The organism is Providencia rustigianii DSM 4541 (assembly GCF_000156395.1).
Lineage (GTDB): Bacteria > Pseudomonadota > Gammaproteobacteria > Enterobacterales > Enterobacteriaceae > Providencia > Providencia rustigianii.
This window is the reverse complement of the sequence record NZ_GG703818.1, coordinates 385667-501009: the sequence shown is the minus strand read 5'-3', so window position 1 is coordinate 501009 and position 115343 is coordinate 385667. Positions and strand designations below refer to the sequence as shown.

The following is a 115343-nucleotide window of genomic DNA, read 5'->3' as shown; positions in this document are numbered from 1 at the left end:
CAAAAATTAGTGCTCGATATCGAAATGGGATGGAACAATAAACCCGCGGCAATGAGCGATAATGTTGATGATTGCTTAAATTATGCCCTTGTAAGTCAGCGGATTATTGATCATCTGGAAAATAATAAATTTGCCTTGGTTGAGCGCGTTGCCGAAGAAGTTGCTCAATTATTGCTTAATGAATTCAAATCGCCTTGGGTCAGAGTGAAAGTGTCTAAACCTGGAGCCGTTGTGCGTGCCAAAAATATTGGTGTGCTTATTGAGCGTGGGACTAAAAGCGCTTAATCAATCGCTGGCGGTTATTATCGCCAGTGTATTCTTAATCCATTATTTTCTGCGTTTTTTGCCAACTCTCTACAGCTTGAATACGTTGATGAGTTAACTCTTCACGAATTTGAGGGCCTTGAAATCCTTGTTCAATAATCGGTTTTACGCTGACTTGCTGAGCAATGGCATAAGCTTGGCGTAAGTATTCCCCTTGACGATAATTCTGGCACTCTAATCCCCCTCGTCCACGGGCATCTGCTTCACTGACTAAGCTCAGTTGAGCAATCCGCTCTGGTTTACGCCAACTGTCTAATCCATCAAATATCTGCACGATCTCTTGGGCATTAAGCTTTCCAATGACATGGATCTTATCGTGATATCTGGCAGCAAGTCTGGCTAGATCTCGTGCACTTGTTGGGATTTTCAATCGCTCACACAGCGCTTCAATTAATGGAATACCCGCTTCACCATGATTTGGGTGACTGGGCCAAAGTTCTTTTGGTGTGAGTGCTTTGCCAAGGTCATGGCATAAAGCCGCAAAACGGACATCGATATCATTCGACAGTGTCGCTATCACACCCATGACCATGAGAATATGAATACCAGTATCAATCTCTGGATGCCATTTTTCTGGTGCGGGAACCCCGAATAAATGGTCGATTTCAGGGAATAGCACGGCGAGGGCACCGCAATCACGTAATACCTCAAAATAGACTTGAGGAGAGTGAGACATTATTGCTTTATGGGTCTCCACCCAAACTCGTTCGGGGGTGAGATGAGAAAGTTCGCCTGTCTCTACCATGGATTGCATTAGAGTCATCGTTTCTGGCGCAACTCGGAACCCCTGTTGGTAATAGCGTGCTGCAAAACGAGCAACACGCAAAACACGCAAAGGGTCTTCCAAAAAGGCATCAGAGACGTGGCGCAGAACACGATTTTTAAGATCTTTTACACCGTGATAGGGATCGATTAATTCACCGGTATCACTTTGTGCAATTGCGTTGATTGTCAAATCTCGGCGTAACAAGTCATCTTCAATCGTAACATCAGGCGCACTGTAGCAGCTAAAGCCGGTATAGCCTGCACCAATCTTACGTTCTGTTCTGGCTAAGGCATATTCTTCGTGGGTCTTCGGGTGCAAAAAAACGGGAAAATCCTTACCTACTTGTTGGAAGCCTTTAGCGAGCATGGCTTCTGGCGTCGTACCGACAACCACATAATCCCTATCAGAAATAGGTAATCCCAGTAATTTATCGCGTACAGCGCCGCCAACAAGATAGATTTTCATGTATGTTTTACATCCAACCATCATTACGTTTTTTACGACGTGGAATAATGTGAGGTAACAGAAGCCCTAAAATTAGCCCTACACCGGCAACACCACCGCCATACATAAACCACTGTAGAATCAGTTCACGGCGACGATCATCTAAATTCACCTCAGCAATATCTAATTTTTTGCCTGCTTTGATTAATTCATTATTCAGTTTTTCATTTTCCGCTTTTAACTGGCGCACAATATTGTCGTTATCTGCAACTTTTTGCTGCATTTCCGCGGTGCGAGCATTCCACGTATTATCAATATTATCTAATTGCTGGCGTAGTTTTTGGTTTTCCGCTTCGAGTTGCGGAATACGGCTTTTCATGCTTGGAATGTCACTGAGTTGATCCGTTGGGATCCAAACGGTGCGACCTTTGCCATCTTTAATTTGAGCAAACTTGTTATCAATAGAGATGAGTTCAACGGATTCGCCAGCATTTAAGGAGCCAACAATCCGATAATTTGTTCCAGGACCACTACGCACATAGGTCGATAAATCTTCGGAAACATAACGTGTTTCTGCATTTGCTGTGAAGGACAGGCCTAACCCCATAGCGGAAATCAATAAGAGTGGAATTTTTCGCATAGTGTTTTTATCTTTTTACTGTGAATGAATGTCGTATTAATTAAATACTAATAAGTAAAGTCTACGGGTGCAAACGTTTAAACTTAGAGTTATGTAAATGTTGAACGATAATGAGAACTATCCTAACTCACTAAATAATACAATTATTATGGGGTTCATTGAAATAACTCTCTATAAGAGAATCAATATCTGGAATTTTTGGTTTCTGTGCGGTTTCTTTTCTCTGCGTTGATTGATTGGGGTAATATGGGCACAGTGAAATTATTAAATAAGGAAGTCTATGAACCATATAGAAGTTGAACTCAAATTATCGGCTCAGAGTTCTGCTATAGACGCTGTTCGCCAGAGTATTTCAACCCTCTCACCACAACATTCCGAGCCTTGCAAGCTGACAAATATCTATTTTGATACGGCAGAAAGACAGTTACGTCAATGGGATATGGGGTTACGTATTCGTGGTTGTGACGGGCGTTATGAAATGACCATCAAAACGGCGGGACAAGTCATCGGTGGGTTACATCAACGCCCTGAGTACAATGTAGATATCGAATCCCCTGAAATTAATCTTGCAGCATTTCCAGAAGAAATTTGGCCTGAAGGGATAGATCTTCAAGAATTACAATCCGAATTACAGGTGTTATTTAGCACCAATTTCACTCGTGAAAAATGGTTAGTAAAATTTGAAGACAGCGAAATTGAGATTGTATTCGACCAAGGCATTATTTCTGCTGGGGCAAAAGATTTACCCATTCAAGAATTTGAGTTGGAATTAAAAAAAGGGTTTGTGGCGGATGTCCTGAATCTGGCGAAAAAATTTGCGGATATTGATGGGCTGCATCTCTCTTCCTTGAGTAAAGCCGCTCGCGGTTATTCATTATTATCTTCAATACCCGCTCCGTTACAACGTCCTGCTTCTCTGTTTGATTATGAAGAGCAACCGATTGAAGCGTCTTTGTTGCACATGCAGCAACTTTGCCAGCAGCACGAATTATATTGGTTGGCAGATGGTGAACATGCGAAACAGGGATTTGGTGAGTTTTTACGTTTTGTTCAGGCATTTTTAATACATTATCAAAATTCAGCGCCTCAGTTTGTGCATGATCTCCCTCTTGAACAATTACGTTTGAATGCTGCGGATGAAAATATCAGTGCGGAAGATTTTTGCTACAGCAGCCCATGGTTAAAATGTAAATTGGCCTTTATTCAATGGTTGACCGCGTTAACGTACCCTAATGTCGAATAGGTATTGATGATATGCATCTTTCTCCTGAACTTCTACAACGCCAACATCTAAAAATTATCAATCAGTTAACAGAGCACGCTAGTGAATTGCTGCCCCTGAGTGATACTGAATTAAATTTTTTGGCATTCAGTGATTTTGCGCTGAAACATATTTTGGCTCATTCCCGTTTTTTGCAGCATCTACGCACTCAATTTCCGCAGGGAGATGAATGGCAGCAATACGGAAAATGGTTGGAGGAGGAGCTTGCATTAGTTACCCATGAAGATCATTTAATGCAGGTATTACGCACCTTCAGAAACCACATGATGGTGCGGATTGCTTGGATGCAAACCACTGAGTTATGTTCTCAACGAGAAACCATTTTACAACTGAGTGAATTAGCAGAATGCTTAATCGTTGCAGCTCGAGATTGGCTTTATAAAGAATATTGCCAATCTTGGGGAACACCTTGTGATAGAGATGGAAATCCTCAGCCGTTACTCGTTTTAGGGATGGGAAAATTAGGGGGGAGAGAGCTTAATTTTTCATCCGATATCGATTTGATTTTTGCTTATCCAGAAAATGGGGTGACCCGTGGCGGTCGCAAAGAGCTGGATAACGCGCAATTTTTTACCCGTTTGGGGCAGAAGTTAATCCGAGTACTTGACCAAGTCACTGTGCATGGGTTTGTTTATCGGGTTGATATGCGGTTACGTCCATTTGGCGATAGCGGCCCGTTAGTGTTTAGTTTTTCAGCATTAGAAGATTATTACCAAGAGCAAGGCCGTGATTGGGAACGCTACGCCATGGTCAAAGCCCGTATCATGGGGCCTGACAGCGTTCATTATGCCGACACGCTACGTAAGCTTTTACGTCCATTTGTTTATCGCCGTTACATTGATTTCAGTGTGATCCAATCGCTGAGAAACATGAAAAATATGATTGAACGGGAAGTTCGTCGCCGAGGTTTAGTGAATAACATTAAATTGGGTGCTGGAGGAATTCGTGAAATTGAGTTTATTTCCCAAGTTTTTCAGCTTATTCGTGGTGGACGCGAGCCTGTTTTACAATCCCAATCATTATTTACGGCCTTACAAGGTATTCAAGAATTAGCGTTATTACCGAGTGAGCAAGTTGAACAATTGCTGGAGTGCTACATTTTTCTGCGCCGTGTCGAAAACTTGCTGCAAAGTATTGATGACCAACAAACCCAAACGCTACCGGATGATGCGTTAAATCAGACTCGATTAATGTGGGGTATGGGCTGCTCAAGTTGGAATGATTTTTATCGTCAACTTAGCGATAAAATGGCCACGGTTCACCACATTTTTGCCGAGCAAATTGGCAGTGATGATGAAGAAGAAACTGCTGAAGAGTGTGATGAAATTTATATTACACTGTGGCAAAGCGAATTATCGAAAGAGGAACTTGCGAGCTATTTACCTTCAAAAGATGAGCAGGTAGCGGAAAAAGTGATCCATGGCATTAATATGTTCCGCCATGATCTTAATAAGCGCACAATTGGTCCTCGTGGGCGTGATGTTCTTGACGAGCTGATGCCAAAATTGCTAGCCAAAGTGGGGGAGTGCGAAGATGCAGGTCGCGTTATCGAACGCATTACGCCGTTGTTGCTCAGTATTGTTAGCCGAACCACCTATTTAGAATTAATGCTCGAATTCGATGAAGTTCTCACGCACGTTATTCGCTTGTGTGCGGCTTCTCCAATGATTGCAGAGCAATTAGCGCGTCATCCTCTACTACTTGATGAATTACTCGACCCGCAATCTCTATATCAACCGCTACCTCTTACGGCTTATCGAGACGAATTACGCCAATATTTAATGCGGGTGCCTGAGGACGATGAAGAGCAGCAACTCGAAGCCTTACGCCAATTTAAGCAGGCTCAGTTATTACGTATTGCCGCAGAGGATATTTCTGGGGTTCTCCCTGTTATGAAGGTCAGTGACCATTTGACGTATCTCGCAGAAGCGATTATTGATGCTGTCGTACATCAAGCATGGCAAATGATGGTCAAACGCTACGGTGAACCCGCTCATCTCGCTCAACAGGATGAAAAAAAGTATGGTTTCGCTGTATTAGGCTATGGCAAGCTGGGCGGCTGGGAGTTGGGGTATAGCTCTGATTTAGATTTAGTTTTCCTGTTTGATTGCCCGATAAATGTGGTGACAAATGGAGAGCGATCCATTGATGCGAGACAATTTTATCTGCGCGTCGCCCAGCGGATCATTCACCTATTTAGTACCCGAACGACGTCGGGAGTTTTGTATGAAGTAGATGCTAGACTTAGGCCTTCAGGGGAGTCAGGCATGCTAGTTAGTACAATCCAGTCGTTTGATGATTACCAAAAAAATGATGCATGGACATGGGAACACCAAGCCTTGATCCGCGCAAGAATGGTATTCGGTGATAGCCAGTTACAACAGAAATTCACTCAAATTCGTCATGAAACATTATGCTTACCGCGTGAACCTGACGTATTGCGCCAGCAGGTCCGAGATATGCGGGTGAAAATGCACCAGCATTTAGGTAGCCACCAAACCAACGAATTTGATTTGAAGGCCGATCCCGGTGGGATTACTGATATTGAATTTATTGCGCAATATTTAGTGTTGCGCTTTGCTGCCGAAAATCCAGCGTTGACACGGTGGTCTGATAATGTGCGAATTTTTGAGCTGATGGCTCAGTATGATTTTATGTCGGAAGACGAAGCGCACGGATTAACACTGGCTTATGTCACTATGCGAAATGAGCTGCACCATCTTGCACTGCAATCGTTGCCCAGTCGCGTCAGTAGCGAACAATTTTCAGCACAGCGTGAGTTAGTATTAGCAAGTTGGAAAAAATGGCTTGAGTAATTGATAGAGCTGCAAATTATTTTTGTCTATAGCGCAATATGGTAGTATTGGCGCCAATAATTATCGGATTTCCCATTTAAAAGACTGGAGTACGGGATGAAAGTAACACTTCCTGATTATAAACAAGCAGGTGTACTCGTTGTTGGTGATGTCATGTTAGACCGTTATTGGCATGGTCCGACTAATCGGATTTCACCAGAAGCACCGGTTCCGGTTGTTAAAGTTACCATGGTGGAAGAGCGCCCTGGCGGGGCAGCGAACGTTGCTATGAATATTGCATCTTTAGGTGCTAATTCCCGTCTGGTTGGGTTAACGGGTATCGATGATGCCGCGAAAGCCTTAACTGAAAATCTAAATGGCGTTAATGTCCGTTGTGATTTCGTCGCTATTCCCACCCATCCAACTATCACGAAATTACGTGTTTTATCCCGTAACCAGCAATTAATTCGCCTTGATTTTGAAGAAGGTTTCGAAAATGTTGATGCACAGCCGATGTTGGAGCGTATCGAACAAGCATTACCTCATATTGGAGCGTTGGTACTTTCTGATTATGCCAAAGGCGCACTAAACGAAGTCGAGAAAATGATTGCGTTAGCCAATAAAGCGGGTGTTCCAGTACTGATTGACCCGAAAGGCAGCAATTTCGAACGTTACCGTGGTGCGACGTTGTTAACGCCAAATATGTCTGAATTTGAAGCCATTGTTGGGCGCTGCAAAGACAATCAAGATGTTGAAGAAAAAGGGATGAAACTCCTTGAGTCTTTAGAGTTATCTGCATTGTTGATTACCCGTTCTGAACAGGGAATGAGCTTGATTCGCCGTAATGAGCCACCGTTACATTTACCGACTGAAGCCCAAGAAGTATTTGATGTCACGGGGGCTGGCGATACGGTGATTGGTGTGTTGGCCGCTTCTATTGCTTCCGGTCGCCCATTACATGAAGCTTGCGCATTAGCGAATGCCGCGGCGGGGGTTGTCGTGGGTAAACTGGGAACGTCCACTGTTTCCCCTATCGAATTAGAAAATGCCATTCGTGGTCGTGCTGAAAATGGTTTTGGCGTGATGACGGAAAGTCAGCTCAAACAAGCGGTTGCTGATGCTAGGAAACGTGGTGAGCGCGTTGTGATGACCAACGGCTGTTTTGATATCCTGCATGCGGGGCATGTTTCTTATCTCGCAAACGCCCGTAAATTAGGTGACCGTCTAATTGTGGCGGTGAATAGCGATGCATCGACTCGTCGTTTGAAAGGTGAAACTCGCCCAGTAAACCCATTAGACCAGCGTATGATTGTCCTTGGTGCATTGGGAGCAGTGGATTGGGTCGTACCTTTTGAAGAAGATACACCACAGCGTTTAATTTCCGAAATTCTGCCTGATATTTTAGTAAAAGGCGGCGATTATCAGCCAGATGAAATCGCAGGCAGCAAAGAAGTTTGGGCTGCTGGTGGTGAAGTGATGGTGTTGAATTTTGAAGATGGTATTTCAACCACAAATATCATTAAAAATATTATGAAAACCAAATAATTAGAAAATAATTTGGTATTTTAAAAAAGCCTAATTCTGGTATGAGATAAGTACTGGGGTTGGGCTTTTTTATTTGTGATAGTTTGTCTTAAATGCTAATGTTTGTATGACGTCATGTATTGACGTCATTTTTTACATCGAATTAAACTGGCATCAAGACTTGATGTCATGAGATTAACGATGATAAAAATTATGGAATTAACGTCCAGACACCGTAAAACAATGATTGATGTGCTGACTATTCCACCTAAATCAAGTATTAAGTGGGATGATGTCATTAGCTTAATCCATAATCTAGGAGGAATCGTTAAAAGTGGTAATGGTTCGAGACGAAAATTTATTTTATTAGGTTCTTTGTTTCAAACTCACCAGCCACATCCTGGTAATGTTATGGATAAAGGCGCTGTCAGCGGTTTACGTGAATGGTTCGAAAATGTAATAGGGGTGAAATATGATTAAAGGCAGCAATGTCATGACAATCGATGGGCATCCTGCATCAGTAGCCTATGAAGCTGAAATCAAAGCATTTAGAGGTAAATTTTTGGATGTCAGTGGTTATTGCGATTTTGTATCGGATAGCATTGAAGGGCTGAAAAAAGAGGCGAAAATTTCACTGGCTGAGTATATTGAGAGTTGTAAAGAAGAGGGTATTAAACCGTTCAAAGATGATGAAGTCATAAAATCGTTTACGCTACGTTACCCTAGTCGCTTAGAATCTCGTTTAGATGCAGTGGCAACAGCTAATAATTTATCTAAAAATCAATATATAGTTCAATTGCTTGAGCGTGAGCTAATTCCACGGTAAGCATTAAAATAAACATCGATAAAAGTGCCCTTACGATTTTTACAGGGCACTTTAGTTTTTGAATGAGTGAGCTCGTTCACCTCAATCAGATTGTTTCTCTTCAATCACTTTTTCATCAGAAAAACGAGCTTCAAGGGCGCTAACACGCTGCTCCATTTTCATCAGTTTTTCACGAGTGCGTAATAAAACTTGGGTTTGAATATCAAACTCTTCACGGCTGACTAAATCTAACTTGCCAAGTTGCGACTGTAATAGTGAACGGATTTTTTTATCGACGTCTTCACCTAAGTCACGGACGCCTTTTGGTAATGCACCTTGGATTTGGCGTGCAACTTGTTCAATTTTTTTCGGATCGAGCATTCGCGGGTCCTTCAATTCAGAATAGATAATTGTTGATAGTGTAATACCTGCAGCGCTATGAATAAACCTCCTTATGACATTATTATGAAAAGTACACTTTTCGCTTTGTTTTTATTGATGAAAAGTGTGAGTAACCCACCAGTTTATCGTTTGTTCGTTGCACCATTGAATTATTGGAGTTATATTAATTACGTAATCTCAGGGCGGGGTGAAAGTCCCCACCGGCGGTAACATGCATCGCGCATGAAGCCCGCGAGCGCTTTATTATTTATTCGCGTAGATAATAAAGGTCAGCAGATCCAGTGTGAATCTGGAGCCGACGGTCATAGTCCGGATGGGAGAGAATCACTGTATCTGCATACTTGTACCTTTGGGTGCAACGTTGTTCTACATATTGAATGGCTAAACAGCTGTAAGTTGTTGTATCTATTCATTTCTCGTATTCCTAAGACTGCCCTGGTTCTGGTAACTTAAATATTGTAACTTTAGAAGGTTTTTACCATGAATCAGACGCTACTTTCCGAATTCGGTAATCCAACCGAACGTGTCGAAAATGCAATCGAAGCACTGCGCCAAGGCAAAGGTATCCTCGTTCTTGATGATGAAGATCGTGAGAATGAAGGGGATTTAGTCTTTGCAGCAGAAACTATGACAACCGAGCAAATGGCTTTTACTATCCGTTATAGCAGCGGCATCGTTTGCTTGTGTATCACGGAAGAACGCCGTAAACAGCTCGATATTCCTATGATGGTTGAGCGAAATACCAGCCAAAACCAAACCGGTTTTACCGTGACTATCGAAGCCGCTAAAGGGGTAACGACAGGGGTTTCTGCCGCTGACCGTATCACTACCATCAAAACAGCGATTGCAGATAATGCGGTTCCAGCAGACATTAACCGCCCTGGTCACGTATTCCCATTACGCGGTCGTGAAGGTGGTGTTTTAGCGCGTCGTGGTCACACTGAAGCTTCAATAGATTTAGCGGTGTTGGCGGGCTTTAAGCCAGCGGGTGTACTGTGTGAATTAACCAATGACGATGGTACGATGGCGCGCGCACCAGATGTGGTAGTCTTTGCCCGTGAGCACGGCTTAACGGTTGTTACCATTGATGATTTAGCCAACTACCGTCTTCAGATGGAAAAAAAAGCCAGCTAATTCGTTAATCAATTAGTTTGTTTGCATATTGAGTCGGCCACAAAGTTGCACACCTTTGTGGCCTTTATTTTATCACCCTCAAATTATCCCATAGTCAAATTTTTTGATGATCATTCTCATAATTCCCCCACTGTGTTTTATTTAAAAAAGGGTATGCTGGTGACAGTAACTTTTTAGTGGAGCTTAGATCATCATGTCGACAAATAGCCAAAATACAGCCAGCCGGATGCCTGCCATTTTTATTGGTCATGGTAGTCCGATGAATGCCATTAATGACAACCCATATACCCAAGCGTGGGAAATTTTAGGTCAGACATTGCCTCGTCCAAAAGCCATTTTGGTGATCTCTGCACACTGGTATACCCGTGGTACTGCGATTACAGCCATGCTTAAGCCGAAAACAATTCATGATTTTGGTGGCTTTCCTGATGAACTGTATCAAATCCAATATCCAGCGCCGGGGTCTCCTGAATTAGCTCATCGAGTTACCAAGCTGTTGGCTCCAGAGCCTATTTATCAGGATAAAGAGGAGTGGGGGCTTGATCACGGAACATGGGAAATTTTAGTTCGTATGTATCCACAAGCAGATATTCCAGTGATCCAACTTAGTATTGACGGCACAAAACCAGCATCTTGGCATCACGAGCTCGGTAAAAAGTTATCGTCACTGCGTGATGAGGGGGTTCTGATTATGGGTAGCGGTAATGTGGTGCATAATTTGCGGGCGATGAATTGGCAAAATGCACAAGCTGAGCCTTATCCTTGGGCAACTTCATTTGAACAGTTTGTATCTGATAATTTGCATAGCCACGAATCACCTCACCCGTTAACCAAGGCATTAGAGCGTGAAGATGGTAAACAATCGAATCCATCAGCGGAACATTTTTTACCCATTTTACCCATTCTTGGAACTTGGGATGGTGAAGAAGATATTTCGGTTCCAATTGAGGGAATTGTTTCTGCATCATTGAGTATGATGTCGGTGATAGTGGGTTAACTTTTTCTTTTTAATGAATAAAAAAGCCCAAAGCATAAAATGCTTTGGGCTGGATACGTTTGCTAATATTTTTTAGTCGATGATCGTATGCGGATAGAAACGTGATAAATCTTGAGTAATTAATTCTTTATCTTCACGAATACAGATCCCAGCAGGTTGATCATTCACTAACCAGCTACCCACTAAGGTATAGCTACCTTCAAATTGTGGAAGTGGATGGAATTGCTGGATGATCATACCTTCTTCACCATAAGGACCATCAGCAGAAGCAATCTCTTTGCCATTTTTAATCACGCGGATGTTTGCACCCTCACGAGAAAACAGTGGCTTGATCACGTAGCTATCAAGTTCTGGTTTATTACCATCAGCAAAATATGCTGGCAATAAGTTTGGATGGTCAGGGAACATTTCCCATAACATTGGTAGTAACGCTTTATTGGAAATAATACTCTTCCAAGCTGGCTCTAACCAACGTACACCGGCATCTTGCAGTTTAGTGGAGAAAATTTCTCTCAGCATAAACTCCCACGGATATAGCTTGAACAGATTACTAATCACCTGATCTTGCGTATCAGTAAATTCGCCTTTTTCACCGAGACCGATATCATCGATATACAGGAATTCAGTCGCAACTCCGGCTTCATTCGCACAATCTTGTAGATATTGGACTGTACCGCGATCTTCTTCAGTATCACGACAGCAAGTCATGTGCAGCAGACGGAAACCATATTGATCTTTTAATTGACCAAAACGTTCGATCAGTTGCTCTTGAATGCTATTAAATTGATCGGCATTTTCTGGCAAGTTACCCGCAGCAATTTGATCTTCCAACCAAATCCATTGGAAGAAGGCAGACTCATACAACGATGTAGGGGTATCTGCGTTATTTTCCAGTAACTTTGGTGGATTAACCCCATCGTATGCCAAATCAAGTCTGGAATATAATGACGGCTGTTCACTTTTCCATGAGCTACGAACAAATTCCCAACAATGTTTAGGAATTTGGAAACGAGCGAGAAGCTCATCACTTTGTACCACTTTGTCGACGACTTTCAGGCACATTTGATGAATTTCAGCCGTAGCTTCTTCGATTTCTTCAATTTGAGCCAGCGTAAATTGGTAGTAGGCATCTTCAGACCAGTATGGCTCGCCATACATGGTGTGAAATTCAAAACCAAATTCCGCCGCTTTTTCACGCCAGTTAGGGCGCTCTACAATAGGAACACGTTTCATTACTTATCAACCACCCATAGAGCGGGAAGATGAACTTGATTTAGCTGACGAAGAAGATTTTTGCGCCATAGCTTGTTTATTAACGGTATCACCGAACCCACCACGGGTGACGGTTGATGTTGTTGCTGGTTTAGGTGCCATGGCTGTTTTTGGTACGCTCATAGAACGACCGCCAGCTACTGCTGGGCCATAGTTTTTGCCCGTTGCATCGACAAATTTACCATTCGCTGGGCTAGCCGGATTTTTTGAGCTGAACAGCGGTTGAGAGGCTGCGCTACCGCCCATCATTCTCCCCATCATATAGCCCATCATTAATGGCATCCACATGCTGCCGCCGCCACTTTGTGCTTGTGCCGTTTGTTCACCTGCCGCTGGAGTGCTGCTGGTTCCTGCAATTCCTGCTTGAGCTGGAGCTTGAGTACACATTGACTCACCAAATTCAGCAATACAGTCTTCTTGGGTTGCATACTTTGGTGCTGTTTTAGCGGCTTCATTCAGTGCGTTATTATAGGCAATAGTACACTGCTCAGCTTGGGATGGATTAGCTTGGCTACAATCTTGCGCATTGGTGTACAGAGAAACGGTTTCATCGCTTTCTTCGCAAGCAGACAGCATAAATACTGCACTAACTGCCACTGCCACAGGTGCCAAACGGTATGAACGCCAAGATTTACGGAAGGCGCTTTGATTTATATCTTTGGTACGCTTCATGGTCATGGTAATTACCTTGAATTAATAATAAGTAAGATGTTTTTTTGTTGCCCTTAGAATAGGGGATATGCGCATAAAGTTAAAGTACAAATGCTGAACAAATTGAATGAAATTAGTAATTTTAGGATATTGATTAGATTTCTGAGACTTATTGCTCAAAAGCCACTAAATTCGGTATGAAGGAATAGCAGATAAAAAAATAGCTCGCGATATTTGCGAGCTATTTTTACCTAACAATCAAATGATTATTTAATTGTTGGTGCGGTAGAATTACGAATGATGCTATCAGGTGCAGTTGAGATTTCTTTGCCTAAGCTAGCATTTAAACGTGCAATATCGTCTTCGTTTAATGTGCCGCGAGCAAATTCGATGTTCAACTGGTTAATCATATAGTCATAACGTGCATTCGACAGGTTTTGTTTGGCTTGGTATAGCGCTGTCGTTGCCGTTAACACATCAACAATTGTACGTGTCCCAACTTGGTAACCGGCTTCCATCGCATCTAATGAGCTCTGTGCAGAAACAACCACTTGTTTGTAAGCGTTGATGCTGCTGATTGAAGACGTCACGTTGTTATAAGAAGAACGCACTAATTGAATCACATTACGGTAAACGCTTTCGAGTTGCTCACTGGCACTTTGGAAACCATATTGTGCTTGTTCAACTTGAGAGCTAGTTGCTCCGCCAGTATAAAGTGGCACACTTAGCGTTAAACCAATACTATTTTGACCATTGTAGCTGTTGGATGCGCCACCCGTCGTTCTGTCGTAGCCGCTACCATGATTATAGGTGTTTGCTACACTCGTGGAGGCATCTAAACCTACTGTTGGCATATGGCCAGTTTCTGCTAAACGAATGTTTTCACGAGAAACATCTTGGGCTAAACGCGCACTTAACAGGCTGAGGTTACGTTGTTCAGCTTCTTTCAGGATGGTATCAACATCATCTGGATTGGCTGTTTTGAAGCGGTCGATATTTAACGATGCTAATTGACCGTAATAGACGCCACTTACTTGACGCAGTTTTTCAACCGCATTTTCTAACGCATTTCGGCCTGCAACTTCTTGTGCAATAACGCTATCGTAGTTGGCACGGGCGTTTTGTACGTCAGTGATCGCTACTAAGCCAACATTAAAACGCTGAGTAGTTTGGTCTAATTGGCGATAAACCGCTTCTTTATTCGCTTGAATATAAGATAACGCATCAATAGCTTTTAATACGTTGAAGTAGGCGGTTGAGGTATCTAAAATCAGTTGTTGTTGGCTTGTTTGATAGGTAACGTCTGAAATTCCTGCTGTTTTTTCTTGCAGATCCAGTAGACGCCATTTGGACATATCAAACACAGTTTGGGTTAATTTCAGAGAAGCATTAAGACCTGTACTTTCTGTGTCCCTTGCATCACGGTAACCACTGCCATAAGTTGCACCAGCCCCTAAACCTAATTGAGGTAACAGTGGGCTACGCGCTTCATTGATTTTCTCAAAAGCTTGATTACGTTCTGCGAACGATTTTCTGAGTTCAGGGTTACTGTCTTTCGATTTTTGATAAACCTGAAGTAAATCTTCTGCGTAACTGTTAGCACTGAGACCCACAAAACTCATAGCAATAAAAAGGGGAAGCAGTTTCTTCATTTGGATTCCTTGATTAAACAGCAAATTATGTTGAGCCTGTTATCTACAATGTATCATGTGCCTGCACTATGAAGAGTCAATACCGCTCTCAAAACAGACCCTATTGTTGCTCATAAATTTGAATAATGGCGCATATTGTAGCAGAGGATAGCCACCGATAACGGTAGCCTTTTGTGCCATTTAGTCTCAATTAACCTAAACATTACCTCATCTAAGGCTAAAAAACCTTAAAAACAGTTTTAATTACCCGTTTTTTATTAGTATAAAAACCCATAGATTAGGAGATAGTCATGACCAACAACATCGAACCGCCAGTTAAATTCAGTAAAAATGATATTGAAATTATATCTAAGCGTAAATTATTTAACGGTTTTTTTCAAATTATTGAATATCGATTTAAGCACCGATTATTTGCGGGTGGCTGGAGTAAAGAAATTGTCCGAGAAGTCTTTGAAAGGGGACATGCAGGAGCAGTATTACCCTATGATCCTCAAGAGGATAAGGTGGTACTGATTGAGCAAATTCGCTTTCCTGCCATTGAGTCTAGCGAAACGCCGTGGTTGTTAGAAATTGTGGCTGGAATGATTGAACAAAATGAATCTCCTGAAGAAGTGGTCCGACGTGAATCCGTCGAAGAGGCTGGATTAACGCTTGGGCGAACTGAAAAAGTGATTAGCTATCTTTCTAGTCCAGGAGGGACCTCGGAACGCATTCATGTTTTTGTCGGTGAAGTCGATAGTGCTCAAGCGAAAGGTATCCATGGGTTAGCGACCGAAAATGAAGATATTCGGGTGCATGTGGTGAGCCGTGACCAAGCATATCAATGGGTTGAAAGTGGTAAAGTTGATAATGCGGCGACGGTAATCGCCATTCAATGGCTGCAACTAAATTATCAAAAATTGCATGAAAAATGGGTGAAACAGATTTAATTAACCATTAATCTAATGAAGTGTGTGCTAATTAGCAGATATTGAGTAAGTAGTCAGGTTAGAATCATACCGTTATTGACTCCACTACTTGGATAAATTGGTTTAAGTCTATTTTTGAGGAAAAGGAATACTTTTGGACAGCCAGCTTAAAGTGACTGCTAATAACCCTAATGTTGTTAGAATTTTACAAGTTACTGATACGCATCTTTTTGCTGATACGGAAAATACCCTTTTAGGGATCAATACTTACCGAAGCTATCATGCGGTACTTGATGCTATTGCAGAACAGAATTTACCTATCGACTTAATCGTGGCGACAGGGGATCTGGTTCAAGATCAATCACCAAAAGCTTACCAGCATTTTGCTACAGGAATTGAACATATTCCTGCGCCTTGTGTTTGGCTACCGGGGAACCATGATTATCCACCGGCGATGGTCGGTACCTTAAAAATAGCCGGTATTTCCAGTGCAAAGCAGGTATTTATCGGTGATGAATGGCAAATTTTGATGCTTGATAGCCAACTGCAAGATGTGGCACATGGTGAATTATCTGAACAACAATTGGAATGGATGAAAGCGTGTTTGGATGCGGAGCCAACGCGAACAACGCTAATCATGTTGCATCATCATCCGTTGCCTTCAGGTTGTACTTGGCTGGATCAACATAGCCTGAGAAACTCACATATTTTAGCTGACTATCTCAAGAATTATCCCAATGTAAAAGCCATGCTATGTGGGCACATTCATCAAGAAATGGATGAGGATTGGCACGGTATTCGGTTACTGGCGACACCATCAACTTGTGTTCAGTTTAAACCTCACTGCACGAATTTTGCTTTGGATTGTATGGCTCCAGGTTGGCGTTATTTGGAGCTGTGTATCGATGAAAATGGTCATCGAGAAATCACGACCCATGTCCACCGTTTAAATACGCGGGAATTTAGCCCTGACCTTGAGTCTGATGGTTACTGATGGCGACCTTATTATATATCCACGGATTTAATAGCTCGCCATTATCCGAGAAGGCGAGCAGCCTGAAAACATGGCTGTCGATCAACTATCCACACATCAAAATGATCGTGCCTCAATTACCTAATTATCCCCAGCAAGCCGCAGAGATGCTCGACAAAATTATTGCTGACCATCAGCATCAAAATATCGGTTTGGTGGGTTCTTCATTAGGTGGTTACTTTTCAATTTACTTTTCTGAACGTTATCAAATTCCTGCGGTACTTGTGAATCCAGCGGTGCGCCCTTTTGATTTATTGAGCGATTATTTGGGTGAAAATACCAATCCCTATACCCATGAAACTTATGTATTAGAGCCTCAACATATACATGAGTTAAAGGCGCTTCATCTAGAAAAGATAACGTCACCCAATCTACTTTGGTTATTACAGCAAATGGGGGATGAGGTACTTGATTATCGCCAAGCCGTTGCCTATCTTTCAGAGTGTAAACAAACGGTGGAACCAAACGGAAATCATTCCTTTATTGGGTTTGACAGTTATTTCCCTCAAATAATTCGCTTTCTGGGGCTGATAGAAGACGCTCAGAAGTAGAGAATTTATAGAAATAGTGCGAAAACACGAAGACACTGTTATTATCAACAGTAACTCTCTGATTGAATATACCCGATATATTTGAATTATTTAGGATATAGTTCGATTAATCACCTATTACCGCAGAATGACAACATGACTCAATCTAGTTATAACGCAGAGGACATTGAAGTCCTCAGTGGTTTGGAGCCTGTTCGCCGTCGTCCTGGCATGTACACTGACACCAGTCGACCGAACCATCTGGCACAAGAAGTAATTGATAACAGTGTCGATGAAGCCTTAGCAGGTCACGCTGGGCACATTGAAGTGATTTTATATCCCGATCAATCCTTAGAAGTGATTGATAACGGGCGTGGTATGCCTGTTGATATCCACCCTGAAATGAAAGTGTCCGCGGTGGAATTGATCTTAGGGCAACTCCATGCGGGTGGAAAATTCTCCAACAAGAACTACCAATTCTCTGGTGGTCTACATGGTGTTGGGATTTCCGTAGTAAATGCGTTATCAAAACGTATTGAAGTCACAGTGCGCCGTGATGGTCAGGTCTACCAAATCGCGTTTGAAAATGGCGATAAAGTTGAAGACTTACATGTCATCGGCACTTGTGGCAAACGAAACACAGGAACCAGTGTCCATTTCTGGCCTGATGTTAGCTACTTTGATAGCCCAAGATTTTCAGTTTCTCGTTTAACGCATAACCTAAAAGCAAAAGCAGTTTTATGCCCTGGCGTACAAATTACGTTTAAGGATCTGCTCAATGAAACTGAGCAAAGCTGGTGCTATAGCGATGGTTTAACAGACTATTTAATGGAGTCGGTGGACGGGTATGAAACATTACCCGTCAAACCATTCACAGGCGAATTATCTGGTGAAGTAGAAGCGGCTCAATGGGCATTACTTTGGTTACCAGAAGGTGGTGAACTTCTCACTGAAAGCTACGTTAACCTGATCCCAACAGCACAGGGTGGAACCCACGTTAATGGTTTGCGCCAAGGTTTATTAGATGCCATGCGTGAATTCTGTGAATTCCGTAATATCTTGCCTCGTGGCGTGAAATTATCCGCGGAAGATATCTGGGATCGCTGTGCGTATGTCTTATCCGTTAAGATGCAAGATCCGCAATTTGCAGGGCAAACGAAAGAACGTCTATCCTCTCGTCAATGTGCAGCGTTTGTTTCTGGTGTTGTTAAAGATGCTTTCAGCTTGTGGCTAAACCAAAACGTTCAAGTTGCAGAGCAGCTGGCCGAAATGGCGATTTCTAGTGCTCAACGTCGCTTACGCGCTTCCAAAAAAGTGGTGCGTAAGAAACTCACTAGTGGCCCTGCTTTACCCGGAAAATTGGCGGATTGTAGCTCTCAAGATCTTTCAATGACCGAATTATTCTTGGTTGAAGGGGATTCCGCAGGGGGCTCGGCAAAACAAGCCCGTGACCGTGAATTCCAAGCGATTATGCCTTTGCGCGGTAAGATTTTGAATACATGGGAAGTTTCTTCTGATGAGGTTTTAGCCTCTCAAGAAGTCCATGATATTTCTGTCGCGATTGGTATGGACCCCGATAGTGAAGATATGTCCCAGCTCCGTTACGGTAAAGTGTGCATTCTCGCGGATGCGGACTCCGATGGATTGCATATCGCGACATTATTGTGCGCCCTGTTTGTTCGCCATTTCCCTAAACTAGTGAGAGAAGGGCATGTGTATATGGCGATGCCGCCTTTGTACCGTATCGACTTAGGGAAAGAGACACACTACGCCTTAGATGAAAGCGAAAAAAATGCGGTGCTAGACAGATTAAGCCGTAAGAAAGGTAAACCCAACGTTCAACGCTTTAAAGGTTTGGGTGAAATGAACCCACCACAACTGCGTGAAACAACGTTAGATCCGAATACTCGCCGCCTTGTTCAGTTAACTATCGATGATGATAATTACACTGAAACCATGTCGATGATGGATATGCTTCTTGCAAAAAAACGCTCTGAAGACCGCCGTAATTGGCTGCAAGAAAAGGGTGATACGGCAGAAATTGAAGTCTGATCTCAAGCAGATAAATTAGAGTAAGGAACGTATTGAATGAGTGAAATTACTCATGATGGTGTGGAGCGTATTCCGCTTCAAACCTTTACTGAAAACGCCTATCTGAACTACTCCATGTACGTCATCATGGATAGAGCGTTGCCGTTTATCGGTGATGGGCTCAAGCCAGTCCAGCGCCGCATTGTGTATGCCATGTCTGAATTGGGACTGAGCAACGCAGCGAAGTATAAAAAATCCGCTAGAACCGTCGGTGATGTATTAGGTAAATATCATCCTCATGGAGATAGTGCCTGTTATGAAGCCATGGTGTTAATGGCGCAGCCATTCTCATATCGCTATCCATTGGTGGATGGGCAGGGGAACTGGGGGGCACCGGATGATCCTAAATCATTCGCCGCGATGCGTTATACAGAATCTCGTTTATCTAAATATGCTGAAGTATTACTTAGCGAATTAGCCCATGGCACGGTTGATTGGGTTCCTAACTTTGACGGTACCTTAAACGAACCGAAAATGTTACCCGCTCGTCTACCCAATATTTTATTGAATGGGACGACGGGGATCGCAGTCGGGATGGCAACAGATATCCCGCCTCATAATGCCCGTGAAGTGGCAAGTGCATTAGTGGCATTACTTGAGAAACCAAAGCTAAATCTCGACGACATTATGCAATATATTCCGGGGCCTGATTACCCGACTGAGGCGGAAATTATTTCGTCGCCGGAAGATATTCGTAAGATTTATCAAAATGGTCGTGGTTCAGTTCGCATGCGTGCTGTATGGGAAAAAGAAGATGGCAATGCGGTGATCACTGCACTTCCTCACCAAGTTTCTGGTGCGAAAGTGCTTGAGCAAATTGCTAACCAAATGCGTGCGAAGAAGCTCCCAATGGTGGAAGATTTACGTGATGAATCTGACCATGAGAATCCAACGCGATTAGTGATTGTTCCTCGCAGTAACCGTGTAGATCTTGAACAAGTCATGACCCACTTGTTTGCAACCACAGACTTAGAGCGAAGCTATCGTGTTAACTTAAACATGATTGGATTAGACAACCGCCCATCAGTCAAAGGTCTGGTTGAAATTCTGAATGAGTGGATTACATACCGTCGTCAAACGGTGCGTAATCGCTTAAATCATCGTTTAGAAAAAGTATTAAGACGCCTGCATATTTTAGATGGTTTATTAATCGCATATTTAAATATTGATGAAGTGATTGAGATCATCCGCGCAGAAGAAGAACCTAAGCCTGTGTTAATGTCCCGTTTTAATATTAGCGAGACACAAGCTGAAGCTATTTTAGAGTTAAAATTACGTCACTTAGCGAAACTCGAAGAGATGAAAATTCGCGGTGAGCAAGATGAATTAGCCAAAGAGCGTGATGAATTACAGGCTATTTTAGGCTCTGAAGCTCGCTTGAATACCTTGATTAAAAAAGAAATTCAGGCTGATGCAAAAGCGTATGGGGATGATCGTCGTTCACCATTGCAAGAGCGTGAAGAAGCAAAAGCACTGAGTGAACACGAAATTTTACCGTCAGAGCCGATCACCGTTGTGTTATCTGATATGGGATGGGTGCGCAGTGCGAAAGGGCATGATATTGAGCCAAGTAACCTGAGCTATAAAGCGGGGGATAGCTTTAAAGAAGCCGCCAGAGGTAAATCTAATCAAGCTGCGGTCTTCCTTGATTCAACCGGACGCAGCTATTCCGTAGATCCTCTGGAATTGCCTTCTGCTCGTAGCCAAGGCGAGCCACTTACGGGTAAATTAACGTTACCGCCAGGTGCGACGATTGAGCATGTGTTAATGGCGCCAGAAGAGCAAAAATACTTGATGGCGTCTGATGCAGGTTACGGTTTCATTTGTACCTTTAATGATTTGGTTACCAAGAATAAAACCGGTAAGGCTCTAATTTCATTGCCTGAAAATGCCAAAGTTCTATCGCCAATTGAGCTGAATAACGAAAAAGAAGATTTGTTATTAGCAATTACTAAGGCGGGAAGAATGTTGTTATTCCCAGTATCAAATCTCCCTCAGTTATCGAAAGGGAAAGGGAATAAAATCATTAATATCACCGGTGCGCAAGCCGCCAGTGGTGAAGACCTGCTAGTTTGGCTGATGGTGGTACCACCTCAATCGGCGATTACCCTCTATTTTGGTAAGCGTAAACTGAAATTTAAATCTGAAGACTTGCAAAAATATCGTGCTGAGCGTGGTCGTAAGGGGACAACCCTACCTCGTGGTTTGCATAATATTGAACGTATCGATGTTGATACAGTGAATGCAGAGTAAAAATAACAAGAATGTATGGGCTTGTTTCAAGCCCTTTGAATAAGTTAAGGAATCTTATGCTAGCGCTAATTAGAGCTATCATTGTTATTATATTTACCATTTTGGTGTGTGTTGGCGGCAGTATTTATTGCTTATTTAGCCCGCGTAACCCAAAACACGTGATGACGTTCGGACATGCATTTGGTCGTTTATCATCGGTATTAGGTATCAAAATGATTGACCGTGTTCCAGCTAAAGCTAAGAACTATGGTCCAAGTATCTATATTGGAAATCACCAAAATAACTACGATATGGTGACGATGTCGAATGGTGTTCAACCAAGAACCGTGACAGTGGGTAAAAAAAGCCTCGTTCTGATCCCTTTCTTTGGGTTCTTATATTGGATTACGGGAAATATTTTAATTGACCGTGGTAACCGTTCAAAAGCCCATAACACAATTTCTCAAGTTGCAGACCAAATCAAATCTCGCAAAATTTCGGTATGGATGTTCCCTGAAGGTACTCGTAGCCGTGGGCGTGGGTTGCTGCCATTTAAGACGGGGGCATTTCATGCCGCGATTGCCGCTGGGGTTCCGATTGTTCCCGTGTGTGTTTCGACCACTCAAGGAAAAATAAAGCTCAATCGTTGGAATAATGGTCATGTGATTATCGAAATGTTGGAGCCTATCGATACATCCGGTTATACCAAAGAGCAGGTCAGAGAATTATCTGAATATTGCCATCACCTGATGGAAGCTAAAATCAAAGAGTTAGATAAAGAAGTTGAAGCGTTGAATAAGCGTTAATATCTAGGCTATATCAGGCGATAGAGCATTTATTTCTAGCACTCTGTCGCCTACTTTTCAGTTAAATTATTTCATTTCAAATTAGTTAAATTTTAATTATTAATAGATATATTTTTAGAATTTAATTCTCTTTCGCGATATCATGGCTCGCAAAATTATCTCAGGATAAAATTATTGTATCTAAGTAGTAGGATTACCAGCGCCAACCTAAAACTACTCATATAAATAACTCTATTTTTATGATTTATTAAAATAATTTGCTGGTATTTTATTTAGCGGAGAATTTATGTCATTCAGTCGTTGCCGATCCTTGCTGGTGAGTGGATTGGCTGTATGCCTATTCCATATTTCAGGTAATGTGAGCGCGGAGGGGACTACAGCACTCCCAGTTCCTCCATTATTAGAATCTCGTTCGGGGCAGCCACTTTTTCTCACATTACAAAAGATTCATTGGTCTTTTGATGGAAAATATTCCGCCGAGATCTTGGGGATTAATGGTTCATCACCCGGTCCGACGGTACGAGTAAAAAATGGCGATGATTTAAAACTGATTTATAGCAATAGGTTACCTGAAGCAGTTTCGATGACAATCAGTGGGTTGCAAATACCAGGCACTCAAATTGGTGGTGCGGCTAGGCTAATTTCGCCAAATGCGGATTGGTCACCGGTTATGCCTATTCGCCAAAATGCGGCGACACTTTGGTACCATGCCAACACCCAAGGAAAAATGGGGCAACAGATTCATGATGGTCTGTTTGGTATGTGGATCATTGATGATGAATTTACGAAAAACTTACGGCTTCCAAAGCACTATGGTGTTGATGATTTTCCTATTATTATCCAAGATAAGCGTTTAGATAATTTTGGTGCTCCAGATTATCACGCGAATGACGAGGGGTTCCTTGGGGATACTCTGCTCGTGAATGGTGTGCAAGACCCTTATATTGAAGTCTCTCGTGGTTGGGTACGCCTAAGATTATTGAATGCTTCAAATTCAAGACGTTATGTCATGAAAATCAGTGATGGTCGACCATTTGTGATGATTGCATCAGATCAGGGAATATTGACTGTACCTGTAAGTGCACAAGAGTTATCTATGGCTCCGGGGGAGCGCCGAGAAGTCTTAATTGATATGGCAAAAACCCAAGAGTTAACTATCACAGCAGGTGAGTCAGCATCCTTTATGGATCGTGTTAAAGGACTATTTGAGCCATCAAATAACCTGATTTCAACGAATGTGCTGACCATCAAAGCAACCGGATTAATGTCGTTAGTTACTGATGATGTCCCTGCTCAGTTAGTGGAAGATAAAACCCAGATTACCTCGACGATCACCAATCGCGATATACAGCTCAATGATCCGGTTGGTATTAATGGTGCGACACTTGATACTAACCGCGTGGATATTACGAGCCGCCAAGGTAATTGGGAACGCTGGAGCGTCACGAGCCAACAGCCTCAATCTTTCCATATCGAGGGGGTGCGCTTTAAACTGATTAGCTGTAATGGGCAACCTGCTCAACCAGAAAACTTTGGTTGGAAAGATACGGTATGGATTGATGGGCGCTGTGAGTTATTGGTACAAATGCTGCAACCTTCTTATAACCATTTTCCATTCTTATTTTATAGCCAAAATTTAGAAAAGGCTGATTTAGGCTCTGCTGGGCAGCTGGTTATCACGCCACAAGATGAAGTGAATTAACTGATATTTATAGCCCCAAATAATATTGGGGCTTTTATTTTTTAGTGTGATTGGACTAGCTAAGTGCCACACGGATACCAAATGCGACAAGCACCACACCAAGTACCTTATCGACATATTTCTGCACTTTTGATAGCCATTTCCTGACGGGTGCACTTTGAATCAGTAAGACTAAAATTGGCCAGTAAATTACGGCTAATCCCCAGATAATAAATGCAAACCACAGTTTTTCAGAAAATGTTGAGTCCACACTTAAAACTTGGGTAAAAATAGCCAAGAAGAATAGTGTCGCTTTAGGGTTCAATACATTACATAGAAAACCTTGCATAAAGGCTTTCTTGAATGAAACACGCTCATGTTGCGTTAAATTCAAGTCCACTTGTTGTGCCGACTGAGGCATCAAACTTTTAATACCTATCCAAATTAAATAAGCCGCTCCGGCATATTTTAATACATTAAATAGCCAAGGCGTGGTGGTAATTAACACCGCTAACCCAGCAACACAATAAGACATATGTAATGCTATCGCGACGATAATGCCTAATGCTGTCATCATGGCAGCGGATCGTTGGTAGCGTGCGGAATTTTTTATGATAAGGAAAAAATCAGGACCGGGAGATAGCATGCCTAGGGCTGCAATGGTCGCGACCATGATACTGGTCTGATACATAATATAATCTCTTTATTTTGCGTTGAACTAAACTGAGTAATAAGGGACTAAAAGCGGTATAAATGTTGTTTTATGTATTGAAGTTAGCTGTTTGAGTATAAGGGATTGCATCCTATTTAAGGAAGATTAAATTTAGTCGACGAAGTATGCCTCTTTCCGTATAGTGTGCTCAATTTTTTATATTTAGTTTCTAAGGTGGTTAGATGAATATTAGCTTAATCGCAGCAATGGCGTTCGATCAGGTTATCGGCATGGAAAATGCGATGCCTTGGAATTTACCGGGAGATTTGGCATGGTTTAAGCGCCAAACATTGAATAAACCCGTTATTATGGGGCGTGTAACCTATGAAGCGCTTGGTCGTCCATTGCCACAAAGAGTAAATATTGTTTTAAGTAGCCAAGCAGGCACCGATGCAGGTGTGATCTGGGTGAAATCCGTAGAAGAAGCATTAGAAGCAGCGAAAGCCGTTGAAGGATGTGATGAAATCATGGTGATCGGCGGTGGTAAAGTCTATCAACAATTTTTACCAATGGCGAACAAGCTGTATTTAACACATGTGGATGCAGAAGTGATCGGGGATACCCATTTCCCTGCGTATGAACCCGATGAGTGGGATTCTATTTTCACTGAATACCATGAAGCTGATGAAAATAACTCCCATGGTTTTTGTTTTGAAGTGTTGACGAGAAGAGCTTAAGCCTGACTTTAGTTTTTTATAAAGTTAAGAATGGCACCGCGTGGGTGCCATTTTGCTATTTAGCGGGTATGGAATTACTCTTTACGGCGCTTTTGGTGGGATTTTTGCCGATGAAACGTTTTTGTTTCCCAATGGAAAAGTGTTAAATCACCTCCCCAGCAGCAACCCGTATCTATTGCATAAACCCCTTCAGGCGTAAATTTACCTTCTAAAGAAGCCCAGTGACCGAAGAAAATGGCGTAATCTTTCGGGAATTTACTCGGCAACGCAAACCACGGTTTTAATGGTGGAGGTGCTTTAGCTGGACTTTCTTTGCAGATCATATCTAACTGCCCATTAGGGAAGCAATAACGTAGGCGAGTGAGTGCATTGGTACTAAAGCGTAATCGACCCAGTCCCATCAAGCTATCAGACCAATTGTTTGGCATATCACCATACATGGAATCGATGAAGAGTGGGTAGGCATCGCTAGAAAGAACGGCTTCAACTTCACGCGCGCACATTTTCGCGGTTTCAATATCCCACTGAGGTGTGATACCGGCATGGGTCATCACGATTTTTTTATCTTCATCAATTTGAAGTAATGGCTGGCGGCGTAACCAATTGATTAACTCATCAATATCCGGAGCGTTGAGTAATTCATCTAAATTATCTTTTGGCTTGTTACGACTGATTTTACAGTAGATGCCAATCAAGTGCAGATCATGGTTGCCAAGAACCAGACGAGCGGCAGAACCGAGGCTTTTTACGTAGCGTAAAACATGTAGAGAGTCAGGTCCCCGAGCGACCAAATCGCCAGTTAGCCATAAGGTATCCTGCTGAGGATCGAAATTAACGCTCTCTAGAAGTTCACGTAGCTCACGGTAACAACCGTGTATATCACCTACAATATATGTGGACATAATTAATTAATCAGCGTTGGTATAGCGAGTCGAAAAGCGGGGATATCAACATGAAAGTTGACCCCTTGATCGCTAAGCATAACGTAATAGCCTTCCATCGTACCCATTGGCGTTTCTAAAATTGCCCCACTGGTATATCGATATTCAGTTCCCGGTAAAATGACAGGTTTTTCACCTACAACACCTTCACCTTGAACTTCAGTTTTATGACCATCACTGTTGGTAATGAGCCAATAACGGCTCATTAATTGTATGGGAATTCGCCCTAAATTACGGATGCAAATGGTATAAGCAAATACATAGCGGGCGATTTCAGGTTGTGACTGGCTTTCTATGTAGACACTTTGAACTTGGATGCTCACATTGGGATCATTCAGCATTGTGCCTCCTCAGATTTTCTATTCCGACAAGTTAGACAGATAGTTTGCCATCTTACAATAGTGCGCTACAGAGATATTTTCAGCACGAGTACCGGGATCGATACCCAGCTCAATTAGCTGCTCAACACTCAGCAAATCCCCAAGACTATTGCGGATAGTTTTACGACGTTGGTTAAATGCTTGAGTCGTAATACGGCTCAACATTTTAATGTCCTTCACCGGATATGGATTTTCGCGATGAGGGATCAATCTTACCACCGCAGAATCCACTTTCGGTGCTGGCGTGAATGATGTCGGTGGAACTTCAAGTACAGGAACAACATTACAGTAATATTGAGCCATGACGCTTAAACGTCCAAACGCTTTACTACCAGGCCCAGCTACTAAACGGTTTACCACTTCTTTTTGTAGCATGAAATTCATGTCTGAAATTGAATTGGTAAATGTAAACAGATGGAACATTAATGGCGTTGAAATGTTATATGGCAAGTTACCAAATACGCGAATAGGTTGCCCAGCTTGTTTTGCGAGCTCGCCGAAATCAACGGTCATGGCATCTTGCTGGATAATCGTCAGTTTATCTTTGAGTTGTGGATGGACGTGCAGACGTGCCGCCAGATCGCGGTCCAATTCTACTACCGTCATTTTATCCATTCGGCTACCGACAGGTTCGGTTAATGCGCCGAGACCGGGGCCAATTTCAACAATGGCTTGCCCTGGTTGTGGATGCATGGCATCGACGATACTGTCGATAACAAATTGGTCAGTTAAAAAGTTCTGCCCGAAACGTTTGCGGGCGAAGTGCCCCTGATGGACTCTATTATTCATGAATTCTTTTGTGTCATTTGGATAGCTAACTTTAATGCGGTAATAAAGCTACCAGCATCGGCTTGACCCGTACCGGCTAATTCTAGCGCTGTGCCGTGATCGACAGAGGTACGGATGAATGGCAGACCGAGGGTAATATTTACCGCTCTGCCGAAACCTTGGTATTTTAGCACAGGAAGTCCCTGATCGTGATACATAGCAAGTACTGCATCTGCATCATTTAAATACTTAGGTTGAAAAAGAGTGTCTGCAGGTAATGGACCCACTAATGTGATCCCCTGCTGACGCAGTGTTTCAAGGGCTGGAATGATGGTATCGATCTCTTCCATTCCCATATGTCCGCTTTCACCGGCATGAGGATTTAGCCCACAAACATAAATGTGTGGATCTTCAATGCCAAACTTGGTTTGCAAATCGTGGTGCAAAATGGTGATGACTTCATGCAAACTTTGCTGGGTAATGGCGGCAGAAACATCTTTTAGCGGAAGATGTGTAGTGGCGAGTGCCACACGAAGCTCTTCAGTAGCCAGCATCATCACGACTCTTTCACAGTGGCTTCTGTCTGCAAAAAATTCGGTATGCCCACTAAACGGGATCCCTGCGTCGTTAATAATCCCTTTATGTACAGGACCTGTTACAAGTGCCGAAAACTCCCCGGATAAGCATCCATCGCAAGCTTTAGCTAATGTTTGGGTAACATATTCACCGTTTTTAACATTGAGAACTCCAGCTTTCACTGGCGCATCAAGGGTAACGGGAAGAATAGTGAGATGACCAGAAACAGAGGCTGATTGCGGTTGATTTGGTGAGTATTCTTGTAGCGTTAATGGCAGGTTCAGTATTTTTGCTCGTTGTACAAGCAACTCCGGATCTGCACAAGCAACCAGCTCAACAGGCCATGCTTGTTGAGCCAACTGAATGAGCAAATCCGGACCAACCCCGGCAGGCTCGCCGGGGGTTATTACAATAGGCTTATTTTGCGTTTTCATCATTTGATTGGTTTTGACGACCATCGACGATATTCACATAAGCTGCAGCTCGTTGTTCTTGCATCCAAGTTTGTGCTTCTTCATTAAACTTGCGGTTAAACAGCAAACGGTATGCTTGATCTTTCTTCGCTGCGTCGGTTTTATCAACATTGCGAGTGTCTTCTAACTGAATTAAATGCCAGCCAAAACTTGAAGGAACAGGTTGGCTAATTTCACCTTTTTTCAGTTTCATCAGTGCATCACGGAATGCAGGGTCGTAAACATCAGGCATATTCCAACCTAATTCACCGCCTTTTAATGCACTTCCTGGATCTTCTGAGTTTTCTTTAGCCGCTTCTTCGAAAGAAATTTTACCGTTACGGATTTCTTGAGAAAGCTGAGTCAATTTCTGTCTTGCCATTGTATCATCCATGATTGGGGATGATTTCAGCAAGATATGACGAGCTTTAACTTCGGTAACTGAGATTGGCTGTTGGCTACCACCACTGATTTCATTAACACGTAGAATGTGGAAACCGACACCTGAACGAATTGGACCAACGATATCGCCTTTCTTCGAGCTTTTTAGCTGATCAGAGAAAACAACCGGCAGTTCTTGCAGACGTGACCAACCCATATTCCCGCCTTTTAAGGCTTGAGGATCCGCAGAGTATGCAATTGCTAACTTACCAAAGTCAGAACCTTTTTTCAGTTCAGACAACACTTTGCTAACTAATGCTTCGGCTGTTGCAAGTTGCTCTGGCGTTGGGTTTTCTGGCAGAGGGATTAATATATGGCTTAAATTAACGCCCATTTCAGCATTTGCTTGAGAATCCATCTGATTAGATAACGCATCCACTTCTTGAGGAAGAATGGTAATACGACGGCGAACTTCGTTATTGCGAACCTCGGCCAATAACATTTCTTTGCGAATTTCGCTGCGATATTTAGCCATGTTGATACCGTCAGCAACTAGACGTTTTTCCATCTGTGCGAGGGTCAAGCCATTTTGACGGGCGATATCTTCAATCGTAGCATTAACTGCTTCTTCAGGAATATTCAGCTGCATTTGGTTAGCCATCTGTAGCATGATGTTATCCATCACCAAACGCTCGATGATCTGGCTACGCAGAGTTTGGTCGTCAGGAACTTGCTGACCTGAGTTACGCGCATTTAACTTAACGGTATTGATCATATTCTGGACGTCACTTTCCAGCACAACTCCGTTATTGACAACCGCAGCCACTTTATCCATTTGCTGTGGCGCAGCTAAGCTAGCAGAGCTTGCGAACACCAGTCCCAGAATAAGCGTTCTCCAATTCTTCATAATGGTCCTATAAAATTAACTTTGATTCCGCATGTTGCGGGCTAATCGTGATCTTTATGTTGCGGGTTATCAGAAAGCACGTTGATAAGGCATAATACCTTGTTTCAACATCTCCTGACTACCTAAACTATGATTGTTATTTAGGCCTCTAAGTTCCACATTAATTGACCATTTATTATCATATTCACTGCTGAATTTCTCTTTTTGCCAGCCAACAATCTTACGTTCGTAGCCTAAATTCACCGCCCAACAGCAAGTATTGTACTGTAATCCCACCAATTGGCTGGCTGGTTGTTGCTGCTTGGTATCATAGTAGTATGAGCCCACAAAGCCCCAACGCTCGCTTAATGGCCAACTTAAAACAGTACCGATTTGGGAAATACCTTGCTGGTATTCAGGTAAAGTATAGGTATAACCACCTTGAGTATCCTCACGACGGAAGGTCGCTTGAATGTAGTCGCGATCAACAAAACGGTAATTTAATTGAATTAATCTATCTGCATCGAAGCGGTATTCTGTGACTGCATTACCCATCGTGACACTGCCGAGGCGACGGTCATATTGTAATCCGCCACGAATCCCCCAGTTCTCATCAATGTGCCACATCGCATCGGTTGCCCACATTAATGAGCCGGTATCACTCTTATCATCGATTTTCAGCGTAGAATTACCTGCCCGAGGACGCTCTAAATAATAAATTTGACCCACGGAGAAGTTAAAACGTTCCGCAAGGGATTCATCATAAATTCGAGTGGTTACACCGGTGGTAAACTGGTTTGCTGAAGCTATACGGTCAAGCCCACTGTAGATGCGATCACGAAATAGCCCTGAATAATCCGATTGCAATAGGGAGGAATCGTAGTTATTGATATTGTCCTGATCTTTATAAGGAATATATAGATATTGAACTCGAGGCTCTAAAGTTTGAACAAAATCACTACCTTGGAATAGGTCACGCTCAAATACCACTTTTGCATCACTCTTAAACATTGGGAGTACACGAGTGACATTTTTTTCTAGATTGGAATCTTTGTTTGAGTTTGGAATATCCTGATCATAATGGGTCGCCATCAGTTTAAAACTGTTGTTCATCTGCGCCCAACCATTGGATAGCGGCATGCTAACTTCAGGTTCAATATGTAAACGGGTTGCATCTGGGTTATTTTCGCCGACGCTGGTAAAGCGTGCCGCTTGAGCATAAGTGTGGAAGTCAACCATTCCAATATCATTTTTATAATAGTTGAAGTCAACTTGCGGCTCGGCTTTATAGGCGCGTCGATTAGGATCATCAACAAACACTTGGAATTGTTTGTGGGTAACGTTCATATTCCAGTTGGTATCGGAATAGCCGACATTAAATTTCTGTGTGGCGTAACCATCCGTAGTACTACCATACTGAGAGCTAAAGTCAGTAAAGTATTGAGGATCACTGACCTTGGTAAAGTCAGCGCCGAAATTCCAATGTTGGGCATAGGTACCAGAATGACGCCAGTATAATAACCAACGGTCATCGCTCTCACGAGCGTCACGTTTACCACTCTCTTTATCTTTAATATAGGCGCGGTCATGATTTAAAAAATCAAATGCGACAGTACCCGTACCCGGCGTAATTAAGTAACGGAATTCATTATTTAACTTAACGCCTCGGTGGGTCATAAACCGTGGTGTGATGGTTGCATCATAATTCGGGGCGATGTTCCAATAATAAGGGAGAGTAAACTCTAAACCGTCATTGCTGGAATAACTACCCATTGGAATCAAGAAACCAGAGCGGCGCTTGCTACCAATTGGTAACTGCATATATGGGCTATAAAATACCGGGATATCCGCTATCTTAAAGCGTGCATGCCAAATCTCAGCGACTTCCTCTTCGCGATCAATAATCACTTCTGAGCCCGCGACGCTCCAACTGCTATTACCCGGTAAGCAGCTGGTGAAAGTTCCGTTTTCCATAATGGAATAGCGATTTTCACCACGCATTTTCATTTTTTTCGCTTCACCGCGACCTTGACGACCAACCATCATATAGTTGCCGTCATCCACATCGGTATTTTTATTATCTAAGTTAGACCAAGCGGAAGGACCTTTTAGGATAATTTGCGGATCGTCATAATGGACATTTCCGGTGGCAGTAACTTCACGAACAGGGAGTTCGCCTGCTTTTTGAGTTTGCGTTAATTTGACGTTATCCGCAGTCAGGGTTTGGTTGCCCTGCTGAATGTCGACGTTGCCAGTATATTCCACGAAGCTTGGATACTCACCGAACATATCATTAGCGTGGATCTCAATAGGTAAGCTATTTGGATCGCCAGTGACAATAGGTTTGTCATAAACAGGAACACCAAGCATACATTGTTCTGCGAGGTCAGCATGCGCCTGCTGACTATAAATAGCCGCCCATACCATGGTGGCGATTATTGTTGGATAGCTTTTTTTCATCATTAAATATGTAGTCCGTCAAATTGGCACAGTCGGCAAACGCTCAAAGACTAACTTAGCCAACCCGTTTGCGCCAGTATAATATAAAAACTATTGCGCTCGTAGTTAGGTACCTTATCGTTATGCACATAAAATACTGAGCTCATACTTAATGAGTTATCGATATTTATGAACAGAGTCGTTATGCACAAGAGCAGAATGAATAGTATGATAATGCAAAATTGAATTCTGAGCATTGAAGAATTGAGGGATATATGCACTATTGGGGTAAAATTATTGGGGTGATACTCGCGATCGTCTCTGGGTTAGGGTTCTGGGGAGCGTTAGCTGGTTTACTTATTGGTCACGGTTTTGATAAAGCATCGGCACAGCGTAAGTTTGCTGGCGCAATAAATAAACGAGACCGCCAAATTATTTTCTTTGCGAGCACCTTCCAAATTTTAGGGCATTTAACCAAGTCAAAAGGGCGTGTAACAGAGACTGATATTCAGTTAGCGTCAAATTTGATGGATAGAATGCAGCTCCTTGGTGAAACACGTAAAGCGGCTCAGCAAGCTTTTAGGGAAGGCAAATCGCCAGACTTTCCACTGCGCAATGTGCTAAAGCAATTGCGTATGGCTTGCTATGGTCGTTTCGACCTGATTCAGATGTTTCTGGAAATTCAATTACAGGCGGCTTTTGCGGATGGAACATTGCATCCGAATGAAAGAAAAGTGCTGTTTATTATTGCGGAAGAATTGGGGATATCGAAAGTTCAGTTCGAACAATATTTGGATATGATCCAAAGTGGTCGACAATTTGGTCAGGGGTATTCTCAACAGCAATCCGGTGGGTATTATCAGCAGTCTAGTGGACCGACCCTTGAAGATGCCTGCAAGGTGCTTGGTGTCTCTGCGGATGATGAACCGACCAAAATTAAGCGTGCCTACCGTAAATTAATGAGTGAGCACCATCCAGATAAACTGGTGGCAAAAGGGTTGCCACCAGAGATGATGGAAATTGCTAAACAAAAGGCGCAGTCAATTCAAGCGGCTTATGACCTAGTCAAAAAAGAGCTTGGCTTTAAATAGTTTTCCAGCATATTTTGCACTACTGCGTTGTTATCGTTATTCATGAACCCTAGTTTCGTCACTATCTACCCCCTAGGGATTCGCTTAATTGATGCCTTGCAGTAGTCTGAAAATATCGGTACGGCAGTTAAAAGCTAAGCGACTTAAATTGCATTAGAAATCAGGCTGGCAGGTAAAATGCATCGGTGTGCCATAGGCCGGGTGTGTGATATAGAGCTCCTGAGCATGTAATTGCAAACGTGGTGCCAGTGCTAATGCTTCTTCATGGGCATAAAATCTATCCCCTAAAATAGGGTGTCCTAACGCTAACATGTGCACACGTAATTGATGGGAGCGACCTGTAATGGGGGACAGCTTTACCCGAGTGGCTTGCTCTTCATATTCTAAAACTTGGTATTCGGTTTGTGCCGATTTTCCGGTTTCAAAACACACTTTTTGCTTTGGTCGATTTGGCCAGTCACAAATCAGCGGTAAATCGATTAAACCCTCTTTATTTTCCAAATGCCCCCAAACCCGTGCAACATAATGTTTTTTAGGCTCACGCTCTCTAAACTGACGTTTTAGCTCCCGTTCAGCTGCTTTATTTAAAGCCACAACCATGACACCACTGGTTGCCATGTCTAAGCGATGGACAGATTCCGCCGCTGGATGATCTCGCTGAATTCGGCTGATAATACTGTCATGGTGCTCGGGAGCTTTTCCCGGAACGGACAGCAATTCACTGGGTTTGTTGACTACGATGATGTGTTCATCTTGGTAGAGTATGTGTAGCCAAGGATCCGTGGGTGGATTGTAGGGCAGCATGATAATTATCCTTTAGGGGATACTGGGTATTAGTAAAAAATACCCAGTATTGTCAGCTAGTTACTGATGGGTAACGACAACTAAGCGGATAGCGTCGAGGCGCCATGTGGCTTGGTCGATATTCGTCATCAGCTGCTGGCGCTCTTCTTCGATAATATCGAGTTCTTCATCTCGAATATTTGGGTTAACCGCTTTTAGTGCTTCTAAGCGAGAAAGCTCCAGCGTTAACGCTTTATCAGCCGCTTCCTTAGCATTCTCAATAATGACTTTAGCTTCTTTTTCCACCATCGGTTCGGACAGGCGTAGCACTGAATGGACTTCGCTTTGTACCGCATTAACCAGTTTACTCGCCATATGGCGGTTAATGGCATTTAGCTGACGGTTAAAGCTTTCAAACTCGACTTGAGATGACAAGTTATTGCCTTTTAAGTCAACTAGCAAACGTACCGGTGTTGCTGGTAAGAAGCGACTAATTTGCAGTTGTTTTGGTGCTTGAGCTTCAACAACGTAGATGAGCTCAGTCAGTAATGTTCCGACTGGCAGCGCTTTATTTTTCAATAAAGAAACGGCGCAGCTTCCGGTATCACTTGATAAGACCAAATCTAAACCATTACGGATGATCGGATGCTCCCAACTGATAAATTGAGTATCTTCACGCGACAATGCTTGTTCACGGTCAAACGTGATGGTGCAACCATCTTGTGGTAGCCCCGGGAAATCAGGAACTAGCATATGATCCGATGGGGTCAGGATAATTAAATTATCACTCTTATCTTCTTGGTTGATCCCAACGATATCAAACAGGTTAAGTGCAAAGTTTACCAGCTCGGTTTCGTTATCACCTTCGCCAATTTCTTCGGCTAATTTATTACCTGCATCTCCGCCATTGGAGTGCATTTCGAGCAGACGGTCACGGCCTTGCTCCAATTGCGATTTCAATGCATCGTGCTCTTCACGGCAAGCTTTAATAAACTCATCAAACCCTTCAGTCATGGTTGGCTCTGCCATAAACTGCAACAGTTGTTGATAATATTTATCATAGATGGCGCGACCCGTTGGGCAAGTGTGCTCAAAGGCATCGAGACCTTCGTGATACCAACGGAGCAATACAGATTGCGCTGTATGTTCTAAATAAGGGACGTTGATAACGATGTCTCGAGTTTGACCAATACGATCCAAGCGCCCAATACGCTGTTCCAGTAAGTCTGGGTTGAATGGTAAATCAAACATCACTAACTGGTTAGCAAACTGGAAGTTACGACCTTCAGATCCAATTTCAGAACACAATAAAACTTGCGCGCCTTCTTCTTGAGAAGCGAAATAAGCTGCTGCACGGTCACGTTCCAGTAAGGATAAACCTTCATGGAATACGGCTGCGCGGATACCTTCACGTTCGCGAAGGACTTGTTCAAGTTGCAATGCAGTGGCAGCTTTAGCACAAATTACCAGAACTTTTTCTTGACGATTTGCAGTTAAAAACCCCATTAGCCATTCAACGCGTGGATCAAAGTTCCACCAAGTCGCATTTTCACCTTCAAACTCTTGGTAAATCTGCTCTGGATATAGCATCTCTTTAGCGCGAGTTTCCAAATCCTTTTTCGAACCCATAATACCTGCAACTTTAATCGCTGTTTGGTACTGGGTTGGCAGTGGCATTTTTAAAGAGTGAAGTTCACGGCGTGGAAAGCCTTTCACACCATTACGGGTGTTTCTGAATAATAGACGGCTCGTTCCATGTCTATCCATCAGCATGTGAATCAGCTCTTGGCGTGCAACTTGGCTATCGTCGCCATCGAGATTCGCAGCTTTTAAAAGAGGTTCAATATCTTGCTCTTTGATCAATTCACTCAGCAGATTTTGCTGATCATTTGTTAATTTATCGCCAGATAATAGAAGTGAAACAGCATCAGCAACAGGGCGATAATTTTCTTGTTCAGCGATGAATTCTTGATAATCGTGAAAACGACTTGGGTCGAGCAGACGTAAGCGAGCAAAGTGGCTCTCTTGGCCCAGTTGCTCAGGGGTCGCGGTTAATAGCAATACTGATGGAATATGTTCCGCAAGAGTTTCAATGACTTGATATTCACGGCTTGGCGCATTTTCACTCCACTGTAAATGGTGGGCTTCATCAACGACCATCATATCCCAGCCAGCTTCGACTAATTGGTCGAAACGTTGTTTATTGCGGCGCACAAAATCCAGTGAACATAGAACTAATTGCTCGGTCTCAAATGGGTTATCGCTGTCGTGTTGCGCTTCACTATAACGGCTATCATCAAACAGAGAAAAACGGAGATTAAAGCGGCGTAGCATTTCCACCAGCCATTGGTGTTGCAAGCTATCAGGAACGATAACTAACACGCGCTCAGCACGACCGGCCATCAGTTGTTGATGGATAATCATACCCGCTTCGATGGTTTTACCTAAACCAACTTCATCCGCAAGGAGAACGCGAGGATGGTGGCGTTTACCCACTTCATTGGCAATATGGAGCTGGTGTGGAATAAGGCTAGCACGAATACCACGTAGCCCTGTGGCTTGGTGTTTGACTTGCTCACTTTGGAACTTACGTGCACGGAAACGTAACGCAAAGCGATCCATGCGATCAATTTGACCAGCAAATAGTCGGTCTTGCGGTTTATTAAAGGTCAGTTTGCTATCAAGAAAAACTTCTCTTAGGCTGACATCCGCTTCTTGGGTATCTAAGCGAGTACCGATATAAGTTAGTAACCCTTCATCTTCTTGAACATGTTCAACTTGAAGTTGCCAGCCTTCATGGCTGGTAATGGTGTCACCTTCGTTAAACATAACTCGGGTAATTGGGGCATCATTGCGTGAGTAAAGTCTGTTTTCACCTGTTGCAGGGAAAAGTAACGTCACCATGCGGGCATCAACTGCCACAACGGCGCCTAATCCAAGTTCGCTTTCTGTGTCGCTGATCCAGCGTTGACCAAGAGTAAATGGCATAGGTTTAATTTAATTCCATAATTTTGATTGTTTGTTTTTAGATTTTTAAGACAGCTAATTAGTGTCTTTGCCCAGTGTTGATATAAACAAGGGTGATACGAATTTTTATTATTTTTGCTGCTAAGGCAGTTATAGCCCTTTAATAATACGCGTTGGGCCACTCAATTTATGATGAGTATAACCGATTATCCCACCAAACTGCGTACATTGAAGGTCGATATATCAAAGGGGCGTTATATTAATTCAACATTCGCTTATCGTCACCTGTTAAAAATGCGCCACCTATAATAAGAATTATACAATTTGCTCTTTTATATGCATTTTAAAACAGTAGGTTGATTTGCCCAGTTAAAATAGTATCAAAGTCATCATGCAGGAACGGTAAAATACCATCGGCGATGGGTTTGATTTGTTTGAGAATATAGTGCTCATAGTCTGGGGGAGCCGTTAAAATTTCCAGCGGCTCTGGTCCTGCTTGAGTCATTAGATAGCTGATCCAGCCACCATTTTGATACTGTAAAGGACGCTGTAATTTCAAATTATATTCGTCAGCTTGGCGTGCGGCTCTGACATGGGGTGGTACATTGCGTTGATAATCTGACAATTTACGGCGCAGGCGTTTGCGGTAAATCAATCGATCGTCATATTCGCCAGAACGAATTGATTGAATGTAGCTACGAATAAATTCTTTATAGGGCTGCCGATGAAAAATACGGCTATATAGCTCTTTTTGAAAATATTGAGCAAGAGGTGTCCAATCGGAGCGAATGGTTTCCAATCCTTTAAATACCATCGTATCTTGGCTTAGGCCTGCATAGCGCTTTTTACTTCCTTGGTCAGTTCCACGAATGGTTGGCATTAAAAAGCGGCGATAGTGGGTCTCATATTCCAGTTCGAGAACCCCATCAAGTTGCCATTCTTGTTTTAAATGTTGTTTCCACCATTGGTTGACATGATCACGCAGCATATAACCAATTTTCAGAGCTTGTTCATCCGTATGAGCTTCTCGTAGCCAAACAAATGTAGAATCTGTATCCCCATAAATTACCTGATAACCTTGCGCTTCAATAAGCTGTTTAGTGACCCGCATAATTTCATGACCACGCATGGTGATCGATGCGGTTAGGCGAGGATCAAAAAACCGGCAGCCCTCAGCGCCTAAAACACCAGCAAAGGCGTTCATAATAATTTTCAATGCTTGAGATAGTGGGGCATTTTTTTGTTGCTTGGCTTTATCACGTTCTTGCCAAATACGGCTAACAATATCCGGTAAACAGTGCGTCGTGCGAGAAAACCAAGCACCACGAAACCCTTGGACGGAGTGTTCTGGTTCAGGGTGTGCCAGCCCTTCAATCATCCCTGCGGGATCGATTAAAAAGGTACGAATAATCGAGGGATACAGACTTTTGTAGTCTAAAACCAGTACCGAATCGTACAAACCTGGCTGGGAGTCCATCACAAATCCACCGGGATTGAGTTGAAATTTTTGCTCAGTCAGGTTGGGCGCAACAAAACCCAAACGGTGTAATCGAGGGATATAGAGATGAGAAAAAGCGGCCACCGACCCCCCCATGCGATCTGCGGCTAACCCGGTGACACTCGAGCGTTCTTGTAAGAACGCCATTAAGTCTGTTTTCTCAAAGATACGGTGAACTAAGATACAGTCTTGAATATTGTAGTGAGCCAACGCGGGTTTATCATGAGCAAATCGGCGGTTAATTTCATCCATTCGATCATAAGGGGTATCGATGGCTTTACCTTCTCCCAGTAGCTGTTGAGCAACAGATTCCAGACTGAACGAGCTAAAGCTCCATGTGGCGGATTTTAGCGCATCGATGCCATCGATAATTAACCGACCTTCCGCAGCGGCAAAAAAGACCCCCGGTTTAAAGCCATGCTCTCGCCATTCAAGTTTTCGCCCTTGGCGACCAAGTAGTAGCGGAATGCCGTAGCGCTCCGCGTGTTTTTGCAACACCTGCAAATCGAACTGAATTAAATTCCAGCCAATAATGGCATCGGGGTCATAGTGTTGTATCCATTCATTCAATTTTTCGAGGAGCTGAGGACGGCTGGTGACATACACCAATCGATGGTCTGTATTTAACGCAGGACCTTGGTCAGGGCCCAGCATAAACACCACATTATCATTGCAACCCGATAACCCGATGGAGTAAAGCTCCCCATGTTGGCTAGTTTCGATATCCAGAGAAACTGCTTGGATGGTTGGGCGATACTCTTCGCAGGGTTTTAATTGGTACTTTCCTTGTTGATTACGGGAAAACCAGACTGGGGCCGTAATAAAACGCTCCATAAGGTAGCGTTCACAAGGGCGAATATCGGTTTCAAGTAATTCCACGCCCAGCTCTTTACAGTTTCTATCTAGATTCTGCAATTGGCGATATTGCTGGCAATAAATAGCGTAGACTTTTTCACGATTAAAATCGTTAAGTTCAACGGCGCGATAGCTGATGTCTGCTTGCCCTTCAATAAGGTGGCGAACAAGAGGAAGCTTTGGTTCAGGCAAAAAACCGATGGCCTGTTGATAAGGGACGGTCACTTTCTGCGGCTGAGTATCGGTGAGTAACCAATAGGTAACCTCGACACCATAACGGGTGTCTCTCCAATGTCGACTGAGGATAAAACCTTTTTCAGTAGGAAAGTTGGATAAGGACATAAGGAAACTCGCGTAAATAATCTACGATTAATATACGCGGATAGTGTGAATTTATACAGTATTATTTATTGGGTTAATTGAAAATCCCTAACAATTCGGCAGCAACGCTTTTTTCTTGAATCAATGACAGTGTCCCTCCGTCATAGACAATCTCACCGTTGGCAACCACGATGCACCGTGGTGCTATCTGTAATGCATCCTCAATATTGTGGGATACCATCAGCAATGTGATAGCTTTGCTTGAACAAACATCATTGAGTAATTGCAGCATTTCGTTGCGTAATGCAGGATCGAGGGCTGAAAAAGGCTCGTCTAACAATAAAATAGGTTGATTACGTATTAGGCAGCGGGCAAGAGCGGCACGTTGTCTTTGACCACCAGAAAGCTGCGCTGGGGTACGGTCAAGACATTCACTAAGGCTAACTTGCTGCGCCATTTTCTCGACTTCCATCATTTGCGATTGATTGAGACGCAAACTGGGTTGTAACCCAAGACCAATATTCTGTCTCACTGTTAAATGCGCAAACAGATTATTTTCTTGAAATAACATTGAGACAGGGCGCTTAGCGGGAGGCGTAAAAGTATGATCTACCCCATTTAATATTATGTTGCCGCTACGAGAAAACTGGAAACCACTGATTAAGCTGAGTAGGGTACTTTTTCCTGCGCCACTGGGACCCATGACGGCGACACGTTCTCCCGCTTCAATAGCAAAATTAAAGCGCATATTCAGGTCATCATATTGATAATCCAAATTTGTTAACTCAATCATTGGTTTTCCCCGATATGCGTTCAAGTAGGCTAAATAGGCAGAAACACAGTAGCAATAATAACATTGCGGTGACTGCACCATCATTGGTGCGATAAGCCCCGATTTGTTGGTAGAGATAATAAGGTAGCGTACGGAAATCCTCATTACCAAATAGCGCCACAACCCCAAAATCCCCAATAGAAATGACGCAAGCAAAGGCTAAAGCTTGGGCAATAGGTTTGCGTAGTGCTTTAAATTCAATGATCCTAAATCGGTTAAATCCGCTGATTTCCAATGATTGGCATAAGGGATTATAGCGCTGAGCCAGATCTTTCATTGGGTTATCTAATACTTTTAAGGCATAAGGAATAGCGAGCAACGCATTGGCCATAATCACTAAAGGATAGGGAGTTTCAGGAATTCCCACGGTTTCATTAAAAAAGATAAAAAATCCGGTTGCCAAAACAATACCCGGCATGGCTAAAATAATTAGTCCACTGAGCTCAATCGCTTGCCCTAAGCGTAGGGCATTTCTCAGACGTAATTCACGGCTGCTCCACAGTAACATTAACGTTAATGTGACGCACAATACGCCAGCACATATAGCAATAAATACGGATGTTAAGGTTGCTTGCCATAATGCAGGCTGCTGTAGCACATTCAATAATTGACTGTTTAACCCATCAACGACAACCGCCAGTAGCGGTGGGATCAGCAATAAAATGGCACAAATGATCAGTAAGGTATCGCGAATACGTCGAAAAAGAGTATCAGCGGGGTCAACCCATTGAGTTTGATGGCTAAAGCCAACAGAAAAAGAGTGGTTTATTTTTTGACAAATTAACATTAAGCCGACACACAATATGAGCTGAATTAAGGCAAGGAGAGTAGCTCGACCCAAATCAAAGTCATAACTCAAGGCTTGATAAATCGCTAACTCAATAGTGGTTGCTGCGGGACCGCCTCCGAGCGCTAGCACGGTAGCAAAGCTGGCAAAGCACAACATAAAAATGAGCGCACCAGTGGGTAGCATTTGTCGACGTAAATAAGGCCATTCCAAAATAGTAAATTGCTGCCACTCATTAAAGCCTAACTGAGCAGCACTTTGACGTTGTTCAATTGCAATATTTTCTAATGATTGCAAAAGCATACGTGTTGCGAGTGGCATATTGAAAAAAATATGTGCCAATAAAATTCCACGTAAACCATAAGGCGAGAAGTCATATTCCAAGCCAATCCATAGGCATAGTTTTGCTAACCAACCGGTTTGCCCATAGACCGATAAAATGCCAAATACAGCCACTAATACGGGAAGCACTAAGGTCATAGCACACAGCCGAAGTAACAGTGTGCGACCTAAAAATCGTCGGCGGTACAAGGCTCTCGCTAACAAAATTGCGGGAAGAACGGAAAATACCGCTGACAGTAAAGCTTGCCAAAAAGTGAAACCGATAACGTGCCAGAGATATTCATCGTGGATGATTTCACTGAGCGAAATTTCAGGCGCAAAAAACCACAGTGCGCCAAAAGCCAGTAGCGCAACAGTGATCAATAAAGCGGAGGCGAATGCCCCCGGCAATAAGGTGATATTAATTAACGACTGACGGCGGTTTGCCATAAACGAGTCCAAGCTTGGCGGTCTTTGGCAACTTCTTGTGCACTAAATTGTAGAGATTTAGTCGGCAGTGGTAGCACGTTATACACTTCAGGGAGCGGCATATCGATAACCGGGTACATCCAGTTAGTTGTCGGTAATGTACCTTGAAATTCAGGGGTTAGCATAAACTGTAAGAACTGTTTCGCTAATTCAGGTTGCGGGGCATTTTTTAATCTTGCCGCTACTTCCACTTGCATATAATGCCCTTCAGCGAACAATGCTGCCGCATAATTATCTTTTTTATCATTAAGAATTTGATAGCCCGGTGATGCGGTATAACTAAGAACAAAGTCACCTTCACCTTTTAGGAATAGCCCGTAAGCTTCGCTCCATCCTTTTGTGACCGTCAGAGTTTTACCTGCCATTTTTTTCCATGCATCAGCAGATTTATCTCCATACAGTTTTTCAATCCACAGCATTAAGCCTAAGCCCGGAGTGCTAGTTCGAGGATCTTGATATATGATTTTCCAATTATTTTTTTCATCCAGCAGCTCATTCATACTCTTTGGTGGCTGCTTAATTTTATTGGTATCGTAGATGAAAGCGAAATAGCCATAATCATAAGGAATAAATGTTTCGCTATTCCACTCGATAGGGAGTTTGAGTGCGTCAGTTTTGATATCAGCAGGTGCAAATAAACCAGTTTTTTCTGCTGAATCCATCAGGTTGTTATCTAAACCTAAAATCACATCGGCTTTACTTTTATTGCCTTCCATTCGAAGTCGGTTCAGTAGCGCCACGCCATCCCCAAGGGAGACTAACTTCAACTCACAGTCACATTGGGCTTCAAAATTCTTTTTAATTTGAGGGCCGGGACCCCACTCGGCAGCAAATGAATCATAGGTATAGACCGTTAGCGTTGGTTTTTCTGCCCACGAAAAAGCGGCGAAGCTCAAAGCGCTAAGGGTAATTAGGGACGTGAAAAATATATTTTTAGCCATTGTTTTTCCTGCGTAAATCATAAAAACACACAGGATTTGAGAGGGCACCGAAACAGTCATTTACTGGCGGTAGCTCAAATCCCTACGCCGGTATTAGCCGGATCAGGTTCTACGGGTTATTTCTCAGCCCAAAATCTGGCACCCCGTTGAGACGTAGACTATTGTAATTACTTCATCCATATCTGCAAACTGTATTGATATAGGTTTACCAGTTTGGGTATGTGTGAAACAATTAGGCATCTTTCAAATTTGGTTATTGAGGTAGTCTAGTGATCGATGATGATGGCTACCGCCCGAATGTAGGAATTGTAATTTGTAATCGGCAAGGGCAGGTTTTATGGGCACGCCGTTATGGTCAGCATTCTTGGCAGTTTCCTCAAGGGGGCATCAACCCAGGGGAATCACCAGAACAAGCGATGTATCGTGAATTATACGAAGAAGTCGGGCTACAGCGTAAAGACGTCAGGTTACTGGCATCTACCCGTAATTGGTTACGTTACAAATTACCTAAGCGTTTGGTGCGTTGGGATACAAAACCTGTTTGTATTGGGCAGAAACAGCGTTGGTTTTTACTTCAACTCCAATGTAATGAAGCTGATATAAACGTGCAGCGCAGTAACTCGCCAGAATTTGATGGCTGGCGATGGGTGAGTTATTGGTATCCTGTTAGGCAAGTGGTTTCTTTTAAACGGGAAGTTTATCGCCGTGTTATGAAAGAATTCGCTCCGGTTGTTATGCCTTTGCAGGAACAAAAATTACCACAACGACCCGTATTTAATAATCGTAGGCGCGGAGCAAAGTAAGCCTATGTTGACGCGTTTACGTGACATTGTCGAGAAGGTCGCGATGGCGACCAGCTTAACTCAAGCATTAGAAGTCTTGGTGAATGAAACCTGCAAAGCGATGCGCACTGATGTGTGCTCCATCTATTTAGCAGATCACCCTAGGCAATGTTATTACTTAATGGCAACTCGCGGGCTGAAAAAGCCTAGCGGGATTGCTATTCGTCTTGGGTTTGACGAAGGGGTTGTTGGCGTCGTCGGTCGACAATCTGAAATGCTCAATCTCGCTGATATCCGCGAACATCCTCAATTTAAATATCTCCCTCAGTTAAAAGAAGAGCAACTCAAGGCATTCCTTGGTGTTCCCATTGTCTATCGCCGCCAATTATTAGGCGTGCTGGTGGTGCAACACAAAGAAAAACGGCTATTTAACGAAACTGAAGAGTCCTTTATGGTGACTCTGTCAATGCAATTGGCTGTGATCCTTTCTCAAGCACAGACTAAAGGTATCTTCGGGCAATATCGGCAAAATAGGATAAAAGCTATCCCTGTATCTCAAGGGGTATCAATGGCTTATGGTTGGCAGGATACCTCTCAGCCATCTCTCGACAGTGTCTGCCAAGCGACCACGTTAAATGTTGAAGGCGAACAGCAGCGTTTAGTGTTGGCGCTAGAGAGTGCAACCGCGGAATTTCGGCGGATCAGTAAACGTTTTACGGCGAGTTCCTCCAAAGAAAGTGCGGCAATTTTCGATCTGTATAATCATTTACTTAATGATCCTCAATTAAAAAAACGGCTATTTGTTGCCATAAAGCAGGGAGCGGTTGCTGAATGGGCAGTAAAAACGGTTATAGAGGATTATGCTCAGCAATTTTCTCGTCTACGTGATTTGTATTTAAGGGAACGTGGTTCTGACCTGCGTGCCTTGGGGCAGCGTTTACTTTTTCATCTGGATGATTCCTTAACACCAACCAACCAGTGGCCTGAACGTTTTATTTTGGTTGCCGATGAGTTGAGTGCGAGCGTACTTGCTGAACTGCCTATTGAGCAATTGGCTGGCGTGATTGTGCGAGATGGAGCAACCCATTCTCACTCAGCCATTTTGATCCGAGCTATGGGGATCCCTGCAATCATGGGGGCCGATATTGAACCATCGCTATTGCACAATCGCCATTTAATTCTGGATGGCTACCGTGGTGAAGTATTTATTGAGCCTGAAAAATTAATTACGCAGGAATATCAACAGATTATTGAAGAGGAAAATGTCCTTAGCCGATTAGCAGAGGGGACATTAAAGCAAGACGCAGTATTCAAAAATGGCGAATCAATGAATATTTGCCTGAATGCTGGATTAAGCCCTCGTTATGAACAGCAAATTCAAGATGGTGTCGACGGTGTAGGTCTTTATCGTACTGAGTTGCCATTTATGCTGCACAATGGTTTTCCTTCCGAAGATGAACAAAAGCAGCTTTATCGCGAAGTTTTACAGCTCTTTGCCTCGAAACCCGTCGTGCTGAGAACGCTAGATATTGGCGCTGATAAGCAGCTTCCTTATATGCCGATCAGTGAGGAAAATCCGTGTTTAGGTTGGCGGGGGATCCGCATTATGCTGGATCAGCCCGAAATTTTCCTCATCCAACTGCGTGCGATGCTGCGAGCAAATGAAGAATCGGGTAATTTGCGGATCTTATTACCGATGGTAACCAGTATTAATGAGGTCGATGAGGCCATTGGGCTGATAGCTCGAGCAAGAAGTGAAGTTGGCCAGCAGTTGGGTAAATCTATAGATTTACCCCCTATTGGCGTCATGCTGGAAGTTCCATCATTACTTTTTTTATTACCGGAGCTAAAAAGACGCGTCGATTTTATCTCGATTGGTACCAATGACTTTACACAATATTTACTCGCTGTTGACCGTAACAACACCCATGTTGCTGCGCTATATGATAACCTGCATCCAGCGGTTGTACGCTTTTTAGCTATGGCATATGAAGAATGTCAGCGCATAGATTTACCCATTAGTGTCTGCGGGGAAATGGCGGGACAACCGTTGAGTGCAATGGTTTTAATCGCCCTTGGCTATCGTAGCTTAAGTATGAGTGGGCGCAGTGTTCCTCGAATGAAATATCTAATCCGCCAACTGGATCCTAAGCTGATGTCTGAATTAGTGCCCGAATTACTTACGGCAGAAACCAGCGAAAGTGTCAGAAATAAAATTAGCGAGTTTATGGAAATAAACGGGCTCGGTGGCTTTGTTCGTGGCGGGATCTAGTTTGATCTTCTATGTTATTAATAGGTAACTCTATGCAGACAATAACCTCGTGTTATTATGCGGCATAATTTTGACTAAACAATTCTAAAGTGGGGAACGATGAGTAACAGCTACTTAGCATTTCCGGAAATTGATCCCGTAATGTTCTCAATTGGACCGGTAGCGCTGCATTGGTACGGTTTTATGTACCTTGTAGGCTTTGTTTTTGCGCTCTGGTTAGCGGGACGTCGTGCTGCCAAACCTAACAGTGGTTGGACAAAAAACGAGGTAGAAAACCTTCTGTATATTGGGTTTGTCGGTGTGTTTGTCGGTGGGCGACTTGGCTATGTATTCTTCTATAATCTGCCTGTATTCCTTGATGATCCTCTATATCTATTTAAGGTATGGGATGGCGGGATGTCATTCCACGGCGGTTTGATTGGGGTTATCTGTGCGATGATGTGGTTTGCCCATCGTACTAAACGCCGTTTTTTACAAGTTTCTGATTTTGTTGCGCCGTTAATTCCTTTTGGTTTAGGTATGGGGCGTATCGGTAACTTTATTAATGGTGAGCTATGGGGGCGCGTGACTCTCGATACTCCATGGGCATTCTTATTCCCACACTCCAGAAGCGAAGATATTCAATTAGCAATTCAAGACCCATCATTGATGCCTATTCTTGAGCAGTATGGTGTGTTACCGAGACATCCATCCCAACTGTATGAGATGTTTTTAGAAGGGATAGTTTTATTCCTGATCCTGAATTTATTTGTACGTAAACCACGCCCAATGGGGAGTGTTTCGGGCTTATTCCTAATTGGTTATGGTGCTTTCCGTATTATTGTTGAATTCTTTAGACAACCGGATTCACAGCTTGGATTATTCGGTGGCATCAGTATGGGGCAAATTTTATCAATCCCAATGATTATTATCGGTGTATTGATGATTATTTGGGCTTATAAATATGGGAAAAATATACCTGCCCATAAAACCGATAATAAGCCCATAGACAGTAAATAAATGAGTTTGTTATTAGGCTGGTATTACTATTTTTAGGTAATATCGGCCCTTAGATTTTCAGAGTAAGAGAGCCACTATGAAGCCGTATCTTGAACTATGCCAACGTATTATTGATGAAGGGCAATGGGTTGAAAATAAACGTACCGGAGTTCGTTGCTTAACTGTTATCAATGCCGATCTTGAATATGATGTAGGTAATAACCAATTCCCTCTGATCACGACACGTAAAAGTTTTTATAAAGCGGCAATTGCAGAATTGCTAGGTTATTTACGTGGCTATGATAATGCAGCTCAGTTTCGTGAAATCGGCTGTAATACATGGAACGCTAATGCGAATGAAAACCCAGCATGGTTAGCTAACCCTCATCGTAAAGGTGAAGATGATATGGGACGCGTATACGGTGTTCAAGGTCGAACATGGCAACGTCCAGATGGTACCCATCTTGACCAGCTTAAAAAAGTGGTTAATAACCTAAAAAACGGTATTGACGATCGTGCTGAAATTATCACTTTTTATAATCCCGGCGAGTTCGAAATGGGTTGCTTACGTCCTTGTATGCACACCCATACTTTCTCCTTATTAGGGGATACTCTGCACCTGACTTCATACCAACGTAGCTGCGATGTTCCTTTAGGGCTTAATTTCAATCAGGTCCAGTGTTTTGTTTTATTGGCATTGATAGCCCGAATTACGGGTCACAAAGCGGGTAAGGCGTATCATAAAATTGTGAACGCACATATTTATGAAAACCAACTACCGTTAATGCGCGATGTTCAATTAAAACGCGAACCTTACCCATCTCCTCGTCTGACAATTAACCCAGAGATTAAAACACTGGAAGATCTTGAAACTTGGGTAACTACAGATGACTTTATGCTAGATGGCTATCAATGCCATGAAGCGATTAAATACCCATTTACAGTTTAATTAACCATGCCATAAATATACTGGCGTAGACGATCATCTGCGCCTTTATTTTTGCTAGGTGCATTATTTTTACCTTCAATATTTTTGGTCTCTTATCCACTGTGATTCTTTTCCCATACCCTCACTGACTGCTGACTATTCTTATTCATAATTTAGGTTTGTACGAACCAAGAGTTTTCTTTCTTAATCTGTTTTGCGAAGCCGTTCCCAAACACATTTAACTTTGGATGTAATGGTTACATTGTGCTGGGAAGCGTGACGAGAAATGAATCGTTACTTCTGGAGTTAGGCGCTATTTTTGCCAATATCTTTCTAAGGATAATAAAAAGAACGGAAGGGTAATGATGGCGATAATTACGGGTAATAAATATCGACATATTTCTCATGAACAAGGGTTCACCTTAGTTGAAATATTAGTGGTTCTATTCATTTGTTCGCTGGTTGTGTTGCCTGCATTATCTCACTGGCAACAACAATTGCAGCGCTTGCGTTTAATTGATGCAGCAAGGCAAACAGTCGAATTTATTTATAGTAGTTTGATGGAAGGAATCTACCTCAATCAGCAACGTATTTTAGTGATTAATTCTGAGACTAAACATTGGCGCTTACAGATTAAAAATGCTGAGACAGAACAGAATATTAGCCAATTTAGTGGGGATAGATTCCCCGATATTAAACTAAAAAGATCTTCACGGCAGTCGGTCAACTTATATGGCAGGCAAGGAACCAGCCGAGCGTTTAGGATTGAATTAGGCAATCAAACTGAACACATAACGGTATTTATGTCTGCTGCGGGGCGAGTTCGTAGCTGTAGTTATCAAAAGATTGCAGGGGTTCCTCCGTGCTGAAGCCAGTGCGATATCGTCGAGACGAATTGGGTTTTTCACTACTAGAAACGTTGATAGCGATGGTCATTAGCTGTTTGGTCTGTATTGCAGTGATGAACACGATCCCAGCTTTATTTAAGCAGCTTTATCAAGCTTATTTTCAATACCAACTGGACAGGGAAGTGCGACAGGTCTTAATTAATATGGAAAAGGATTTTAGACGTATTGGTTATTGCAGTCAGGTTCATTGTGAAGGGCGTGCGCTGTTAGTTTCTGAAAAATTCTTAAGCCGTAAAATGAATTCCTGCATTATTTTTGCCTATGACCAAGATTTATCAGGAAGTTGGGTTAATGGCCAAGGAAAAAAGTTGGAATCAGATTTTTTTGGTTATCGGCTAAATGGTCATAAATTAGAATCCAACCGAAATGTGGTGGATTGCGACGGAACTCGCTGGCAATCCTTGTTTGATGCAACGCTAGTGAAAGTTAATCAATTGACATTTAATTGGTCTAGCGCGAAACAGTTGCTGGAAGTGCATATGAATATAGAAAGTCAGCGCCTTCCAGATAAAAAATTTCAGTACCAAATATGGGTTAATGTGAGAAATTCACTATGAAGTCTAAGCTTAACCAGCAAGGAAATGTTGCGTTATTGATGGTCATGATTCTGATGACAATTGGGCTACTCTTACTGAAAGCCTTAAGTTATTACCAAGTCCGCGCTAGTTATGAATTGAATAATGAAACCAAATATTTTTCGGCTTTTAACTTAGCAGAGTCTGCATTGGCATGGGGGTTGACTCAGCCGTGGAATTTAACGACATCGAAGAATTCAGAATGGGAATGTAAGAAAGCAGCAATGCAAAAATGGGAAAGTTGCTTAAAACATTATAAAAATAATCAGTTTGTCTTATTAGGCAAGAGTGAATTTAAGCCATCCCAATCAATGAAAATTTATCGATGGGTCGAGCCTCTTGGGAATGAAAAGAACATCAAGGCGCGAAAAAATGGTTGGATAGATTATTGCCCTGTGACCTTTAAAGGATTTTGCGAATGAACCATTCACAGCAAGGATTTGCACTGGTAGAGTCAATGGTGGCAGTAGTTGTTTTTGCTATCTTACTGATAGCTCTGTTAAACTATAGTCAATATATCACTTTGAATTTTAATCAAATATATCAAGGTTCAATGGGTCTTAGGGCAATGCAGGGAGCATTAGAAACAAAAAATGCCTCAATAGATTTGGGAAGCATAAATATAAACCAACAGCCTTTCGTTCCACAGACAACAATCGCCCATTTTCCACGAACAGGGAACTGTACCGAATCCGTGGTGTCCTTATCAGTGGGTCAGAAACAGTATTCAATCAGTCGCTGGTATTGTGCCAAAGGAGAGAGCCATGTTTCAGGTATATCATTCTAACCAATTAGACCTTCTTAAGGAGCTAATTGCCCATTTAATGGAGAATGAGCCTCTCTCTCATCCATTTGAACAAGAAATTGTTTTAGTGCAAAGTCCCGGAATGTCTCAATGGTTGCAAATTGAGTTGGCGAAACGCTTTGGTATTGCTGCGAATATTAACTATCCCTTACCCGCTACATTTATTTGGGATATGTTTCGTCGAGTATTACCCGACATTCCCAAAGAGAGTGCCTATACCAAATCTGCGATGACATGGAAATTAATGACTATTTTACCTGACGTCATTAATGAGCCTGAATTTGAGCCTTTACGCCATTATCTCCAAGAAGACTCGGATAAACGAAAACTTCACCAATTAGCTGGACGAATTGCGGATCTATTTGATCAGTATTTGGTTTATCGTCCTGAATGGATTGAAAAATGGCAGCGAAATGAATTTGTTGATGGATTAAGCTCGAATCAACTATGGCAAAGAAGATTATGGCTCTGCTTAGTGGAACACACTGATAAATTACAACAATCACCATGGCATCGGGCGAATTTATACCAAAGCTTTATTGAACAATTAACCAGTAATCCATCTTTAGGGCAGAATTTACCTAAGCGAATTTTTATCTGTGGAATTTCGTCACTACCTCCTGTGTATTTACAGGCATTAAATGCCATTGCAGAACATACCGATATCCATCTGATGTTTACCAACCCATGCCGGTATTATTGGGGGGATATCCAAAGCAGCGCATTTTTAGCGCGCCTACAGCAAAGAAAATTGCGGCATTATATTGATAAACATGAAATTTCTCGTTTTAAAATCGAAGACCATGCCGGGGGCTTATTTAATGATCTCGGAGAGCAAAATATTGCTAACCCACTATTAGCCTCATGGGGAAAATTAGGGCGAGACAATTTGTACTTTATTTCGCAAATTGAAGCTGCCAATGAAATATCTGCATTTGTAGATACTCGCCGAGCGAATTTACTCGAAAATTTACAGCAAGATATTTTAGATCTTGAAAACCATGCTCAGTTGGGAATTACGCTAGAAAACTACGAAACAAGCCAAAATAAGCGTCCAATTAGTGAACTAGATTCCTCTGTGACGTTTCATTCATGCCATAGCGCTCAACGGGAAGTTGAAGTGTTACAAGACAGATTACTGGCACTATTTGAACAAGACCCTACATTAACGCCACGAGATGTCATCGTAATGGTAGCGGATATTGATAGCTACGCACCGTATATACAGGCAGTTTTTGGTAATACCTCGTCAACACACTATATTCCATTTTCTATTTCTGACAGAAAAGCGTTACAGGCGCATCCTATCCTACAGGCATTTATTATGTTGTTGGATCTTCCTCAGAGTCGTTTTTCTACTGAGCAAGTTCTCACTTTACTCGAAGTTTCCGCATTTGCTGCTCGCTTTGATATCGATGAAAGTGAGCTGAGTTTACTAAGACGCTGGGTCAATGAATCAGGTATTCGTTGGGGATTGGATGACGATAATGTTCGAGCGTTATCACTGCCAGTGATTGGGCAAAATACGTGGCAATTTGGTTTAAGCCGCATGTTGCTGGGATACGCGATGGATAGCCGTAATGGGCCATGGAATGGGATTTTACCTTATGATGAATGTAGCGGGTTAGCAGCTCAGTTAGCTGGGAAATTAGCATTATTGGTGGATACTCTGAGGCAGTGGCGTACTTTACTGGAGCAAGAAAGGACGTTAGAAGAGTGGAAAGATATCTGCCAGCAGCTGATAGACAGTTGCTTTAAAGTGGATAGTGAAACCGAACTTGTTTTAGCACTACTAACCGAGCAATGGCATAAAATTATTGAAAATGCGCTGACCTCCGAATACCAAGAAACGATTCCGTTACGTTTAATTCGTGATGAGCTTTCAGTCTGTTTTGATGATGAAAAAATTAGCCAACGTTTCCTTGCTGGAGCTGTAAATTTTTGTACCTTAATGCCAATGCGCTCGGTGCCTTTTAAAGTCGTTTGCCTACTAGGAATGAATGATGGCGCATATCCGCGCAGTATTCCCCCTTTAGGGTTTGATTTAATGGCTGAAAAAACACAGCGAGGGGATAGAAAACGCCGTGATGATGACCGCTACTTATTTCTAGAGGCTTTAAACTCTGCAGCTCAGCAGCTGTATATCAGCTATATTGGTCTTTCAATTCGTGATAACCAACCTTGCAACCCTTCGGTATTAGTCACGGAATTACTTGACTATATTTGCCAGAGTTTTTGCTTACAGGGTGATAATCAATTAAATATTGATCAGAGCGCTCAACGGCTTAAACAGCATTTGGTTATTCAGCATAACCGTGTGCCATTTGCCAAAGAGAATTTTATCCCTAGCTCTGCATATCAAAGTTTTGCGAAAGAGTGGCTGCCTGCCGCGAAGACAACTGACCAACAAGAAAAGCCATTTTGCTCCTTACTAGAAAGCCGTGAGCTAATCTCTGAATTATCTATTGAGCAATTATTGCGTTTTTATCGCCACCCAATACGGGGCTTTTTCCAGCAACGCTTGAAAGTCCACTTCTCTATTGAAGAAACCGAATTACCGGAAGAAGAGCCTTTTATTTTAGGTCGTTTACAGCGCTATAAAATTAATGATCAGGTTTTAGATTTACTGGTAAAAGATGAAAATCCCATGCCATTTTATCAAGCGTTAAAAGCGTCAGGCCAATTACCTGCTAAGCAATTTGGTCAGCTATTTTGGGAACAACAGCTGAATGATATCGCACCCTTAGCGGAAAAAGTGAAAGAGTACGGTGAGCAACGTTTTGATTATCCTATTGAATGTGAAATTAATGGGATCAAAATAACAGGGTCGCTAAGAAATGCTCATGAATCAGGGATACTACGTTATCGTCCGGCGTATCTCACGGCAAATGACGGCGTACAATTGTGGGTCGAACACTTATTTTATAATGCTTTTGTTCGCGAGGGTGAAAGTATAGCTTTAGGGCGAGAAAATAGTGTTTGGCATTTTTCTTCGGTTTCTCAGCAAGTTGCAATGAAGCACTTACAAAATTTAGTTGAAGGTTTTTGTGAGGGGCAAAACACACCATTAATTCTGTTAAATCAAAGTGGTTGGAATTGGCTGAATGCCTGTTTCGATAAGAAAACCAAGGAATATGATTTTACGTCAGAGGATGTACAGCAAAAGGCATTATCGGCGTTACTACAAAGCCTGCAAGGAAGCCAAATGAAGAAAGGTGAAATGGAAGATGACTATGTATTGAGGGCTTGTAGAAATATCAATAGTACAATGATCGACTCGCTGCTGAGGAATACTCGGCGCTTCTTACTGCCGATGGCAGAATACTTAAAATAAGGGGAGCCTTAAAGGATGCTACGTTTATCCAAACAGATCGCTCATTTATTCTTGCTATGGTCACTACTATTTGTTGGTAGTGCGATGGCTGCACAACCGCTTTGGCAGGTATTGCCAGATTCAATCAACAAAAGCGTGAGTGACACTCGGGAATATAAAGCTATAAAGCTGAACAACGACATGACGGTTTTACTGGTTTCTGATCCAAAAGCCACTAAATCATTAGCGGCAGTTTCTCTACCCGTTGGGAGTATTGAGAACCCAGATAGTCAGTTAGGGCTTGCTCACTACCTAGAGCACATGGTGTTAATGGGATCAAAAAAATACCCTGAACCAAGTAGTTTCTCTGAGTTTCTACAAAAGCACGGAGGGAGCCACAATGCGAGTACGGCCTCTCACCGTACTGCTTATTATTTTGAAGTCGAAAATGGGGCATTAGCAGAAGCGACGGATAGACTTGCTGATGCATTAGCTGAACCATTGTTAAATCCTATCAATGCGGATAAAGAGCGAAATGCGGTTAATGCCGAGTTAACTATGGCGCGAGCTCGTGATGGTATGCGTATTTGGCAGATCCGTTCTGAAACGTTAAATCCTGCTCATCCGAATGCTCGGTTTGCTGGTGGAAACTTAGAAACTTTAAAAGATAAACCAAATAGTAAATTACAAGATGAGCTAGTGAGCTTCTATAAGCGTTATTATTCAGCAAACCTGATGAATGGGGTGCTGTATGGTGACCAATCTATCGAACAATTAGCTAAAATAGCCAATGAAACTTTTGGTCGTATCCCTAACTTTAATGCCACTGTCCCTGAAATTAAAGTAGAGGCGATGACAGACAAAGAAAAAGGCGTTTTGATTCATTATGTGCCTGCACAGCCACAAAAAGCGATTCAAATCGAGTTCAGTATCAAGAACAATATGGCGGATTTTCGCAGCAAAAGTGACGAGTACATCGGCTATTTAATTGGTAATCGTAGCCCAGGAACATTAGCTGATTGGCTGATTTCTCAAGGTTTAGCGGAAGGTATTAGCGCATCAGCCTCACCAAACCTAGACCGTAATTATGGTTCATTCTCTATTTATGTGACGCTAACAGATAAAGGCTTAGCTGAGCGTGACCAGATTATTGCTGCTATTTTTGCCTATATTGACCTGATTAAAAACCAAGGGATAAACCAAGATTATTTCGATGAAATTGCCAAGGTTCTGAACCTTTCATTCCGTTATGGCTCAATTGTCAGGGATATGAATTATATCGAATGGTTATCAGACCAAATGATAGATATGCCGATTAGTCATGTTCTGGATTCTGACTATGTTGCGGATAAATATAATCCTTCGGCAATCAAGCAACGTTTATCTGAGCTAACTGCTCAAAATTCGCGTATTTGGTTTATTAGCCCGAATGAACCTAGCAATAAGAAAGCGTACTTTGTCGATGCACCTTATCAAGTCGACAAAATCACGGATAAGCAATTTACTCATTGGGCTAAATTGGAATCAAAAATGGTATTTAAGCTGCCAAAATTGAATCCATATATTCCTGATAACTTATCGCTGATTAAAACAGAGAAACCATATAAACATCCTGAGTTTATTTATCAGCAAGGCAATACTCGGGTGCTGTATATGCCAAGTCAATATTTTGCTGATGAGCCAAAAGCGAGTATTACGCTAGATTTACGTTCAAACCAAGATAGTAAAGATGCAAAATCTCAAGTCACTGGGTCATTACTGCAATATATTTCTTCATTAAAAATGGATGAGTTGCAGTACCAAGCCTCTGTGGCAGGAATGTCAGTTTCTGTCTCCCCAGGGATTGGTTTACAGTTAAATGCCAGTGGCTACACTCAGCATTTATCTGAACTATTTTTATCAATGACCAAGCTATATTTAAGTTTTGAGCCGACAGAAAGAGAATTGGCTCAAGCAAAATCGTGGTACAAAGAGCAAATTGATGTATCAAACAACGCTAAAGCTTATGAATTAGCGATGCAGCCATTACAACGACTAAATAATGTTCCTTATTTCGAACAAGAGCAGAGACTTTCTGCATTGGAGACAATTTCTCTTAAGGATATTACGGATTATCGTCGTACATTAGTGGAAAGTGCCGCACTACAAGCCTTAGTCTTTGGTAACATCACCCAGCAGCAAAGTATTCAGACTATCAAAGATGCGAGTGCATTATTGAAAAGTCAGGGTAAAGAGTGGTGGCGTGGTGACATTGTCGTTGTTGATAAACCGTATTTAGCCGATTTCCATAAGAAAGGTAACAGTAGCGATAATGCGTTAGCAGAAATCTTTATTCCTGCTGGCTATGAGCGTATTGACGGGGCTGTACTTTCTGGGATCCTAGCTAAAATTGTTCAGCCTTGGTTCTATGATCAATTGAGAACGAATGAGCAGCTAGGGTATGCCGTATTTGCCTTCAAGGTGGGTTTAGGTGACCAATGGGGTATCGGTTTCTTACTGCAAAGTAATGCAAAAACACCAGATTATCTCAATACTCGTTATCAGGATTTTTACCGTATAGCATTAGATAAGCTGAAGAAATTACCGGCTACCGAGTTCGAACAATACAAACAATCCATGATAACGGAGATGAATCAACCGCCACAAACTTTCTATGAGGAAGTAGGGCGTTACTCATCTGATTTTTCTCGTAATATTTTTAGTTTCGATACGCGAGATAAAGTTTTAGCTAGATTGGGAACAGCAACTCAAGCTGAAGTTATTTCATACTACGAGAACGCGGTTTTAAAGCAGCGCGGTTTAGCCTTAGCTTCCCAAGTGATAGGTCAAGATGTAGCTGAGAAATCGGGTTATGCTCAACTTAAAAATTGGGTGTTATACCAAACCGCTTCTGAGCTACAAAAAAGATTACCTATCAAGGAAAATGCTGAGTGAATAAGATGCAGATGAGTTCCCAATTGTTAGATGCTTATAAATTACCGTTGCAAGGACAACGGTTAATTGAAGCATCGGCGGGTACAGGTAAAACCTATACGATAGGGATCCTCTATCTGCGTCTATTGCTGGGGCTAGGGGGCGAAAATGCGTTCCCTAGACCACTCAGTGTTGAAGAGATTTTGGTTGTAACCTTTACTGAGGCTGCAACCAATGAATTACGTGGGCGTATTCGTGAGCGGATTCATAAAATGCGCTTAGCTTGTTTGAGAAATGGTTTAGGGTTCGACTCTGAGCCTGAGTATCTGACATTATTAGACGAGCTACCCCACCAAGAACAGCGTGAGTTTGCGGCAAACTGGTTATTGGCAGCTGAGCGTCAAATGGATGAAGCTGCCATTTATACCATTCATGGTTTTTGCCAAAGAATGTTGGCTCATAATGCGTTTGAGTCTGGGATTTTGTTTGAACAAACCATGATCCAAGATGAATTCCCCATCCAGAAACAGGCTTGTGCCGATTTTTGGCGGCGCCATTTTTACCCTTTAGATTATTCCATGACTAAAGTAGTGCAGTCACAATGGAGTGGGCCAGAAGCTCTCTTGACGGAGATTAAACCTTTTTTACAAGGTGATATTCCATTAATTATCAATCAGCCAGAACAGCTTGAAACACTTGAAGAACGCCATCAACGCTTGATTGAGTTAATTCAAAATGTAAAAGAGGCGTGGAAAGCTCATCATGGGGATTTCGAAAAGTTAATTACTGATTCAGATGTTGATAAGCGCAGCTACAGTTCGCGTTTTTTACCAAGCTGGCTGGCAAAAATTACGGACTGGGCACACCAAGAAACTGAAGATTACCAACTACCACAAGAGATACTTGAGCGTTTTACTCAATCTCGGTTAGATGAAAAATCAAAAAGTGGTTCAGGGCCAGCTCATGAAGTATTTCGTCAAATTGATGAATTACTGGCTCAGACATTAACTCTCCGTGACTTAATCATTCCACAAGCTATTAGCGAAGTTAGGCAAACTATTGCTCGTGAGAAGCAGAGTCGTGGAGAGCTTGGCTTTGATGATTTATTAACTCGATTAGATAAAGCTTTGCAACAAGATGGTGGCACATTATTAGCAGAAGCTATTGCTAAGCGTTTTCCTGTTGCCATGATCGATGAATTTCAGGATACAGACCCTCAGCAATACCGCATTTTTCAGAGAATCTATCAAAATACTGGAGATAGCGCATTACTGTTTATCGGGGATCCTAAGCAAGCGATTTATGCATTTCGTGGTGCGGATATTTTCACCTATATAGCCGCTAAAAAACAAGTTAGTGCTCACTATACATTGGAAACAAACTACCGTTCATCACAGAATATGGTTGAAGCAGTAAACCGTATTTTTAGTCATTGCAATAATCCATTTATCTTTGAGCAGATACCATTTCAGAAAGTTAATTATGCGCCACATAATATCAATAAGACACTGTTCCATCAGGGTTCAGAAGTAAAAGCGTTAACCTTTTGGCTGCAAAACTCGGAAGCCGTTTCGGTCGCTGAGTATGAGCAAGCTATCTCTCAGCAGTGCGCGGCGCAAATAGCTCAGTATCTTTCTGGTGGATTACAAGGAACTACCTACTTTGTTAATCAACAAAAACAGACTCCGGTAGAAGCATCCGATATTACAGTTTTAGTTCGTAGTCGTCGTGAAGCAATTTTGATCCGTGATGCACTAAACCAACTTAATATACCTTCAGTTTTCCAATCGAATCGTGAGAGTGTATTCGCAACCCAAGAAGCTAAAGAGTTGCTTTGGTTATTACAAGCAGTGCTGACTCCGGAAAAAGAAAGGGTGTTACGTAGCGCCTTAGCCACAGGATTATTTGGCTTAACCGCTCAAGATATTGATAATTTAAATTACGATGAGAAAGTGTGGGAAAACGTTGTTGATGAGTTCGCTCGTTATGCAGTAATTTGGCATAAACGTGGTGTTTTGCCTATGTTACGAGTTGTGATGTCCCAGCGACATATTGCCGAAACGCTACTCTCTGGCGTGGATGGTGAACGCCGTTTGATGGATATCATGCACATCGGTGAGTTATTACAAGCGATGTCCCTTCAACTTGAAGGTGAGCACACACTAACTCGTTGGTTGGCTCAACAGATTGCACATCCGGACCATCAATCTGATGCTCAACAAATGCGTTTAGAGAGTGACCGACATTTAGTGCAGATCAGTACTATCCACAAATCCAAAGGGTTGGAATATAAAATTGTCTGGTTACCCTTTGCGAGTAATTTCTTACCACAGTCTCAAGGGCTATTCCACGATCGCGAGGATTTCATCACTAAATTAGATTTAGATGATGCGAAAGAGTATGTCGATTTAGCTGATGAAGAGCGTTTGGCTGAAGATCTTCGCTTACTGTATGTGGCATTAACCCGTGGAATCTATCATTGCAGTGTGGGAATTGCACCATTAATTAAAGGTAATCGTAAAAAAGCTGGGAATAGTGATTTACATTTATCTGCATTAGGTTATTTGCTGCAAAAAGGGCAAGAGGGTGATTCTGTATTGTTAACCAATATGCTCACAGAACTCAGTAATGAGACTATCGATGTTCAACGTATTGAATCCTTTGATGCTGAACGACTAAATTTAACAATAACAAGCACTGATGATTTATCTGCTAAAGAGATCTCACGCCACTTTGATGACCATTGGCGAGTGACGAGCTATTCGGGGCTGAGTTATCACGGCTCCTATAGTGAGGAAGAGCAGACATTATCAGCATTGCAGTTTGCTAATTCATTAGCGCCCAAAATGGATATTGAAGCCAGTTCAGATTTGGCGCTTATTGAATCAGAGGATAATTTATTCACGCCACATCGATTCCCTAAAGGCGCTGCGCCAGGAACCTTTTTGCACGGCTTAATGGAAGAAGTTGATTTCTCGGGTGATATCTCGTCAGAGTGGTTAGAAGAACAGCTCCAAGCCGCAGGGTTTGATATCCAGTGGGTTGAAATGCTTCAAGCGTGGCTAAATGCGATTTTAACGGTGCCATTAGCGGATGACGAGTTATGCCTATCGGCATTATTGCCACAAGATAGATTGGATGAAATGCAATTTTATTTGCCTATTGATAGTCTATTAAGTGCTAAAGATGTGGATGCGGTCACTCATCAGCATGACCCGCTCTCTAAGCGTTGCCCACCGCTCAATTTTGAGCAAGTGCAAGGGATTTTAAAAGGCTTCATTGATTTAACTTTTTGTTGGAAAGGTAAGTTTTACCTATTGGATTATAAATCGAATTATCTGGGAGAGGATGCTTCATTTTATACTCAAGAGGCAATGGCTGAAGCGATGATTGACCATCGTTATGACTTGCAATATCAGCTGTATTCACTAGCTTTACACCGTTTTCTTCAACACCGAATGCCTAACTATGATTATGAAACACATTTTGGTGGGGTGTATTACCTCTTCTTAAGAGGGATAGATAGTGCAAATTCAAAGAATGGTATTTTCTTCTATCGCCCAACATTGGCGTTTATTACCGAATTTAATCAGCTGTTTCTTAATGCACAATTTGAGGGTTAGTCATAATGAAACAACTGTTAAATCAAGGTATTGAAGCGCGTTTATTAAGTCCCCTTGATGTGCAGTTTGCATACAGTATTGCGGATGAAAATAATCCTATTATGCTGATGACTGCAGCGCTATTGAGTGCAGAAACGATGTCAGGACATGTTTGCTTAGCACTGAATGATATTAGTTTTGAAACGTTATTTGCAGGACGACATCCTGAGTTTTCTGCTCAATTATGGGAAGCGATCGGCGCACCAAGTCCAGAATTAATCAAAGCTGCTTTGTTAGCCTCAGAGTCAGTTTGTTTGGCGGGTGATGAGCGCATTGCACCATTAATCCTATCGGGTGATTATCTCTATTTCCAGCGAATGTGGCAGTATGAGCAGTGTGTTGCGAGTTTTTTCTCGAAAACGCAGTTGGATAGCCATGATGAGCATAGTATTCAACCGATTTTAGACCAACTATTCCCTGAGCCAGCTGATATTAATTGGCAAAAAATTGCTGCAGCAGTTGCTGTAACTAGCCGGGTATCGGTGATTTCAGGTGGGCCGGGAACGGGAAAAACGACAACAGTAGCCCGTATTTTAGCGGCATTAATAAAACTTGGGCATCGGCAATCTCATCGCTTAAGAATTGAGCTTGCGGCACCGACAGGAAAAGCAGCTGCACGTTTAACCGAATCATTAGGTGAAGCAATCAAAAAACTGTCTCTTAGCTCGAATGAAGAAAAATTACTACCAAGCCAAGCTAAAACATTGCATCGCTTACTCGGTGCTCAACCTGAGAGTCAGCAGTTCCGTTATCATCGTGACAATCCCCTTGCGTTAGATATTTTAATTGTTGATGAAGCGTCAATGGTGGATTTACCCATGATGGCTAAATTAATTGAAGCACTTCCGGAACAGGCTAAATTGATTTTCTTAGGAGATAAAGACCAGCTAGCTTCTGTGGAGGCGGGAGCTGTACTTGGTGATATCTGCCGTTTTGCGGATGTGGGCTACAGTGTAAATCGGGCTGCTCAATTGGAACAACTCACCGGCTATGTATTGAGCGACTTTACAAATAACGAAGGCCCAGTGATCCGCGATAGCCTTTGTCTATTGAGAAAAAGTTACCGTTTTTCCGCAGACTCAGGGATTGGGAAGTTAGCTTTTGCTGTAAATACAGGTAATGCGAAGCGTGCTGATATCATTTTAAATGAGCAACTTACCGATATTCACAGTTATATTTTTGATGATAATAGCTCTGAAGTTGAAAGCGGGGAAAGCTACGTGAATATGCTGTTGGATGCTGCAGGCTTTTATCAAGAGTATCTATTGGCGGTTAAAGCGAAAGAGAAACCTGAAAAAATTCTGCATATTTTCAATCAGTACCGTTTATTAACTGCATTACGTGACGGCCCTTATGGCGTTTCTGGGTTAAATGACAAACTTGAAAAACTACTTCATCGACAGGGCTTAATTTATAAGCCTTACAATCAGCAGCATAAACATTATGCGGGCAGACCTATTATGATCAGCCGCAATGATAGTCCATTAGGATTATTTAATGGGGATATTGGGATAATCTTACCGGATGAGGATGGCCAATTTAGAGCTTATTTTCAGTTTCCAGATGGGGAGATTAGAGGCGTTCAACCCAACCGCCTGCCACTGCATGAAACTGCATATGTGATGACGGTACATAAATCACAAGGTTCGGAATTTACTCATACCGCTTTAGTACTGCCTTATATATATTCCCCCGTGATCACGCGGGAGCTGGTTTATACCGCGATCACTAGAGCTAAAAAAGAATTATCACTGTATGGTAGTAAAAAAGTATTACGCCGTGCAATTGAGACCCCAACAAAGCGTCGTAGCGGCCTAACCCTACAACTGATGCAATTGAATTAACCCTACTGATTTAAGGTAATATTATGGAAAACCAACAGCCTATGACCGCTATCACTGTGACATTGAACGCCAAGCTTGAGCCAGCAAGGCGTGCTGATCTAGAAGATGCTTTTGATGAAGCGATGGAAAAACTTGGTAAAGAGAAAGAAATCCAAATTAGTGGTGGTGGTACTCTATTAGGTGACACTGGCGAAGTTTCCGAGTGCGACATCGAATTATCGGTTACTGAGGCAAGTGATGAAAATATCAGCTTAATTATTCAGATGTTTTCTGGCATGTTAGCGCCAAAAGGGTCTCGTTTAACCATTCATGGGGAAGATGTACGAATTGATTTTGGTACTGATGAAGGTTTAGCAGTTTACTTTAATGGGACTGAATTACCGGCAGAGGTGTACGAAAACAATGATATCAATGATCTTTTCGACCAATTGGATGAAGCAGTAGAAGATATTGGCAGTATTCATGGGGTTTGGGATGGCCCAACAGAAACGGCATTTTATTTCTACGGAACCTCTTTTAGTGAAATGGAAGAAATTCTAAGACCACTATTAGAGGCTAATCCACTGAGTCAAAAATGCCGAGTTGTACAAATCGCATAATTTGCTGAACAACGATAAAACCCAGATATGAAATTATCGGTAAGGTTTTTAATCTCATTCATGGGTTTTTATCTGTAGCTTAAGCGACGTGAGTTTTAATATTTAACATCAAAATCTTAGACTTACGTTGATAGTTATACAGAGCCTGTTTTTTCATTGGTAGCATTTCAATTTCGGCAGGCATAAAACCACGCTCTTGGAACCAATGAATACTGCGAGTCGTTAGGACAAATAATTTATCCAGATCTAATTGTTTGGCTTGTGCCGCTACTCGGTTAAGTAGTTCCTCACCACGGGAAGAGCTTCGGTAGTCTGGGTGCACGGCTACACATGCCATCTCTCCTAATTTTTCGTCAGGATAAGGGTAAAGTGCTGCGCAGGCTATCACTAAGTTATCTCGCTCAATAATGGTAAATTTATCAATCTCCATTTCGAGTTGTTCGCGAGAGCGGCGGACTAAAATACCTTGCTGTTCTAATGGCCTGATAAGCTCCAAAATCCCCCCAATATCATTAATATTGGCACGACGGGTTTTCTCTGAACTTTCCATGACGATTTGTGTTCCGATACCATCACGAGAAAACAGTTCTTGGATTAATGAGCCATTTTCTTGATAACTCAATAGATGGCTGCGGCGTACACCACGGCGGCAGGCTGTTGCTGCGCCACGTAAAAAACGTACAGTACCAGAATAATAATCCCCTTCAGACTCTAACTCTTGGATACGAGCTTCGGCTTCATTTGGGAATAATTCAGATAAAATATTGCCGTTTTTATCAGCGACTCCCTGAGAAGAACAAAACCCGATAAGTTTTTCAGCTTTGATTTTTACGGCTAGCTGTGTGGCAATTTCTTCGGATGTCAGATTGAAACTCTCACCAGTCACTGATACTGCAACAGGACCAATTAGGACGATTGAGCCATTATCCAATTGCGCGTTAATCGCATCTTCATTAATGCGGCGGATACGGCCACTATGGCAATAATCAATTCCATCATCGACACCTAGAGGCTGGGCAATTACAAAGTTACCACTGACCACATTAATATGGGCACCTTGCAGCGGTGTATTTCCTAAACTCATCGATAAACGAGCGGTGATGTCCAGTTGTAAGGCGCCAGAGGCTTGTTTCACATATTCAAGGGTATTCGCATCGGTAACGCGCGTATGTTTATGATAAATAGCTTCATAATTATGTTCTGCGAGAATACCTTCTATTTGAGGTCGAGCACCATAAACAACGACAATACGAATTCCTAAGCTATGTAATAAGCCTATATCATTGACAATACTTGGAAAATTCTCATGTTCGATTGCTTCACCACCCAACATAATAATAAATGTTTTACCGCGGTGGGCGTTTATATAGGGTACCGAATGGCGAAATTCATCAACCAACTCGGTGCTGCGCTCTTTCATAATTACCCTCTTAATTGAATTTTTATTCGCTATTACTGTATTTTTATTCTTTTTGGCGGTAAATATCAAGTAAAAGATGAGACAAGAAAAGTAACAAATTTATTTTTAATATTTACATATCTCTATATATAAATGTCTATAATAAAAACAATTCAATCTGTATATCAGATGGTTGCCAATCAATGCTATTCAATTAGTGAGCATAATTAGTCTATTTGGATTGCAGTATGACGTCATTTATATTGCTGAAATAAGATCAGCATTCCGACATATAAATAATAGTTTGGTAATGACAAAGCATGAAGAACTAGATAGAGTGCGAATTAATCGCTAAGATATTATCTCTTGTCTTAATTTATATTTAACTTTTCAGGTTTAGATTCGGAATTATTGATGAGTCATCAAGATCACAGCCCATCAAAACGCCGCCTATTACAAGGTGCGGCTGCGGTTATGCTGCTGAGTGTCAGCCCATTCGGTTTTGCTGCGAGTAGCAGCATTATTGCCGTGCGCATTTGGCCAGCCTCGAGTTATACCCGTATTACACTCGAATCGAGCGTCCCTTTAAAGTATCGCCAATTCGTGCTGAATAATCCTGAGCGCATTGTCGTTGACTTGGAAGGCGTACAGTTAAATAACGTACTAAAAAATATGGGAAGCCAGATTCAGTCTCGTGACCCTTACTTAAAATTAGTTCGGGTTGGGCAATTTGATCCGAAAACAGTACGTTTAGTTTTTGAAGTAAAGAATAAGGTTAGCCCTCGATTCTTTACTATTGCTCCCGTCTCAGAATTTAAACATCGTTTGGTCATTGATTTTTATCCGGGTAAAGGGGTAGAAACCAACGATGATCCTTTATTGGCATTGCTTGAGGATTACAATAAAGGGGATTTAGAAGAGAGTATGCCTGCTCAGGCGAAAAAACCGGGTAAAGCAGGGACTGACCGACCGATCATTATCATGATTGACCCTGGTCATGGCGGTGAAGATCCCGGTGCAATTGGTAAATATAAGACACGCGAAAAAGACGTAGTCTTACAAATTGCCCGTCGATTGAAAGCATTGATTGATAAAGATCCAAAAATGCGTGCTTATATGACACGTAATGAGGATGTATTTATTCCATTGAAAGTGCGGGTAGCAAAAGCCAGAAAAATGCAGGCAGACCTTTTTGTATCGATTCATGCGGATGCTTTTACTAACCGCTCAGCAAATGGTTCATCGGTGTTTGCGTTGTCGACAAAAGGTGCCACCAGTAATACGGCACGTTATCTTGCACAAACCCAGAACGAAGCTGACTTAATCGGTGGGGTGAGTAAAAGCGGCGATGTTTATCTCGACCATACCATGTTAGATCTGGTGCAAACAGCGACAATCAATGACAGTTTGAAGTTTGGGGATGAAGTCCTTAAACGTATGGGAAAAGTAAATAGACTGCATAAGAATCGGGTTGATCAGGCTGGGTTCGCAGTATTAAAAGCCCCTGAAATTCCGTCTATTTTGGTGGAGACTGCCTTTATTAGTAACTTGGAAGAAGAGCGTAAGTTAAAGACTGCTAAATTCCAACAGCAAATGGCAGAGTCAATTTTCCAAGGAATTAAAGCCTATTTCCGCAATGGTGGCGAGTTAGCAATCCGTAATAAATAATTAATAAATTAAAGAAGGTGGTGAGCAGCAATGTGCGCCGCCTTTTTTATTAGCAAAAAAGTAACGTATTGATAAAAAGTAATTTGTTGGAAATTGAAAGAGTAGAAAACGAATTGAAGCTTTAAAGGAATAGGTAAGAAAGAATACAACTAAGAATTGGTTGCGGGGGCTGGATTTGAACCAACGACCTTCGGGTTATGAGCCCGACGAGCTACCAAGCTGCTCCACCCCGCGACTGAAAGGTTAAAATATAACAGGAAATTGGTTGCGGGAGCTGGATTTGAACCAACGACCTTCGGGTTATGAGCCCGACGAGCTACCAAGCTGCTCCATCCCGCGCCTGAAATATTTTTTACTACTTTAATAAACTACATTTTGATTTTACTACCGAAACTACATTGACTAAATCAAGAAATGACTAAATCAAAAATTGGTTGCGGGGGCTGGATTTGAACCAACGACCTTCGGGTTATGAGCCCGACGAGCTACCAAGCTGCTCCACCCCGCGTCCGATAGCGGGCACTATACTCGGGATGAGATCTGATGCAAGTTTTTTCGTGTTTTTTTTTCATTTTTCATTACTTGGAGGATGAAAAATAGACAAAATGTTGATTTTTTATTCTCGGTGAGGGTGAAAAGTAAAAATAGCCCCACTAAATATTTTTACACGTTTCATTCTCAATTTGGGTTTGCTATTGTGCGCTTCATATCGGATATGAGTTAGGTGGTAAAGATGAATTCATGGCAGAAAGGGTTAATTGCAGGCGTCTTTTTGAGTTTTTTAGTTGGTTGTCAATCTCATCCAACAGATAAAGGGCAGCAGTATAAAGATGGTAAATTGGTTAGTGACTTACAGCCAGTGAGTCAAGTTAATGTACAAGGGAGGCCTATTAATACTCCTGACTTTAATCGCCAAGTGACGGAAATTAAAAATTCATCACCACGTTTATTCAATAGTAATAATGACACTTATCATGCGATAGAAAATTGGTTGATGGCGGGGGGCGATCCGGCTCAGTTATCACGCTTTAATTTATCGGCTTTCCAAATGGAAGGAATGGATAACTACGGTAACGTTCAATTTACGGGATATTACACGCCAGTTATCGAAGCTCGCCGTTCACCACAAGGGGAGTTCCGCCATCCACTTTACGGGATGCCACCGAAAGGTAAAAAACGTTTACCGAGTCGAGCGCAAATCTATAATGGTGCGTTAAGTAAAAAACACATACTAGCTTATAGTAATTCTGCAGTTGATAACTTCATGATGGAAGTTCAGGGCAGTGGCTATGTAGATTTTGGTGATGGTAGCCCGCTAAACTTTTTTGGTTATGCCGGAAAAAATGGTCATGCTTATAAAAGCATAGGTAAAGTGTTAGTTGATCGTGGCGAAGTCCCGTTAGAGAAAATGTCTCTACAAGCGATCCATGATTGGACAAATTCCCACAGTGAACAAGAAGTTCGTGAGTTATTAGAATCCAATCCTTCATTCGTTTTCTTTAATCCGCAATCTTTTGTACCGGTACGTGGCGCGAGTGCAGTACCATTAATTGCTAAAGCCTCAGTCGCATCGGATAAAACATTGATCCCACCAGGCACTGCATTATTAGCTGAAATCCCAGTATTGGATAATAACGGAAAATTTACGGGCCAATATGAAATGCGTATGATGGTGGCACTTGATGTTGGTGGTGCAATTAAAGGGCATCATTTCGATATTTATCACGGAACAGGGCATGAAGCGGGAAAAATGGCGGGTTTTTATAACCACTATGGACGCGTGTGGGTGTTGAAAAAGAGCCAACCTGTTTTTAGTTCGTTGTAGTTACTGTTTTAACTAAGGTCGTTTGTCATTATGCAAACTCAACTTTCTGACGCGTGGATGCAGCGATTTGCTGGTATTGGGCGTTTATATGGGCAACAAGCTCTCCAGTTATTTGCTCGTTCTCACGTTTGTGTCATTGGTGTTGGTGGTGTAGGCGTCTGGGCTGCGGAAGCGTTAGCTCGTTCAGGTATTGGCTCTATCACTCTGATAGATATGGATGACATTTGTGTCACTAATACTAATCGACAACTTCACGCTCTGAAATCAACCGTAGGGCAGCCTAAAGTTGATGTGATGAAGAATCGTATTTTGGATATTAACCCCGAATGTCAGGTGAATGTTATCGATGATTTTATTACCGTCGATAATGTTTCTGAATACCTCTCCAAAGGGTTTAATTACGTCATTGATGCTATCGACAGTGTTAGACCGAAAGCGGCTCTACTGGCTTATTGTCGACGTTTTAAAATTCCTGTTGTGACAACCGGTGGTGCTGGTGGGCAAATTGACCCAACACAGATCCAAGTTGTAGATTTGGCTAAGACTGTTCAAGATCCTTTAGCCGCAAAATTGCGCGAAAGATTAAAGTCAGATTTTAATGTCGTTAAAAATGGCAAGGGTAAGCTAGGAATTGATTGTGTATTCTCGACTGAGCAATTGGTTTACCCGCAGAGTGATGGCACAGTTTGTGCGGCAAAAAGTACCGCAGATGGCTCTAAACGTATGGATTGTGCTTCAGGGTTTGGGGCGGTGACGATGGTTACTGCTAGCTTTGGTTTTATTGCTGTATCTCATGCATTGAAAAAAATGATTGCTAAAGCTCAGCGTGAGGCTCAAAAATAGGTTATTGAGGCTACGAGGTAGCCTCAAATATCATTAGGCAGGGGTCATTTCACTCGCGATATTTTTTATCGCGGCGATCAACGCTTGAATACCATTCTGGCGTGACTCGCTAAGCTGTCCTGATAAACCAGTCTGGTTAAAAATATCATCAAAATCAGTTGTTAATATTTGCTCGGCATTCTTATGTTCGATCGCGGTTAACAAGATAGCAAATAAGCCTTTTACTACACGTCCTTCACTGTCACCATAAAAGTGAAAAGTATCATCATCATTGAGAAGTGCGCCAATCCATACTCGGTTTTCACAACCTTGAACTTCTTGGGTCTGTTGTTTTTCTTCATCCGTTAATGTTGGCAACTGTTTCGCTAACTGGATTAATAGACGATATTTTTCTTCCCAAGCTTTTTGTTTGGAAAACTGTTCAACAATTTCATGTGTGACAATCTCTGTGCCAAAGGGATGAGAAGCCAGTTCATGTCTAGACAAAGTCATTAGATTTCCTTTTAATCATTTAAAATCGACAGTGCAAATTTTACTGAATTAATAAACTTATCAATATCTTGTTTATTATTGTAAGGCATCGCGGAGATCCGTAAGCAACCGCTTATTTTCAGTGAATCCATTAATGGTTGTGCACAGTGTTGCCCATAGCGTAGAGCAATTTTTTGTTCGGTCAAGAAAAGACCTAAATCACTATGATGGATATCTTGAAAATTAAAAGATAATAGCGGCGATTGTGGGGCACTGTAGCAAATCAACCCATCGAACAGGGCTAGTTGCTCACGCGCATAACTAATTAGCGAGCAAGTATAAGTTTCTGCTTGGGCTAGGTCTTGAGTTTTTAACCAATCTAAAACTGCAGAGAAGGCTATGACTCCTGCGATATTGGGTGTTCCGGCCTCAAAACGTTGTGGAATCGGCGCAGGTGTGAAACCGTCGAAATTGACTTTGTTTAACATTTTTCCGCCGCCGTGCCATGGCGTCATTTGTTCAAGATGTTCAGCTTTTCCATAGCAGACTCCTAGTCCTGTTGGACCATAGAGTTTATGAGCAGAAAATACATAGAAATCAATATCAGTCGCTGTGACATTAAGCGGGTGATGGACAACACCTTGAGCTCCATCGACAACGACTTTAGCCCCGACATTATGAGCCAACTGAGTTATGGCTTTAATATCAGGTTGATATCCAGTGACATTGGACATTTGGGTAATAGCAATAATTTTGCTATTCGCATTTAAGCAAGATTTAAGTGTAGCAAGATCGAGAGTTAAATCAGTATTTACAGCCCATTTTACGAGCTTCGCTCCCGTTTGCTGAGCCAAGATCATCCAAGGCAATAGATTTGAATGGTGCTCTATTTCACTGACAATAATTTCATCACCGGGCTGAAGCTTGTTACGGAAATAACTCTGCGCAATCAGATTGATCGATTCGGTAGCCCCTCGCGTCCAAATGATGTTCTTTTCATCCATTGCATGGATCAGTTTCGCGACAGATAAGCGCCCTTGTTCATAGTTGCGGGTGATTTTCAGTGACTCGGGGGATTGCCCTCGATAAACGGAGCTGCCCGACAGTCGATAGTAATCATTGGTGGCATTTATCATCTCCAACGGCTTGAGTGCGGTTGCTGCGCTATCAAGGAATATCGTTTCTGAATTTATCGCAGGAAATTGTTGGCGAAATTGTGGAGCGCTAAAATTATCCATGGTGTTAATTCTATGTTGTTACCTATTCAACGAGGTAAAAATGGGCTTATTTAAGGCTTAATCATAACGGAAAATGCGGAATAAGTAGAATGCGATAAAAAACGTCATTCTTTTATCCATTTTTTGAAATATTTTGTTACACTTGATTTTTAATGTGTGACGTAAGTTTTAGAATAATTGCAAACGGTGTGTCATCGATTACTGCTTTAGTATTGAACGTTGTTTTTTAGACTAATGAATAAATTTAATTTAAGATGGCGTTTAAATATGAAGTTATTCTTATTACGATGAAATAAATATTATTTATCTTTGATTTTGTGGGTTTTATAGAAGAACAATAAAAAAAGCACCGCGCTTAGGCGGTGCACTATAAAATCACTATGGACAGACAGGGTAAATGTACAGGAAGTGAAAAAAACAGTAGCAATCGCTACAAAGCCTGGTTTATCCAGACAACTTGCAAACACAACATCACAACCACAAAGCCAAAAGTTTCAAAGTAACTAAACTCTGCAACTTTTCGTTCCGGCTTAGGAAGTGCGCATACTATAGGTATTTACTAGCGTATCCTCAATGGACAATTTATAATGCTTCGGATGAAAAAAACTAATGCATATAGCGAAGCCAAGTAGAACTGATTATGTCTAAAAGATTACCGCCCTTAAATGCTCTGAGAGTATTTGATGCCGCCGCTCGTCATCTAAGTTTTACTAAAGCGGCAGATGAACTGTTTGTTACGCAAGCGGCTGTCAGTCACCAAATAAAAAGTTTGGAAGATTTCCTCGGGTTGAAATTATTTCGTCGGCGTAATCGTTCATTATTACTGACCGAAGAAGGGCAGAGTTATTACCTCGATATTAAAGAAATTTTTTCTTCTTTAAATGAGGCGACGAGAAAGCTTCAAGCACGTAGTGCTAAAGGCGCACTCACTGTGAGCTTATCTCCCAGTTTCGCTATACAATGGTTGGTGCCTCGCCTTTCGGGCTTTAATCAAGCTTTTCCCGGCATAGATGTGCGAATCCAAGCGGTGGATCGTGAAGAAGATAAGTTAGCTGATGATGTTGATGTCGCTATTTTTTATGGAAAAGGTAATTGGTCAGGTCTACGAACTGACCGGCTATATGCCGAGTATTTAATGCCAGTTTGTTCACCAACATTGTTAACTGGAGAAAAACAGCTCAAGATCCCAGAAGATTTAGCGAAACATACGTTGCTCCATGATTCATCCCGTCGAGATTGGCAAGCCTATGTTAAGCAATTAGATATTCAAAATGTGGTGAATGTGCAGCAAGGTCCTATTTTTAGTCACAGTGCGATGGTGATCCAAGCGGCTGTCCATGGGCAAGGTGTTGCGTTGGCCAATAATGTAATGGCAAAAAATGAGATTGATGCTGGTCGTTTAGTTTGCCCATTTAGTGAAGTATTAGTTAGTAAAAATGCATTTTATTTAGTCTGCCAAGAGAATCAGGCAGAGATAGGGAAGATAGCGGCATTTCGTCAATGGATCCTAGCGCAAGCAGCGAGTGAACAAGAAAAGTTAGGTTTTATTACCAATGATCAAGATTTACCGCTTATCGAATAGTTAAACAATCAAAACTAAGGTGCTATCGTGAATAGTCGTTTGATGTTAATTTTTGCAGGGATTAGCGGTTTTTTTGCCGTTGCTTTTGGTGCTATTGGCTCTCATGCGCTTGCGCCAATTATGAGTGAGCACCAAATGGCGTGGATTGAAACAGGTCTACGATATCAAATGTTTCATACTGTCGTTTTGATGGTATTGAGCGCAGTTTTATTACGTAAAGTTATTCTGTGGTTCTATTGGTCGGGAGTCTTTTTCTCCGTAGGGATACTTCTTTTTAGTGGAAGCCTTTATTGTATGGCCTTATTGCAGGTAAAATACTTTTCATATTTTACGCCAATAGGAGGCGTGTGTTTCCTGATTGGCTGGCTTTTAGTGGTTATTGGCGCTATGCGTCTAAGGAAATTGGCGTCACGCAATGAGTAATAAAATTGCACTGTATTGCCGCCCGGGCTTTGAAAAAGAGTGTGCAGCAGAAATTACAGATAAAGCAGGGCAGAGGGAAATTTTTGGTTTTGCCCGTGTAAAAGAGAACAGTGGGTATGTGATTTTCGAATGCTATCAAGCCGAAGATGCCGATCGACTAGCTCGTACTCTGCCGTTTCGTGAACTGATTTTTGCTCGCCAAATGTTTGTTGTGGGAGACTTACTCAAGGATCTGCCACCTGAAGATCGTATTACTCCAATAGTGAATATTCTCAAACAACAAGTTGAGAGAGCGGGTGATCTTCGCGTAGAAGTTGCGGATACGAATGAATCCAAAGAGTTAATGAAATTCTGCCGTAAATTTACAGTTCCTCTGCGTAATGCATTACGTAAAGAAAAAGTGTTATTGGCAAAAGAGAATTTTAAACGCCCAATTGTGCATGTGTTTTTTATTGCACCGGGTTGTTGCTACACCGGTTATTCTTATTCAAACAATAGTTCTATGTTTTATATGGGGATCCCGCGACTGAAATTCCCATCGGATGCACCAAGCCGTTCAACATTGAAATTAGAAGAAGCTTTCCATGTATTTATCCCTTATGAAGAATGGGATGAGCGTTTAGCTAGTGGAATGAAAGCGGTAGATTTAGGCGCCTGTCCGGGGGGATGGACTTACCAATTAGTCAAACGTAGCATGATGGTCGACGCTGTGGATAATGGCCCGATGGCAGAAAGCTTGATGGATACAGGGCAAGTAAAACATCATCGTGTTGATGGTTTTAAGTATCAACCAACATCGCAAAATATTACGTGGTTAGTCTGCGATATGGTTGAAAAACCAGCTAAGGTTGCAGCATTAATGACGCAATGGCTACAGGAAGGCTGGTGTCGTGAAACTATTTTCAATCTGAAATTACCGATGAAAAAGCGCTATGAAGAGGTCACTCATATTTTCGAAAAAATGAGGACCCAGTTGAAAGAAAATGGTATTAACGTATTGATTCAAGCTAAGCAGCTGTATCATGACCGTGAAGAAATCACCGTACATGTGCAGCGGGTATGGTCTGCTAACCCGATGGCTCGTGAGTTTTACTAATTAATCAAACAAAGATAAAAAGTCACTTCACGATGAAGTGACTTTTTTATTTCGAGGGTTTAGCTTCTTGGTAGCGTAGCTGGTTTAGGTTACCTTTAAGAATAATATCGGTTTTCAATGTTGCAATATCCCGGCAAATCATCGCGATTTCCTGATTGTTAGCGAGTTTTTTCTGCCATTTTTCTTCAAGTGAATCAAAGTTAGCATACAGATTCTCAATATTCTGAAATCGCTGAAGTAGCGTTGTGGCACTTTTCGCACCAATTCCTGCAACACCAGGAACTTTACTGCTACTGATCCCTGCAAGTCCCCAATAATCTGGTAGTTGTTCCGGCTTTACACCAAATTCATTTTCAATAAACGGCACATCAAGCCAACGTTTTTGAAAATAATCACGAATACGTAGGTTGGGTGAAAGTAGCTGGCAATAACCTTTATCGGTGGAAACGATGGTTACCGTATGACCCGCACTGGCTATCCGTTTTGCTAGCGTAGCGGCCAAATCGTCTGCTTCATCACCTTCTGATTGCCAGCAGTGAATACCATTTTCTTCAAATTGGGAGACTAACGAGGGAAGCTCAGTTTGTAATTCTTCTGGCATGGGTTGGCGACCCGCTTTGTAGTCAGGCAATTTTTCATGACGCCAACTATGATGCCTGCCATCCTCATCGAAAACGGCCACAATATGGGTGGCATCTGTATGAGTGATTAGCTGAGAAATTGCGGATAAACACGTTTCTCCACAGGGGCTACCTTGAACCGCGTGGATACGTCGAATTAGATTCAATGCGTCAATAATTAATAAGTGGATCATAAATACCGTTAGGCCTTCTGACGCGCCATCCTTGGCGCGAGAGAGTCATTATTTCACGATTTCATAGCAAGGTTCGTATGCAGTTCCGCCCGGCAGCTTCATTCGATGCTGTTTTACAAAGCCTTGAAGGAGAATATCCATACGCTTCATAATATCGCTATCGCCATGAATTTTGAACGGACCCTGTTTTTCTATCGCTTTCATACCGACTTCTTTCACGTTACCAGCAACAATTCCAGAGAATGCACGACGTAAATCAGATGCCAGTTTCTCTGGTGCTTGGCCTGGATGTAGGCTCAAGGATGCCATATTTTCATGGGTAGGTTCAAATGGATGCTGTAAGTCATGGGCAATTTTAATCGACCAGTTGAAGCTATAGGCATCACCGGTATTTCGACGGTTTTCTTTTACCGCAGACATGCCTTTTTTCATGACTCGAGCAACTTCTTGCGGGTCATCGATAATGATTTGGTAATGTTGGCAAGCTTCATCGCCTAAAGTATGGCGAATAAAATCATCCAGAACAGTGAAGTATTCCGCACTCTCTTTTGGTCCCGTGAGAACCAGCGGTAATACTTGCTCGCTGTTTTCTGGATCCATCATAATGCCTAATAGATACAGTAATTCTTCCGCAGTCCCCACACCACCCGGAAAAATAATAATTCCGTGAGCTAACCTGACAAACGCTTCAAGACGTTTTTCAATGTCAGGCATGATAATGAGTTCATTAACCAATGGGTTAGGTGGCTCAGCAGCGATAATAGATGGCTCAGTTAAACCAATAAAACGGCTGTCTTTATAACGTTGTTGAGCGTGGCCTACTGCGGCGCCTTTCATTGGGGCTTCCATCGCTCCGGGGCCACAGCCTGTACAGATATTGAGTTCTCGTAACCCTAGCTCATTACCCACTTTGCGACCGTACAAATATTCGGTTTCATTGATGGAGTGTCCACCCCAGCAAACGATCATATTTGGATCTTCATCAATGTGCAGTGCGCGGGCATTACGCAGTATGGAGAAGATCATATTGGTGAGATGGATACCGTTTTCTAGGTCAAGATGGAACTGTTTTTGAGCCGTATTGATTTGCCCGTGGACAAATAAAATATCGCGTAAAACGGCGAATAAGTTCGCTTGCAATGAACGAATGATTTTTCCGTCAACAAACGCTTTTTCCGGTGGGTTGATTAACTCGAGCTTAATACCACGCTCTCTGCGTAATATATTGATATCAAAGCCAGCGCTTTTCTCTAATAACTCTTTGCTGCTATCCGTTAAGCTACCAGAATGTAGAACCGCTAAGGAGCAGTTTCTATATAGCTGATATAAGTGGCTGCTAGCGGTCCGCTTCAGCATATCCACTTCAAGCTGAGATAAGAGATCCATAGATCCTAATGGACTAATATGAGTAATCAAGTAACACTCCTTTGCCCTATTGGGCCTTGACGTGTGAATTACATGAAAAATGGTTTGAAAAGCATTTTCTTCAATTACACTAATTTTCAATTAAGTAGGTACTTATTGCCGTGCTAAACGCCCCATATCAGGGGTAAATTGTTCATTACTGCGCCATGGATTAATATCTAAGCCGCCTCGTCGTGTATAGCGTGCATAAACACTGAGTTTTTCTGGATTACACAGCGCAGTTATATCATTGAATATTCGCTCAACACATTGCTCATGAAATTCATTATGATGACGAAATGAGACAAGATAACGTAATAGAGCTTCACGATTAATTTTTGAACCGCGATAGTGAATCTGTACAGAACCCCAGTCTGGCTGGTTGGTTATCAAGCAATTTGATTTCAATAAATGGCTGACGAGTGTTTCTTCGACCAATAAGGGTTGTGTGCTATCGACTAAATATTGGCGGTTAAATTCATAGTTATCGATATCAATATCTTGATCATCAATACATTCTCCATGGAATTGATGAATGCTTTGCTGAGTGAAATCATCGAGCTTATAAAGTGTAACCTTAACACCACCATTAGCACAGTAGCTTAAGTCATTTTGCAAAACGCTTCGCACATTTTCCCACGTTTCAAAACGAGTCTGATTGAAACTGTTGAGGTACAGCTTAAAACTTTTCGATTCCACTAAGTTTTCACTTGTTGCATCAATACTCACCGAACCAATCGCAACCTGTGGAACTCCACGATGATTTAGCCATGACAACTCATATAAAGTCCAAATATCGGCGCCATGGAATGGGAGTGCATTTGCATGAATATCCAAGGGATCACGATTCAAGCTACGAGGAACGGCTTGTAATAGGCTTGCATCATATTGATCGTGGTAAGCTGTTTTTTTCCCAAGGGTTAAATTATCGAGAGCCGGATTGTTTTGGTAGTGTGGCATAAAGGTCCTTATCTTTCAGACGATATTTTTTCTGAAAACTAAAAAATTGTGCGCATTTTATTCGCCTTGAAACTTCTGTCATAATACCACTTATCGATAATATTGACGTCTGCCAATTTAAATTGGTTTAAATAACGTTATTTCTCATAGTTGCTAAATAATGAATACAATAATTTCTGATTTAATTAAAGATTTTACCTTGCAGTATGTTTCAAAATGGCAAGAAGTAACCGGATTTCCTCCAGAGTCGAGTGACCTATATGGTGTCCCTTCTCCTTGTATTGTTCGAACCGGGGAGGATGTGGTTTATTGGGAGCCTCAGCCATTTCCTTTAGAGGAAAAAAATTTAAGCCGAGTTGCAGCCGCGTTGGATATCCAATTGCAAGATGATATCCATGCATTTTATACCTCTCAATTTGCCGGGGATATCAGTGCGACATTTGAAGATATTCATCTCAATTTACTGCAAGTTTGGAATGAAGATGATTTTATTCGCCTGCAAGAAAATCTTATTGGTCATTTAGTTACCCAAAAACGACTTAAGCTATCTCCAACGTTATTTATCGGGACATTAGATTCTGAGCTAGACATGATTTCTATGTGTAATTTGACCGGAGAAATTATTTTGGAAAAATTTGGTAGTAAGGAACGGCGAGTACTTGCAACAAATCTTGCGAGCTTTATTCAACAACTGAAGCCTGCACTATCATCTCAGGGGTAAGAGATAAAGGACGAAAGTCTGTAAGCCTAAGCCTACAATTTAGCTAAGCTATCGCTTAATTATTTTTAATTTCAGTGAAATGATAATTATTTCACTTTTAATTTCATGGCGTTACTATCAATTTAAGATTTCGCCGTTATTTATTAGATAGTTTAGTTTGAAGAGCTAGGTTGTTTCATTAATGGATTTAATACATTCTTAGCGGGCTGGACAGGGTAAGTTTGTTTGGCTTTTTATACATAAAAACAAGGTAATGGATAACCTAGCAGATTAAATTGATCCGCTAAATTGTTTTGACAGGATGTTAGACGGCAGGATGTCGTTTTGCAGGATGCAAGTTGGTAAATAGATAAGTAGCCAGTTAGGTTTTAACTGGCTACTTTTTTTATCATTGATGGTCTATTGAACGAGAGTTTTGGTTCAACGATTCGATAATACTCTGGGACATCGCTTCCCGTAGGGCTTCACGTTTACGAAATTCAGAACGGCGTTGGCTTTTGACTGATTCAATATCGCGAGTAGGTTCTTGCAATGGAAGTTGGTACCAACCATCAGAAGTTAAGCTTGCCCCACACTCTTCCCAGAAAGTGTTATAGCTTGATTTTAAATGTTGGCTTTTAATATGGCTATCATTCGAAATCCCTTGGATTGATTTGACTTGGAAAAAGGCAGCAACAGCATAGATTGCCGACATGAGAAGGTTTTTAGGTCTCATCGCATGCATTTGTTTCGTGATAGATTTTACTTGTTCCACACTCTGTTCCGTGGAAGGCCCTTGCAAAGAGCACACATACAGCTGACCTTTCTCACCAAATGAAAAACTCATTAGATAAATTTCGTCACCCAGTTCATTAAGTAGATGAACAGAAAGGTCACCCTCTCGTGGATACTGGGAATAAATCAGTTTTAATTGAGCAAAATCGCCGGATTTAAGTTCGATATTAGCGATGGTTAATCCTGAGCGATTATTTGAAAACATCGCTTCAATAGCTTCTGGTTTGAATGTTTTCTCAATTAAATCGAGAGTGTAACTTGCTGTGAGTAATTTCTGTTTTCCACTCCAAGCTTTATGCAGGTATTTATTAATTGGGCGCTCAATAAAGTGAGGAACACCATCAATCACTGCCGCTAGTCGAGAACTTTGGTAATTTTCACACATCGATTGATACTGCTGATATTCTTGCGAAGGCAGCTTGGCAATTCGGATCTTTCTTTTTAATTCTACATATTTATTAGTGAAAGATTTCCACGTCTTATTTTGCTGACGCCACTGCTTTAAGAGTCCCATAGATAAACCATTTTTATGTTAAGAATGAAAAAATCCAATCATTTAGAAAAACATTTGATAATAAATGCTGAATGTACAATGAAAGATAAACAAATATAAATTGTTTTAATAAAAGAGAGTAAAGGGTATAAAAATATCCATCTTTATCTGGAATATTGTTTTTTATTATGGTCAGCCCCATTTATTGTGTATCGCCCCATCTTTTCGACAGAATTGTGCAATAAAATCCAGTATATTTTGAATTATTACAGTTAAATAGGTTTTAGTATGAATATCGAACAACGCATCTTAGAGAAATTAGAGCATCTAGAAGCTGAGATGAAAGCCCAATCTTTATGGGATGAAGTTCCGCCAAGCCCTGAAGCATTTGAAAGTGTGGAACCTTTTGCGATAGATACAATGGAGGCCGCACAGTGGTTACAATGGATCCTAATCCCTCGTTTGAATGAAATGATTGAGCAGGGAGCAACATTGCCGAGCAATTTTGCGATTGCCCCTTATTTTGAAGAAGTTTACAAAGATGATGAAGATGGCAAGTTTATTGCGTTTCTTGACCATTTACGTGAGCTCGATAGCTATTTTCAGTTTACTGTAACAGGCGGATAATTCATGTTAGAGATTATCTATCAAGATGAGTTCGTCGTTGCCGTCAATAAACCCGCAGGTATGTTAGTTCACCGTAGTTGGCTTGATAGCAAAGAAACCGTTTTTGTTATGCAGACCTTGCGGGATCAAATTGGTCAGCATGTTTATCCCATTCATCGTCTTGATAGACCCACATCTGGGGTTCTATTGTTCGCCTTATCGAGTGAGGTCGCAAGATTATTAGCGGAGCAATTTGAACAACATAAGATGGAAAAAACGTATCATGCTGTTGTACGCGGATATGTGACAGATGCCCAACGATTGGATTATCCACTATTAGAAGAGCTGGATAAAATAGCAGATAAACATGCTTCTAAAGAGCCGAAATTGCAGGATTGTGTGACGCATTATCGTCCACTGGTAACCGCTGAATGCCCTGTTGCTATTGGGCGCTATGAAACCTCTCGTTTTAGCTTAGTAGAGCTTAAGCCAGAAACTGGGCGTAAGCACCAACTTAGACGCCATATGTCCCATTTGCGCCATCCAATCCTGGGTGACAGTAAGCATGGAGATCTACGCCAAAATCGTGGGGTTGTTGAGCATTTCGGTGTATCACGCTTAATGTTGCACGCTAGCCAACTTGTATTTATTCATCCCATAACAGAAGAACAAATATCGTTGGTTGCATCTTGGGATGCACAATGGTTATCGCTCATTGAACAATTTGGGTGGCTAGATACGGTCAAAAGTTTAGATATTAACGTTATCAATCATGCAATTTGATAAGTTTTAATAGAGGGGAGGTATTATGTCAAAGGTGGGTATTTTTGTCGGAACTGTGTATGGAAATTCGCTGGCGGTAGCTGAAGTTGCTGAAGAAATTTTAGCGCAACAAGGCCACGAAGTGGTGGTTTTTGATGAGCCAACATTAACGGACTGGCAAAGTTATAATGCAGGGGATGGCGTTGCATTAGTGGTGACATCCACCACTGGACAAGGGGACTTACCAGACACAATTGCGCCTCTATTTTATGAAATTAAAGATGTATTAGGTTATCAGCCTGAGCTGAAATATGGTTTAGTGGCGTTGGGTGATAGTAGCTACGATAATTTTTGTGGGGCAGGAAAGCAATTTGATGAGTTGCTAGCAGAACAATCTGCCAGTCGTCTCGGTGATATTTTGTATATTGATGCAACAGAAGTTGATGCACCGGAAGAGTTTGCTAAGCCGTGGGTACAAGCCTGGGGTGATTTACTCTAAATTTTTGCACCGTAAATGGCGATCTTTCTATCAGATAAAAACGATCCGATTTATGGCTATTTACGGTGCAGTGGATTGGTTATTACTTGCGAGTCAGTTTTTCCAAATCCGCTTCAATCTCAGCAATCTTATTTGAAACAACATGTTCTAAATGACGTAAATCATCGAGAATTTTGTGTTTTAAATCGATATCTGGTTGATCGTTTTGACAAATTTGATCAAGTTCTTCAATTGCATAACGTAGATTTGTATTGATCTCGTTAATTTCTTTGAAGTTATTGCTTCCATCGGTTGCAGCAACAGTTTTACGCTGGCGTGGATATTTAAATTTTACGCTTTTAGCGAAAAATTCACCTTTATCTTTGCGAAAATAAATTTTTAAAATATCGTTGTTAGCTTCTTGGCGCAGGGAATAGCGGTCGATATCTTGTGGGTTACTGATACCTAAACTCTTCAAATTGTCGTACATGTTAGCTCGCTTAATTGTAAGGGACTGAGTCGATAAACAAGGCGGTCTCTTGATCACGTTTTTACTAAACCATATTTGCTTATAAAGCGATTAGTTACAAAATAACTATCTAATCATAGCAGTTTATTGATAACGGTTAGTAAACTCTCGGTCATATTATGCGCGATTTCTCTCATTTGACCAACCTCTGTTTGTAATAAAAAACGCTATATTACTGGTGTTATTGATATATAACAGGAAGGCTCTGGCTGGTTGGCGTAGGTGTTTATGCTTAAAGGGAGGATTTTTTTATTATGAAACCATGTAGCACTTGGCTACCCGATTTGCATACGGGTATGCGCTTCGGGGTAGCTTCGCGTTATCACCTTATCACATTAAAAATGTAAGGGGAGGTGAGTGAGACGAGAACAATAGAATAGATTACTCGTCAATGCTTCTTAATAATTCATTGATACCAACTTTACCGCGAGTTTTTTCATCCACTTTTTTCACGATCACGGCGCAGTATAGGCTGTAGCTTCCATCTTTAGATGGGAGGTTGCCAGAAACGACGACGGAGCCCGCTGGAACGCGACCGTAGAATATTTCGCCGGTTTCACGGTCATAAATTTTGGTACTTTGCCCCAGATAAACGCCCATTGAAATGACGGAGCCTTCCTCAACAATCACGCCTTCAACGACTTCGGAACGAGCGCCGATGAAGCAGTTATCTTCGATAATAGTTGGGTTGGCTTGTAATGGCTCCAGAACACCACCAATACCAACGCCACCTGATAAGTGAACATTTTTACCGATTTGAGCACATGAACCAACAGTTGCCCATGTATCAACCATTGTTCCTTCGTCAACATAAGCCCCAATATTGACATAAGATGGCATTAATACGCTGTTTTTAGCGATATAAGCCCCTTGACGCACGGCTGCCGGTGGTACGACACGAAAGCCTTCACGTTCAAAACGTGCTTTATCGTAATCTGCAAATTTCATTGGTACTTTATCGAAATAACGACTTTCAGCACCTTCAATCACTTGATTATCATGAATACGGAAAGAGAGCAGAACGGCTTTTTTTAGCCACTGATGGGTCACCCAGACGCCTGCAATTTTTTCTGCTACACGCAGTTTTCCGCTATCTAATAGAGCAATAGTGTCCATCACTGCTTGTTTCACCGCAGGGGAAACTGTATTCGGCGTAATAGAGGCTCGATCTTCAAATGCTTGTTCAATAATCGCTTGTAATTGCTGCATTAATTGTATTTCTCCTTTAGTTCGAATGCTTTCAGGTAAAAAGTGCCTTCAATAGGTTGGCACTATAATTTATCCTTCGATTTAATAGCTTCTGTCAACCTTTCTGACAACTCTTGTTGCATATTTTTACATAAAGCTTTGTGGTCTTTATCTGCAAGAACAAAAAAGTCTTCGGCTTTTTCGCCAATAGTCGTGATCCGTGCACCGTATAGTGAAATTTCCATTTGGGCAAAAATGTGACCTATTTTGGCTAACAATCCCGGTTGATCGAGGGCAAATAATTCCATATAGGTACGCCGTTCATTATTGGAATGCAGAAAATTCACTTTAGTTGGCACACTAAAATGACGCAATTTAGCGGGGATAGAGCGGGATTTTGGTTGCTGGACTTCGGGTTGTTGAATGGCCAACAACAACGCTTTGCGGATAGGATCATATCTATCTTTAGCGAGAGGCGCACCATTCGGTTCTAAGACCACAAAGGTATCCATTGCCATATTGTCTTTGTTGGTGAAAATTTGTGCGCTATGAATACTTAAATTGCGTCTATCTAATTCACTCGCGACTGCAGCAAATAGATGCGATTTATCATGGCACCAGATGAAAATTTCGGTGCCACCATGTTTTGATTGAGTACTGATTAATACTAGCGGTTTAGCAAGGTCGTGCTGTAAAAGATGATTAGCGTGCCAAGCTAGCTGTGTTGGGGTATGACGTAGAAAATAATCCGCATGACAACGAGACCATAATCCGTTGAGTTTCTCTTCATCAGAGGGGGAGAGCCGTAACAATGATAACGCTTGGTAGCGATGGTGACGTATGCGCTCACGTAGATCGGGTGTACTCTGCATGCCTTGGTTTAGCTGGTGCTCCGTAGATAAATAGAGTTCACGGATCAGGCTCTGTTTCCAACTATTCCAAAGCGTGCTATTCGTGGCACAAATATCAGCAACAGTTAAGCACATCAAATAGTTAAGGCGAGAGGTCGATTTGACATCTCCCGCAAATTGTTTGATCACATCGGGATCTTGGATATCTCTGCGTTGAGCAGTTACTGACATCAATAGATGTTTTTTTACCAGCCAAGCCGCAAGTTCCGCTTCTTTGGTTGTACAGTCATGCTGTATCGCAAAATCATATACAAATTCAGCTCCAAGATCTGAGTGATCACCCGAACGCCCTTTAGCGATATCATGAAACATGGCCGCTAAGCGTAGTAATTCAGGTTGTAGAATTTTGGGGTACACACTCACACAAAGAGGATGTTCTCGGCGATTCTCTTCTTGGGTAAAGCTGTCTATTTTTTGCAGTACCCGAATAGTATGCTCATCCACGGTATAGGCATGAAATAGGTCAAACTGCATTTGACCTACAATATTGCTCCAATACGGTGTGTAGGCACTTAGAACACTGTGCAGGTGCATAGGGACAAATGCACCTTTAATGGCTCTCGGATGACGTAATATTTTAAGAAATAAGCGTCGAGCCTCGGGAAGTTCGCATAGTGGAATCTCAAGGTTTCGTCTGGCAAAACGAAGCTGACGTAACGTGGTGGAATAAATTCCCGTGATATTTGGGTAGCGAGCCATTTGATAGAACATTTTCAAGATGCTTTCTGGCTGCTTGATAAATAGCATTTCATCAATCACGTCGATCAAAGTGCCGCGTAGCTGGAAATTTTCATCAATAGGGCGCGGTTTTTCATCCGGATTTAAGGCAAGAATGGCTTCATCGAATAGCTGCAAGAGCATCTGATTCAATTCTCGTACTCGGCGAGTAACGCGATAGAAATCTTTCATCATACGCTCGACGGGTTGATTTTTATCCCCATCGTAGCCTAAGGCGCGCGCAACACTAAATTGGCGATCAAATAATAGGCGGTTATCGTAGCGTTTGACTTCTAGATGCAAGGCAAAACGGACTTTCCATAAAAAAGTGAGGCACTCTTTTAACTCTTGGCGTTCTTCCTCGGTTAGGAAACCAAAGCCAACCATTTCATCAACGGTGGTAGCACCAAAATGACGGCGACCAACCCAGAGCAAGGTATGCACATCTCGCAAGCCTCCGGGACTACTTTTAATATCGGGTTCTAGATTATAACTGGTACTGTGATAACGCTGATGGCGTTCTTGTTGTTCTTCAATTTTGGCAGCAAAAAAGGTGGCTGAAGGCCAAAATTCATCACTAAAAATAGTTTTTTGTAATGTCAAAAATAGGGTGATATCGCCACAAATTAGGCGTGACTCAATCAGGTTCGTCGCGACGGTTAAATCTGCTTTACCTGCTTCGATACATTCTTCGAGTGAGCGGACACTATGCCCAATATCAAATCGTAGATCCCAGAGGAATGTGATGAATTGACCCACTTTGGTGGCAATCTCATCAGGTAAAGGTTGTTGACTGAGTACCAAAATATCAATGTCAGATAATGGATGAAGTTCGTGGCGACCATATCCTCCGACGGCGATGAGTGACATATCGGCGTATTGATCAAACTGGTAGGCTTGCCATAGCTTGGTTAATAAGGCATCAAGATAGTCGCTACGAGCATGTATTAAATCCGCAACATTTTGGCCTTGGTGAAAGGCGGTTTCTTGGCACGCATCAAATTGGTCAACGTGTTGCCGTAATGTTGATAACTCGAGATCGGAAGGGTGAAATAGGGTTGGTGATAGGTAGCTGTTTGAAGGTGCCGTCATCATTCTCTGTCCGTGTTGATAGCCATACAGAAATTATGACCAGCTTACGTTTTTTCTGGAAGGATGAACAGAGAAACAAGCTCCCCAATAAGAGGAGCTAAGAAGATGATTATTCGTTGATAAGAACCGCTGAGATAAATGGCTCTTCTTCTTTACGTAGTGTCAGAATTTCACAGCCATTATCAGTAACCACTAAAGTATGTTCATACTGTGCGGATAAGCCTCTATCTTTGGTTTTTACCGTCCAGCCATCTTTCATAGTACGAATACGGTAATCCCCAGTATTAACCATAGGCTCAATAGTGAATGTCATCCCTTTTTGCAGAATTACACCGCTGTCATCTGCGTCATAGTGCAGAACTTGCGGCTCTTCATGGAAACCTTTACCAATACCATGGCCGCAGTATTCGCGAACGACAGATAGGTCTTGTTTTTCAACGAATTCTTGGATGGCTTTACCAATGGTACGTAAACGGATCCCCGGTTTTACCATGCGAATAGCGAGGTAGAGGCTTTCTTGTGTCACTTGACACAGGCGCTCGCCTTGAATGGTAGGTTTACCTACGATAAACATTTTTGAGGTATCGCCGTGGAATTCATCTTTAATAACGGTCACATCAATGTTTACTACGTCTCCATCTTTCAGAATTTTATCGTCACTTGGAATACCGTGACAGATAACATCGTTGACAGAGATACAAACGGATTTTGGGAAGCCATGGTAGTCAAGGCAGGCTGGGATCGCTTGTTGTTGCTCAACAATGTGTTTGTGGCACAGACGATCAAGTTCACCTGTACTGACTCCCGGCACTACATGCGGAGCGATCATCTCTAACACTTCAGCTGCTAGTCGACCAGCAACACGCATTTTCTGAATATCTTCTTCAGTCTTAATAATAATAGCCATGAGTTCAGTCCATATATGTCCGCAAGAATTTGCGACATGTTAAATAAAGGCGGTTGAAATGGGCAATTGTTGCGACATTTTTACCATTGATAGCGGTATGGTAACAGTCACCGCATTTTCTGCCAACTATCTACCAAATAGTAGGAGATATGTTGAGTTGCCAACCAAGGCCTAAAGGGTAAGCCACATGGCTATCTCAGTTTGTTCAAATTGAGCCTTTTGTAGCACAAATTGCAAAAAATGAGTTTCTCAATTCGAATAAACCCATTTTTTAGATTATAGTTTAGGTATTGTTTTGTTGTACCACTAAATTAGACCATCACTCCGGTGATATCACGACACCATATTCGATTTTTATCAGCGAAAAAAGCAACAAATATTGGATTGCAACTCTGTTTTATGGTATAAAGCGCGCCGGCAATCCATATTTTTCTTCTTATCTCATTTGGGTGTTCATTTTTGAGCGCTAGGTGCAGATCTCAGGTTCAAGTGGATTAGCGTAAACTCAAACTCAATTGTGTAATAACACACACGGATCGGCACGTGCACCGGGGTGCTCTTATGCGTTTAGACGCAGCTTTAGAGTCGGTAGCATGGGATTCGTGGAGGCATAACCCCAATTACTTATATTCAGAGGTATAAAATGGCAACTGTTTCCATGCGCGATATGTTACAAGCGGGCGTTCACTTTGGTCACCAGACTCGTTACTGGAACCCAAAAATGAAACCTTTCATTTTCGGCGCTCGTAACAAAGTTCATATCATCAACTTGGAAAAGACTGTTCCAATGTTCAACGAAGCTCTGGCTGAGTTGACTAAAATTGCTTCTCGTAAAGGCAAAATTCTGTTTGTTGGTACTAAACGTGCTGCAAGCGAAGCCGTTCAAGAAGCTGCTAACAGCTGTGACCAGTATTTCGTAAACCATCGCTGGTTAGGCGGTATGCTGACTAACTGGAAAACTGTTCGTCAGTCAATCAAACGCCTGAAAGATCTGGAAATTCAGTCACAAGACGGTACTTTCGACAAACTGACCAAGAAAGAAGCGCTGATGCGTACTCGTGAACTGGTTAAGTTAGAAAACAGCTTAGGCGGTATCAAAGATATGGGCGGTTTACCTGACGCTCTGTTCGTTATCGATGCAGACCACGAACACATTGCTATCAAAGAAGCTAACAACTTGGGTATCCCAGTTTTCGCTATCGTTGATACTAACTCTGATCCAGACGGTATCGACTTCGTTATCCCTGGTAACGACGATGCAATCCGTGCAATCAAACTGTATCTGGGTGCTGTTGCAAACACCGTTCGTGAAGGTCGTTCACAAGATCTGGCTGTTCAAGCAGAAGAAAGCTTAGTAGAAGCTGAATAATAAGGCAAAAGCCCTTATTAACCAGGTATTGCTATATATTGGTTAGAAGGGGCCTACTAGGCCCCTTTTGTTTCTGTGAATCAGAACTATCCTTGCGAGGAAAATCTCGCGAGGCATATCGAGGAATAAATCACATGTCTGGAATTACCGCTGCATTGGTAAAAGAACTGCGCGAACGTACTGGCGCAGGTATGATGGAATGTAAAAAAGCACTAGTTGAAGCTAATGGCGATATCGAATTAGCAATCGACAACATGCGTAAATCAGGTCAAGCGAAAGCAGCTAAAAAAGCAGGCCGTGTTGCTGCTGAAGGCGTTATCCTGACTGAAGTTTTCAATGATGGTAAAACTGGCGCGTTGATCGAACTGAACTGCGAAACTGACTTCGTTGCTAAAGATGCTGGTTTCCTAGCATTCGGTAAAGAAGTATTAGCATCAGTTGTTGCTGATAAAAACGCTGACATCGATGCTCTGAAAGCAAAATTCGAAGAAGCTCGTACTGCTTTAGTTGCGAAAATTGGTGAAAACATCAATATTCGTCGCGTTGCAATTCTGGAAGGCGCACAAGTAGGTAGCTACCTGCACGGCGCACGTATCGGTGTTCTAGTTGCCGCTGAAGGCGCAGATGAAGAACTGCTGAAGCATATCGCTATGCACATTGCTGCAAGCAAGCCAGAATATGTAACCCCAGACAACGTTCCAGCTGATGTTGTTGCTCATGAGCACCAAATTCAGTTAGACATCGCAATGCAATCTGGTAAACCACGCGAAATCGCTGAAAAAATGGTTATCGGTCGCATGAACAAATTTACTGGCGAAATTTCTCTGACTGGCCAGCCTTTCGTAATGGATCCAAGCAAATCTGTTGGTGACTTACTGAAAGAAAAAGGTGCTAAAGTCACTAACTTCATCCGTTATGAAGTAGGTGAAGGTATCGAGAAAGTTGAAACTGACTTTGCAGCAGAAGTTGCTGCAATGAGCAAGTAATCAACTAAAAGGGCCGCCAATTGGCGGCCTTTCTTTAATACACTTTATATTTCAAGCTACATGTGCGCTAGCTTCGTTTAACTTGAACTATTTTGTGTAATATTGATATAAAATGAATTTTCGTCATATAGGGTTATTGATAACTCTATATATGTAACTCCAATAATTACCTGTTAGGACACAACTCATGGCAACCAATGCAAAACCCGTTTATCAGCGAATTCTGCTTAAGCTAAGTGGCGAAGCTCTACAAGGCGCAGAAGGTTTTGGTATCGATGCTAGCGTTTTAGATCGTATGGCTCAGGAAATCAAAGAACTTATAGAACTGGGTATACAGGTCGGTGTGGTTATTGGTGGTGGTAACTTGTTCCGTGGTGCGGGTTTAGCACAAGCTGGCATGAACCGCGTTGTTGGCGACCATATGGGGATGCTGGCAACAGTGATGAATGGTCTTGCAATGCGAGATGCGCTGCACCGAGCATATGTGAATGCAAGATTAATGTCTGCAATTCCACTGAATGGCGTGTGTGATAACTATAGCTGGGCTGAAGCTATTAGCCTGCTACGTCATGGCCGTGTGGTTATTTTTTCTGCGGGAACAGGAAATCCATTCTTCACAACGGACTCAGCAGCATGCTTACGCGGCATTGAAATTGAAGCTGATGTTGTATTGAAAGCCACAAAAGTTGATGGCGTATACTCTTCAGATCCTGCTAAAGACCCTGATGCCGTTCTGTATGAAAATTTGAATTATCAAGAAGTCCTTGAGCGTGAATTGAAAGTTATGGATTTAGCTGCATTCACTCTGGCTCGCGATCACAACCTACCAATTCGTGTTTTTAACATGAATAAGCCAGGTGCGTTACGTCGTGTTGTGATGGGCGAGAATGAAGGAACTCTGATTTCTCACAATTAATACTCAGAGACATGGTCTGAGTTTAAATGTATTATCTAAAGTAAATTCAGACAATTTAAGCGAGGCTGCTTTGCGGCCGTTAATAACAAGTTCTTAAGGGTTGATAACGTGATTAACGAAATCCAAAAAGATGCTCAAGACCGTATGGAAAAGAGCCTTGAAGCACTAAAAAGTCAAATCAGTAAAATTCGTACTGGTCGTGCGTCCCCAAGCCTGTTAGATGGCATCGTAGTTGAATATTATGGTTCTGCAACACCTTTACGCCAACTAGCGAACGTGACAGTTGAAGACTCTCGTACATTAGCAATTTCTGTATTCGATCGCTCTATGTCTCCAGCGATTGAGAAAGCAATTATGGCGTCTGACTTAGGTCTGAATCCATCATCAGCAGGTACAGTAATCCGTGTTCCACTCCCAGCGTTGACTGAAGAACGTCGTAAAGACTTAATCAAAGTCGTTCGTGGTGAGGCAGAGCAAGGTCGTATTGCTATTCGTAACGTCCGTCGTGATGCTAACGATAAAGTTAAAGCTTTACTGAAAGATAAAGAAATCAGTGAAGATGATGAACGCCGTTCTCAGGATGATATCCAAAAGCTGACTGATAGTTTTATCAAGAAAGTTGATGAGGCATTAGCGCAAAAAGAAGCGGAGTTGATGGAGTTTTAATCCATCTTGATAATAAAGCCATCTGAACACATTTTTTAAAAGTGTGCTTTAGCATGGCTTTATTATTTATCATTTCTATTAAACAATCCTTTCTTATCTCTAAGCTGATATAATCTCAGTATTGAATTAATACAGAGTATCTGATCACTATGAAACGTCTTACTATCCTGGGTTCTACAGGTTCAATCGGTACAAGTACACTTTCTGTTGTTCGCCAAAATCCTGAAAAATTTCAAATTGTTGCTTTAGTTGCAGGTAAAAATGTGGCTGAAATGGCTAGCCAGTGCCTAGAATTCAATCCAAAATATGTTTCGATGGCAGATGAACACGCAGCAAAGGAATTACGCATTATTCTGACCGAAAATAATTGTAAAACTGAAGTGTTATCGGGTCGAGAATCTGCGATTGAGCTAGCTGGGTTAGATGAAGCTGATCAAGTTATGTCGGCTATCACGGGTGTTGCAGGTTTATTACCTACTTTGGCGGCGATCCGTAAAGGAAAAAGAATATTATTAGCGAATAAAGAGTCACTGATCACTAGTGGACGTTTATTCTTTAATGCGATTCGTGAACATAATGCAACGGTCTTTCCTATTGATAGTGAGCATAATGCAATTTTCCAAAGCTTACCTACCGAGATTCAATTAAATTTAGGCTTTGCAGATCTGACCAAGTCGGGTATTTCCAGCATCGTATTGACCGGATCTGGTGGCCCATTTAGAGATACAGCATTATCTTACCTAGATAATGTGACGCCTGATGAAGCGTGTAATCATCCTAATTGGTCTATGGGGCGTAAAATTTCGGTCGATTCAGCGACAATGATGAATAAAGGCTTGGAATATATTGAAGCTTGCTATTTCTTCAATGCTAATGAAACACAGATGGAAGTCATTATTCATCCTCAGTCTGTGATTCACTCAATGGTGCGTTATCGGGATGGTAGTGTTATCGCCCAGCTAGGAACGCCAGATATGCGTACACCTATTTCTTACAGCATGGCCTATCCTCAACGTATTATCTCAGGTGCAAAAGCATTAGATTTTACAACGTTATCTTCATTAACATTTGTTGAACCTGACTATCAACGCTATCCTTGCCTAAAATTAGCTATTGATGCCTGTCACCAAGGCCAAGCGGCAACAACGGCACTGAATGGTGCGAATGAAATTACGGTTGCAGCTTTCTTAGAAGAAAAAATCCGTTTTACGGATATCGCAAAAATTAATCGTAAGATTATGGATAAACTTCATTTTTCGGAACCAGCATCCATTGATGAGGTCTTAGAAATCGATGCTTGTGCTCGTCGTGAAACAACTCAACTCATTTCTCAAGAATTTTAATCTTGATATGTGATTTATTTAGTTGCTGATAACTATAATATATCTTTAATATGTGTGGCTATGTTGAAAAATAGAGACAATATCAGCAGTCTTCAAATTAAAGGATGTGTCTTATCAGCAAATGTAATCATAAGCGTTATGATTGAGCCGGATTTCCAAGTAGTACAGACAAGGATTAACATTTAATGAACTCTAGTGGTGAAAATCTCTCTGAATCTATGATGCCGAAGCATGTTGCTATCATAATGGATGGTAATGGACGATGGGCTAAACAGAGAGGAAAATTCAGAATTACTGGTCATCGAGCAGGTGTTGAATCTGTACGTAGTTCTGTGCGTTTTGCGGTAAAGAATAAAATTAGTTCACTCACTCTTTACGCATTCAGCAGCGAAAACTGGAAACGACCAGAAAAAGAAGTGAGTTCGTTGATGGATCTGTTTGTTTTTGCATTAGATAACGAAGTTAAAAATCTCCATAAAAATAATGTAAAACTCAAAATTATTGGTGATGTTAGCCGTTTTAGTGAAACGTTAAGAAAAAGAATTGATAAAGCGGAAGCGTTAACTGCAGACAATACGGGTTTACAGCTAAACATCGCAGCAAATTATGGTGGTAGATGGGATATTGTTAACAGCGTCAAACAAGTTTATGGCAAAGTCAGTCGTGGTGAGCTTTCTATCGATGATGTGGATGAATGTGCAATTAGTCAGCATATTTGTATGCATGACCAAGAAAATGTAGATTTGGTTATTCGTACAGGTGGAGAACACCGCATTAGTAATTTTTTATTATGGCAAGTCGCTTACGCAGAGTTTTATTTCACTAACGTGTTATGGCCAGATTTTGATGAGACAGTATTTCAGAGTGCAGTGGATGCTTTTAGTCAACGTGAGCGTCGCTATGGTGGGGCTGAATCAGATGACGAACTCGTCAAATAAAAGGGGATGGATGTGCTGAAGTATCGTTTACTCACTGCGGTAATTTTAATACCTATTGTTATCGCAGCTTTATTTTTACTTTCTCCGGCTAATTTCGGGTTTGTTGTCATTGCAGTCTGTGCATTGGGGGCATGGGAATGGGCTCAGTTCGCAGGGTGGCATTCACAAGCTAAACGTATTGGTTTAGCGGCCGTATTCGCAGTGGTGTTGTTGGCGATTCAATTTTCTTTACCTGACATGACCATGCTAACCCATGAGCCACTTATTCTGTATGGCTTATGGGCCGGACTGATCTGGTGGGTCGCTGCGATTTTACTTGTCGTGACTTATCCAGCTTCTGCCTCATGGGGCAAGTCTATCATTCTTCGTTTATTATTTGGCGTGTTAACGATTGTTCCATTCTATTGTGGAATGATGGTGTTAAGAACTATTGGTTATCAAAGTGATAGCTCATTTGGTGCGTGGTGGCTTTTATATGTCATGTTGTTAGTTTGGGGCGCAGATTCTGGTGCTTATGCATTTGGGCGCACCATCGGACGTAATAAAATGGCGCCAAAAGTATCGCCAGGTAAAACATGGGAAGGATTGATTGGTGGTTTAATCACTGCGGGCATCATCTCATGGTTATTTAGTTTATATGCCCCAATCCCTGTCATGCCAGATTATTTACTAGTGACATCAATTATTGTTGTTGTAGTATCTGTATTTGGCGACTTAACCGAAAGTATGTTTAAGCGTCAATCTGGTATCAAAGATAGTAGCCATTTGATTCCGGGGCATGGTGGAATTCTTGATAGAATTGACAGCCTGACAGCCGCAATTCCGGTATTTGCAGGGCTGAATTTGTTAGTTTTTAACGGTTTTGGTCTTTAGGAATATCAATGGGATTCATTTGGAGCTTAGCGGCATTTATTATTGCAATAGGTGTACTGATTACAGTACACGAATTTGGTCATTATTGGGTCGCTCGCCGTTGTGGTGTTTATGTTGAGCGATTTTCTATTGGGTTTGGTAAAACGCTTTGGCGTAAAGTCGATAAACACGGTACCGAGTTTGTATTGGCGCTGATCCCTCTAGGGGGTTATGTCAAAATGCTTGATGAGCGTGTTGGTGAAGTTGCACCAGAACGTAGGCATCTTGCGTTTAACAATAAAACAGTTGGGCAACGAGCTGCCATTATTAGTGCAGGTCCGCTAGCGAACTTTTTACTAGCTATTGTTGTCTACTGGATTGTGTTTATGATTGGGATTCCATCCGTGCGCCCCGTCATCGAGGATATCAAGCCGGGTTCTATTGCAGCTCAAGCAAATTTTGAGCCTAAAATGGAACTAAAATCGATCGATGGTATCGAAACACCTGATTGGAATTCTGTTCGTTTAGCCTTAGTGGGTAAAATTGGTGATCGGGAATTTACTGCACAAGTTTTGCCTCAAGGATATAATGAGCCAGTTTCAAAAACAGCAGACTTGACCTCTTGGCAATTTGATCCTGAAAAACAAGATCCAATTTTGTCGATTGGCATTATGCCAGTATCTGCCAAGGTAGACCCAGTCATCCTCAAAGTGACTGAAGGCTTAGCAGGTGCTCGTGCCGGTTTAAAACCCGGAGATAGAATTATTAGTGTTAACGGAGAAGCTCTGGATATTTGGAATCCAGTAACGAAAATTATTCGGGCTAATCCGGGGACACCACTGAAATTAATCGTAGAAAGAAATCAGCAACAAGTGCCTTTAACATTGACTCCGGATAGCCAAGATGGAAAACGAGGAGAAAAAGTTGGGCTTGCTGGCGTTGAATTATCAGTGCTACCGTTAGCTGATGAGTATAAAATGGTGCAGGAGTATGATCCGTTATCTGCGCTATTTCAAGCTAGCGATAAGACTTGGCAGTTAATGAAACTGACAGTCAATATGATGGGTAAATTAGTTGTTGGGGATGTCAAACTCAATAACTTGAGTGGTCCGGTATCTATCGCGAAAGGCGCGGGGGTTTCGGCTGAATCAGGCTTGGTATATTATTTGATGTTTATTGCGCTGATTAGCGTAAACCTAGGCATCATCAATTTATTTCCATTGCCTGTGTTAGATGGGGGGCACTTACTCTTCTTATTAATTGAAAAAATTAAGGGAAGCCCAGTGTCTGAGCGAGTTCAAGACTTTAGTTTTCGGATAGGTGCAATGGCATTGATTCTGTTAATGGGACTTGCACTTTTTAATGATTTCTCTCGCTTCTAATTTTTGAAAGCTTGGGACCAGTAAGGAATACGCATAACAACGATGGCGATGAAAAAGTTGCTCATAGCGTCGCTGCTTTTAGGTAGCGCCACTGCATACGGTTCAGACGGATTCGTAGTTAAAGACATTCGTTTCGAAGGTCTACAACGCGTCGCCGTTGGTGCAGCATTATTGAACATGCCTGTTAGGGTCGGTGATTCAGTTGATAACGACGATATTAGTCGTTCAATCCGTTCATTATTCTCTACTGGTAACTTCGAAGATGTTAGGGTCCTGCGTGATGGAAACACGCTGATCGTTCAAGTTAAAGAACGACCAACCATCGCAAGTATCACTTTTACAGGCAATAAATCTGTAAAAGATGACATGCTGAAGCAGAACTTGGAAGCATCAAATGTCCGTGTGGGTGAAGCATTAGACCGCACTAAAATTGCGAATATAGAGAAAGGTTTAGAAGACTTTTACTACAGCGTTGGTAAATATAATGCGACAGTAAAAGCGGTGGTAACTCCATTGCCACGTAACCGTGTCGATTTAAAATTTGTGTTCTCTGAAGGCGTATCTGCAAAAATTCAGCAGATCAACATTGTGGGTAATAAAAATTATCCAACCGCAGAATTGGTGAATAAACTCCAATTACGTGACGATGTGCCTTGGTGGAACTTAGCGGCTGACCAAAAGTATCAGAAGCAAAAACTGGCGGGTGACTTAGAAACTTTACGCAGTTTTTATCTTGATCGTGGTTATGCCCGTTTTAATATCGATTCCACTCAAGTGAGCCTGACGCCAGACAAAAAAGATATTTATATTACAATTAATATTACTGAAGGGGATCAATACAAAATCTCCGGAGTTGAAGTTAATGGTAATACGGCAGAGCATTTAGCGGACATCAAAGAGTTAATCACGATTACACCGGGTGAATTATACAACGGTGCTCAAGTGACTCAGATGGAAAACAAGATTAAAGATCTGTTTGGTCGCTATGGCTACGCATATCCGCGTGTAATGACTCAGCCTGAAATTAATGATGCAGATAAAACGGTTAAGTTGCATGTCAATGTGGATGCTGGTAACCGTTTCTATGTTCGCCAAATTCGTTTCCAAGGTAACGATACCAGTAAGGATTCTGTTTTACGCCGTGAAATGCGTCAGATGGAAGGTGCTTGGTTAGGTAATGATCTTGTCGAATTAGGTAAAGAACGTCTGAATCGTACAGGTTTCTTTGAAACGGTAGATGTTGAAACTCAACGTATTCCTGGCAGTGCTGACCAAGTTGATGTCATTTATAAAGTTAAAGAGCGTAACACGGGTTCTATGAACTTTGGTGTTGGTTTTGGTACTGAAAGTGGCGTGAGTTTCCAAGTCGGTGTGACTCAGGATAACTGGTTAGGTACAGGTAATGCGGTTGGTATTAACGCGAGCCGAAACGACTACTCAACCAACGTAGAATTTTCAATGACTGACCCTTACTTCACCGTTAACGGGGTGAGTTTGGGTGGGCGTATTTTCTATAACGACTTTAGCGCTAAAGATGCGGATTTATCAGGCTATAACAACAAAACCTATGGTCTTGATAGCTTCTTAAGTTTCCCATTCAATGAAAATAACTCATTCCGTGTTGGTGCGGGTTATGTTCATAACGATTTATCTGACATGCGAGCTCAAGCCGCAATGTGGGATTACCTCGATTCAATGGGGCAAAATCCGCCTGTCACAGCAGATGGTCGTAATAAAGAAAGCTTTAGAGCCGATGACTTTACATTGAACGTTGGTTGGACATATAACTCCTTAAACCGTGGTTTCTTCCCAACATCGGGTAATAAAACCAGCGTTTCAGGTAAGGTTACAGTCCCTGGTTCTGATAACGAATACTATAAACTGCGTTTTGATACCGCACATTATTACCCAATAAATGATGATGAAACTTGGGTTGTGTTAGGTCGAGCACAAGCGGGTTATGGTGATGGTATCGGCAGTAAGCAAATGCCATTCTATGAGAACTTCTATGCGGGTGGCTCCAGCTCTATTCGTGGTTTCCGTTCGAATAACATTGGTCCTAAAGCCGTTTACTTGAAATCGGTCAATGGTGTGGCAGTTCCAGAGCCAGGCAGCCCATCGAGCGATGCGGTTGGTGGTAATGCAATGTATACAGCATCATTTGAGCTGATTACACCAACACCATTTATTGACGAAAAATATGCGAATACGATCCGTACCTCACTGTTTGTGGATGCGGGTACGGTTTGGGATACCAATTGGAATAGTATTAATCCAGAGTGGCGTAAAGGCATGCCTGACTACGGTAATGCAACCAATGTCCGTGTATCTACGGGTCTTGCTTTACAGTGGATTTCGCCGCTTGGACCTCTGGTCTTCTCCTATGCGCAACCTATTAAGGATTACGAAGGCGATAAATCAGAACAGTTCCAATTTAATATTGGTAGAACTTGGTAAGTCCCCAGTCTCTATCGAACTAAGCCCTCATATTGAATGAGGGCAACCAAAATTTCCAGCCATAAGAATGGGTTAAGGAGTTTAGTGTGAAAAAATTGTTGTGTGCAGCGGGTGTGAGTATTGCTTTAGCAATGTCTGCGGGTGCTTATGCTGAAAAAATCGCTATCGTAAACGTTGGTGAAATTTTCCAGAAGATGCCAGCACGTGAATCCGTTGCTAAACAGCTTGAAAGTGAATTCAAAAGTCGTGCAACTGAATTGCAAAATCTGGAAAAAGATCTGCAATCACGCGTAGAAAAACTACGTCGTGATGGTGCGACAATGAGCACAAGCGAGCGCGAAAAGCTGGAAAAAGAGCTAATCACTAAACGTGACCAATTCGCTGAAAAAGCACAGAAGTTTGAAGAAGACAACCGTCGTCGTCAATCTGAAGAGCGCAATAAAATTCTGAGCCGTATCCAAGATTCTATTAAATCTGTTGCTGCGAAAGAAGGCTATGATGTTGTTATCGATGCAAACGCAGTTGCGTATGCAAAAGATGGTATCGATATCACTAGTCAGGTTCAAAAGCAGGTTAAATAATAGATGTCTTCAATTCGATTAGCTGATTTAGCTCAGCAGTTGAATGCACAGTTACACGGTGATGGCGATATCGTCATCACCGGTATCGCACCGATGTATTCAGCTAACAGTCAACAGATTACTTTTTTATCTGATAGTCGTTACAGTGACAAGTTAGTAGATTGTCAGGCTGCGGCTGTTGTATTGACTGAAAAAGATCTGAGCGCTTGTAAGGTTGCTGCACTGGTTGTAGATAACCCTTATCTTGCTTATGCGCGTATGGCGCAAATTATGGATACAACGCCAGCGCCTGCTGAAAATATCCATGCATCAGCGGTGATCGCTGATGATGCCCAATTGGGTCAGAATGTTGCAATTGGCGCAAATGCCGTTATCGAAAGTGGTGTCACACTGGGTGATAACGTGATTATTGGCGCGGGTTGCTTTATTGGTAAAAATACACGAATTGGCGCAGGTACTCGTTTATGGGCCAATGTCAGTGTGTATCATGATGTTGAGATTGGTGATCACTGTTTGATCCAATCAGGTACAGTAATCGGCTCTGATGGTTTTGGGTACGCAAATGATCGTGGCAACTGGATCAAAATTCCACAATTAGGCACTGTGATCATTGGATCCCGCGTCGAAATTGGTGCTTGTACAACGATTGACCGTGGCGCATTAGATAACACAGTCATTGGCAATGGGGTTATTATCGATAACCAGTGCCAAATTGCGCATAATGTAACAATAGGCGATAATACCGCAGTTGCTGGTGGTGTTATCATGGCCGGTAGTTTGAAAATTGGTCGCTATTGTATGATTGGCGGAGCCAGTGTTATCAATGGTCACATGGAAATTTGTGACAAGGTTACCGTAACAGGAATGGGAATGGTTATGCGACCAATCACTGAACCGGGAGTTTACTCTTCAGGTATTCCTTTACAACCTAATAAAACTTGGCGAAAAACTGCTGCTTTAGTTTTAAATATCAATGAGATGAATAAGCGTCTAAAAACACTGGAACGTGAATTAGATAGCCAAAATCAAAAAAAACAGTAATCATTTGGTAATTCGGGCTAAAATAGCTTTAGAGTTACGTTTTTTCCGGCCTGCCTGTTGGTCCTTTATAGGGTCAAAGCAGGCCGATTCATTAATTAGATTGTATTAATAGACAGGAAGAGTATTTCGATGAGTGATAATCATACTCTGAATATTGAAGAAATTTTAGAACTACTTCCGCACCGTTACCCATTCCTTTTGGTTGACCGTGTTTTGGATTTCGAAGAAGGTAAATCTTTGCGCGCGGTAAAAAATGTCTCCTTTAATGAGCCATTTTTTCAGGGACACTTTCCTAGCAAACCAATCTTTCCGGGTGTTTTAATTTTAGAAGCAATGGCTCAGGCAACAGGTATCCTTGCATTTAAAAGAGTAGGAAAATTGGAGCCTGGTGAATTGTATTATTTCGCAGCAATAGATAATGCACGCTTTAAACGTCCCGTTCTGCCAGGAGATCAAATGATCCTGGAAGTTGAATTTATCAAAGAACGTCGCGGTGTTGCTCGTTTTAAAGGTGTTGCAAAAGTTGATGGAGAAGTGGCCTGCGAAGCAGAAATGATGTGCGCCCGTCGCCGTGAGGTCTGATATGATTGACAAAACTGCCTATGTTCATCCCTCATCTATTGTAGAAGATGGAGCTGTTATTGGAGCCAATGTTCATATTGGCCCTTTTTGCTATATCGGCGCTAATGTTGAAATTGGTGATGGTACCGAGCTGAAATCGCATGTTGTCGTTAATGGGCACACCAAAATTGGCCGTGACAATGTGATATTTCAATTTGCTTCTATTGGTGAAATTAACCAAGACCTGAAATACCAAGGCGAGCCAACACGCGTAGAGATTGGTGACAGAAACCGTATTCGTGAAAGTGTGACTATCCATCGAGGAACCACCCAAGGTGGTGATCTCACTAAGATTGGTAATGACAACTTATTGATGGTTAACGTCCATATTGCTCATGATTGCATTATTGGCAACCGCTGTATTATTGCTAATAACGGAACTTTAGGTGGTCACGTCACATTAGGTGATTTCGCCATTATTGGTGGCATGACCGCAGTGCATCAATTTTGCCAAATTGGCGCTCACGTTATGGTGGGTGGATGTTCTGGGGTTGCTCAAGACGTACCTCCGTATGTTATCGCACAAGGTAACCATGCAACACCATTCGGCTTAAACCTAGAAGGTCTTAAGCGTCGTGGTTTTGAAAAAGAATCCCTGCATGCAATTCGTAATGCGTACAAAACGTTATATCGTTCAGGGAAATCTTTAGAAGAAGCGCGAGAAGAAATTGCAGAAATGGCAAAAACCGATGAACACGTCAAAGTGTTTAGTGATTTCCTTGAAGAATCAGCACAGTCTAAACGCGGAATTATTCGTTAATTTTTGTTGTTACAGATGAAAAATGAGATTAGGCCTTTAATAAGGAGCGAATTTTGGTGAATAGCAACCGCCCACTTACTATTGGCCTTGTTGCCGGAGAAACGTCTGGCGACATCTTAGGTGCCGGATTGATTCGTGCATTAAAACAGCAAGTACCCAATGCCCGCTTTGTTGGTGTTGCCGGTCCTCTCATGCAAGCTGAAGGTTGTGAAGCTTGGTATGAAATGGAAGAACTGGCGGTCATGGGGATTGTTGAAGTCCTCGGTCGTTTACCTCGCCTATTGTCTATTCGTAAAGATTTAACTCAGCGTTTTACTGAATTACAGCCTGATGTCTTTGTTGGAATCGACGCACCGGATTTTAATATTACCCTTGAAGGTAAATTGAAATCGACAGGCATTAAAACTATTCATTATGTCAGCCCATCCGTATGGGCATGGCGTCAAAAGCGAGTATTTAAAATTGGTCGTTCGACAAATTTAGTCCTGGCTTTTTTACCTTTTGAAAAAGCTTTCTACGATCGTTTTGATGTCCCTTGCCGTTTTATCGGACATACAATGGCGGATGCAATTGCACTCAATCCGGATAAACAAGCGGCACGAGAACGTTTAAATATTCCTGCTACCAGCAAGTGCTTAGCCTTATTACCGGGAAGCCGCCATTCTGAAGTGGAAATGCTCAGTGCTGATTTTTTAAAAACCGCTACACTTTTAAGTAACCACTTTACTGATTTACAGATAGTGGTTCCGTTGGTTAATCAAAAAAGGCGTCAGCAATTCGATGAGATAAAACAGCAGGTTGCCCCAGAACTTAACGTTCATATTTTAGATGGGCAAGCGCGAGATGCGATGATGGCTGCTGATGCTACCTTGTTAGCATCGGGTACTGCTGCATTAGAATGCATGTTGACTAAATGTCCGATGGTTGTTGGGTATCGAATGAAGCCATTCACGTTTTGGTTAGCTAAGCGTTTAGTTAAAACCCCCTATGTTTCTTTGCCTAATTTATTGGCAGGAAAGGAAATCGTTAAAGAATTGCTTCAAGATGAGTGCCAACCAGAACAGCTTGCTGCTCAATTACTTCCCTTATTAGAAGGGGGAGAGCAAGTGGACGCATTGAAGCAGACTTTCTTACAATTACATCAGTTGATCCGCTGTGATGCGGATAAGCAAGCGGCTGATGCAGTACTAGATTTGGTTAGAAATTAATGGAATTTATATACCCAAAAGCCAACTTAATTGCTGGTGTTGATGAAGTGGGTCGCGGACCGTTAGTCGGTGCGGTTGTGACTGCCGCTGTTATTCTTGATCCGAACAACCCCATTGAAGGCTTAGCAGACTCAAAAAAACTCACAGAAAAAAAACGTGAGAAACTGTTTGATGAAATCAAAGAAAAAGCGCTCTGCTGGTGCATTGGACGAGCGGAACCAAATGAAATTGATGAGTTAAATATTCTGCATGCAACTATGCTAGCCATGCAAAGAGCCGTTGCTGGGCTATCTATCACGCCGGAGTTTGTTTTAGTTGATGGAAATCGTTGTCCCAAATTATCAATGCCATCCCAAGCAGTCGTGAAGGGAGATAGTTTAGTGCAGGAAATTAGCGCAGCATCCATTCTTGCTAAAGTAGTGAGAGACAGGGAAATGGTGGAATTAGATAAAGTATTCCCTGAATATGGATTTGCTAAACATAAAGGTTATCCAACCGCTTATCACTTAGAAAAGCTAGCTCAATTTGGAGCGACTGAGTTTCACCGCAAAAGCTTCGCGCCAGTACGACGAGCGTTAGACATTAAATAGTCAGTTAAAAAATAGGTATCAGGTTAATGGCTTCTCCTCGTTTTATTCATCTACGCGTTCATAGCGACTATTCCATGATCGATGGACTGGCTAAAACCGGTCCTTTGGTCAAAAAAGTGGCTGAAATGGGCATGCCTGCGCTTGCCATCACCGATTTTACTAACCTATGTGGGTTAGTGAAATTTTATGGTGCGGCGCATAGTGCGGGTGTTAAGCCAATTATTGGTGCTGACTTCTACATGGAAAGTGAGCAGCTTGGTGACGATGTTGCCCATTTAACTGTACTGGCTCGCAATAATGAAGGTTACCAAAATCTTACATTATTGATTTCAGAAGCGTATCAAAAAGGCTATGGCGCCATTGGTCCGACAATCCATCGTGATTGGCTTGTGAAGCATAAAGAAGGGCTAATTCTCCTTTCTGGTGGCCGTAAAGGGGATGTGGGGCAGTTCTTACTGCGAGGAAACCAAGCGCTAGTCGATGAATGCATCGAGTTCTACGAAACACACTTTCCCGGTTCATACTACCTCGAATTAATTAGAACGGGTCGACCTGACGAAGAGAGTTATTTACATGCAGCTATAGAATTAGCGACGCTGCGCGGGTTGCCTGTTGTAGCCACGAATGAAGTCTGTTTTATCGAGAGCCGTGATTTTGATGCTCACGAAATTCGTGTGGCAATTCATGATGGCTTTACTCTTGTTGATCCTAAACGTCCGAAAAATTATAGTCCTCAGCAATACTTACGTTCTGAAGAAGAGATGTGTGAGCTATTTGCTGACATCCCAGAAGCGTTAGAAAATAGTGTAGAGATTGCTAAGCGCTGTAACGTCACTATCCGTCTTGGCGAGTATTTTCTCCCTAAATTCCCCACAGGGGATATGGAAACCGAAGACTATCTGGTCATGTGCTCGAAAAAAGGGCTCGAAGAGCGGTTAGAATTTTTATTCCCAGATGAAAAAGAGCGGGCGGTAAAACGGATTGAATATGATGAACGTTTGGATATTGAGCTGAATGTTATCAACCAAATGGGATTCCCCGGCTACTTCCTGATCGTGATGGAATTTATCCAATGGTCAAAAGATAATGGCGTACCTGTAGGGCCAGGACGAGGTTCCGGTGCGGGATCTTTAGTCGCTTATGCACTGAAAATTACAGACTTAGACCCATTAGAATTAGATTTACTGTTTGAACGTTTTCTAAACCCTGAGCGGGTTTCTATGCCTGACTTCGATGTGGACTTTTGCATGGAAAAACGTGACCAAGTGATTGATCACGTAGCTCAAATGTATGGGCGTGATGCCGTATCCCAGATTATTACTTTTGGTACCATGGCTGCGAAAGCGGTTATCCGGGATGTGGGACGTGTACTAGGGCATCCGTACGGTTTTGTCGACAGAATCTCTAAATTAATCCCACCGGATCCAGGGATGACGCTGGAAAAAGCGTTTGAGGTTGAACCTCAACTCCCTGAAATTTATGAAGCGGATGAAGAAGTTAAAGCGCTGATTGATATGGCGCGAAAGCTTGAAGGTGTGACTCGAAATGCGGGTAAACATGCGGGTGGGGTAGTCATTGCCCCTACTAAAATTACTGATTTTGCACCGCTATATTGTGATGCAGAAGGAAACAACCCCGTTACGCAATTTGATAAAAACGATGTCGAATATGCGGGCTTGGTTAAGTTTGACTTCCTAGGGTTACGTACTTTAACCATCATTAACTGGGCATTGGAAATGATCAATGCTCGACGCGCGAAGAAAAACTTAGAACCGATTGATATCGCAGCTATTCCATTGGAAGATAAAAAAAGCTTCGATATGCTACAGCGATCAGAAACGACGGCGGTATTCCAATTAGAATCCCGCGGCATGAAAGATCTGATTAAGCGACTACAGCCAGACTCCTTTGAAGACATGATTGCCCTTGTGGCATTATTCCGCCCAGGTCCACTGCAATCAGGGATGGTGGATAACTTTATTGACCGTAAACATGGTCGTGAAGAAATATCGTATCCTGATGTGAAGTGGCAGCATGAATCATTAAAACCTGTTCTAGAGCCAACTTATGGTATTATCTTGTACCAAGAACAGGTTATGCAGATTGCTCAGGTATTAGCGGGTTATACCCTCGGCGGGGCGGATATGCTGCGTCGTGCTATGGGTAAAAAGAAACCTGAGGAAATGGCGAAGCAGCGCTCTGTTTTCAAAGATGGTGCTATTAAAAATGGCATAGATGGCGAGCTTTCGATGAAAATCTTTGACTTGGTAGAGAAATTTGCCGGTTATGGATTTAACAAATCTCACTCAGCTGCTTATGCATTAGTTTCTTACCAGACATTATGGTTAAAAGCCCATTATCCCGCTGAGTTTATGGCGGCAGTAATGACTGCGGATATGGATAATACCGAAAAAGTGGTTGGGCTAGTCGATGAATGCTGGCGGATGGGCTTAAAAGTATTACCACCAGATATCAATAGTGGCTTATATCACTTCCATGTGAATGATGAAGGTGAGATAGTTTACGGTATCGGTGCTATCAAAGGGGTCGGTGAAGGCCCAATTGAAGCGATCATTGAAGCTCGTCAGCAAGGTGGGATCTTCAAGGAAATCTTTGATCTTTGTGCTCGAGTGGACATCAAGAAGATCAACCGCCGTGTGATGGAAAAACTGATCATGGCGGGGGCTTTTGATCATTTAGGTCCACATCGTGCGGCTCTAATGTCTTCTCTTGAAGATGCATTAAAAGCCGCAGACCAGCATGCGAAAGCAGAAGCTATCGGGCAAGGAGATATGTTCGGCGTATTAGCGGAAGCCCCTGAACAAGTTGAAAGCTCGTATGCCAGCGTACCTAAATGGCCAGAGCAAGTCGTGCTTGAGGGGGAACGTGAAACTCTGGGCTTATATTTGACAGGGCACCCAATAACGCGCTACTTAAGCGAGATTGAGCGTTATACTAATGGCTTGAGATTGAAAGATGTGAACCCAACCCCTCGTGGTCAAGTGACAACTGTGGTAGGTTTAGTGCTCTCAGCGAAAGTTATTACCACGAAACGTGGAAACAGAATTGGGATTTGCACCCTTGATGATCGTTCCGGTCGTCTGGATATTATGTTATTTTCAGATGCACTGGATAAATACCAACATATGTTGGAAAAAGATAATATATTAATTGCCACCGGTCAGGTCAGCTTTGATGATTTCAACGGTGGTAATAAAATGACAGTGCGCGAATTAATGGATATTGGAGAAGCAAGGGAAAAGTATGCTCGAGCTCTTGCGATATCACTGTCAGATAAACAAATTAACGATCAATTATTGAATCGGCTTCGTAGCGCCCTTGAACCTCACCGTTCAGGGACGATCCCGGTTCATTTGTATTATCAGAAGGATGATGCCAGAGCTAAACTTAAGTTTGGCGTTGTTTGGCGTGTGACACCCGTGGATCCCCTTCTGAACGACCTTCGAACTCTGCTGGGTCATGAGCAGGTAGAATTAGAATTTGACTAAAATAGGAATATTATGAGTCTGGACTTTCTTGATTTTGAACAGCCGATTGCTGAATTAGAGGCGAAAATCGATTCCCTAACTGCACTCAGCCGTCAAGAGAATAATATCGAAGTCAACCTAGATGAAGAGGTTGCTCGTTTACGTGAAAAAAGTGTCGAACTGACACGTAAAATTTTCTCTGATCTGGGCGCTTGGCAAATCGCTAAGCTCGCTCGTCACCCACGTCGCCCATACTCTTTGGATTATATCCCTCGTATATTCACGGATTTCCAAGAGTTAGCCGGTGATCGCGCCTACGCGGATGATAAAGCAATTATTGGTGGGATCGCGCGTTTAGATGGTCGTCCAGTTATGGTTATTGGTCACCAAAAAGGTCGCGAAACTAAAGAGAAAATTCGTCGTAATTTTGGTATGCCAGCACCTGAAGGTTACCGTAAGGCATTGCGCCTGATGGAATTAGCTGAGCGTTTTAACTTACCGATTATCACCTTTATTGATACTCCAGGGGCTTACCCTGGTGTCGGTGCGGAAGAACGTGGACAATCGGAAGCTATTGCACGCAACCTGCGTGAAATGTCACGTTTATCAGTACCTGTTATTTGTACGGTCATTGGTGAAGGCGGCTCCGGTGGTGCATTAGCTATCGGTGTTGGTGATAAAGTGAATATGCTGCAATACAGTACGTACTCTGTTATTTCTCCAGAAGGTTGTGCATCCATTCTGTGGAAAAGTGCAGATAAAGCGCCATTAGCCGCTGATGCTATGGGGATCACTGCGGGTCGTTTGAAAGAGTTAAAATTAATTGATAACGTTATTCCAGAACCTCTTGGTGGTGCTCACCGTAATTACGATGCAATTGCAGAGTCTCTAAAGGCACAAATTGTTCAAGATCTTGAAGAATTAGATACTTTAGATACTGAAGCATTGAAAAATCGTCGCTATCAACGTTTGATGGGTTACGGTTACTGCTGATTAGTAATCTATTGAATTTAAAACGGGAGTTTGGTTTACCAACTCCCGTTTTTTATTATATTTTTTCGACCTACTTGCTAGTAGGAAGTAAAATTAATAGTAATTCATTTGTATAAGGGTAAGTCATGGCTAAATCTTCACAGATCATCCTAGAGCAGATTTTAAGCAAGATAGGGGATCATCGAAAAATTTTAGTTGGATTTAGTGGCGGTATTGATTCAACCGTGTTGTTACATGCCCTTTATCAGCTAAAACAAAGCCACTTTCCTTCATTACAAGTTCGCGCTATACATGTTCACCATGGCTTGAATATGCGCGCAGATAAATGGGAAATGCATTGTGCAGAACTTTGTGAACAATGGAATATCCCTTTTGTTTGTCACCATGTTACGGTTGATGCGTCTAACAACGGAGTTGAGGCTGCGGCAAGAGATGCACGCTATCAAGCTTATCGTGACGAATTGCTTCAAAATGAAATTATTGTTACTGCTCAGCATCTAGATGATCAAGCTGAAACATTTTTATTAGCATTGAAGCGGGGAAGTGGTCCTGCCGGATTATCTGCCATGCGGGAGTCACAACCATTTGATGCGACTCGCGGGAATACTTATTTATTGCGACCACTATTAGACATTTCTCGCCAAGAGTTAGAACGTTATATGCAAGAATATGCGCTACCTTGGGTTGAGGATGACAGTAATCAAGATGATCGCTATGACCGTAATTTTTTACGGTTACATATTATGCCAAGATTATCTGAACGTTGGCCGCATTTTGCTAATGCCGTTTCTCGTAGCGCTTCATTGTGTGCTGAGCAGGAATCACTGCTGGACGAACTGCTTCAAGATTCACTGGATGAGATAGTGGATTATCGTGGCGGGCTTTTTATCGATGGGCTGGTTGAATGTTCCATCGCTAAACGTAATGCCTTGCTACGCCGATGGATTAAACTGCATCAGTTACCGATGCCCCCGTTTAATCAATTAGAGCGTATATGGCAGGAAGTGGCTCTAGCTCGGCAAGATGCAGAACCTATTTGTCGTTTGGGTGATAGAGAAATTCGCCGTTATCAAGGTGCGCTCTGGGTGGTTCGACGTATAAATAGTGTCATGGGCATGACCTATGACTGGGAGTATCCAGCACCATTGGCATTGCCTGAATCCCTTGGCTATCTCATTGTAATGAATGGACAAGGACAAATTAGGCCACCTCGACGTGATGAGAAAGTCACCGTACGTTTTGGTTTGCAAGGTTCACATAACATTGTTGGCAGAACCCATTCTCGAAGTAGTAAAAAACTTTGGCAAGAACTTGGTGTTGCCCCATGGATGCGTGAGCGTACACCATTAATCTACTATAACGATGTGCTAATTAGCGCTGTAGGCTGTTTTATTACTTCAGATGGTTTGATTAATGATCAAGATGAGGGCATTGCAATTGATTGGCAACATTCTGAATTTTGGTCAAATAGGGATGAGTACATTTAGTTTATTTGATTATTAAATGAGAAACCCCTTATGACTGTGACTATCATAAGGGGCATAGAAGAAACTCAGTACGAGTATTAATGAGATTGGTCGACAACGATTGTGCCGATTTCAGGATGACTGAAGGAGTTAATATAATCCAGCCTAAGCTCCTTGGTTCCTTCCTGAGTGATCAGGACAAGGTACTCAATTTTTTTTCGTAGGAGCAAATCACTGGCTTGCCCTTCAATATTCTCGCCGTCATTTAACTGAACTTGCAGTTTTAATTGACGTTGGCATGCGATTTCTAGATATTCGTAATCATCACAATTGATTGGTTGATATTCATTATCTGTAGACATATTCCCTCACCACTGAGTTAGTGGCGGTTATTGCCGCCTTGAACATGTTGTACTAAGCATCAATGTACTAAGCCTCAATATACTAAGCAAAAAGAACTGAGTAAAAAAGTGCTTAACTCGATAATAGCATAGTAATTTAATAACTATAATCAGAGGTGCAGGAAAAAGAAAATTCTTATTCACCAATCTAATGTGCTTGGTATCTTATTTGAGCAATTTAAATTTTTTAGGCACCCCATTTTTTATTATTTGAGATGATATGATGTATTTTGGGTTTGAACAGTCATACATGAATGATCTTAAGGGAATTACAATGAAAAAAGTTTTTTTATTAGCGTTTATTGCCGCGGGTTCAATTGCTTTATCCGGCTGCCAAAGTGGTGTCAGTGAAGTTGAGTCAGCCTCAGTCGATAATGTTTATAGTGGTTTGATCCCTTGTGCCGATTGTTCGGGTATTGAAGCAACTCTATTAGTTAATCCAGATGGTAGCTATGTTGAACAGTTGCTCTATTTAGAAACCAAAAATGGCAATCAAATATTTCATGAAACAGGAAATTGGTCGGCAAATGGAAATATGCTGACGTTGACTAATGCTCAGGCTGAGCGTTCTTATTTTGCTAAAGCGGCTGATAATAACTCGGTAACTCTACTTGATATTAATGGTGAGCGAATTGAAAGCGCCATGAATTATACGTTAGGGAAAGTGACACCGAGCAAAAAAATTGGTGAATACCGTTATATGGCGGATGCAGCTATTTTTACTGAGTGTGAAACTGGGCGCAAATATGCGACTTCAGGTATTGAGCTAGAGAGAGCATATGGTGAAACGGGGGTTGACGGCGGTACCCCAGTTTATGTCGAAGTTGATGGTTATTATACAATTCGCCCATCAATAGAAGATGGACAGTTTGATTCTGCGCTTGTCCCTACAGGTAAAATCAAGTTTGACCCTTCGGCGTCTTGCAAACAATCTTAATTCATTAATATATTGATGAATAAAAAAGGCTCAGAACCAGTGAATACTGAATTCTGAGCCTTTTGTTATAGAGACAATTTTGGTAATTATTTACGCAAATTTGTCGCTAATTTTTCTTTTAAGAAGCTAACGACATTATCTAAACCAACCAGTGCTTTATCATCACTACGACGTGATTTATATTCTACTTGGTTGGTATCTAAGTTACGGTCGCCAATAACAATAGTGTATGGAACGCCAATTAATTCCATATCTGCAAACATCACACCCGGACGCTCTTTACGGTCATCAAAAATCACGTCAATACCTTGAGCTTTCAGGTCGGCATAGAGTTTTTCTGCAACTTCTTTCACGCGATAAGATTTGTGCATATTCATTGGTAGAATCGCAACTTGGAAAGGTGCGATAGCATCTGACCATATGATACCGCGGTCATCATGGCTTTGCTCGATAGCTGCTGCAACGATACGAGTAACACCGATACCATAGCAACCCATCGTGACGATTTGGTTATGACCTTCCTCGTTTTGCACTGAAGCTTTCATCGCTTCTGAGTACTTAGTACCTAACTGGAAGATATGACCGACTTCAATACCACGCTTAATTAATAGTGTGCCTTTGCCATCCGGACTTGGATCGCCAACCACAACATTACGCAGGTCGTAAGTTTCTGGTAATGGTAAGTCTCGTTCCCAGTTAATACCAAAGTAATGTTTACCATCAATATTTGCACCGGCACCAAAGTCACTCATTACCGCGACACTGCGGTCGATAACAATTGGCAGTGGCATATTGACTGGACCTAAAGAACCCGGGCCGGCATTGATAGCTTGGCGAATTTCTTCTTCAGTTGCGAACTGTAATGGGCTAGCGACTAACGGATGTTTTTCAGCTTTGATCTCGTTCAGTTCATGGTCGCCACGAATTAATAGGGCAACTAAAGTATGACCAGAATCTTTCTTCGCGTGAACAATCAGCGTTTTGACGGTTTTTTCGATCGGTAAATTAAATTGTTCGACCAATTCAGCAATGGTTTTTGCATTTGGTGTATCAACCAAGTGCATCTCTTCGCTAGGAGCAGCACGCTGGACGTTCGGTGCAACAGCTTCAGCAAACTCGATATTTGCGGCGAAATCAGATTCGGTAGAGAAAACGACATCATCTTCACCGCTTTGCGCTAAGACTTGGAATTCATGGGATGCATTTCCACCTATTGAGCCCGTATCAGCGAGTACTGCACGGAAATCAAAGCCGATACGTGTGAAAATTTTGCTGTAGGCTTCATACATTGCATCATAAGTTTCTTGCAATGACTCTTGGCTGGTATGGAAAGAGTAGGCATCTTTCATGATAAATTCGCGTGAACGCATCACACCAAAACGTGGGCGTACTTCATCACGGAATTTTGTTTGAATTTGGAATAAATTCAAAGGTAATTGTTTATATGAAGTGATTTCGTTACGCACTAAATCAGTGATAACTTCTTCATGGGTTGGACCCAGAACAAATGGACGCTCTCCACGATCAACAAAGCGTAGCAACTCAGGACCGTATTGTTCCCAACGCCCACTTTCTTGCCATAAATCAGCGGGCTGAACTACGGGTAAAGATACCTCGATAGCACCTGCATTTTCCATTTCTTCGCGAACAATGTTTTCTACTTTACGTAGTACACGTACGCCAGTGGGTAGCCAGTCATACAGACCAGAAGCAAGTTTACGGATCATTCCTGCACGCAGCATCAGCTGATGGCTGATAACTTCTGCATCCGCAGGGGTCTCTTTTAGAGTTGAGAGCAGATATTTGCTAGTACGCATTGTATAGGTTCCATTAGAACAACAAATTATGGTAAGTCAGTGCTCACCCAATAATTTAAAGCTGCTAAGCAGCGGAATAAAGAGCTAGTCTACCAGTGACAAGGATTTGTCAAAAGAGGTTAAAGCGTTTTTTCGTTACGTTCGATCGCGAATACTTCAGTGACATTATCAATGACTCGCCAACGAACATTAAAATCTAATAAATGAACTGCATAATCACGGGCTTCATTTGATTGTTTTTTATAGGCAGGGCGGGGATCTTGCATCAGTACTTGTTCAATAAATATTGCAAGCCCAGGATAGTTAGCCTGATATTTAATTAATTCTTCTTGCACTAAAGGGCTGAAAATAACCTGCATATTATCGGATGGTGCATCTTGAGCATATCCCGCTTTTGCTGTGGTAATGGCTTCGGCAAAAGGAAGGTAGGGCTTGATATCGATCACGGGCGTACCGTCGACTAAGTCAAGGCTACCAAGTTCAAGTATGACTTGGTTATTTTCAGTTGAAACACCTTTCAGCTCAACTAATGACATTCCGATAGGATTAGGTCGGAAAGTTGAACGTGTTGCAAATACGCCCATTTTATCATTTCCACCTAAGCGTGGTGGGCGAACCAACGGTTTCCATCCTCCACTCATTGTTTGATGGAAAACGAATAAAACCCAAATATGGCTAAACTGAGTTAGTCCACGAACCCCATTAGGGTCATTAAATGGCGAATGTAAATGTAAACGTCCAAAGCCGCCCTGGACTAATCCAGGTTGGCGAGGGATGGCAAACTTTTCTTTATAGGGGGATTCGATATGCCCGATAATATTAAATTGAAAAGATTGCATAAATATATTATTCGACAATTTTAAGCGCGCTGCCTTCACATACGGTTGCTTGGTAGCAGCCTGGAGCAGTCGACGTTTGGCATTGATGTAATAGTACTGCATCGGCAGCAATATAAGCGGCTTGGGTTAACATGCTATTCTTTGCAGAATCAAGATTAGCTGGGGGACTCTTAGCGTTTTTTCTACAGTCTTCACCGGAGACAACGCCTAAATCTTTGAATGGCATACCCAGTAATTCCTCAGGGCTATTCATTAATTTAATTTTTTCTGCGCTGACATCTTCTTCTTTAGTCGCTTTTGGTACGGGTTTCGATATCTTCATACTCGAAAACCCCTTATTCATACTTGGACTGGTGTATTGGTTAATTCCACACCCAGCTAGCATAAATGCCGCTAGGGTGAGTAAAAACAATCTCATAAATTCGACCTTTTTATTATCTGTGGTAGCGCATTCATTATTTATTTTATCGGTATTCATAATACAAAAATACTAGGCAGCATTAAGCCGCCTAGTATTTTATACGCTTTCTTTTTAAGAGGAAAGATTACCAGCCTTTAACTGCACCACCATCGAAAACTTCGTTAGCTTTTTCTGCAACTTCATTAGATTGATATGCTTGGATAAACTTCTTCACATTCTCGCTATCTTTATTGTCTTCACGGGTGACAATAATATTCACGTATGGAGAATCTTTATCTTCAACAAACAGACCATCTTTTGCTGGAGTCAGTTTTGGTGTTGCACTGCTAGCCCAAGTGGTATTGATGATCGCTAAAGCAATTTTTTGGTCATCAAGAGCTCGTGGTAATTGCGGTGCTTCTAGCTCAACAAATTTTAAGCCTTTAGGATTTTCAATAACATCCAAAACAGTTGGCATTAAACCTGTGCCATCTTTTAACTTAATCAAACCTTGTTGTTGCAGTAACAGTAATGAACGACCTAAGTTCGTTGGGTCATTAGGCAGAGCAACCTGTGAGCCATCAGCAAGTTCATCAATAGATTTAATTTGCTTTGAGTAGCCTGCAATCGGGTAAATAAATGTATTACCAACTGGGACTAATTTATAGTTACGATCTTTGATTTGCTGATCTAAATAAGGCTTATGTTGGAATGCGTTAGCATCAATATCACCTTTGCTTAATGCTTCGTTTGGTAAAACGAAATCATTAAAGGAGACTAGCTCAACATTCAGACCATATTTTTCTTTAGCAACTTTTTGTGCAACTTCAGCAACTTCAAACTCTTTGCCCATAATCACACCGACTTTAATACTATTTGGATCTTTTTGCTTCTCACCACAGCCAGCGAGGAATAACGTTCCTAACAGCGCGCCAACTACTGCAAATGATTTTAACTTAATAGACATAATTTACCCCTTTAGACACTTTTTTATAGCACCTTAACTACTTGGTAGAGTTTCTTTGGCGCTGCTATTGTTACTGACTATCTCTATTTCGGACTATTTATGTGACACTTTCTTCATTAAATATTCACCAGTAAACTGAATGATGAATACTAAAACAATTAATAGGACAAGTACGGTATTCATGACTACTGGGTTATAAGTATAGTAACCGTATTGCATTGCAATTTGGCCTAACCCACCGGAACCGACAGCACCACCCATTGCGGAATAACCGACTAACATAATTAATGTAATGGTTGCCGCATTAATGAGTCCAGGAAGAGACTCTGGTAGTAATACTTTGCTAATAATCTGTAGTGGCGTTGCACCCATAGCTCGGGATGCTTCAATTAAGCCACTCGGTACTTCTAATAGTGCGTTTTCAACCATACGAGCAATAAATGGAATTGCACCGACAGTTAATGGAACGATGGCACCTTCAATACCGATCGCCGAGCCGACGATAAATTTGGTAAACGGGCTGATCCACACTAACAAAATAATAAACGGTATTGAACGGAATACGTTTACAACCGCGGAAATAACGCTATACAGAGCGGTATTTTCCATAACTTGTCCACGGCGAGTTACATAAAGTAGAACGCCTGTAGGGATACCTAAAATAAAACCTAAAATTGCAGAAACGAATGTCATGATAATGGTATCAATCGTTCCTGAAATAAGTAGTGAAATCATTCCCTCAGACATAACCCAAAACCTCTACTTTGACATGGTGTTCTTTTAAAAAGGTAATTGTGGATTCAACACCACCATCGATACCGTGTAATTCTGCTAGCATCACACCAAACTTAACACCACCGGCATAATCAATTTGCGAACTTAAAATATTAATGTCGATATCAAATTTACGAACAGCCATGGAAATTAATGGTGCATCCACTGACTGCCCTGTGAACTCCAGCTTTAATAAAGGTGATAAATCTTTACCTGGTTCACTTTGCAAACGTTCACTGTAATCATCGGGAATATCAATAATCAACGTGGATTTAATAAATTCTTGAGCGACTGGCGTTTTAGGATGAGAGAAAACTTCACTCACTTTATCCTGCTCAATTAACTGCCCACCACTGATGACTGCCACTTGGTCGCAAATACGCTTAACGACATCCATTTCGTGAGTGATCAATAAAATGGTCAAACCTAAACGGCGATTAATATCTTTCAGCAATTCTAGGATAGAGCGTGTTGTTGCTGGGTCTAACGCACTGGTTGCTTCATCACACAATAATACTTTTGGAGAGTTAGCTAGCGCACGAGCAATGGCGACGCGCTGTTTTTGCCCACCAGATAGATTTGCAGGATAAGCATCTTTCTTATCAGTCAAACCTACCAATTCGAGTAATTCGTTAACACGCTGCTTGATTGTTTCTCTTGGCGTACTATCTAACTCAAGAGGTAGCGCGACATTGTCAAAGACGGTGCGTGACGATAATAAGTTAAAGTGCTGGAAAATCATGCCAATACCACGACGAGCTTTCGTCAAAGCTTTTTCTGGTAGAGAAGTTAAATCTTGACCATCAACAATGACTTGCCCTGATGTTGGTCGCTCTAGCATGTTAACGCAACGAATTAGCGTGCTTTTACCTGCGCCAGATGCACCAATAACACCATATATTTGACCAGAAGGAACATGCAGACTGATATCAGTCAATGCCTGTATCTGACGATTTCCTTGCTGGAAGACTTTATTTATATTTGAGAGCTTTATCATTCTATCTTCTATTCTCTGACGAATTATTTTCTAGATACTGTATCTAATATACTTGGATGTTAAGGCGTCTAGACGTCTAAGTCAATAAAGTTTGTTCTATTTATTCTATTCTCATTTCATTTCTTTTCGTGAGATACTAAAAACCATTTTAGTTTGAGGAGCAAAGCGGTGAGTAAAGGCATTCCAGCAATCTTTCTTGATAGAGATGGCACAATTAATATCGATCATGGTTATGTACATCAAATCGATGATTTTCAATTTATTGATGGCGCTATTGAAGCCATGATTGAATTAAAAAAAATGGGGTACGCGTTAGTTGTTGTTACTAACCAGTCAGGAATTGGACGCGGTATTTATACGGAAGAGCAGTTTGAGCATCTCACTGAATGGATGGATTGGTCACTGGCAGATCGTGGTATTGATTTAGATGGCATCTATTTTTGTCCGCATCACCCAGAGGCTACGATTGAAGAATACAAGCAAGAATGCAATTGTCGTAAACCGAAACCTGGCATGCTATTAGATGCACAAGAGCATTTAGACATCGATATGGCTTCTTCTATTATGGTTGGCGATAAACTTGCAGACATGCTGGCGGGTAAAGCGGCTCAAGTGGGTACTAACATCTTGGTTAAAAGTGGTGAAGCAGTCACGGAAGAAGCAATGGCAAGTGCTGATATCGTTATAAATAGCATCGCAGAACTGCCAGAAACCCTAAAAAGATTCAAAAAATAGCCGTTTTGGATGATAAATCGGCGGTTGATAAAAAATATCAAAAAAAGGGTTGCCAGATTTTTCTGACTCCCTATAATGCGCATCCACTGACCGGGAACAAGCCAACGCAAAGCGCGATGGACACTGAACCGGCAGCGAGAGAATCTGAAAAGATTAAGCAAAAAAATGCTTGACTCTCACTGAGGAAAGCGTAATATACGCCACCTCGCGACAACGACCTAAGTTGATAAAAACTGAGTCGATTTCCAAAAGAAATGTCGCACCGCTCTTTAA

Annotated in this window: 97 protein-coding genes, 3 tRNA genes and 2 riboswitches (1 of these 102 cut by a window edge); of the genes, 60 read left to right on the top strand and 40 right to left on the bottom strand. The window is 42.0% G+C overall.

The window, feature by feature from the left end; genetic code table 11:
• Positions 1-285 carry the 3' portion of a bifunctional dihydroneopterin aldolase/7,8-dihydroneopterin epimerase gene (gene folB, locus PROVRUST_RS07350; protein ID WP_006814127.1) on the top strand. The gene continues 75 nt to the left of window position 1, outside the view, so 285 of the gene's 360 nt are visible here — the last part of the coding sequence; the start codon falls outside the window, past its left edge; its stop codon occupies positions 283-285.
• A gap of 34 nt (positions 286-319) precedes the next feature.
• On the opposite strand, the gene PROVRUST_RS07345 is transcribed toward folB, so the two are convergent.
• Positions 320-1555: a multifunctional CCA addition/repair protein gene (locus PROVRUST_RS07345; protein ID WP_039854721.1), complete on the bottom strand. Its 1236-nt coding sequence runs from the start codon at positions 1553-1555 to the stop codon at positions 320-322.
• A 7-nt stretch (positions 1556-1562) separates the two neighbouring features.
• Complete coding sequence (locus PROVRUST_RS07340; protein WP_006814125.1) at positions 1563-2174, bottom strand: TIGR04211 family SH3 domain-containing protein; 612 nt, start codon at positions 2172-2174, stop codon at positions 1563-1565.
• 280 nt (positions 2175-2454) lie between these two features.
• Between PROVRUST_RS07340 and PROVRUST_RS07335 the strand changes: the two genes are divergently transcribed.
• The 5 genes from PROVRUST_RS07335 to PROVRUST_RS07315 all read left to right on the top strand — a co-directional run bounded on the left by PROVRUST_RS07335 (position 2455) and on the right by PROVRUST_RS07315 (position 8601).
• Entirely contained in the window at positions 2455-3417 is a 963-nt protein-coding gene (locus tag PROVRUST_RS07335) for a CYTH domain-containing protein (RefSeq protein ID WP_006814124.1), read from the top strand.
• A gap of 11 nt (positions 3418-3428) precedes the next feature.
• Positions 3429-6272, top strand: coding sequence for a bifunctional [glutamate--ammonia ligase]-adenylyl-L-tyrosine phosphorylase/[glutamate--ammonia-ligase] adenylyltransferase (gene glnE, locus PROVRUST_RS07330; RefSeq protein WP_006814123.1), 2844 nt, complete (start codon positions 3429-3431; stop codon positions 6270-6272).
• Positions 6273-6368: 96 nt separating this feature from the next.
• Positions 6369-7796 carry a bifunctional D-glycero-beta-D-manno-heptose-7-phosphate kinase/D-glycero-beta-D-manno-heptose 1-phosphate adenylyltransferase HldE gene (gene hldE, locus PROVRUST_RS07325; RefSeq protein ID WP_006814121.1) on the top strand — a complete coding sequence of 476 codons (1428 nt, stop codon included), beginning with the start codon at positions 6369-6371 and terminating at the stop codon, positions 7794-7796.
• Positions 7797-7976: 180 nt separating this feature from the next.
• Complete coding sequence (locus PROVRUST_RS07320; RefSeq protein ID WP_006814120.1) at positions 7977-8255, top strand: type II toxin-antitoxin system HicA family toxin; 279 nt, start codon at positions 7977-7979, stop codon at positions 8253-8255.
• Entirely contained in the window at positions 8248-8601 is a 354-nt protein-coding gene (locus tag PROVRUST_RS07315; RefSeq protein ID WP_006814118.1) for a type II toxin-antitoxin system HicB family antitoxin, read from the top strand. The genes PROVRUST_RS07320 and PROVRUST_RS07315 overlap by 8 nt, the downstream gene beginning before the upstream one ends.
• 81 nt (positions 8602-8682) lie before the next feature.
• On the opposite strand, the gene ubiK is transcribed toward PROVRUST_RS07315, so the two are convergent.
• Entirely contained in the window at positions 8683-8961 is a 279-nt protein-coding gene (gene ubiK, locus PROVRUST_RS07310; RefSeq protein WP_006814117.1) for a ubiquinone biosynthesis accessory factor UbiK, read from the bottom strand.
• Positions 8962-9151: 190 nt separating this feature from the next.
• A riboswitch (FMN riboswitch) is annotated at positions 9152-9311 on the top strand.
• A 151-nt stretch (positions 9312-9462) separates the two neighbouring features.
• On the opposite strand from ubiK, the gene ribB reads away from it, so the two are divergent.
• Positions 9463-10116, top strand: coding sequence for a 3,4-dihydroxy-2-butanone-4-phosphate synthase (ribB, locus tag PROVRUST_RS07305; RefSeq protein WP_006814113.1), 654 nt, complete (start codon positions 9463-9465; stop codon positions 10114-10116).
• Positions 10117-10309: 193 nt separating this feature from the next.
• The gene (gene ygiD / locus PROVRUST_RS07300; protein ID WP_039854719.1) at positions 10310-11113 is read left to right on the top strand and encodes a 4,5-DOPA-extradiol-dioxygenase; all 804 of its coding nucleotides are present in this window, start codon (positions 10310-10312) and stop codon (positions 11111-11113) included.
• A 72-nt stretch (positions 11114-11185) separates the two neighbouring features.
• On the opposite strand, the gene PROVRUST_RS07295 is transcribed toward ygiD, so the two are convergent.
• The 3 genes from PROVRUST_RS07295 to tolC all read right to left on the bottom strand — a co-directional run bounded on the left by PROVRUST_RS07295 (position 11186) and on the right by tolC (position 14688).
• Positions 11186-12346, bottom strand: a complete 1161-nt coding sequence (locus PROVRUST_RS07295) for a glutathionylspermidine synthase family protein (protein WP_006814110.1) — start codon at positions 12344-12346, stop codon at positions 11186-11188.
• A gap of 6 nt (positions 12347-12352) precedes the next feature.
• Positions 12353-13063 (bottom strand): DUF1190 family protein, encoded by a 711-nt coding sequence (locus tag PROVRUST_RS07290; RefSeq protein ID WP_006814109.1) that lies wholly within the window; start codon positions 13061-13063, stop codon positions 12353-12355.
• 239 nt (positions 13064-13302) lie between these two features.
• Positions 13303-14688 (bottom strand): outer membrane channel protein TolC, encoded by a 1386-nt coding sequence (gene tolC / locus PROVRUST_RS07285; protein ID WP_006814108.1) that lies wholly within the window; start codon positions 14686-14688, stop codon positions 13303-13305.
• Between the two features lie 290 nt (positions 14689-14978).
• On the opposite strand from tolC, the gene nudF reads away from it, so the two are divergent.
• The 7 genes from nudF to ftsP all read left to right on the top strand — a co-directional run bounded on the left by nudF (position 14979) and on the right by ftsP (position 23990).
• Entirely contained in the window at positions 14979-15617 is a 639-nt protein-coding gene (gene nudF, locus PROVRUST_RS07280; protein WP_006814107.1) for an ADP-ribose diphosphatase, read from the top strand.
• A 133-nt stretch (positions 15618-15750) separates the two neighbouring features.
• On the top strand, positions 15751-16590 hold the full coding sequence (gene cpdA / locus PROVRUST_RS07275) for a 3',5'-cyclic-AMP phosphodiesterase (protein WP_006814106.1): 840 nt from the start codon (positions 15751-15753) through the stop codon (positions 16588-16590).
• Positions 16590-17180, top strand: coding sequence for an esterase YqiA (yqiA, locus tag PROVRUST_RS07270; RefSeq protein WP_006814104.1), 591 nt, complete (start codon positions 16590-16592; stop codon positions 17178-17180). The genes cpdA and yqiA overlap by 1 nt, the downstream gene beginning before the upstream one ends.
• 135 nt (positions 17181-17315) lie before the next feature.
• Entirely contained in the window at positions 17316-19211 is a 1896-nt protein-coding gene (parE, locus tag PROVRUST_RS07265; protein WP_006814103.1) for a DNA topoisomerase IV subunit B, read from the top strand.
• Positions 19212-19247: 36 nt separating this feature from the next.
• On the top strand, positions 19248-21503 hold the full coding sequence (parC, locus tag PROVRUST_RS07260) for a DNA topoisomerase IV subunit A (RefSeq protein ID WP_006814102.1): 2256 nt from the start codon (positions 19248-19250) through the stop codon (positions 21501-21503).
• Between the two features lie 56 nt (positions 21504-21559).
• A complete protein-coding gene (locus tag PROVRUST_RS07255) occupies positions 21560-22288 on the top strand; it encodes a 1-acylglycerol-3-phosphate O-acyltransferase (protein WP_039854717.1) in 729 nt (242 codons plus the stop codon).
• Between the two features lie 286 nt (positions 22289-22574).
• On the top strand, positions 22575-23990 hold the full coding sequence (gene ftsP, locus PROVRUST_RS07250; protein WP_039854715.1) for a cell division protein FtsP: 1416 nt from the start codon (positions 22575-22577) through the stop codon (positions 23988-23990).
• A gap of 55 nt (positions 23991-24045) precedes the next feature.
• On the opposite strand, the gene PROVRUST_RS07245 is transcribed toward ftsP, so the two are convergent.
• Entirely contained in the window at positions 24046-24660 is a 615-nt protein-coding gene (locus tag PROVRUST_RS07245; RefSeq protein WP_006814099.1) for a LysE family transporter, read from the bottom strand.
• 203 nt (positions 24661-24863) lie between these two features.
• Between PROVRUST_RS07245 and folA the strand changes: the two genes are divergently transcribed.
• Positions 24864-25358 (top strand): type 3 dihydrofolate reductase, encoded by a 495-nt coding sequence (gene folA / locus PROVRUST_RS07240; RefSeq protein ID WP_006814098.1) that lies wholly within the window; start codon positions 24864-24866, stop codon positions 25356-25358.
• 74 nt (positions 25359-25432) lie between these two features.
• Here the strand turns inward: folA and apaH are convergent, their stop codons facing one another.
• The 6 genes from apaH to lptD all read right to left on the bottom strand — a co-directional run bounded on the left by apaH (position 25433) and on the right by lptD (position 32205).
• Complete coding sequence (gene apaH / locus PROVRUST_RS07235) at positions 25433-26260, bottom strand: bis(5'-nucleosyl)-tetraphosphatase (symmetrical) ApaH (protein WP_006814097.1); 828 nt, start codon at positions 26258-26260, stop codon at positions 25433-25435.
• Positions 26261-26262: 2 nt separating this feature from the next.
• Positions 26263-26640: a Co2+/Mg2+ efflux protein ApaG gene (gene apaG / locus PROVRUST_RS07230; RefSeq protein WP_006814096.1), complete on the bottom strand. Its 378-nt coding sequence runs from the start codon at positions 26638-26640 to the stop codon at positions 26263-26265.
• A gap of 18 nt (positions 26641-26658) precedes the next feature.
• On the bottom strand, positions 26659-27468 hold the full coding sequence (rsmA, locus tag PROVRUST_RS07225) for a 16S rRNA (adenine(1518)-N(6)/adenine(1519)-N(6))-dimethyltransferase RsmA (RefSeq protein ID WP_006814095.1): 810 nt from the start codon (positions 27466-27468) through the stop codon (positions 26659-26661).
• Positions 27465-28460: a 4-hydroxythreonine-4-phosphate dehydrogenase PdxA gene (gene pdxA, locus PROVRUST_RS07220; protein WP_006814094.1), complete on the bottom strand. Its 996-nt coding sequence runs from the start codon at positions 28458-28460 to the stop codon at positions 27465-27467. The genes rsmA and pdxA overlap by 4 nt, the downstream gene beginning before the upstream one ends.
• Complete coding sequence (gene surA, locus PROVRUST_RS07215; RefSeq protein ID WP_006814093.1) at positions 28441-29763, bottom strand: peptidylprolyl isomerase SurA; 1323 nt, start codon at positions 29761-29763, stop codon at positions 28441-28443. Before surA ends, pdxA begins: the two co-directional genes overlap by 20 nt.
• A 69-nt stretch (positions 29764-29832) precedes the next feature.
• Complete coding sequence (gene lptD / locus PROVRUST_RS07210) at positions 29833-32205, bottom strand: LPS assembly protein LptD (RefSeq protein ID WP_006814092.1); 2373 nt, start codon at positions 32203-32205, stop codon at positions 29833-29835.
• A gap of 251 nt (positions 32206-32456) precedes the next feature.
• On the opposite strand from lptD, the gene djlA reads away from it, so the two are divergent.
• Complete coding sequence (gene djlA, locus PROVRUST_RS07205) at positions 32457-33272, top strand: co-chaperone DjlA (protein WP_006814091.1); 816 nt, start codon at positions 32457-32459, stop codon at positions 33270-33272.
• A 153-nt stretch (positions 33273-33425) separates the two neighbouring features.
• Here the strand turns inward: djlA and rluA are convergent, their stop codons facing one another.
• The 6 genes from rluA to thiB form a co-directional block, all read right to left on the bottom strand.
• Entirely contained in the window at positions 33426-34076 is a 651-nt protein-coding gene (gene rluA, locus PROVRUST_RS07200; protein WP_006814090.1) for a bifunctional tRNA pseudouridine(32) synthase/23S rRNA pseudouridine(746) synthase RluA, read from the bottom strand.
• A gap of 60 nt (positions 34077-34136) precedes the next feature.
• Positions 34137-37043, bottom strand: a complete 2907-nt coding sequence (gene rapA, locus PROVRUST_RS07195; protein WP_006814089.1) for an RNA polymerase-associated protein RapA — start codon at positions 37041-37043, stop codon at positions 34137-34139.
• Positions 37044-37365: 322 nt separating this feature from the next.
• Positions 37366-39717, bottom strand: coding sequence for a DNA polymerase II (locus tag PROVRUST_RS07190; protein WP_006814087.1), 2352 nt, complete (start codon positions 39715-39717; stop codon positions 37366-37368).
• 73 nt (positions 39718-39790) lie between these two features.
• Positions 39791-40489 (bottom strand): thiamine ABC transporter ATP-binding protein ThiQ, encoded by a 699-nt coding sequence (thiQ, locus tag PROVRUST_RS07185; RefSeq protein ID WP_006814086.1) that lies wholly within the window; start codon positions 40487-40489, stop codon positions 39791-39793.
• Positions 40482-42086 (bottom strand): thiamine/thiamine pyrophosphate ABC transporter permease ThiP, encoded by a 1605-nt coding sequence (gene thiP / locus PROVRUST_RS07180; RefSeq protein WP_006814085.1) that lies wholly within the window; start codon positions 42084-42086, stop codon positions 40482-40484. The genes thiQ and thiP overlap by 8 nt, the downstream gene beginning before the upstream one ends.
• On the bottom strand, positions 42062-43066 hold the full coding sequence (gene thiB / locus PROVRUST_RS07175; RefSeq protein ID WP_039854712.1) for a thiamine ABC transporter substrate binding subunit: 1005 nt from the start codon (positions 43064-43066) through the stop codon (positions 42062-42064). Before thiB ends, thiP begins: the two co-directional genes overlap by 25 nt.
• 61 nt (positions 43067-43127) lie before the next feature.
• A riboswitch (TPP riboswitch) is annotated at positions 43128-43222 on the bottom strand.
• Between the two features lie 113 nt (positions 43223-43335).
• Here thiB and rppH point away from each other — a divergent pair.
• From rppH to PROVRUST_RS07110, 13 genes are all read left to right on the top strand, one after another.
• Positions 43336-43869, top strand: a complete 534-nt coding sequence (gene rppH, locus PROVRUST_RS07170) for an RNA pyrophosphohydrolase (protein ID WP_006814083.1) — start codon at positions 43336-43338, stop codon at positions 43867-43869.
• A 4-nt stretch (positions 43870-43873) separates the two neighbouring features.
• Positions 43874-46120 carry a phosphoenolpyruvate--protein phosphotransferase gene (gene ptsP, locus PROVRUST_RS07165; protein WP_006814082.1) on the top strand — a complete coding sequence of 749 codons (2247 nt, stop codon included), beginning with the start codon at positions 43874-43876 and terminating at the stop codon, positions 46118-46120.
• 99 nt (positions 46121-46219) lie between these two features.
• Positions 46220-47119, top strand: a complete 900-nt coding sequence (gene lgt, locus PROVRUST_RS07160) for a prolipoprotein diacylglyceryl transferase (protein WP_006814081.1) — start codon at positions 46220-46222, stop codon at positions 47117-47119.
• A 76-nt stretch (positions 47120-47195) separates the two neighbouring features.
• Positions 47196-48047 carry a thymidylate synthase gene (locus tag PROVRUST_RS07155; protein ID WP_006814080.1) on the top strand — a complete coding sequence of 284 codons (852 nt, stop codon included), beginning with the start codon at positions 47196-47198 and terminating at the stop codon, positions 48045-48047.
• A gap of 341 nt (positions 48048-48388) precedes the next feature.
• A complete protein-coding gene (locus tag PROVRUST_RS07150) occupies positions 48389-48895 on the top strand; it encodes a prepilin-type N-terminal cleavage/methylation domain-containing protein (RefSeq protein WP_006814079.1) in 507 nt (168 codons plus the stop codon).
• A complete protein-coding gene (locus PROVRUST_RS07145) occupies positions 48889-49491 on the top strand; it encodes a prepilin peptidase-dependent protein (protein ID WP_006814078.1) in 603 nt (200 codons plus the stop codon). Before PROVRUST_RS07150 ends, PROVRUST_RS07145 begins: the two co-directional genes overlap by 7 nt.
• Positions 49488-49931: a DUF2509 family protein gene (locus PROVRUST_RS07140; RefSeq protein WP_006814077.1), complete on the top strand. Its 444-nt coding sequence runs from the start codon at positions 49488-49490 to the stop codon at positions 49929-49931. The genes PROVRUST_RS07145 and PROVRUST_RS07140 overlap by 4 nt, the downstream gene beginning before the upstream one ends.
• On the top strand, positions 49928-50296 hold the full coding sequence (locus PROVRUST_RS07135) for a type IV pilus modification PilV family protein (RefSeq protein WP_006814076.1): 369 nt from the start codon (positions 49928-49930) through the stop codon (positions 50294-50296). The genes PROVRUST_RS07140 and PROVRUST_RS07135 overlap by 4 nt, the downstream gene beginning before the upstream one ends.
• On the top strand, positions 50274-53648 hold the full coding sequence (gene recC / locus PROVRUST_RS07130; protein ID WP_006814075.1) for an exodeoxyribonuclease V subunit gamma: 3375 nt from the start codon (positions 50274-50276) through the stop codon (positions 53646-53648). Before PROVRUST_RS07135 ends, recC begins: the two co-directional genes overlap by 23 nt.
• A gap of 15 nt (positions 53649-53663) precedes the next feature.
• Positions 53664-56561 (top strand): pitrilysin, encoded by a 2898-nt coding sequence (gene ptrA / locus PROVRUST_RS07125; RefSeq protein ID WP_006814074.1) that lies wholly within the window; start codon positions 53664-53666, stop codon positions 56559-56561.
• Positions 56558-60163: an exodeoxyribonuclease V subunit beta gene (gene recB, locus PROVRUST_RS07120; protein WP_006814073.1), complete on the top strand. Its 3606-nt coding sequence runs from the start codon at positions 56558-56560 to the stop codon at positions 60161-60163. Before ptrA ends, recB begins: the two co-directional genes overlap by 4 nt.
• Positions 60164-60168: 5 nt before the next feature.
• A complete protein-coding gene (gene recD, locus PROVRUST_RS07115; protein WP_006814072.1) occupies positions 60169-62046 on the top strand; it encodes an exodeoxyribonuclease V subunit alpha in 1878 nt (625 codons plus the stop codon).
• A gap of 23 nt (positions 62047-62069) precedes the next feature.
• Positions 62070-62645, top strand: coding sequence for a hypothetical protein (locus PROVRUST_RS07110; RefSeq protein WP_006814071.1), 576 nt, complete (start codon positions 62070-62072; stop codon positions 62643-62645).
• 79 nt (positions 62646-62724) lie between these two features.
• Here PROVRUST_RS07110 and argA read toward each other — a convergent pair whose 3' ends face one another.
• Positions 62725-64065 carry an amino-acid N-acetyltransferase gene (gene argA / locus PROVRUST_RS07105; protein ID WP_039854708.1) on the bottom strand — a complete coding sequence of 447 codons (1341 nt, stop codon included), beginning with the start codon at positions 64063-64065 and terminating at the stop codon, positions 62725-62727.
• A 393-nt stretch (positions 64066-64458) separates the two neighbouring features.
• On the opposite strand from argA, the gene amiC reads away from it, so the two are divergent.
• A complete protein-coding gene (gene amiC / locus PROVRUST_RS07100) occupies positions 64459-65712 on the top strand; it encodes an N-acetylmuramoyl-L-alanine amidase AmiC (RefSeq protein WP_006814069.1) in 1254 nt (417 codons plus the stop codon).
• Positions 65713-65869: 157 nt separating this feature from the next.
• On the opposite strand, the gene PROVRUST_RS07095 is transcribed toward amiC, so the two are convergent.
• The 3 genes from PROVRUST_RS07095 to PROVRUST_RS07085 all read right to left on the bottom strand — a co-directional run bounded on the left by PROVRUST_RS07095 (position 65870) and on the right by PROVRUST_RS07085 (position 66220).
• Positions 65870-65946, bottom strand: a tRNA-Met gene (locus PROVRUST_RS07095).
• Positions 65947-65974: 28 nt separating this feature from the next.
• Positions 65975-66051: transfer RNA gene (locus PROVRUST_RS07090), tRNA-Met, on the bottom strand.
• Positions 66052-66143: 92 nt separating this feature from the next.
• A tRNA-Met gene (locus PROVRUST_RS07085) sits at positions 66144-66220 on the bottom strand.
• A 225-nt stretch (positions 66221-66445) separates the two neighbouring features.
• On the opposite strand from PROVRUST_RS07085, the gene mltA reads away from it, so the two are divergent.
• Entirely contained in the window at positions 66446-67537 is a 1092-nt protein-coding gene (gene mltA, locus PROVRUST_RS07080; RefSeq protein ID WP_006814067.1) for a murein transglycosylase A, read from the top strand.
• Between the two features lie 30 nt (positions 67538-67567).
• On the top strand, positions 67568-68380 hold the full coding sequence (gene tcdA, locus PROVRUST_RS07075) for a tRNA cyclic N6-threonylcarbamoyladenosine(37) synthase TcdA (protein WP_006814066.1): 813 nt from the start codon (positions 67568-67570) through the stop codon (positions 68378-68380).
• Positions 68381-68413: 33 nt separating this feature from the next.
• Here tcdA and csdE read toward each other — a convergent pair whose 3' ends face one another.
• Together csdE and csdA are read right to left on the bottom strand one after the other, a co-directional pair.
• Complete coding sequence (gene csdE, locus PROVRUST_RS07070) at positions 68414-68872, bottom strand: cysteine desulfurase sulfur acceptor subunit CsdE (RefSeq protein ID WP_006814065.1); 459 nt, start codon at positions 68870-68872, stop codon at positions 68414-68416.
• An 11-nt stretch (positions 68873-68883) separates the two neighbouring features.
• Entirely contained in the window at positions 68884-70089 is a 1206-nt protein-coding gene (gene csdA, locus PROVRUST_RS07065; RefSeq protein WP_006814064.1) for a cysteine desulfurase CsdA, read from the bottom strand.
• A 640-nt stretch (positions 70090-70729) separates the two neighbouring features.
• Here csdA and PROVRUST_RS07060 point away from each other — a divergent pair.
• From PROVRUST_RS07060 to rlmM, 3 genes are read left to right on the top strand one after another with little or no spacing between them, the layout of a single operon-like run.
• Positions 70730-71671 (top strand): transcriptional regulator GcvA, encoded by a 942-nt coding sequence (locus tag PROVRUST_RS07060; RefSeq protein ID WP_006814063.1) that lies wholly within the window; start codon positions 70730-70732, stop codon positions 71669-71671.
• 27 nt (positions 71672-71698) lie between these two features.
• Entirely contained in the window at positions 71699-72094 is a 396-nt protein-coding gene (locus PROVRUST_RS07055; RefSeq protein ID WP_039854706.1) for a DUF423 domain-containing protein, read from the top strand.
• Entirely contained in the window at positions 72087-73190 is a 1104-nt protein-coding gene (rlmM, locus tag PROVRUST_RS07050; protein WP_006814061.1) for a 23S rRNA (cytidine(2498)-2'-O)-methyltransferase RlmM, read from the top strand. The genes PROVRUST_RS07055 and rlmM overlap by 8 nt, the downstream gene beginning before the upstream one ends.
• Before the next feature lie 46 nt (positions 73191-73236).
• On the opposite strand, the gene xni is transcribed toward rlmM, so the two are convergent.
• The 3 genes from xni to queF all read right to left on the bottom strand — a co-directional run bounded on the left by xni (position 73237) and on the right by queF (position 76368).
• Positions 73237-74004 carry a flap endonuclease Xni gene (gene xni, locus PROVRUST_RS07045; protein ID WP_006814060.1) on the bottom strand — a complete coding sequence of 256 codons (768 nt, stop codon included), beginning with the start codon at positions 74002-74004 and terminating at the stop codon, positions 73237-73239.
• Positions 74005-74052: 48 nt separating this feature from the next.
• Positions 74053-75420: a nucleotide 5'-monophosphate nucleosidase PpnN gene (ppnN, locus tag PROVRUST_RS07040; RefSeq protein ID WP_039854705.1), complete on the bottom strand. Its 1368-nt coding sequence runs from the start codon at positions 75418-75420 to the stop codon at positions 74053-74055.
• A 102-nt stretch (positions 75421-75522) separates the two neighbouring features.
• The gene (gene queF / locus PROVRUST_RS07035) at positions 75523-76368 is read right to left on the bottom strand and encodes an NADPH-dependent 7-cyano-7-deazaguanine reductase QueF (RefSeq protein ID WP_006814058.1); all 846 of its coding nucleotides are present in this window, start codon (positions 76366-76368) and stop codon (positions 75523-75525) included.
• 160 nt (positions 76369-76528) lie between these two features.
• Between queF and syd the strand changes: the two genes are divergently transcribed.
• Positions 76529-77089 (top strand): SecY-interacting protein, encoded by a 561-nt coding sequence (gene syd, locus PROVRUST_RS07030; protein WP_006814057.1) that lies wholly within the window; start codon positions 76529-76531, stop codon positions 77087-77089.
• Positions 77090-77477: 388 nt separating this feature from the next.
• On the opposite strand, the gene PROVRUST_RS07025 is transcribed toward syd, so the two are convergent.
• Positions 77478-78377, bottom strand: a complete 900-nt coding sequence (locus PROVRUST_RS07025; RefSeq protein WP_006814056.1) for a VirK/YbjX family protein — start codon at positions 78375-78377, stop codon at positions 77478-77480.
• 267 nt (positions 78378-78644) lie between these two features.
• Between PROVRUST_RS07025 and PROVRUST_RS07020 the strand changes: the two genes are divergently transcribed.
• The 3 genes from PROVRUST_RS07020 to PROVRUST_RS07010 are packed head-to-tail and all read left to right on the top strand — an operon-like array spanning position 78645 to position 80223.
• Positions 78645-78983, top strand: a complete 339-nt coding sequence (locus PROVRUST_RS07020; RefSeq protein WP_006814054.1) for a YqcC family protein — start codon at positions 78645-78647, stop codon at positions 78981-78983.
• 3 nt (positions 78984-78986) lie between these two features.
• Positions 78987-79745, top strand: coding sequence for a tRNA pseudouridine(65) synthase TruC (gene truC / locus PROVRUST_RS07015; protein WP_006814053.1), 759 nt, complete (start codon positions 78987-78989; stop codon positions 79743-79745).
• A 25-nt stretch (positions 79746-79770) separates the two neighbouring features.
• Positions 79771-80223, top strand: coding sequence for a flavodoxin (locus PROVRUST_RS07010; protein WP_006814052.1), 453 nt, complete (start codon positions 79771-79773; stop codon positions 80221-80223).
• Positions 80224-80305: 82 nt separating this feature from the next.
• On the opposite strand, the gene PROVRUST_RS07005 is transcribed toward PROVRUST_RS07010, so the two are convergent.
• From PROVRUST_RS07005 to map, 4 genes are all read right to left on the bottom strand, one after another.
• A complete protein-coding gene (locus PROVRUST_RS07005) occupies positions 80306-80692 on the bottom strand; it encodes a DUF3461 family protein (RefSeq protein ID WP_006814051.1) in 387 nt (128 codons plus the stop codon).
• A 420-nt stretch (positions 80693-81112) separates the two neighbouring features.
• Positions 81113-81940, bottom strand: coding sequence for a 2,3,4,5-tetrahydropyridine-2,6-dicarboxylate N-succinyltransferase (gene dapD / locus PROVRUST_RS07000; protein ID WP_006814050.1), 828 nt, complete (start codon positions 81938-81940; stop codon positions 81113-81115).
• A 62-nt stretch (positions 81941-82002) separates the two neighbouring features.
• Positions 82003-84642, bottom strand: a complete 2640-nt coding sequence (gene glnD, locus PROVRUST_RS06995; RefSeq protein WP_006814049.1) for a bifunctional uridylyltransferase/uridylyl-removing protein GlnD — start codon at positions 84640-84642, stop codon at positions 82003-82005.
• Between the two features lie 106 nt (positions 84643-84748).
• Positions 84749-85546 (bottom strand): type I methionyl aminopeptidase, encoded by a 798-nt coding sequence (gene map / locus PROVRUST_RS06990; RefSeq protein WP_006814048.1) that lies wholly within the window; start codon positions 85544-85546, stop codon positions 84749-84751.
• Between the two features lie 643 nt (positions 85547-86189).
• Between map and rpsB the strand changes: the two genes are divergently transcribed.
• The 18 genes from rpsB (at position 86190) to tilS (ending at position 107224) form a co-directional block, all read left to right on the top strand.
• Complete coding sequence (gene rpsB, locus PROVRUST_RS06985; protein WP_006814047.1) at positions 86190-86915, top strand: 30S ribosomal protein S2; 726 nt, start codon at positions 86190-86192, stop codon at positions 86913-86915.
• 134 nt (positions 86916-87049) lie between these two features.
• Complete coding sequence (gene tsf, locus PROVRUST_RS06980) at positions 87050-87901, top strand: translation elongation factor Ts (protein WP_006814046.1); 852 nt, start codon at positions 87050-87052, stop codon at positions 87899-87901.
• A 187-nt stretch (positions 87902-88088) separates the two neighbouring features.
• Entirely contained in the window at positions 88089-88817 is a 729-nt protein-coding gene (gene pyrH, locus PROVRUST_RS06975; RefSeq protein ID WP_006814045.1) for a UMP kinase, read from the top strand.
• A gap of 108 nt (positions 88818-88925) precedes the next feature.
• On the top strand, positions 88926-89483 hold the full coding sequence (frr, locus tag PROVRUST_RS06970; RefSeq protein ID WP_006814044.1) for a ribosome recycling factor: 558 nt from the start codon (positions 88926-88928) through the stop codon (positions 89481-89483).
• 149 nt (positions 89484-89632) lie between these two features.
• Positions 89633-90826 (top strand): 1-deoxy-D-xylulose-5-phosphate reductoisomerase, encoded by a 1194-nt coding sequence (gene ispC, locus PROVRUST_RS06965; RefSeq protein ID WP_006814043.1) that lies wholly within the window; start codon positions 89633-89635, stop codon positions 90824-90826.
• Between the two features lie 185 nt (positions 90827-91011).
• Positions 91012-91764 carry a polyprenyl diphosphate synthase gene (uppS, locus tag PROVRUST_RS06960; protein WP_006814042.1) on the top strand — a complete coding sequence of 251 codons (753 nt, stop codon included), beginning with the start codon at positions 91012-91014 and terminating at the stop codon, positions 91762-91764.
• Between the two features lie 6 nt (positions 91765-91770).
• On the top strand, positions 91771-92637 hold the full coding sequence (gene cdsA / locus PROVRUST_RS06955; RefSeq protein WP_006814041.1) for a phosphatidate cytidylyltransferase: 867 nt from the start codon (positions 91771-91773) through the stop codon (positions 92635-92637).
• A gap of 8 nt (positions 92638-92645) precedes the next feature.
• Entirely contained in the window at positions 92646-93998 is a 1353-nt protein-coding gene (gene rseP, locus PROVRUST_RS06950; protein WP_006814040.1) for a sigma E protease regulator RseP, read from the top strand.
• 42 nt (positions 93999-94040) lie between these two features.
• Positions 94041-96455, top strand: coding sequence for an outer membrane protein assembly factor BamA (gene bamA, locus PROVRUST_RS06945; protein WP_006814039.1), 2415 nt, complete (start codon positions 94041-94043; stop codon positions 96453-96455).
• Between the two features lie 86 nt (positions 96456-96541).
• On the top strand, positions 96542-97036 hold the full coding sequence (gene skp, locus PROVRUST_RS06940) for a molecular chaperone Skp (RefSeq protein WP_006814038.1): 495 nt from the start codon (positions 96542-96544) through the stop codon (positions 97034-97036).
• 3 nt (positions 97037-97039) lie between these two features.
• Complete coding sequence (gene lpxD / locus PROVRUST_RS06935) at positions 97040-98077, top strand: UDP-3-O-(3-hydroxymyristoyl)glucosamine N-acyltransferase (RefSeq protein WP_006814037.1); 1038 nt, start codon at positions 97040-97042, stop codon at positions 98075-98077.
• Positions 98078-98206: 129 nt separating this feature from the next.
• Positions 98207-98659, top strand: coding sequence for a 3-hydroxyacyl-ACP dehydratase FabZ (gene fabZ, locus PROVRUST_RS06930; protein ID WP_006814036.1), 453 nt, complete (start codon positions 98207-98209; stop codon positions 98657-98659).
• Between the two features lies 1 nt (position 98660).
• The gene (lpxA, locus tag PROVRUST_RS06925) at positions 98661-99458 is read left to right on the top strand and encodes an acyl-ACP--UDP-N-acetylglucosamine O-acyltransferase (RefSeq protein WP_006814035.1); all 798 of its coding nucleotides are present in this window, start codon (positions 98661-98663) and stop codon (positions 99456-99458) included.
• Between the two features lie 53 nt (positions 99459-99511).
• A complete protein-coding gene (gene lpxB / locus PROVRUST_RS06920; protein ID WP_039854699.1) occupies positions 99512-100666 on the top strand; it encodes a lipid-A-disaccharide synthase in 1155 nt (384 codons plus the stop codon).
• Positions 100666-101256 (top strand): ribonuclease HII, encoded by a 591-nt coding sequence (gene rnhB / locus PROVRUST_RS06915; protein WP_006814033.1) that lies wholly within the window; start codon positions 100666-100668, stop codon positions 101254-101256. The genes lpxB and rnhB overlap by 1 nt, the downstream gene beginning before the upstream one ends.
• 26 nt (positions 101257-101282) lie before the next feature.
• Complete coding sequence (gene dnaE / locus PROVRUST_RS06910; protein WP_039854696.1) at positions 101283-104765, top strand: DNA polymerase III subunit alpha; 3483 nt, start codon at positions 101283-101285, stop codon at positions 104763-104765.
• A 12-nt stretch (positions 104766-104777) separates the two neighbouring features.
• Positions 104778-105737 (top strand): acetyl-CoA carboxylase carboxyl transferase subunit alpha, encoded by a 960-nt coding sequence (gene accA, locus PROVRUST_RS06905; protein WP_006814031.1) that lies wholly within the window; start codon positions 104778-104780, stop codon positions 105735-105737.
• A 125-nt stretch (positions 105738-105862) separates the two neighbouring features.
• Positions 105863-107224, top strand: a complete 1362-nt coding sequence (tilS, locus tag PROVRUST_RS06900; RefSeq protein ID WP_006814030.1) for a tRNA lysidine(34) synthetase TilS — start codon at positions 105863-105865, stop codon at positions 107222-107224.
• A 77-nt stretch (positions 107225-107301) separates the two neighbouring features.
• Here the strand turns inward: tilS and rof are convergent, their stop codons facing one another.
• Complete coding sequence (gene rof, locus PROVRUST_RS06895; RefSeq protein ID WP_006814029.1) at positions 107302-107565, bottom strand: Rho-binding antiterminator; 264 nt, start codon at positions 107563-107565, stop codon at positions 107302-107304.
• Positions 107566-107878: 313 nt separating this feature from the next.
• Between rof and PROVRUST_RS06890 the strand changes: the two genes are divergently transcribed.
• Complete coding sequence (locus PROVRUST_RS06890; protein WP_039854693.1) at positions 107879-108541, top strand: copper resistance protein NlpE N-terminal domain-containing protein; 663 nt, start codon at positions 107879-107881, stop codon at positions 108539-108541.
• A gap of 86 nt (positions 108542-108627) precedes the next feature.
• On the opposite strand, the gene proS is transcribed toward PROVRUST_RS06890, so the two are convergent.
• The 6 genes from proS to metN form a co-directional block, all read right to left on the bottom strand.
• A complete protein-coding gene (gene proS, locus PROVRUST_RS06885; protein WP_006814027.1) occupies positions 108628-110358 on the bottom strand; it encodes a proline--tRNA ligase in 1731 nt (576 codons plus the stop codon).
• A 119-nt stretch (positions 110359-110477) separates the two neighbouring features.
• Positions 110478-111197, bottom strand: a complete 720-nt coding sequence (tsaA, locus tag PROVRUST_RS06880; RefSeq protein WP_006814026.1) for a tRNA (N6-threonylcarbamoyladenosine(37)-N6)-methyltransferase TrmO — start codon at positions 111195-111197, stop codon at positions 110478-110480.
• Between the two features lie 7 nt (positions 111198-111204).
• Positions 111205-111519 carry an Rcs stress response system protein RcsF gene (gene rcsF, locus PROVRUST_RS06875; protein WP_223844719.1) on the bottom strand — a complete coding sequence of 105 codons (315 nt, stop codon included), beginning with the start codon at positions 111517-111519 and terminating at the stop codon, positions 111205-111207.
• 223 nt (positions 111520-111742) lie between these two features.
• Positions 111743-112564, bottom strand: coding sequence for a MetQ/NlpA family lipoprotein (locus tag PROVRUST_RS06870; protein WP_039854690.1), 822 nt, complete (start codon positions 112562-112564; stop codon positions 111743-111745).
• Positions 112565-112657: 93 nt separating this feature from the next.
• The gene (gene metI, locus PROVRUST_RS06865; protein WP_006814024.1) at positions 112658-113311 is read right to left on the bottom strand and encodes a methionine ABC transporter permease MetI; all 654 of its coding nucleotides are present in this window, start codon (positions 113309-113311) and stop codon (positions 112658-112660) included.
• Positions 113304-114335: a methionine ABC transporter ATP-binding protein MetN gene (gene metN, locus PROVRUST_RS06860; RefSeq protein ID WP_039854688.1), complete on the bottom strand. Its 1032-nt coding sequence runs from the start codon at positions 114333-114335 to the stop codon at positions 113304-113306. Before metN ends, metI begins: the two co-directional genes overlap by 8 nt.
• 168 nt (positions 114336-114503) lie before the next feature.
• Between metN and gmhB the strand changes: the two genes are divergently transcribed.
• Positions 114504-115070, top strand: coding sequence for a D-glycero-beta-D-manno-heptose 1,7-bisphosphate 7-phosphatase (gene gmhB / locus PROVRUST_RS06855; RefSeq protein ID WP_006814023.1), 567 nt, complete (start codon positions 114504-114506; stop codon positions 115068-115070).
• The last annotated feature ends 273 nt before the right edge of the window (positions 115071-115343 follow it).

What these genes read in the sequence shown, in the direction of transcription:
- metI (WP_006814024.1), bottom strand. Translation starts at nt 113,311, where the DNA reads ATGTCTGAGGGAATGATTTCACTACTTATTTCAGGAACGATTGATACC.
- PROVRUST_RS07190 (WP_006814087.1), bottom strand. Translation starts at nt 39,717, where the DNA reads ATGTCCTTATCCAACTTTCCTACTGAAAAAGGTTTTATCCTCAGTCGA.
- apaG (WP_006814096.1), bottom strand. Translation starts at nt 26,640, where the DNA reads ATGCTGAATGATCCCAATGTGAGCATCCAAGTTCAAAGTGTCTACATA.
- uppS (WP_006814042.1), top strand. Translation starts at nt 91,012, where the DNA reads ATGAACTCTAGTGGTGAAAATCTCTCTGAATCTATGATGCCGAAGCAT.
- thiB (WP_039854712.1), bottom strand. Translation starts at nt 43,066, where the DNA reads ATGGCTAAAAATATATTTTTCACGTCCCTAATTACCCTTAGCGCTTTG.
- mltA (WP_006814067.1), top strand. Translation starts at nt 66,446, where the DNA reads ATGAATTCATGGCAGAAAGGGTTAATTGCAGGCGTCTTTTTGAGTTTT.
- rcsF (WP_223844719.1), bottom strand. Translation starts at nt 111,519, where the DNA reads ATGAAGATATCGAAACCCGTACCAAAAGCGACTAAAGAAGAAGATGTC.
- rnhB (WP_006814033.1), top strand. Translation starts at nt 100,666, where the DNA reads ATGGAATTTATATACCCAAAAGCCAACTTAATTGCTGGTGTTGATGAA.
- tsaA (WP_006814026.1), bottom strand. Translation starts at nt 111,197, where the DNA reads ATGCAATCTTTTCAATTTAATATTATCGGGCATATCGAATCCCCCTAT.
- thiQ (WP_006814086.1), bottom strand. Translation starts at nt 40,489, where the DNA reads ATGATTGAGTTAACAAATTTGGATTATCAATATGATGACCTGAATATG.
- PROVRUST_RS07340 (WP_006814125.1), bottom strand. Translation starts at nt 2,174, where the DNA reads ATGCGAAAAATTCCACTCTTATTGATTTCCGCTATGGGGTTAGGCCTG.
- cdsA (WP_006814041.1), top strand. Translation starts at nt 91,771, where the DNA reads ATGGATGTGCTGAAGTATCGTTTACTCACTGCGGTAATTTTAATACCT.
- ptsP (WP_006814082.1), top strand. Translation starts at nt 43,874, where the DNA reads ATGTTGACGCGTTTACGTGACATTGTCGAGAAGGTCGCGATGGCGACC.
- parE (WP_006814103.1), top strand. Translation starts at nt 17,316, where the DNA reads ATGACTCAATCTAGTTATAACGCAGAGGACATTGAAGTCCTCAGTGGT.
- bamA (WP_006814039.1), top strand. Translation starts at nt 94,041, where the DNA reads ATGGCGATGAAAAAGTTGCTCATAGCGTCGCTGCTTTTAGGTAGCGCC.
- djlA (WP_006814091.1), top strand. Translation starts at nt 32,457, where the DNA reads ATGCACTATTGGGGTAAAATTATTGGGGTGATACTCGCGATCGTCTCT.
- argA (WP_039854708.1), bottom strand. Translation starts at nt 64,065, where the DNA reads ATGAAAGAGCGCAGCACCGAGTTGGTTGATGAATTTCGCCATTCGGTA.
- PROVRUST_RS06890 (WP_039854693.1), top strand. Translation starts at nt 107,879, where the DNA reads ATGAAAAAAGTTTTTTTATTAGCGTTTATTGCCGCGGGTTCAATTGCT.
- lptD (WP_006814092.1), bottom strand. Translation starts at nt 32,205, where the DNA reads ATGATGAAAAAAAGCTATCCAACAATAATCGCCACCATGGTATGGGCG.
- PROVRUST_RS07150 (WP_006814079.1), top strand. Translation starts at nt 48,389, where the DNA reads ATGATGGCGATAATTACGGGTAATAAATATCGACATATTTCTCATGAA.
- recC (WP_006814075.1), top strand. Translation starts at nt 50,274, where the DNA reads ATGTTTCAGGTATATCATTCTAACCAATTAGACCTTCTTAAGGAGCTA.
- hldE (WP_006814121.1), top strand. Translation starts at nt 6,369, where the DNA reads ATGAAAGTAACACTTCCTGATTATAAACAAGCAGGTGTACTCGTTGTT.
- tsf (WP_006814046.1), top strand. Translation starts at nt 87,050, where the DNA reads ATGTCTGGAATTACCGCTGCATTGGTAAAAGAACTGCGCGAACGTACT.
- PROVRUST_RS07255 (WP_039854717.1), top strand. Translation starts at nt 21,560, where the DNA reads ATGCTAGCGCTAATTAGAGCTATCATTGTTATTATATTTACCATTTTG.
- tolC (WP_006814108.1), bottom strand. Translation starts at nt 14,688, where the DNA reads ATGAAGAAACTGCTTCCCCTTTTTATTGCTATGAGTTTTGTGGGTCTC.
- lpxD (WP_006814037.1), top strand. Translation starts at nt 97,040, where the DNA reads ATGTCTTCAATTCGATTAGCTGATTTAGCTCAGCAGTTGAATGCACAG.
- surA (WP_006814093.1), bottom strand. Translation starts at nt 29,763, where the DNA reads ATGAAGAATTGGAGAACGCTTATTCTGGGACTGGTGTTCGCAAGCTCT.
- PROVRUST_RS07140 (WP_006814077.1), top strand. Translation starts at nt 49,488, where the DNA reads ATGAAGTCTAAGCTTAACCAGCAAGGAAATGTTGCGTTATTGATGGTC.
- ptrA (WP_006814074.1), top strand. Translation starts at nt 53,664, where the DNA reads ATGCTACGTTTATCCAAACAGATCGCTCATTTATTCTTGCTATGGTCA.
- dapD (WP_006814050.1), bottom strand. Translation starts at nt 81,940, where the DNA reads ATGCAGCAATTACAAGCGATTATTGAACAAGCATTTGAAGATCGAGCC.
- rlmM (WP_006814061.1), top strand. Translation starts at nt 72,087, where the DNA reads ATGAGTAATAAAATTGCACTGTATTGCCGCCCGGGCTTTGAAAAAGAG.
- proS (WP_006814027.1), bottom strand. Translation starts at nt 110,358, where the DNA reads ATGCGTACTAGCAAATATCTGCTCTCAACTCTAAAAGAGACCCCTGCG.
- PROVRUST_RS07155 (WP_006814080.1), top strand. Translation starts at nt 47,196, where the DNA reads ATGAAGCCGTATCTTGAACTATGCCAACGTATTATTGATGAAGGGCAA.
- PROVRUST_RS07010 (WP_006814052.1), top strand. Translation starts at nt 79,771, where the DNA reads ATGTCAAAGGTGGGTATTTTTGTCGGAACTGTGTATGGAAATTCGCTG.
- csdE (WP_006814065.1), bottom strand. Translation starts at nt 68,872, where the DNA reads ATGACTTTGTCTAGACATGAACTGGCTTCTCATCCCTTTGGCACAGAG.
- yqiA (WP_006814104.1), top strand. Translation starts at nt 16,590, where the DNA reads ATGGCGACCTTATTATATATCCACGGATTTAATAGCTCGCCATTATCC.
- PROVRUST_RS07290 (WP_006814109.1), bottom strand. Translation starts at nt 13,063, where the DNA reads ATGACCATGAAGCGTACCAAAGATATAAATCAAAGCGCCTTCCGTAAA.
- rapA (WP_006814089.1), bottom strand. Translation starts at nt 37,043, where the DNA reads ATGCCATTTACTCTTGGTCAACGCTGGATCAGCGACACAGAAAGCGAA.
- accA (WP_006814031.1), top strand. Translation starts at nt 104,778, where the DNA reads ATGAGTCTGGACTTTCTTGATTTTGAACAGCCGATTGCTGAATTAGAG.
- PROVRUST_RS07025 (WP_006814056.1), bottom strand. Translation starts at nt 78,377, where the DNA reads ATGGGACTCTTAAAGCAGTGGCGTCAGCAAAATAAGACGTGGAAATCT.
- nudF (WP_006814107.1), top strand. Translation starts at nt 14,979, where the DNA reads ATGACCAACAACATCGAACCGCCAGTTAAATTCAGTAAAAATGATATT.
- csdA (WP_006814064.1), bottom strand. Translation starts at nt 70,089, where the DNA reads ATGGATAATTTTAGCGCTCCACAATTTCGCCAACAATTTCCTGCGATA.
- queF (WP_006814058.1), bottom strand. Translation starts at nt 76,368, where the DNA reads ATGCCACACTACCAAAACAATCCGGCTCTCGATAATTTAACCCTTGGG.
- ftsP (WP_039854715.1), top strand. Translation starts at nt 22,575, where the DNA reads ATGTCATTCAGTCGTTGCCGATCCTTGCTGGTGAGTGGATTGGCTGTA.
- fabZ (WP_006814036.1), top strand. Translation starts at nt 98,207, where the DNA reads ATGAGTGATAATCATACTCTGAATATTGAAGAAATTTTAGAACTACTT.
- metN (WP_039854688.1), bottom strand. Translation starts at nt 114,335, where the DNA reads ATGATAAAGCTCTCAAATATAAATAAAGTCTTCCAGCAAGGAAATCGT.
- recD (WP_006814072.1), top strand. Translation starts at nt 60,169, where the DNA reads ATGAAACAACTGTTAAATCAAGGTATTGAAGCGCGTTTATTAAGTCCC.
- rof (WP_006814029.1), bottom strand. Translation starts at nt 107,565, where the DNA reads ATGTCTACAGATAATGAATATCAACCAATCAATTGTGATGATTACGAA.
- glnD (WP_006814049.1), bottom strand. Translation starts at nt 84,642, where the DNA reads ATGATGACGGCACCTTCAAACAGCTACCTATCACCAACCCTATTTCAC.
- xni (WP_006814060.1), bottom strand. Translation starts at nt 74,004, where the DNA reads ATGATCCACTTATTAATTATTGACGCATTGAATCTAATTCGACGTATC.
- dnaE (WP_039854696.1), top strand. Translation starts at nt 101,283, where the DNA reads ATGGCTTCTCCTCGTTTTATTCATCTACGCGTTCATAGCGACTATTCC.
- parC (WP_006814102.1), top strand. Translation starts at nt 19,248, where the DNA reads ATGAGTGAAATTACTCATGATGGTGTGGAGCGTATTCCGCTTCAAACC.
- PROVRUST_RS07060 (WP_006814063.1), top strand. Translation starts at nt 70,730, where the DNA reads ATGTCTAAAAGATTACCGCCCTTAAATGCTCTGAGAGTATTTGATGCC.
- PROVRUST_RS07320 (WP_006814120.1), top strand. Translation starts at nt 7,977, where the DNA reads ATGATAAAAATTATGGAATTAACGTCCAGACACCGTAAAACAATGATT.
- rsmA (WP_006814095.1), bottom strand. Translation starts at nt 27,468, where the DNA reads ATGAATAATAGAGTCCATCAGGGGCACTTCGCCCGCAAACGTTTCGGG.
- amiC (WP_006814069.1), top strand. Translation starts at nt 64,459, where the DNA reads ATGAGTCATCAAGATCACAGCCCATCAAAACGCCGCCTATTACAAGGT.
- ubiK (WP_006814117.1), bottom strand. Translation starts at nt 8,961, where the DNA reads ATGCTCGATCCGAAAAAAATTGAACAAGTTGCACGCCAAATCCAAGGT.
- glnE (WP_006814123.1), top strand. Translation starts at nt 3,429, where the DNA reads ATGCATCTTTCTCCTGAACTTCTACAACGCCAACATCTAAAAATTATC.
- map (WP_006814048.1), bottom strand. Translation starts at nt 85,546, where the DNA reads ATGGCTATTATTATTAAGACTGAAGAAGATATTCAGAAAATGCGTGTT.
- PROVRUST_RS07345 (WP_039854721.1), bottom strand. Translation starts at nt 1,555, where the DNA reads ATGAAAATCTATCTTGTTGGCGGCGCTGTACGCGATAAATTACTGGGA.
- PROVRUST_RS07135 (WP_006814076.1), top strand. Translation starts at nt 49,928, where the DNA reads ATGAACCATTCACAGCAAGGATTTGCACTGGTAGAGTCAATGGTGGCA.
- PROVRUST_RS07110 (WP_006814071.1), top strand. Translation starts at nt 62,070, where the DNA reads ATGGAAAACCAACAGCCTATGACCGCTATCACTGTGACATTGAACGCC.
- PROVRUST_RS07245 (WP_006814099.1), bottom strand. Translation starts at nt 24,660, where the DNA reads ATGTATCAGACCAGTATCATGGTCGCGACCATTGCAGCCCTAGGCATG.
- PROVRUST_RS06870 (WP_039854690.1), bottom strand. Translation starts at nt 112,564, where the DNA reads ATGTCTATTAAGTTAAAATCATTTGCAGTAGTTGGCGCGCTGTTAGGA.
- folA (WP_006814098.1), top strand. Translation starts at nt 24,864, where the DNA reads ATGAATATTAGCTTAATCGCAGCAATGGCGTTCGATCAGGTTATCGGC.
- tcdA (WP_006814066.1), top strand. Translation starts at nt 67,568, where the DNA reads ATGCAAACTCAACTTTCTGACGCGTGGATGCAGCGATTTGCTGGTATT.
- lgt (WP_006814081.1), top strand. Translation starts at nt 46,220, where the DNA reads ATGAGTAACAGCTACTTAGCATTTCCGGAAATTGATCCCGTAATGTTC.
- ribB (WP_006814113.1), top strand. Translation starts at nt 9,463, where the DNA reads ATGAATCAGACGCTACTTTCCGAATTCGGTAATCCAACCGAACGTGTC.
- rpsB (WP_006814047.1), top strand. Translation starts at nt 86,190, where the DNA reads ATGGCAACTGTTTCCATGCGCGATATGTTACAAGCGGGCGTTCACTTT.
- apaH (WP_006814097.1), bottom strand. Translation starts at nt 26,260, where the DNA reads ATGTCCACATATATTGTAGGTGATATACACGGTTGTTACCGTGAGCTA.
- rseP (WP_006814040.1), top strand. Translation starts at nt 92,646, where the DNA reads ATGGGATTCATTTGGAGCTTAGCGGCATTTATTATTGCAATAGGTGTA.
- rluA (WP_006814090.1), bottom strand. Translation starts at nt 34,076, where the DNA reads ATGCTGCCCTACAATCCACCCACGGATCCTTGGCTACACATACTCTAC.
- pyrH (WP_006814045.1), top strand. Translation starts at nt 88,089, where the DNA reads ATGGCAACCAATGCAAAACCCGTTTATCAGCGAATTCTGCTTAAGCTA.
- tilS (WP_006814030.1), top strand. Translation starts at nt 105,863, where the DNA reads ATGGCTAAATCTTCACAGATCATCCTAGAGCAGATTTTAAGCAAGATA.
- ygiD (WP_039854719.1), top strand. Translation starts at nt 10,310, where the DNA reads ATGTCGACAAATAGCCAAAATACAGCCAGCCGGATGCCTGCCATTTTT.
- truC (WP_006814053.1), top strand. Translation starts at nt 78,987, where the DNA reads ATGTTAGAGATTATCTATCAAGATGAGTTCGTCGTTGCCGTCAATAAA.
- ispC (WP_006814043.1), top strand. Translation starts at nt 89,633, where the DNA reads ATGAAACGTCTTACTATCCTGGGTTCTACAGGTTCAATCGGTACAAGT.
- lpxA (WP_006814035.1), top strand. Translation starts at nt 98,661, where the DNA reads ATGATTGACAAAACTGCCTATGTTCATCCCTCATCTATTGTAGAAGAT.
- PROVRUST_RS07295 (WP_006814110.1), bottom strand. Translation starts at nt 12,346, where the DNA reads ATGAAACGTGTTCCTATTGTAGAGCGCCCTAACTGGCGTGAAAAAGCG.
- PROVRUST_RS07005 (WP_006814051.1), bottom strand. Translation starts at nt 80,692, where the DNA reads ATGTACGACAATTTGAAGAGTTTAGGTATCAGTAACCCACAAGATATC.
- PROVRUST_RS07315 (WP_006814118.1), top strand. Translation starts at nt 8,248, where the DNA reads ATGATTAAAGGCAGCAATGTCATGACAATCGATGGGCATCCTGCATCA.
- thiP (WP_006814085.1), bottom strand. Translation starts at nt 42,086, where the DNA reads ATGGCAAACCGCCGTCAGTCGTTAATTAATATCACCTTATTGCCGGGG.
- pdxA (WP_006814094.1), bottom strand. Translation starts at nt 28,460, where the DNA reads ATGATGAAAACGCAAAATAAGCCTATTGTAATAACCCCCGGCGAGCCT.
- PROVRUST_RS07335 (WP_006814124.1), top strand. Translation starts at nt 2,455, where the DNA reads ATGAACCATATAGAAGTTGAACTCAAATTATCGGCTCAGAGTTCTGCT.
- PROVRUST_RS07020 (WP_006814054.1), top strand. Translation starts at nt 78,645, where the DNA reads ATGAATATCGAACAACGCATCTTAGAGAAATTAGAGCATCTAGAAGCT.
- syd (WP_006814057.1), top strand. Translation starts at nt 76,529, where the DNA reads ATGAATACAATAATTTCTGATTTAATTAAAGATTTTACCTTGCAGTAT.